Genomic DNA, 115343 nt, shown 5'->3' on the forward strand with positions numbered 1-115343 from the left:
TTTTCAGGAAAAAGCATAAAATTTATGTCTTAAAGTTGTCTTGTCTTAATAAATTCACTTTTGAACTAAAGAAAAAAAATGGAATTTAGTTTACTTAATTGCCGAGACATATTAAACGCTTAATCTCTTACAGTTTTATTACTCATCTGTAATAGAATCATCTTTATCAAAAACTAGAGATCATTAATTAAAACCCCATGGAAATTAAGTTTTTAAAAAAACTGGAAAATAATAGAACTATAAATTGGGATACGATCAAGGGTGTTTCCGAGAGTGAAATTAAGAACGTAGAGAATAGATTTGGAATAAAATTTCCTCTTGCATTTAAAGAATATCTTTATTTGGCTGGCGATTCTTCCGGAGGATTAAGGCTTGCTGACGGGAATGGTTCTTTAGCTGTTTTGACAAAAGATGATGTAAGAAAAAAATTAGAAAAATCTTTGCAGGAATTCCAGATTCCTATAAAAAGGCCGTTTTGGGTTTTTTCGGAAAAGGATGGGTTTCAGCAGTTCTTTTTTATTTATCTCGATGAAAATTCAGAAAATCCCCCTGTCTGGTTTACCACTTGAGGATGAGCCCAATGTAATCATACAACTTAGCGACACCTTCAGTCAGTTTATCGATGATTTAATTGCTCGCTCTATACTTTTTGCTCAGAGAGGATATTAAATTTGTTCAATTTATTTGCTTGCATTTTTGAGAAGAAAAGCAAAATACACGAAAAATTAAAAAAATGATAGATCACCAATCAACAGAATGGCTTTATTACGAACACATTTACAGATGGGCTCTGGATAAAACTGTATATGACGACCCCAAATATGTGGAAATGTTACCCTACGAAGACGAATTTCTTGAATATATTATGAATTGCAGCACTAAAGAATTTATAACTACTTTAATTTATATTTTCAAGAAGGAATATCCTGTAAATTATTCCAATATAAGAGCTGAATTGAGCTGGGATGAGCAAAAAGAAGAATGTATCGAAGGTAAATGTTTCCGTAAGGCTGCTGATATCAAGAGTATTTATTTTATAGAGGATGAAGATTATTACAATCTGAATAAAGTAAGTCTGGAATTTTCCTCTTCACAGCCTGATGCAAAAGACTAGGTAAAACAGGGATTGCTGGGCAAGACCTACCAGGAACAAAATGCTTCCGGAGAAACCGTTTTTTCTTTTCAGGATGAAATTTTACAAACCATAAAAGTTACTGATAAAGGATTGCTGATTCAGCTTAATTCGGATCAGCTCCCGGAACAAACAGATGCCGTCTCCTTGTGAGGCAGTTTTTTTATTACAGAAAAAAAAATTAGGTGTCACCTTTACCTTTATCAGGAAATTTTAAAATAAAAAATAACACGTCAAGTTTTGACGTTTCCCGCTTCTACCTTTGGATTATGAAAACAAAGTAGCACAATAAACCTATCTGAAATTAATACCAAAGAAAAACATGGAAAAACCAAATCACCCATCCGATATATTCTTCAGTGAAGACAATTACACAATTGAATGGATCGACATTGAAAATGCCGAATTAGACGCTGAAAGATATCTTAACGATATCGAAAACTTTTTCCGCCGGGACTTTGAAAACAATATGCCTGAAGAAAAAGTTTCCTGATTAAGTTTCCTGCTCTGCAGCTGTCGGGACCTGATCACCATACCAATACTACTTTAAGGTCTCATCCTTTGAATTACCATTTGCAAAATACCGACAGCCGGAGCAGGTTTTTAATGCAATATGTAAAGCCCGGTTATGGAAAACCGGAAGAGATTATAAACCGACATTATGATGTTCTATTTGCGGTAATACCGACTACCATTGTTAATTTTTTAAACAAAAATAAAATACGACAAGTTTTGTCGCATTAACCTCATATATTTGTGGTATAAACTTTTAGCAATGAAACGCCCGTGTTTCATCCTTATAGACAGACATACGTGGCAACATTAATATTTCAGCATGAAAAAAGACTTTTACCTGACCAGATACGCACTCATTATCAAGAGACTGGAAACTTCACCGGCTGCTTATCCGCAGCTGGAAGAGTATTTGCTTAATTCTTTTGAATTTCAGGATGCCGAGATCAAGAGCTATTCCATCCGTACCCTGCAGCGGGACATCCGGGAGATTGCGAATCTTTTTAATCTTTCCATCCATAACAAGAAAAAAGGCGACAACCGGTATTATATCGAAAGCCGGCCGGTAATGGAAGTGGATGAGTACAACCAGAAACTGCTGGAATCTTTTCAGGTAAGCAACGCTTTAAACCTTCATCCCGATTTTTCAGACCTGATTTTTTTCGAAACCCGAAAACCGACGGGCGTAGAACATTTTTACGATCTCTTCTTTGCCATCCGTAATAAAAGAATCGTCCTGTTTGAACATTACAACTATAAAAACAAGGTAATGTCTTCCCGGAAAGTGCATCCTTTGGCATTAAAGGAATCCAAGGACCGTTGGTATTTGATCGCGGTAGACACCAAGGATAAGATGCTGAAATCTTTCGGGCTCGACCGGATCAACTATCTCGATGTTTCGAAAAACAAGTTCAGGGAAAAATACAAATACAATTTCAGGGAACACTTTAAAAACGCCTTCGGAGTCATGAACCTGGCTGAGCAGCATCCGCAGACTATTGTATTACGGTGCAGCAGGCATCAGGGAGAATATATCAGAAGTTTCCCCCTTCACCAGTCCCAGAAAGAAACCAGGGAAACACCGGAAGAGATCTTTTTTGAATTCTTTCTTCATCCGACGTACGACTTTATGCAGGAAATCCTTTCGTACGGAAAAGAAGTACAGGTCCTGGAACCTAAGATTTTAGTTGAGGAAATCCGCAGGCACCTGCAGGAATCCCTGAACCGTTACCTGGAGGATTAAACTGGTAAGATTGTGATTTTTTTGATTACATTTACATAAATATACCAAAGTGAAGCCTCTCCTTCTGTACTTGTTCTGCTTTATTTCATCGCTCTGTTTTGCACAGCAGACCGAGGAATTCAAACTGATTAAGAATTATTATAACCAGCACCGTTCCATGCTGGGAAAAGAATTCAGGAAAAAGTTCGATGCGGAAACCAATAATTTCCACAAAGCTTCCATTAAACAGGATTACCTGCTTTTTATGGAAAAGATGGACAGCATCGAAAATGTGGCACTTACCGGTGCCTTATTGAAAACAAAAAATCTGGAAGACCTGGATAAATTAAAATTACTCAATAAAACTTTACCTGCAGTGGTTTCACCGTCTCATTCCGTGGTCATCGATAAAGCCGCAGATTATCCCGGCGGAATCAACGAGCTCCGCAAAGAGGTGGCAGATCTTTTTTATCTGGGAGGGGTATATTCCGACACCAAAACCGTAAAAGCCAATGTGGGATTTATTGTGGAAAGAGATGGCCGCGTTACCAACGTGCAGGCAGAAGGTGAGAATTTCACCTTTAACCGGCAGGCGGAAATTGCAGTTTATTCGGTTTCTCAAAAATTCTCTCCGGCCATCGTCGACGGGGATCCCGTCCGGTACCGGTTTAAGCTTCCTTTAACGATGAATATTGAATAGTTATGGTATTTTCCGACGAATATTTTATGAAAATGGCTTTTCAGGAAGCTGAATTAGCTTTTGAAAAAGATGAGGTCCCGATCGGCTGTGTCGTGATTTCCAACAACCGCGTGATTGCAAGAGCACATAATCTCACTGAAACTTTAAACGATGTCACGGCTCATGCCGAAATGCAGGCCATCACCTCAGCCGCTAATTTTTTGGGCGGTAAATATCTGAAGGACTGCACGATGTACGTAACTTTAGAGCCTTGTGTCATGTGTTCCGGGGCATTGGCCTGGGCACAGATTTCAAAGGTCGTTATCGGGGCAAGGGATGAGCAGCGGGGATTTATCAGCAAGCACCTCAGCCTTCATCCGAAAACAGAGATCGTTACAGGAATTATGGAAAACGAATGTTCAGCAGTTGTTAAAGATTTTTTTAAATCGAGGAGATAATTATAATTTTTACCATTAATTTGTTTCATATTGACACCTATTATTTGATGTAATAATAAATATTAAAATTATTTTTAATAAAAATCCCTTTTTATTGATTTAATGATTATATTTGATGAGATTTAAAACTAAAATAATCACTATGAGAAAGTTATCAAGAAAAGAAACGGCAAAAATTAACGGCGGAATCAGACCAGACCAGTGTTTTTATGTAGATCCTAATACAGGGCAAAGAAAGGTTGGATGCAGAAACATGCCTTTCCAGGATGAAAACGGAACCTGGGTATATCCATTAATTGAATGTGAGCCTTGCGGTGGAATCTTATAAAATAAAAAGCGGCCTTAAGGCCGCTTTTTATTTATCTTTCCCCAAAAAATACAATCCTTTCAGAGTATGAAGCCGGTCCATCACATGAATCTTATCGGTAAGCGGTTTGTAAACATGGGAAACGCCGCCTGTCGCTACCACAAAGCAATCATCATTTACTTCATCATTAATCCGGTTGATAAATCCTTCCACCATCCCGAGAAAACCATACACCATCCCGCTCTGCATACAGGTAACAGTATCCAGCCCCAGCACAGTTTTCGGTTTTACGAGTTCGATGCTTGGAAGCTGGGCGGTCTGGCTGATCAGGGAATTTAAGGCCGTTACAATTCCCGGAGCGATAATCACGCCTAATGTTTCTCCATCTTCTGCAACACAGCTTGCCGTAAGTGCAGTCCCGAAATCCAGCACGATTTTTTTCCGGTCGGGATACATATTGTGTGCAGCCACGAGATTGGCATAAATATCCGTTCCCATCTGCTTGGATTTTGCCACAACGCCGGAGGGTGTCGTCCTGTCAACAATTACGGGATCAAGGTCATGAATTTTTTTAATCGCCGCATTCATTACTTTGGTAAGCGGCGGAACTACAGAACCGATGATCACTTTATGGATCTCCTTCGGTTCGATTTTATACGTCTGATACAGCATCGACATCTGAACATACAATTCATCCGGCGTTCTGTATGGTTTTGTATTGATTACCCAGGAAATATCACAATTGTCGCCGTTAAAGAGCCCGAACCGGATGTTGCTGTTGCCTATGTTGATTACGATTGAATTCATGCATCTATTTTAAAAAGACCGAAATCTTATGTTCGTTTTGAAGCGTTAAAATTAATGATTTTAATAAAACGATACTTTATACTTTTACCTTCTATTCAAAAACAATTATTTATATTTAAAAACTGAAATCATTTCAACTGCATCTCATGAAAAAGCTGTTTCTCTTGTTTTTACTTTTTATCGGCCTGAATATACCTGCGCAGACGGCGGCGGCGGCAAAAGAAGTCTTTGAAAAAATTAAAAAGGAATCAAAGATCGACGGCAGCGACCAGACCGTATACAATCTCCTTGACGAGTTTTATGCCAAAACCCTTCAGGCCGAAAATGACGAACTGAATACAGAAACCATAGAAAAAACACAAAAGTTCGTATCAGACCCGGATACGAAGAACCTGCATATCCTGATGCTTTTTCTGATGTACCAACAGCATATCAGCCAGACGGCGGCCGTCGGGAAAACACCGGACGCCGGATTCCAAATGGCAACCATGAAACTGCTGGAAGATGAAATGAGAAATATCTACGGAAAAGTACCGGCTATCGTTTATATTTATAAGTATGAAGCTTTAGAAAGCGGAAATAAAAAAGAAGAAGCAAAGGCTGCAGCTTTACAGGGATTAAAAGAATATCCCGATTCGGTTCCTTTGAAGATGTATGTTTATTTAAGTACGAATGACGAAGCCCTAAAAAACGATCTCCTGAAAAACCATGCCAACCACTGGATGGTAAAACAATTTGGAATTAAGTAAGCTTTGAAAGAAAGTTATAAAAATAATCCCCGGAGAAAAATTTCTCCGGGGATTTAAATATATTATCAGGATTAAATTAACGTAAACCAGACCGTATTTAATTTGTTTCCGGTCGCTTATTGAAATAGAAGATTAGAATTCAAATGGGTAAATCAGGATTTTAAACAGATTTCTTATTTATATAATAACCAACGAGTCCATTTGATACTGCATACCTCTAAAAGTAGTATTGACAAATAAACTTCGGCATCCATCTTCCCTCTTCCAGCCTGTTAATCCCGATTTTACTTCGGGTTCACGTTCAGTTACTTCACTTCAACGAAATTATCACCAGGATTCACATCCGCAAGCCTTTGGCTGATATCAATTCCTATCATCGACAGCTGGGACTTTGTGTACGGAACCGTAATGGTGTATTCCTTCTGTGTCCACGGCCAGTACGGCATCGTTTTGAAATCTCCGAAGGCATCTTTTGTTTTCCAGGTATGCGTCATGTTCATCGGGATCTGGTAATTCACGATCTTTTTATCGGCTGTCATGATGCTGAAATCGATCGGCATCGGAACCTGCCCGTTATTTACCAGAGTAATGGTGGTGGATTTGGCGTCATACTTTATATCCTTGATGCCGTAATCGATGGTTTTGGTGGTATTGATCCAGTAATTCTGGAACCATTTCAGATCCATCCCCGAAACTTTCTGTGCAATATGCAGGAAATCCCTGTCAGAGGGATGTTTCAGCGCCCATTGGTCATAATACTGCTTCAGGGTTTCGGCAAGATTCTGTTCACCCATAATATATCCCAATTCCACCAGGTACAACTCTCCTTTTACATACGAAGCATAGGTATAAGAAGTTCCGTTATCGTGGTGATCGCCCAGCCAGACCGCAGGCTCTTCAATTCCTTTCTTAACGAAATTCCGGTAGGCATTGATCGAATTAAAAAACGGATTCGGAAGTTTTTGGGCCGGCGGAAACAGCTGGTTCATTACATACCCTTCCGCATAGCTGGTAAACCCCTCATCCATCCACGGGCGCATCGGCTCGTTGGTTGCCAGCATCTGCTGATACCAGGAATGAGCGCCTTCATGGGCCATTAGCCCCATCAATCCTTCAATATCTTTGGCTTCTCCTAAAATCATGGTACACATCCCATATTCCATTCCGCCGTCGCCGCCCTGAATAAAGGCATAGGTCGGATATACATATTTTCCGAAATGGGCGTTCATCAGCTGGTAATATTTCGTAAGGTAAGGCTGCGCCTCTTCCCATACTTTTGTCCTGTCATTATTCTGATACACCAGAAAAACTTTCGGGCCCTGCGGGACATCGAAGCTTTTCACAATATAATCCTTATCGGCGGCCCAGGCAAAATCAAGGATATTTTTCGCCGTCCATTTCCAGGTGGCTTTGTTTTTATCGGCTTTTATTTTGGCATTGGCGTCATAACCTTTTACGTCCGCAGGATTTTCAAGGATTCCGCCTGCTCCGATGACATAATCTTTATTGATTTTAATCGTAATGTCAAAATCAGAGAACGGGGCATGAAACTCCCTCCCGATATAATCGAAAGTTGCCCAACCATCGTAATCATATTCCGCAATCTTCGGATACCATTGGGTCATCGTCATATCGACACCTTCCCGGTTGTTCCTTCCGCTTCGTCTGATCTGCTGCGGAATGACGGCATCCCACTCGAGGGTAAAGGTAGTAGATGAATTCGGCTTAACCGGTTCTGCCAGATATACTTTCATCACGGTTTCCTGGATTTCATATTTCAGGGTCTTTCCGTTCTGTTTGATCCAGTGGATGTTTTGTGCCCCTTCCTGGTCTTTAGGAATCGCAGCCAGCCTTGAAACCCCGTCTTTCTGCAATCTGGAATCTCCGTTTTTCCCCTGTCCGGCTACCCGCTGATCCATCATCGATCCAGGCTTAAAGGCATTCCAGTACAGATGGAAATATACCACCTCCAATTCATCCGGCGAGTTGTTTTTATAATCTAAAGTCTGTTTTCCTTCATAAGTAAATTTTTCAGCGTTGACATCAATATCCATCTTGTATTTCGCACTCTGCTGATAATAAGGACCCTGCTGGGCATGAAACTGTGAAATGATAAACGCAAACAGGATTGCAACCGATTTTTTCATTTAAAATTTTATTTTTCTAAAGGTAAGTATTTAAAATAAAAACCTCAAATGTGAAGTTATTATTGAGGTTTTGGATTGGATTAACGTATTTAATTCTCTCGATGATATTGCAGATTTTAACTCAAACATCTGCTCAGTTCTCGATCTGCATCAGATATTTGAACACGGCTATCACAAATCTTTACACTATTTAAACACAAATAAAATTCGTGTTATTTGTGAAGATATTCGTGTAATTTGTGTTTTAGCTCAAAAGCTTCCTGATTAAAGTAATCTGCCCCAGATGATAGTACGCATGCTCAATCATTCCGTCGATATTCCTTAAATAGGTTCCGTATTTTTCATCAACAAAAACTTCATTCATTTTAGCATCGGGCGTCTGCTCCAATAAAACAGCAAATCTCCCGGCATCATTCCAAAGTTTATTCAGTAATGATTCCCACTGCTCCTGCGATTCAACCGGCGGAAAATCAAAACTGTATTGATCCCTGATCTCCAGATTGCCGCCTTCAAAAACCTGAATTAATCCGGCAATGTAATAATCGATATGAAAAGTCAGCATGGCAATGGTATTCAGCGAACCGATTTGTGTTACCGCCTGCTCCCAAGTTACATCAGAAAGCTGATCTTTAAAATTGGTATTGGCGATCCAGACACCATCCAGCAATACTTCACGAAATCTTTTGGCTAATTGTAATACGGTACTCATTGGTTGTAATTTTTTTAAAGATAATTATTTTTCACTATTCGTGAATGACGTATTCGGTTAAGATGGCAGACCAGTTTCTATAAAGGTCATGCATATTTTTATACGCAATCATCCGTGAAAATCTGTATAATCTGTAGGAAATAAAAAAATCCTTCAAGGTTTTAAAAACCTTGAAGGATTATAAATATTTTCAGACTTTAAATTAAGCGAAAAGCTCTTTCTTTGCGCTGCGTAAAATCTTCTCAAGAATTTTTAAGGTAATCAGGTAAGTCGGTTTCACACCGGTTAATCCCAATCCTCCCGATGAAAGCGTGCTTCCGGTTTCCAGCGGATTATCCGAAGCGTAATAAGCGTACATCACAAACAGATCCGGGGTAATGTGGTGTCTGATCTTTGAGGCCACCTGAATGGCTTTCTGGTAGTGGGCACCTTCCATTTCAAGACCGATCGCCTTCCATGAAGTGTTCATAAAATACGAAAGGATATCCCTATTTTGCAGCGAGGTCCCCAGAACGGTAATCATCGGCCCTTCAAAAGCAAGCAGTTCGTCATCTTTAAAATCTTCCAGTTTCAAAGCATTTTCAAAAGGATAGTTATCGGCCGTACCTTCAAAAATATGGGAGGTCGGAATCATGATATCGCCTTTTCCGCCGGCCAGGATTCCCGCTTTCCCCATGATCGATACCGATTTTACTTTCATCATATATACTTCCCCTTTATGTTCGAAAGGCCTCAGCAATTCGTCCATTACTTCAAAAGCCTGCTCCCCGAATGCATAATCGAAAACCATGATCACATCGTCTCCGCCGTATTTGATATCGCTGAAAGGCGTATTTTTAAGATTAGTCTTGCTCAGATCGATGATCTGGACGTCGATATTGCTTCCGCTCTTATCATTGATGTAGATCATTCCTTCATCCAGCGCATATTTGGACACCTTTTCGCGAAGATCCTTCTTATCGGAGATTTCGCCGTACAGCTTATAATCTACTTCTTTGGAATCTTTTTTCTTCAGGGCATCATTCCCGTACAGCATGTTTTTTACCGAGTGCATATTGGCGGAGATGATATGCAATGGACGCATGTGAAGATCGTTTTCATACAGAACCTCCTTCACTTTATGGGCCCACTTTTCACCGAAATAGTGATGCCCCACCCTTTCTCTGAGGATCGAGCTGAAATGAATTTCCCGCTCCCTGGTCTGCTTGGCATCTTCCAGGCTTACTTTCGCCAGGTTGTAGATGATCTTAAACAGACGGTCCGGATTATCGTCGTCCCCAAAAGTATTATATGCCCTTAACGTTTCATCAAACGTCCTTCCTATTAAAGAAGACAGATGGATCAGGGCTACCTCCTTTTCTTTTCTGCTGAATTTCTTTTCGCCTTTTACCACTTCTTCGATGATCTTGAAAGCGCGGGTCGGTTTCCAGTTTTCGTCCTGGGCAAAAGCCAGGTTGCGGATCTTGTCCGCTTCTATAAATAAAAAGGTAAGGTGGGTAAGAATGTCATAAATCTCGGAACGGCCCAAAAGAACTTCAATATTCATCTGGTGCTCGTCGATCCGGTAGCAGTTTCTTCTTCTCTTTTTGGGAACAATCGGTTCGAAACTTCCTTTATCAAACCCTTCATCCGAGGTAAGATGAATAAAAGCACATTCTTCAATGCCTTCCGGAAGCCTGTCCAGCACATACATCAGCCCGTCCAGCTCCAGCTTGCTCGGAATATTCATGCTTCCGTAAATCTCAGGATTAATGGTCTTCAACAAACTTCTGATCGTCTCCCCCGAAACACCGGCAGGTTTAAAAAAACCTCTGTAAAAGAGGTGTCTCATAGAAATATACAATCTTTCAATTGCTTCCGTTGTTTCTCTTGCTCTAGAATTTGTCATAAAATAAATTTCACACAAATATACAAAATCTCCGCCCAACTTTATTTTAAGTAACTTTTAATAAGTCGCTTAACATAATATATAAGGTATGGAACGCAATCCTTTATTTGTTCCGGCAATTAAGTATTCCAATCTTTTAAGCTCCATTACCGCTTTTATCATTCATGACGACCATCCGGCCATTTTCAGGAGCCGGGAACCTGCTTTCCGCTGTATCTTTTTCGCCGCACCAAAGGCCTTCCGGAAAAAGGATGCCGCTGCAATCAGGGCTAAGAGTATAATCCTTTATAAAAAAGCGGACTTTGGTTGCATCAGCCACCGCTTTTATCCTTACATTAAGCAGATATTTACATAAGATTCCTTAAATTTAAATGAAATCGAACTTAAAATTCAAAATCATCCCTATAACCCCTCTCAAAATTTCAAATCTTTGTTTAATTTTTTGTTAAATTTAAACCAACCCCTTAAATTTTTAGGGTAAAAATATTTTTGATTTAATTTTTTCGTAAATTTGCCACGTAAAAATCAAACCTAATATGTCAACTTTAAGATTCAAAGCGTTAGAAACTTTACCATTCAAGGACTTTAGAAGAGATAATTCCGTTGAAGTTCCCGTAAAATTGTCAGAATTATTCTGCCAGAATGTTTTCTCAGAAGAGACGATGAGAGAATATTTAACGAAAGAAGCCTTCACTTCTATTATGGATGCAGTGAAAAAAGGAACCAAAATCCAGAGACACATTGCAGACCAGGTAGCCGTAGCGATGAAAGACTGGGCGATGAGCAAAGGGGTAACCCACTACACGCACTGGTTTCAGCCGCTTACAGGAAGCACTGCCGAAAAGCACGATTCGTTCTTCACCCCGATTGAAGGAGGAAGAGCCATCGAAAGATTCAGCGGAAACCTGTTGATCCAGCAGGAGCCGGATGCATCTTCTTTCCCGAATGGAGGAATCAGAAACACTTTTGAAGCAAGAGGTTACACGGCTTGGGATCCTACTTCCCCGGCGTTTATCATGGGGACCACTTTATGCATCCCCTCGATTTTTATTTCTTATACCGGAGAAACATTGGATTACAAGGCCCCTCTTTTAAGAGCATTGAATGCCGTAGACGAGGCTGCTACCAACGTGATGCAGTATTTCGATAAAAACGTAACCAAAGTAACACCTACGTTAGGCTGGGAACAGGAATATTTCCTGGTTGATTCCGCATTATACCAATCCCGCCCGGACCTTGTATTAACAGGTAAGACCTTATTGGGACATTCCCCTGCCAAAGGACAGCAGTTAGACGACCACTATTTCGGTTCTATTCCTACAAGGGTAATGAACTTCATGAAAGAGCTGGAAATCGAATGCATGAAACTCGGAATCCCGGTGACAACAAGACACAACGAGGTGGCGCCGAACCAGTTTGAGCTGGCCCCGATGTTTGAGGAAGTAAACGTTGCCGTAGACCACAACTCTTTGTTAATGGATGTTATGGCAAGAATCGCCCACAGACACCATTTCCATATTCTTTTCCACGAAAAACCGTTTGCTGGCGTAAACGGAAGCGGAAAGCACAACAACTGGTCTTTAGCGACCGATACCGGGGAAAACCTCTTAAGTCCGGGTAAAAACCCTAAGAAAAACTTACAGTTCTTAACCTTCTTCGTAAACACCATCAAAGCGGTTCACGAATATGCTGATCTTTTAAGAGCAAGTATTGCTTCTGCAAGCAATGACCACCGATTGGGAGCCAACGAAGCGCCGCCTGCCATTATTTCCGTATTTATCGGAAGCCAGCTGTTCAGCGTATTGGAAGAGCTTGAAAAAGTAACCAGCGGAAAACTTTCCCCTGAAGAAAAAACAGAATTAAAACTGAATGTCGTAGGAAAAATCCCTGAAATCTTATTGGACAACACCGATAGAAACAGAACTTCTCCGTTCGCATTTACCGGAAATAAATTCGAGATCAGAGCCGTAGGTTCTTCTGCCAACTGTGCAGAATCCATGACGGTAATGAATACCATCGCAGCGAAACAGTTAAGCGACTTCAAAAAAGAAGTGGATGCTTTAATTGAAACCGGTCTTAAAAAAGACGAAGCGATCTTCAATATATTAAGAGAATACATCAAGCAGTGCAAGAGCATTATGTTTGAAGGAGACGGATATTCCGACGACTGGGCGAAAGAAGCTGAGAAAAGAGGATTGAACAATCTCAAAACAACTCCTGAAGCCCTGAAGCAGGAAATGGATGAAAAATTCCTGGCGCTTTATGAAGAGATGGGAATTTTCACGCACCGTGAAGTTGAGGCCAGAAACGAAATCAAATTAGAAAAATATTCTACCGTTATCGATATTGAGGCAAGAGTATTGAGTGATATCGCAAGAAATCACATCATTCCTTCCGCGCTGAACTATCAGAACAGACTGATCGAGAACGTAAAAGGCCTTAAAGAAATCTTCGGAGAAAACGAATTCAGGTCTTTAGCGAAAGAACAGATGAGCCTGATTACAAATATCTCTGAAAACGTATCTAAAATCAAATTAGGCGTTGAAGATCTGATCAAAGCCAGAGAAGCAGCAAAAGCCGTAACGGAAAGCCAGAAGCAGGCAGAAGAGTACTGTAATACGGTAAAACCTTTATTTGATGTGATCAGAGAAGCTTCTGATGATCTTGAAATGATGGTGGATGACGAGCTTTGGCCGATGACGAAATACAGAGAAATGTTATTTACAAAGTAACATTTGTAAAGTTCCATATTAGTGAAACTCTCCGGCTCCACCGGGGAGTTTTTTTATGGTTTGAAATTAATTCCGTACAAAGAATGTTTTTATGATTTATCGACGATGTTAAGATTCATCCAAAATCAATTCACCAACTTCAAATAGTAGAATTAAATTATTTAATACAGCTTGTAATCAATTGTTTATTAACAGATATTATAAGCCCTTTTTTTGAAATAAACCTTTTGCAAAGTCTTATTCCAACGAATCTGAGGAAAATTTTGTTAAAGAATCTTAATAAAAAAAACCGCAGGCCCACCTAAAACAGGCGGCTGCGGTTTATTTTTCTTTAACATACTTAAAAAATATGTTAAAATGTGTTAAATAAAGAACCTGACAATTGTCATATCAAGGTGCTTTTATACGGATTCTATATTTTTGTATTGCTTTTGAAAATATAATATCCTTTTAACACGGTAATCAAATATATATGAAGAAAAGAGTTTTGTTTTATCTAGTTGCTTTCGTTTCTACAGTATCGTTACAATCTTGTGTTACCAACTACGTCGTTTCAAAACCAGCAACTTACGCAAAAGAGTACAAAACAGATGCCAAACTAGCTTCTTTCGAAACAAACAAAATGGAACAGGATAAGCAGAAACTTATCAACTCCTTCCTGGCGGAAAAAGCAGCTACCCTGGTAAAGGCAAGAAATTCTATTAAAAATTCCGAGATTGCAAAAGCAATCAAACACAATACCACCATCGACAACATTTTAACGGAAGCTCAGACCTATATCGGTACGCCTTACCGTTACGGAGGAATGACAAGAAACGGAATCGACTGTTCAGCTTTCGTTCTTTCCGTTTTCGGAGCTGCTGCAGGACTCAGTTTACCAAGAGTTGCTGCGTCCCAATCTGAAGAAGGAGAAAAAATAGACAAAGAAAACCTTCAGAAAGGAGATCTTATTTTCTTTTCTCACGGAAGAAGAATTTCACACGTAGGTATCGTGGAAAGTGTAGATGAAAACGGGGAAATAAAATTCATTCATGCCGCGACATCGAAAGGGGTCATGATTTCTTCACTAAATGATTCGTACTGGGGACCAAAATACAGGTTCGGAAAAAGAATCATCAACGAGAACGGGGAAGCCTATAACAACCTGGCAACAATGACTCCCGCTTCCAACGGAACAAGTTTTTAATTTTAAATAATTGATTTAAATAATGAAACCATCAGATGCTGATGGTTTTTTTATTTTTAATAATAATCGTAAGTTTTAATATAATACGACGAGTTTTGACGTACCACCCTATTACTTTTGAATTCAGAAACTTCTTGCAAGAGTTTAAAGAATTATATTAAAATTAAAAAAATGAATACAATTGAATTGAATGATCCTTATACAGGAGAGTGGACTGTTTTTGAAGAGGCAGTATATACATATGACGGTGAACTTATCAGTACTATTGGAACTGATGGAATAATTTACAAAAATATTGATGGTAAATATTATAGAAGAGTACTTCCAAATGACTATATAAATGTAAAATGGTTTGGAGCCAAAGGCGATGGTTCTACTGATGATACAGCAGCTGCGCAGGATGCAGCAGAAATAAATAAGAATATTTATTTTCCTGAAGGAACATATTTAATTAATGTTATACTGAAAGACAAAATCATTTTATCCGGCGCAGGTACTTCGAAGACTTGTCTAAAGCCGTTTGATATAACAAAGGCCACTATATTATACCAAGGTAAAGGTCCATTCTGGACATACGGAACGGAGTTTTCCAATTTTACATTAATGGGAAAAAATAAAACAGGCATTGGATTTTCTTTTTCAAAAAGTCATGAAAACGAATATGCAAAATATGATGAATATTCTGGAAATGTTGTTTTTAGAAACGTATATTTTAAAGATTTAGAAAAAGGAATTCAAGCTTTGTTTGGAAATATTGGTGTCGAATTTTATTCTACGGGATTTAATTCTAATAAATATGGCGCCTATTTCATTGATAATAAATTTAAAGCAATGGGTGGAGGTGATGTTATGCATGCCGGGAATAAATATTTCTTTGGCGGAGAATTCTCATCCAATGAAATTGGAATTTATATACACAACCGTACAGATGGTTTTGGTGGCATTACTTTTAATAATGTAATATTTCAGCTTAATAACATCGCTACTTATATTAATACAGATAATATATTTTTACCTGTAGTTTTTAATTCCTGCTGGAATGAAGCTAACGGGCAAATCTTTTCCGGCAGCCAAATCTCCATTGACAGCTGGAATAACTCGACTAAAAACTCTACCCTGATTAATCCTCATTCTCATATTTTCGAAGGGGAAAATTCAGTATACTCTGTTAATAACGGAAGGTTAACTGACGTTTATATTAATGGAAGCAATATAACATTAAATGCTGTTGATTGCTCTGTAGAGGCAGATCCCGGCGTATTAGGAGCACCTTCAACGGTATTGGGAAATAACAGCAATATTTTACTTCGTAATCCTACAACCGTAAAAGGTTTGCCTACCACTGAAAATATTTATGTTGTTGACAATTTTAACTTCGATAAATTAGCTGCTGTAGATAACAATTCTTATAATGCTGTAGCCAGAAGTGCCATTCTTCTTCCAAGAATTGGTAAAACTTCTAATTACATAAATAAAATCAATTCCATTTCACTTGAAAGCATAGAAAAATTCGGAGGCGGAACTTTTAATAATATAGACGGCCAGATTATATCCGATTCACGACTTTTTAGCAGTTCGAATAAGTTTATAATTCCATTTACTTCAAGTAATCAATATGTAAAACTTATAAACAGTGATGTCAATACTGTTAAAAAAGGCTGGTACATTATTACTTTTGATATAAAGATATTACAAGGTAATCCTGCTTTCTTTCTTTGGAATCGGGATAACTTTCAACTCAGCCAATTTCAATCTTCCGCTAAGAACATATGGCAGACTATTGGTTCCTGCGCCTATGTTGATAATGATTCAGCGGATTCATTTTATCTGGATGTATCTGATAAGACTACTACAGAGTTTCTGCTTTCTGCTTATCAAGTTTTAAGATTTGACACTTCAGCCGAAGCAAGATCCTATATGGAATCTAAGAATTTTGCTGTGTAAATTATATAAGAAGTAAAATCATTGACTTAATGATTTTACTTCTTTTTATAATAGCCATACGACTTTCTTCCTTAATCTTTTCTCTTCCGGCCCACCAATCAGCTATTCCTGTCAATTTCAATATTTAAATGACAGAGAAGACCATGAACTTCAGAAAGCGAAAATCTGGCCTGTTTCAGCCTGTTTAACGAGGGATTAATAGAATAACGGACCGAAGTCCTGAAATCCGCTTTTTCGAGGTTGGTACGGTCGAAAACTGCTCCTGAAAAATCGCAGCCGGAAAAGACGGCATTGGATAAATCGGCTTCTGAAAAATCGACGTCCGTTAACCTGGAATTTTTAAAGCGTATTTTCTGCAGGGAAGTTTTATAGAAAACAGCATTGTTAAGCAGGCAGTCTTCGAATTGAAAAGACAGTCCAAATTCATTGCAGTCATTAAACTGCAATCCGAACATCTTGCATTCTTTGAAAACCACTTTCCGGAAAGCCGCAGACACCAGCTTCACCAGACTCAGATTACATCCGGTGAATTCACAATCGTTAAAACTACATCGGGAAAGATCCGCATATTCAAAATTACAGTTCCGGAATATACAGTTTTCATATTCTCCTATGGTAAAAGGCTCGAGTGTAAAGTCCTTGTTTTCGAAATACTGATCTGAGAAATAGTTGTCTGTCATTAGTATTTTGGGAATATGTTAAGGTTAGGTTGAGCTTTCCCGGTAACAGATATCCGGATTATAAACTTCCGGCATCCATCATCCCGCTTCCAGCCATCTATACCAGACTGTTCTTATCCGAATAATTCAGTTTAAAAAAGATAAAAGTCATCATCGAAAAGGCCAGCAGTGAACTCCCTCCGTAACTGAAATACGGCAGTGGAATCCCTACTGTCGGAAAAAGCCCCATGACCATCCCTAAATTGATCGTAAAGTGCATCAGAAGGATTGAGGCAAAGCAATATCCGAATACACGATTAAAGCCCGATTTCTGCTGTTCTGCTAGATAGTAGATCCGTCCGATGTAAATCATATAACAAAGGATTAAAACGGCACTTCCTACAAAGCCCCACTCTTCACCCACCGTACAGAAAATATAGTCGGTTTCCTGTTCCGGAACGAATTTTCCCTGGGTGACGGAACCTTCCCGGTAGCCTTTGCCCCAAAGTCCTCCGGAACCGATGGCCGTTTTAGAATACAGCAAGTTATAACCCGACGTATCCCGGAATGCCTTTTCCCCTTTAAAAAGAACCTCGATTCTTTCGCGTTGGTGCTTAGGCAGTTTTTCTAGAATATAAGGCGAACCGAAAGCCAGTCCGCATAAAAGGATCACAGAACCGGCAATGCTTGAAATGGAGATAACGTTCCAGGACATTTTGTAATAATTCATCACGATATATCCGCCGACAATCACAATAATGGCAAGCGCAACCCAGATCGGATCCACTGCCAGTGAAATCAGGAATACGCCGGCAAATAAAAACCCGACCCCGAACAACATTCCGCTTAGGCCTTCACGGTATAATGCAATGAAGAATGCGATGAAGACCAGCATTGAGCCTACATCGGGAATGGCCAGTACCACCACTGCCGGAACCCCTATGATGGCCAGTGTTGTCAGTAAGGATTTTCTGTTTTTGAGATTGAATTCCGGCCCGGAAACGTAGTTAGCCAGCATCAGTGCTGTTCCTATCTTGGCAAACTCCACCGGCTGCATCGTAAAGCTCCCGAATTTGTACCAGTTTTTCTGTCCGAGAATTTCTTTACCAAACGGAAAGAGTCCGACTAAAAGCAGCACCCCACCAATGTAAATAATCCCCGACATGTTTTCAAAGAACTTGCTTCTTCCGACAAAAATGATCAATCCTACAAATACGGAAATCCCGAAAAACATCAATTGTTTTTCGCCAAGCTTCTGATCTACACTGTAAATATTTGCGATGGCAAAAGCACAAAGCAGGAAATACAGGCCGAGACCCAATTTATCTATCCCTTCTGCCCATTTCATTGCTTAACCGTTTTTGTATTTTTAGGATTCTTCTTCTCTTCGTCTGTTTTTTTCTTCAGCTTTTCCTTTTGCTCTTTTACCAGCTTCAGGCTGTCCTGAATTCTCTTTTGTTTCATGGAATCTTCACTGGGCTTATACAGGCCTTTGCGCTTCAGGTCGGCAATCCACTGCCTTTTGTATTCGGGCATAAAACTGGAGGTAACCATTTTTTTGTAAAGGAAATCACGTTTTACATCACCGGTGATATACTTCTCTGCAATCACCGTTGCGGCAGGGCCTGCCCAGGTAGCACCGAATCCCGCATGCTCCATAACAGCCGCCACAACGATTTTTGGTTTGTCGGCAGGAGCAATCAGTACAAAAATAGAGTTATCCTTTCCTTGCGGAACCTGCGCCGTACCGGTTTTGGCCAATTGGGTAAAATCACTTGACTTTAAGCCGTGTGCCGTACCTCTGAGTACCACCGCTTCCATTCCCCTTAGAACCGGATCGAAATGTTTTTTGTCGACCAGTGTATAATGTTTTTTCTTGAATCTCGGATCCGGATTCGGCTTTCCGTCGATTCCTTTCACAATATGCGGCGTATAATACCAGCCTTTGTTGGCAATGGCAGAAACATAATTGGCCAGCTGAAGCGGCGTTACCAGAACGTCCCCTTGTCCCATCCCGTTGTAGATAGCTCCGGTAGACATTTCGTCCCAGTTTGTGAAATCGGTCCTTTTGGAACCGCTGGCTTTGATCATCGCCTTAAATCTTTTCTCGTAGAAATCTCCGGAAGGAATCCTGCCTCTTGCGCCTACTGCAAAATCATTATTCAGGAATTCGCCGACCCCAAAACTGCTCATAATTTTCTTCCATTCATCTACGCCTCTGGAAGGATTTAAAGGATATTTTTTAAGAATGGCAATAAAAGCATAGGTGAAGAAGCAGTTGCTGGAAACCTGAATCGAAGGGATCAGCGGATCTGCCCCGCCATGGCCTTTAATTCGTTTACCTTTATAATAAAATCCGCCGCCGCACGGGAAAATCGTATTTTCATCCATCACCCCCATCTGCATGGCTGCTAAAGCCGTCAGCAATTTAAAAGTAGATCCCGGCGGATAAGCCGCCTGCAACGATCTATCGAAAGTCGGTTTATTCTCGTAGATGGTATCTTTTGATAAAGCGTATAAATTTCTTGATTTGTTAGGGCCTGTGAATAAGTTCGGATCGATATCGGGGCCTGTCGCTGCAACCAGCACTTCTCCGTTATTCGGGTCTATGGCTACAATGGCGCCATGCTTATTCACCAGCATTTCTTCCGCCATCCGCTGAAGGTCGTAATCGATCGTCAGGGTAATGTCTTTTCCGGTAATCACGTCTTTATCCAGCGATCCGTTTTTATAAGGTCCGACATTCCGGAGACGGATGTCTTTCTGGATGTACTTCATTCCTTTTACGCCGCGGAGCTCCTTTTCATAAGCCTTTTCGATTCCTGTTTTCCCGATAAAATCTCCCGGTAAATAATAGGCTGAGTCTTTTTTAATTTCCCGTTCGTTTACTTCACTGGTGTATCCCAAAAGGTTTCCGGAAGTAGACACTTCATACTGGCGCTGAGGCCTGGAAACAATACTGAACGCAGGATATTTGAATATAATTTCCTGAACCCTCGCAATATCTTCCCGGCTCAGGTTTTTCATAAACGTCATCGGAGTCAGCTTGGAATAGTATTTTTCCTTTTTAATATTCTCGATGGTCCTGATAAAATCATTTTTCGATATTTTCATCAGGTTACAGAAGCCTATCGTATCGAAATCCGGTCTCATCAGCGCCTGAGTGAAAGAAATTTCATAGGCGGGCTGGTTTCCTACCAGGATTTTCCCGTTCCGGTCGAAAATGACCCCCCGCTGCGGAATGACATATTCAATTTTAATGGATGTATTGGCTGCATTAAGGGCATACCGGTCTGTAAAAAGCTGTAAATAAGCAATTCTCGCTATGAAAATCAGGGCGAGAACAATGAGAACGGAAAATATTTTTAAATAACGTGTGTTCAAACTTTCTGTTTGATTTTAAATATTAATGCGTAGATAATAATAAATACAAATGAAATTCCACTGGTTACCAATACATTAAGCAATATATCAAAAAATCTGCTCAGCTTAAAGAACTCGATATACTGTACCAAAAGCTGGTGTAAGAAGATGCTCGAAAATAAAAAGAGCAAAAACTGCGCCCATTGAAGGGACTGAAAGGAAAAGAAATCGGTGGAAGTATCAGTGGAAGTCCTGAAAATCAAAGTCCTGAAATAGGCGATAAGAGTGGTTGCAAACGCATTGATTCCCCATGTCCCAAGAAAACCATCTACCGCAAGTCCGATTAAAAAACTTAAAGCCAGAAACTGGAATCTGTTTCTGAAAAAAGGATAGAACATGACGAATACAGGATACAGCACCGGCGTATACTTTCCGAAGATCGTGATCCTGTTCAGCACAAAAATCTGTAATGCCACCAGGAAAATCATAATCAATATGTCCGTAAATAGAGTCCTGCTAATCATTTTCCTTTTTTATTACAGCCTGCATGGTATCCTGAATTTTCTGAACTTCAGCTTTTTTCAGGTTTTTCACTACGTACACTTTACTCAATGCTCCCATCTTTTCACTAAGCTCCACGGAAATATCCCAGAAGCCTGTTTTATTGTCAACGGAATAACCCGCAATGGTCCCGATCATCACGCCTTTCGGAAAGATGGCGGATTTACCGTCTGTTACTACGGTATCCCCTACTTTAAGGGCAACATATTTGGGAATATCTGCCAGATGCATGACCCTGGAATTTTCTCCGGTCCAGGTAAGCGTTCCGAAATAACCCGAATTTTTTAAAGCGGCATTGATCCTTATTTTATTAACACTTAAAACCGACTGTACCAATGCATAACTATCGGTAGAGTTGATAACGATCCCTGCTATGCCTTTCGGAGCCATAACACCCATCTGCGGAAATACACCGTCGCGCCGCCCTCTGTTGATCGTAAAATAATTGTTTCTTCTGTTGATGCTGTTGAAGACGATTTCCCCATCTACAAAAGTATAGATCTGGCCACCGCCCAGGGTATCATGAACTTTCCTGAACATAGGATTTTTAGCTCCCTGTTTTCCATAAAGTTCCACCATCAGCGCCTGATTTTGGGTCACAAGGTCTTCGTTGATCTGTTTTAGCTTAAGATAGGAAACCCCTTCGTCTATATAGCCGGACACCCATGAATTAAGCGCAGCCGACTGGCCCGCAATCCAGGATTGCTGCATGGCATTTTTAGAGAATATCAGAACAAGAGCAATGATTTGCAGAAATATAAAGAAGACAAAAAGTGCATTCTTTGAAAATAATCTCAGCAAAAATCCCATTCAGATGTGTTTCGTAAAAGGTTAGAATTATTTAATCAGGAAATTGAATTTATCCATATTCTTTAGGGCAATACCGGTTCCGCGTACGACTGCTCTTAAGGGATCTTCCGCCACAAATACCGGAAGGCCCGTCTTCTTATGCAGTCGGTCGGCAAGGCCTCTCAGCAAAGCACCTCCCCCCGCAAGGTAGATTCCTGTTTTGTAAATATCTGCTGCCAGCTCCGGGGGAGTTAAAGAAAGGGTTTCCATTACCGCATCTTCAATCCTGATGATGGATTTATCCAATGCTCTGGCAATCTCCTTATAACCTACCATAATTTCTTTCGGCTTCCCGGTAATAAGATCTCTTCCCTGTACCGGAATATCTTCAATATCCACATCCAGGTCTTCAACGGCAGAACCTACTTCGATTTTGATTCTCTCCGCAGTTCTTTCCCCGATATAAAGATTATGGTGTGTTCTCAGGTAATACGCAATATCGTTAGTGAATACATCCCCCGCAATTTTTACGGATTTATCGCAGACGATACCTCCTAATGCTACTACGGCAATTTCCGTAGTACCACCGCCTATGTCGATGATCATATTCCCTTCCGGCTTCTGAACGTCGATCCCGACTCCTATTGCAGCCGCCATCGGTTCATAGATCAGACGGACTTCTTTGGCATTTACTTTTTGTGCCGAGTCTCTTACCGCTCTTTTTTCAACTTCCGTAATCCCGGAAGGAATACAGATAACGATCCTTAAAGCAGGCTGAATGAATTTACCCTTGATTCCGGGAATTTTTTTGATGAACTCCTTAATCATGTGTTCAGAAGCGTGGAAATCAGCGATTACCCCGTCTTTCAGCGGACGGATGGTCTTGATGTCCTCATGAGTTTTACCCTGCATATGCTTTGCCTGCTCACCCACGGCGATCGGTCTGCCGGTAGAACGTTCAATAGCAACAATCGACGGCTGATCTATAACAATTTTATTATTATGGATGATAAGGGTGTTGGCAGTACCAAGGTCTATCGCAATCTCTTGCGTAAACATATCGAATAAACTCATACTTTTTACTTCTGGTATTTTAAGGAAGTACAAAGATATAAATTTAACACGTCTAAAGAAATTTCGCGTGCATTTAATTTGGTTAAAATTTTATTAAAATTTCTACGCAGTTATTAACTTTTACGTGAAGTATTTACAGAGCCTGAATTAAACCAGATTCAAGATTTTCCTCAATATCAAAGCGGCCCAGAACACACCCCTGATTTATCTAAATTGAAAATTTGAAAAGTGCATAAAATTTTTCAGTATTAAAATTCTTAAAACCATTAACATATTTAACTGGAAAAAGACCTGTTTATGCAAAGGCAGTCCTTATTTAGAAGCAACCCAAAATAGTTATTTACGATAATTATCATATACATTTTCAGAAGGTGCTTTATGAAAAAAAACGTAAATTTGCCCCGCTTATGTTACAGTATTCCAACATACATCAGACCTCGAATTTCGCCGTCCTTTCCATCAGTTTCGAAAAAGCTGATACCGAAACGAGAGGGAAATTTGCATTTTTTGATGAAAACATCAAGAGCTTCGTCACCCGGATTCACAATGAAGATTTAGGGGACGCTTTCGTGGTTTCAACCTGTAACAGAACGGAAATCTACACCACTTCTCCGAACTATCTTCTTGTGGCTGAAGAATATTGTAAAACCATCGGCGTCAATCTGATGGACTTCATGCAGTTTGCCAATATCCTGACCAAAGAGGAAGCTTTAAAGCATCTGTTCAGGGTAGCTGCCGGCCTCGAAAGCCAGATTATCGGAGACTTTGAGATTATCGGGCAGATTAAAAAAGCCTACAACCGCTTTAAGAAGGAAAGACAGAATTCCAATCCTTATCTTGAGCGGGCCATCAATTCGGCCATTCAGATTTCAAAAAGGATTAAGAACGAAACTGGGATTTCCAACGGGGCAGCTTCCGTTTCCTATGCTGCGGTTCATTATATCCTGAACAGCCAGAAAAGGATTACCGAAAAAAACATTCTTCTGCTGGGGGTCGGGGAAATCGGGCAGAATACGGTAGAAAACCTGGTAAAGCACGTTTATCAGCCAAAAATCAAGATTGCCAACCGGACCCAGGAAACCGCTGCAAAGATTTCTGAAAAATACAGGATCCCGCATATCGACTATGCCGATTTTGATAAGGAACTGAGCGGAACTGATATTTTAATCGTAGCCACCGGAGCAAGGCATCCGATTGTCAACAAGACCCATTTCCCAAACGGAAAGGAAACGCTGGTGATCGATCTTTCAATTCCGAACAACGTAGATAAAAACGTGACGGACAATAAAAATGTGACGCTGATCGACGTGGACGAACTCTCCAAGCAGATTCAGGAAACCATCCAGCAACGGGAAAGAGAAATCCCGAAAGCGGAAAAAATCATCAAAGAGATGACGAAAGATTTCCTGGAATGGGAGAAAAAACGCAGGCTGGCACCAAACATCCATCATTTTAAAGCGGTCCTGAAAAATATGGAACGCAATGAAATGCACAATTTTTATAAAAAGAATAAATACATAAACATCACGGACATGGAACTTTCCGATAAAATGATTCAGAAAATCACCAACCGTTTTGCAAAATATATTATCGACAATCCGTTAAAAGCCGAAGAAATTAGTAAATTAATGCACGAAATATTAGTTGAACAACCAAACAACGAATTCAATGAAAAGCATTAGAATCGGAACCAGAAATTCCGCACTGGCCCTCTGGCAGGCGAGAGAAGTTGCGAGGCACCTTCAGAACAACAATTATTTAACGGAAATTGTCCCTATCCTATCTTCAGGCGACAAGAATCTTTCTCAGCCGTTGTATGCTTTAGGAATCACCGGCGTTTTTACACGGGATCTGGATGTCGCTTTATTAAATGACGAAATTGATATTGCCGTCCATTCTTTAAAAGACGTCCCGACCAAACTTCCTGAACATCTTGAAATCGTTTCTTACCTGGAGCGGGATTTCCCTCAGGATGTTCTGATTCGTAAAGAATCAGCAAGAAATAAAGAACTTCATGAGCTTAAACTGGCAACCAGCAGTTTGAGAAGGAGAGCCTTCTGGCTGAAGAATTTCCCACAGGCGGAGTTTTCCGACATCCGCGGAAATATCCAGACACGTCTTCAGAAGCTTGAAGAAGGAGATTTTGATGCGACAATCCTCTCTCTGGCTGGCATTAAGCGGATGAAAATGGACATTGATTACGAGATGATCCCGTTTATGATTCCTGCACCTTCACAGGGTGTGATTGCCGTAGCCGGACATTCTGATAAAACCGAAATCAACGAAGCGGTAAGAGAATTTACCAACCACGAAAAAACACAGCTCTGCGTAGAAATGGAGAGACATTTCCTGAGCACGCTGGAAGGCGGCTGTACCGCACCCATTGGGGCATTTGCCGAGATCTTCGGAGACCAGATCCGTTTCAAAGGCGCTCTGTGCTCGCTGGACGGCAAAAACTGTATTGCTACCGATGAAAGTTTCATTTATCATCCGGAAGAAAATTTCGGTGAGAAATTTGCCAGAGTGGTGCTGGAAAACGGTGGTAAAGAATTGATGGCAGAGATCAAGAACCAGATCTGAGAATTCGAAGTTCAAGATCAAAATTTAAAGGTTAAGGATTTGATTATCGATGAAAAAATATTTTTCCATACTGATCGTCATGCTCTCCGTGGTTTTATTAAAAGCCCAGAACCCTTTTGCCCAAAAACTTTCTGATGCTGCACTCAGCCTTATAAAGAATAAGGTAACTTACGATCCTGCTTATTTCGTTATTACATATCCAAACGGTGATGTTCCGGCTGATAAAGGCGTCTGTACCGATGTTGTGATCAGGGCGTACCGGAAGCTGGGAACCGATCTTCAGAAGGAAGTGCATGAAGATATGGCAAAAAACTTTTCGAAGTATCCGAAAACCTGGGGGCTGAAAAAACCGGATACCAATATCGACCACCGGAGGGTTCCGAACCTGCAGGTCTTCTTTGCTAAATTCGGGAAATCAAAATCTATAGAAACAAAACCTGAATTATTTATTCCCGGAGATATCGTTACCTGGATTCTTCCGGGTAATTTAACGCACATTGGAATGGTAGTAAGCCGGAAATCTGCTGACGGCAAGCGGTATCAGATTGTTCATAATATCGGAAAAGGCCAGGTGATGGAAGACTGCCTGTTCAAATTCAAAATTACAGGACATTACCAATATCAGAAATAATAAGCCATGAAGAAGATCCTTTATTTTTTTGTTGCTCTGATCATCGGCTTTGCAAAAGCACAGACCGGCGAACCGAAAATGATCCGGAAGCCAATCAGCTATTCCCAGGAAAGGGTGCGCCTGAGCCTGGAATATTTAAAGGAACATCACGGCCTTATTCAGAAAACCCCGACGATTATTCCTAAAATGATTGTTCTTCATTATACCGCCAACGGAAATGTGGAAAGCAATTTTAAATATTTTAATAAAACCTATTTGGAAGGCGGCAGGAATACATTAAAAAAACAAAGCACCCTGAATGTTTCTTCGCAATACATCGTCGATCGTGACGGAACGATCTACCAGCTGATGGAGCCGGACCAATTTGCGAGACACACTATCGGACTGAACTATTGCTCCATCGGAATTGAAAACATCGGCAGCAGGAAAGAACCGCTTAACGATCTTCAGGTGGCAGCCAATGCGCAACTGATCCGGTATCTGACCGGCAAATATAAAATCGAATACCTCATCGGACATTCGGAGTACGGGATTTTCAGAAATTCAAAGCTATGGAAAGAATCGGATCCCGATTATTTTACCGTAAAGGAGGATCCGGGAAAAGATTTCATGAATAAAGTGAGACGGCAGGTTGCCGATCTGCATTTAAAAGATCAACCTTAATGAAGATTTTATTTACCAAAACCATCGATCCGGCACTCCTGTCCAAAGAATTGGGAGAGGATATCCTGATGGATTGTGTTGAGGTAATCCGGACAAATACATTAAAAATCCCTGCATTCGACCTTAAAGATTATTCGCTGATCTTTACAAGTGCCAAAGGGGTAAGCTCTTTCTTTGAAAACGGCTTTACGGCCAATGAAGATTTTACGGCTAAAAACTACAACCGGATTTACTGCGTCGGTGAAAAGACCAAAAAAGAATTGCGGAAAAATGGTTTCGGCACTTTCAAAGTCCTCAGAAACGCGGACGAACTTTCAAAATTTATCGTTACCCACTGCCAGCACGAGAAGTTTCTGCATTTCTGTGGGAATATTGCCCTGGATGTACTGGACCGCAACCTGCCATTGCAGAATATCAGCTACCGGAAAATCACCGTGTATAACACTGAGGAAATCAATCCGGTAATAACTGAAAAATATCATGCTGCTGTGTTTTTTAGTCCGAGCGGAGTTCGTAGTTTTGCAAATCGGAATTCCTTTGAAGATATGAAACTGATTTCCATTGGTGAAACGACGGCCGCCGAACTGAGAAAACAGACTTCGCAGCCGGTTTTCGTTTCGGAAGGAAACACCTTAAAATCGGTCCTGAAGCTGATCCGAAAAGAAATTTTAAACAAAGACTGATATTTTAATTGTCATTTTTGGCAGTAAAATCTACTATATATTATGATTAAAAACGACCTATACTTAAAAGCACTTCGCGGAGAAACCGTAGAAAGACCGCCGGTCTGGATGATGAGACAGGCCGGGAGATACCTGCCGGAATTCATTGCCCTGCGCGACCAATATGATTTCTTTACCCGATGCCAGACGCCGGAGCTTGCTTCTGAGATCACCGTACAGCCGATCAGAAGGTTTCCGCTGGATGCCGCGATTTTATTTTCCGACATCCTCGTGGTCCCCCAGGCGATGGGAATCGATTTTAAAATGAAGGAAAATGTAGGTCCGTGGCTGGATACCCCGATAAGAACCATGGAACAGGTGCAGAACGTTGCAGTTCCGGATGTGAATGATACCTTAGGCTATGTTTTTGATGCCATTGAACTGACTTTACAAAAGTTAGACAATGAAATTCCGTTGATCGGTTTTGCCGGTTCTCCGTGGACAATCTTATGCTACTGTGTCGAAGGAAGAGGAAGCAAGGCTTTCGATATCGCCAAATCATTCTGTTTCCAGCAGCCCGAAGCAGCCCATCTGCTGTTACAGAAAATTACAGATACCACCATTGCTTACTTAAAGAGAAAGGTTGAAAAAGGCGTTTCTGCCGTTCAGGTTTTCGATTCGTGGGGCGGAATGCTTTCTCCTACGGATTACCAGGAATTCTCATGGCAGTACATCAGTCAGATCGTGGAAGCATTAAGTCCGCTGACGCACGTGGTGGTATTTGGAAAAGGATGCTGGTTTGCCCTGGAAGAAATGGCCAAGTCGCCGGTTTCCGCGTTAGGTGTTGACTGGACCATCACTCCTGAACTGGCCAGAACATTTACGAATCATAATATAACCCTTCAGGGGAATTTCGATCCTGCAAGACTGCACTCTACGCCGGAAACCATTAAAAAGATGGTGACTGAAATGATCAACCGTTTCGGAAAGGATAAATACATCGCCAACCTGGGCCACGGTATTCTGCCGAATATCCCGGTGGAAAACGCAGAAGCCTTTATCAGAGCGGTGGTGGACTGGAAACCTGCTGCTGAGTTTTAATCTTATTTTTAAAAATTCTTTGCTAAACATCGTTGATTCCTACGGAATCACAAACTTAGTGTAAGATTCATACAATAAAATACCCTTGCTGTAATGGCGAGGGTATTTTTTATTCCAATAATTTAATTTAAATCATCCGTTACCGTAACTGTTTCAACCGGACTTGAAATCTGATCGGCAAAATACTGCTCCAGGTCTTTCAGGGTTTCCGGATTGGTCCGGATGTCTTTTACCTGCTGTCCTTTGTTGACCACCACGATCCTGTTGCAGACTTCCGTTGTGTGGGAAAGGTCATGGCTGGAGATCAGGAAGGTTACGCCATCCTGCTTGGATAATTCTTTAATCAGATTTTTCAGTTTGATCTGCGTAGAAGGATCCAGATTGGCAAAAGGTTCATCCAGAATAATGATTTCCGGATTTCCGATAATGGCACCCACAATTCCTACTTTTTTCTGATTCCCTTTCGATAAGTCACGAACATATTTCCCGGAGTTTAAAATTTCCCCACTGAAAAGATCGTGGAACTGTTTCAGGAAATCGTCTACCGATGCTTTATTCTGTCCTCTCAGTTCACCGATAAAGTAAAAATACTCTTCCGGCGTCAGATATCCGATCAGGAAAGAATCGTCCACAAAAGCGGAGACTTTGTTTTTCCAGGCTTCGGATTCATTGACTTTAATTCCATCGATGCTTACAAAGCCTGTGGTCGGCTGGATCAGATCCAGCATCAGGCTGAAAAGCGTGGTTTTGCCGGCCCCGTTGTTTCCTACCAGACCGAAAGTTTCCCCTTTGGTAATTTCAAGATGTTCTATATTTAAAACGGTGGCTTTACCGTAAGTCTTTGTTAAATTCTGTATCGTGATCATATGTTTAATCTTTGTTTTTGAATGCTTCTAATGTACTGTATTTTTCTACCTTATAATGTCTGACGATGATGTCGAAGATTTTTTCCCTTAATAAAAACCCAATCAGTCCCAAAACTGCAATACTGATTACCCCTGCAGTAATATTAAAGAAGTATTTCATCAGGGCGAACACCACCATGGGCAGGATCATTTTCGGAATGAGCAGCAGCATGGACTTGAGATTAAAGCTGTTCTTCTGTCCGAATCTTTTTTCTTTTGAATTGAGATCGATCTGCATTTTATTAAAAGCACCGGACCACAGGGTAAACTGGGAATTCACCCCGATGTTGTAAATTCCTGCTGCAAAGAATGTGAGATACATGTCCCAGCCGAAATAGGCATAGCATACCGCCAGGATCATAGAAAAGCCGGTCACAATATTCATCAGCCACCATTTGGCTTTTAAATATTCTTTGTAAGGCACATTCAGTGTCATCATGAGCGGGTAATACGAACTGTCAAAGGCCGGAACCCTTTGCCCGAATAAAAACTGGAATCCTCCCGTGACAAACAGACCCATAAACATCATCATCGCCGGTGTTTTGTAAATGGAAGAAGAGAACATCAGCATGCCGTAAAAGAGGAAGAGGAAGCTTCCCCATATAATCCCTTTTGTGACCTTATTCCGCTTAAGCATTTTGATATCATTGTTGATGAACGTACCGATGGCTCCGAATTTATTCAGGAATACAATATTCTCCGTTTTGCCGATTTCCTTTTTCGCTTCCAGGCCTTCATCCAGATAAAAGATTTTACGGATGTGGCTGAAACAGATTTTCCAGAGTCCTGAGAACAATACAATGGAAATCACTATAAAATAAGGCTTCTCATAAAAATTGTAGAAAAACCGCTCCGAATAATCCAATACCGGAACAATACGGTAATATGCCAATCCGATAGCCGCTGCAAACAGACCGCCTATCAGAATCGCAACAGCCTCTTTATCATTAAATAGGATGTTGATAAAATTATTCAGGTAAAACAGCAGGGAAACTCCGATCAGCCAGGTAATCATGCCTAAAGCATCATACCCGTTGAACAATGCAATGACGGAAAAAGTAATCAGAAACAGGGAATTCAGCCAGCTGAACGCATTCAGAAAGGTTTTGATCAGCATATAATTCACCAGCGTCTTTTTGGAAATATTCAGCGTAAGAAAAGGCTTGATGTTCTGTGTCGGCAATTCCTGCCAGAGGTATTTAAAAATCAGGTCAACCGCCCAGAGGATAATTAAAAATTTGGAAATGACCTTTACCGGATCCTGGTGCATTTCTTCCTGGATATAGTAAAAAGCACCAAATGCGCCTCCCACCAGGCAGAGCATAAAATAAAGAATCCCGATGAAACGGAGAATTTTCATCGCCAGGTTGATCCCTAAAGAGCTGCCGCGGAAAAAGCTTTTGATTTCTAGTCTGAGGAATTGTATAAACATAGTTACCTTTTTCTTATTAGTTAAAGGAAGGGTAAAAATGTTACAAAGTTTTAACGATAATAGAAATCAAGCATGGATTACTCTAAACAATTTTATTTATTAAAAGTCTCTTTTGTAAAAGTCTGGCTGTGAAATTTTACTGAAAAATCTGCATCTTCACTTTTGTTGTTTTTTATGACCAATTTATCTCTGTTGAAATCCACAAGAGCATATCGGTTCAAGTGTATCCTGGTCATATCCAGTCTATCAGTATTAATCAAAACTAATGTTTTGCCATGCTTATCTATATAAATGACAATTAAATAATTTTCACAAAAATCAATCAGCTGACAGCCGCCATAGGAAAATCCCATAGTATTTGTCTGAACTTTCCATTCCAAAACAAAATTTTTATTGATTTTCAGCTTTAACAGATCAAGGCCCACTTCATTATTCTCATACCATGCCAACTTATCATCCTGATAAGCAATATCTTTAGCATAAACCACATGTTCAGCTTCAAAAATGTTTTTCCAGGTTATTTTACCGTCTTTCAATTCACCATCCTTGAAATCGATCTCTTCATAAACCCATTCCAGAAGCTGCTTTTTATCCATAAAAATCAGTGAATTTTGAAGTCTTATCCGATCAACTCCTTCGCCTGCGCCAGTGCCGCCTCCGTAATCTTGCTTCCGGAAAGCAGCTGGGCAATTTCATTGAGCTTTTCTTTTTCGTTTAAAGGGATGATGGTCGACTGGGTTCTTCCGGCGACATCCTGTTTTACAACCTTATAGTTGTTGTTTCCTTTGGCCGCCACCTGCGCGAGGTGGGAAATAACGATCAGCTGCATATCGGCAGACATTTCACGCATCAGGTTTCCGATTTCCTCGGCTACTTTTCCTGAAACGCCGGTATCAATTTCGTCTAAAATTAAAGTCGGCAGTTCATCGCTTTCGGCAATGATTTTCTTTACAGCCAGCATGACCCTCGATCTTTCCCCGCCGGAAATAGCCGTCTGGATCGGTTTCAGGGGAAACCCGGAATTCGCCTGAAACAAAAGCTGGATGTTTTCTTTCCCGAAAAGATTGAACTCCGCCGCTTCCTTCAGCTCGATATCCACCCTTGCTTTTTCAAGGCCTAATTTTTTAAGTAAAGCTTCGGCTTTTTTTATGAATACCGGAATGCTTTTCTTCCTGTTCTTGGAAAGTTTATCGGAAATCACCTGAAGCGACTTCTCTTTTTTAAAAATACCCTCTTGCACTTCGATAATCTGCGCTTCAAGCTCGGAAGCCCCTTTCTGGTCGCCTGCCAGCTGGTCTCTTACTTCCCGGAGTTCGGTAATGTTACTCACCGTATGTTTCAGGAACAAGGCGTTGATCCGGTTATTCAGTTCAGTAAGAAGGGCCAGATTTTCAGGATTTATTTCTATTCTTTCCGCTTCATTCTCCAGTTCGGAAATAATGTCTTTCAATTCTACATAAGAAGTTTCCAGTCTTTCATGAAGCTCGGCAAAACTCTGGGAAACCTCGGCAATTTTCCCCAGCTTGTTTTTGGCTTCATTAAAAAAAGAAAAGATCCCCACTTCTTCCTGATGGAACCGGGATAAAACCTGCGCCAGGTTATCGGAAATCATCCCCGCATTTTCCTGAATGGAAAGCTGGTTCTGAAGGTCTTCAAAATCCACATCGTTCAGATGCAGTTCTTCAAGCTCATTTAAAAGAAAGGCTTTGTAATCGCTTTCCTTATTGGCATCCGAAAGCTGGGTCTGCAGCTTTTTAAGCTGTATCTTAAGGCTCTGGAAATCGGAAAACTCATTCTGATAGTTCTGTATGGTCTGTCTGTTTTCAGAAAGCCCGTCGATAATTTTAAACTGATATTCCGAAGTAAAAAGATTGGATGTTTCGAACTGGGAGTGGATATCGATCAGCTGAGAAGACAATTCCCTTAAAATATCCAGGGTTACCGGAACGTCATTGATGAACGCCCTCGATTTCCCCGAAGGCAGGATTTCCCTCCGGATGATGGTCTGGTGTTCATAATCCAAATCGTTTTCAATAAAGAATTTCTTGAACTGGTTATTTAAGGAAAATTCAGTTTCAACGATGCTTTTTTCCTGTGCTTTGGAGATGGATTTTACGTCTGCCCGCTCCCCGAGGATCAGCCGCAGCGCTCCCAGGATAATCGATTTTCCGGCACCGGTTTCCCCGGTGATGACCTGCAATCCGTTGTGCAACGATACTTCCAGGGTATCGATCAGGGCAAAGTTTTTAATGTAAATTCTCGAAAGCATTGATAATAGCGATTATTTTAGCTATTGCAAATATAGAACTTTAGATTTCAGAATTCAAGTTAACTTACTGTTTCCATTTATTCCATCTGGACTCGGTATTTTTCGGCGAAAGAATAATCATTTCATTCTTCAGATCGCCCAGTACAAGCCCACCGTTGTTTCCGGAATTGAAAATATTGAAGATCTCATCCGCCTTTGTATCCATGAACAGGTTAAAGAAATAAGCCTGCTGAAAAGAATTTTCGTATTGTTTCAGCTGCATTAAGGCATCAAAAATCACTTTTTTCCCCTGGGTCTGGTCCTGATTAAACAGCGTATCCAATCCGGCCCGGTGATAAGAATAAATGGTAGCACGCAGCTGGCTCCAGTTCGGGCTCAGAATTTCTTTGATCAGAATCGAACGGCTTCTCGGCTCATTAATCTGCTTCCAGCCGTCGTAGGTATTCTGGGATTCCCCGTTCTGGGCAATCTGCTGGGCTTTCTGATACCACTGCGTTCCGGACATCGACTGGAAGCTGTCGGCATCCAGCCCCAGAATCACATATACGTAAAAGCTGATGACATCGATAAGGTTTTTGCCCGAAAACTGTCTTTCGTTGAAAATAAGGTTTTCATTTTCCACATAATCGAAAGAAAACCGGTTGTCCTGAAGGTTGATCAGCGGCGATTCGTAAGTGCTACTGAATACAGGGCGCACCGCCTGTATCACAATGCTTCCCCTGAAACGGTTTCCGTCTCTCTCGGTAATTACAATTGCAAAATTCGATTTTATTTTCTCGAAATTCTGCAGTCTTTTTCCGGTCCAGCTCGTATTGTTGATGAAATCCCGGAGACTTTTCTCCAAAGCTTTGTACGCCGACTGGTTACTTCCTCCTATCTGCTGGGAATTTACCTGTACCGTCGCCAGCAGCTCCTGGGAAAAACTAGTATTAAATATAAAGAGCAGTAAAAATATACTTAAAAATTTTTTCATTATCTATTAAAAATTGAGAACGGAAATTTATTAAATTTATTTTAAAAGTTGAGACTCAACAAAATCCAGAATGTCTTTGGCAACTTCTTCTTTTGATTTCAGATTAAACTCTTTCTTTTCCGTACGGGTAAATATTTTTATTTTGTTGGTATCGTTTTTAAATCCGGCACCTTCGTCACGAAGCGAGTTCAGCACGATCATGTCCAGGTTTTTCTTTTCCAGTTTCGCTTTGGCATTTTCCTCTTCATTCTGTGTTTCCAGCGCAAATCCCACTAAGAACTGATGGTTCTTCTTTTCACCCATTGTTTTAAGAATATCCGGGTTCTTAACCAGTTCGATCATCAAATGATCATCATTTTTTTTAATCTTCTCTTTGGCAACTTCTTTCGGAGCATAATCTGCAACGGCAGCGCTGGCAATACCAATGTCCGTCTGATCATAAAATTCAAAAACCTTGTCCAGCATTTCTTTAGCTGAAGTCACTTTATGCAATGCAATATTTTTATGACCGGACTTCTGAGCACTCGGCCCGGAAATCAGAATGACTTCGGCTCCTCTTACAGCGGCTTCTTCTGCCAGGGAAAAGCCCATCTTCCCTGAAGAATGGTTCCCGATGAACCGTACGGGATCAATGGCTTCATATGTAGGTCCGGCTGTAATCAGTACGGTCTTGCCTTTCAGTGTTTCCTTCTGATCTGTCTTAAAAAAATCTTCAATGGTTTTTGCAATGGTTTCCGGTTCTGCCATTCTCCCTTGTCCAACCAATCCGCTGGCCAGCTCGCCGCTTTCCGCCGGAATAACAGTATGGCCGTAGCTTTCTGCGAGTTCCAGATTTTTCTTTGTAGATGGATGCGCATACATATCCAGATCCATCGCCGGTACAATAAAAACTGGACATTTGGCAGACATATAAGTAGCGATCAGCAGGTTATCACAGATTCCGTGGACCATCTTGGCCAAAGTAGACGCCGTACAGGGCGCAACCACCATTATATCAGCCCATAAGGCCATATCCACATGGCTGTTCCAGGTTCCGTTATTGCCGTAAAAATCTGAATAGACCGGATTTTTAGACAAAGTGGAAATACTCAGTTTGGTAACGAAATTTTCAGCATCAGGAGTCATAATCACCTGAACTTCCGCCCCTTTTTTCACAAAATCCCTGATGAGAAAATGAATTTTATATGCTGCAATTCCTCCGGAAATCGCGATGAGAATTTTTTTACCGGAAAGACCCATTCCTATTTTAATTTTTAAGAATACTAAATTACTTATTTTTCATGTAATATGTCTAAAAACTCTGACTAAACTGCCTCTCATGCTCTGTCTGATAAAATATGCTATCGGATGAGATGATTAAGACTGTCTGCCAGTTTTTCGGTAAATAAAGTAGCCCCATGCCTATTAAGGTGGCCGTTATCATAAGCATTTCTGTTAGTATATAATTCACGGAATGCCTTACGGGAAGAAAAATCCAGGATTCTCGTATGGGGAATCGTCTTAACATCCGACAAATCTGTTGGGGTAGAAAATGGAGGAAGGACAAGAAATAATTTAATCCTTTTTTTCTGACAATCTTCTGCCAAAAGTCTGAGTTTGGAAACCAGAGCCGGATTCAGTTTCTTTTTCGGGCCTTTTTCGGCATCAATGCGGTTTTTATAGATCAGCATAGTATCTTTCAGATAAATTGACCGTGCCTTCCTTACACTTACCATGCTGTTGTAATCTTTTTCCAAAGGAAAATAGCCGTTGTTGTAGTCTGTAAATTCATTAATGGTTTTATCACGTTGTCCTAGTTTTTTGAAGTAAAAAATATTGGCAAACCAATGGGAAACTGACAAAAATGAAGAATTCCAGTCTTTATTGTGTGTAAAATATTCAAGTTCGAATTTTACTGTAGGAAGATCGTGGCAGTATAAAAACTTCTCGGTGTAAGCATTGATGTCAAACGGCTGTACATCCTGAATTTCAAAAAACAGGTACTTTACATTTTTATGAATGTTTGTATGCCGGTATTCATACATGCTTTCGGAAAAGAAGGTTCCTCCGCTTGCCATGTTGTAGGCTTTTACCTTATGGGAAGTTGCGGAATCCAGCAATCCCGTATTGACCTGGCGATACATCCTGCTGCTGCCGAAGACAAGAGCATTATACCCGGCGCCATTCTTATCATAATAACGGACTTTCTGCCTGATAAAATATTCACCATAGAGCTTGTATTTTTTAACGGATGACAAACCGTAACCCAGCAGGAAAAGGAAAAGCAGCCAGCATGCTATTTTAATAATAAATTTCTTCATATTAAAACTGGAAATAAATGAATTCATTGCTGCCGAAATTGGCATAACGCAGGATGATAAAAATGATAATCAGGTACAGACCTCGCCGCAGCCACGGATTATATTCCCGGATTTCGAGCCCGTGAAATTTCCGCCGGTTCAGCCATTCGATAATCATCATAACAGCAACAAAGGCCAATACTTTATATGGCATGGGGTCAGGTAATGACAACAAGGTTTTACCGAATAACCTTTTGATATACAGGATGGCCTGTAAAACACTTTCTGCACGGAAGAAAATCCAGGCAAGGCACACCAGTGAAAAGGTAATCAGGATCTGGAAAATTTCCCTGAAGGAAGGGACCAGCCGGTTCATGGCGACCACTTCAAGATTCTCACGGTTTTTCCCGAATACCAGCAGCGGTAAAAAGTAAACGGCGTTTAAGCCGCCCCAGATCACAAAGGTCCAGTTGGCACCGTGCCAGAACCCGCTGACAAGAAAAATAATAAAGGTGTTCCTTATTTTCATCAGCATTCCGCCTTTGCTGCCTCCTAAAGGAATATACAGATAGTCCCGGAACCAGGTAGAAAGGGAAATATGCCATCTTCTCCAGAATTCGGCAATGTCCCTTGAAAAATATGGAAAAGCAAAGTTTTTAAGAAGCTCAATGCCGAACAGGCGCGATACCCCCAAGGCAATATCCGAATACCCGGAAAAATCCCCGTAGATCTGGAAAGCAAACAGAACGGCACCGATGGCCAGATTGCTGCTGCTCTCTGTCTGGTAATGGGTAAAGATCTCATTGACGATCGGGGCACAATTGTCCGCGATTACGATTTTCTTGAAGAAGCCCCACAGGATCTGCCGCATCCCGTCTACAGCCTGTTCATAATTAAATACCCTTTCTTTCTGGATCTGCGGAAGAAGGTGGGTTGCCCTTTCAATAGGCCCTGCCACCAAGAGGGGAAAATAGCTTACGAAAACGGCATAATCAATAGGATTTCTTTCTGCGGAAATTCTTTTTTTATAAATATCGATAATATAGGAAAGGCCGTGAAAGGTATAAAAGGAAATACCGATCGGCAAGACAATATGCAAAAGCATGACATTTACCTGGAAACCAAATCCCTGGAGCAGCTCCGAAAAGCTTTCTGCAAAAAAGTTGTAATATTTGAAAAAGCCCAGGAAACCGAGATTAATACCGATGCTTAAGACAAGCCAGAATTTGGCAGCGTGCTTCGTTTTGCTTCTTTCGATCTGTATTCCGGAAAAGAAATCCAGCGCAATGGAAAACATAAGGAGCAGCAGAAACCTCCAGTCCCAGCATGCATAGAAGTAGAGACTGGCAACCAGTAAAAGGATATTCTGGTACTTATATTTTTTATTGAAAAAAAACCAGTACAGGATGAAAACTACCGGTAAAAACAGTAAAAAGCTTATTGAATTGAACAGCACGATATTTCGTTAAAATGTTACGCCGTAAAAGTAATAAAAATAAGGCCCTGTTTTTTATATAAAAAAAACATTCTGTAAAACCTATATTTTACAGAATGTTTTCTATAATTTATCATGCTTAAATTAAAGTTATGCATGATCATAAAAGACGTACTTATTTTCTTTCCTCCGTTTTTCTGAAGTAAACATCACCGTTTAGCCATTCTTCAATCGCAATGGAAGTCGGCTTAGGAAGTTTTTCGTAATGTTTGGAGATCTCGATCTGCTCTCTGTTTTCAAAAACTTCTTCCAATGTTGAATTGTGCACGGCAAATTCGTCAAGCTTATTGTGAAGTTCCGTACGGATTTCAGCATTGATCTGCTCTGCTCTTTTTCCCATGATAACAATCGCTTCGTAGATTGAGCCTACATTGTCTTCAATCTTATCTTTATCGTAAGTAATTGTATTTACTTCTGCTTTTGTATCTTTTACACTCATTTTGAGAATATTATTTTTTATTTAAGTTCGCAAATTTACGAATTATCTTTGAATTTTGAAAGTCGCTGCCGGCGGAGGGGTATTTATCGCCGCACTGTCCCTCTGGATCTGCATTGCTTTCTTTTCAGCATCCACCTGATCTTTTGCCTGCTGTTCGGTTTTTGCTTTCTCCGCATTCTGCGCTTCCAGTCTTTTCTGCTTCTCCGTTAAAGCGGCAATTCTTGCTTCGGTATTCTTTTTAACAACAACAAAATCTTTCTTTTCTTTTTCCAGCTTTTCCCTGAGGTCTAGAGCCGTTTTGGCCACGTCGGTATCCGGCATTTCCTTTTCAATCTGTCTGGTAAAGGCCAATGCACTTTCGATACGCTCGTCTTTAAGATCGTAAACCGATTTGGTAGCCAGCTCGTAACGGGACTTCACGATATAATCATAAATCTGCGGACGAAGCTTTGTACTTGGGAAATCTTCCAGCACATTTTCAAACGTTACGTTCGCTGCCTTATATTCGCCCATTTTATAATACTGCTTTGCATTTTCATATGCTTTGAACTCCAGCTTGTAAGACAATTCGTCAATCAGGGTGTTGATATTTTTGGATCTTTCTGAAGTCGGATAGTTGTTCAGGAAGTCCTGAAGCTCGTTGATCGCAGTTTGTGTGGTAGACTGGTCCAGGTTGTAATCCATTGATCCTTCATAATAACATAAGGCCGACATATATGCCGCCTCTTCCTTACGGCTGTCCTGAGGGAAGCTGATGGCAAAATTCTTGAACTGGTTTCCCGCTAATCTGTAATTTTTATCATAGTAGTTGGCATAGGCAGAATTGAAGACCACATTAGGTGCGTCATCAGTTCCCGCTACCAGATTCGGAAGCCTGTCGTAAAGTGCCAAAGCATTTTTCCACTTCTTTTTAGCAAAGTTTTCGTTAGCCGTCTTTAAGATCAGATTCTTATCCGCACTTTTCATTGCCCTTTCCTGCTTACTTACGCAAGACGCTACTACTGCTACAGTAAAAAGACCTAAAATATATTTTTTCATATAAAAAATTCAACAGTTTTCGGATTACAGCCGATTTACTAATTTGCAAAAATATAACTTTTTTGCCAATAGATTTTTTTTTATGATTATTTAACGTAAATTTAGTCGGCTGCGTATCCTAAAATTGCAAAAACACTCATTAAAAGATTCATCCTTACCTTTTTCTCTGCTTCCTTAGCATAGGTTTCATCATTTTTATTGGGAACATAGAGTTCATAAAAATTACGGTTGCGGATAACGAATAAGGTAGAGCCGATGATGGTGGTAAGCACATCTTCCGGTTTCGGAGTAAAGGTGAACACGCCGGAAGCCACTCCTTTTTTGATGACTTCGTCAAGTTTTTTAACAAACAGCTGGTAAAAATCCATCAGTTCATCTTTTACATGATCGGTATGGCGGAGTTCCTGGGTTACGAAACCGTGGAAATAATTGTATTTAAACAATTGCCCAACAATGTACTTGATCATTTCCTTCATCTGCATTTCCGGCTTTCCGTCTTTGATGGTATCGGCAAACCCCGAAAAGTTTTCCCTGGTTTTAAGAACCCGGTACTGGTAAAGGTAAGACATCATTTTTTCTTTGGACCCGAAGTAATAGGAAATCATAGCGACGTTAATATTAGCCTTGGAACAGATATCCCTTACCGAAGTTCCTTCGTAGCCTTTTTTTGCAATCAGTTCTTCGGCAATGTCTAAAATGTGGATTTGCTTTTCTGTAAATTTTTTTTTCATGAATGCACTTTGAGTAAAGTTAAGAATTTTTAACAGATTTATAAACGTTCGTTTAAGGAATTTACATTAAATATAAATTAATAGTATTTTTGAAAATGGAATTTTTCAATTTTCATCATCATAATAAACAGACGGCCCATGGTATTTACAATCTTGAAGCTGGAGAAACACCACCTGACTTTCCCTATTCGGTCGGAATCCATCCTAAAACTATCGATACCGATCAATTCGAAAACCAATGGAGCCGGCTGTGTGCAAATATTACGGACCACTGTTTTGCAATCGGGGAATGCGGGCTGGATTCCTTTGCAGAAACGGATCAGAAAATACAGGATGAAGTTTTCTTAAAACAGATCCGGCTGGCCAATGAAATAAAAAAGCCGCTGATTATCCACTGTGTCCGGAAATTTTATGAAGTGATTTCCTTTAAAAAATATGCTGAACAACCCATGGTCATCCACGGTTTTAATAAAAAAGACAGCATTGCAGCAGATCTGCTGAAAAATAATTTTTATCTGAGTTTTGGAAAAGCGGTTTTGTATAATTTATCTTTGCAAAATACTTTGAAAATTACTCCTTTAGACAAAATTTTTCTGGAAACCGACAATGATGATTTCCGCATCGAAGAATTGTACGGAAAAGTTGCTGAACTGAAGGGAATTTCGCTGGAAGAGTTAAATAAACAAATTACAGAAAATCTAGAGACAATAAAAAATGGATAAATACTGGTTGGAAAGAACAGAGCTCCTCATCAAGGAAGAAGGTTTGGAAAAGTTGAATAAGGCTACGGTTCTGGTAGTAGGTTTAGGAGGTGTCGGTTCTTTTGCAGCAGAGTTCCTTGCCAGAGCCGGAGTCGGAAACATGACGATTGTTGACGGCGACACCGTAGATATTACCAACATCAACAGACAGCTGCCGGCCCTTCATTCAACCGTAGGAAAGCATAAGGTGGAAGTAGTCGCGGAAAGGCTTATGGATATTAATCCTCAGCTTAACCTTACAAAAATCAACGAGTTCCTGAATCCGGAAAGAATGGATGAAGTATTGGATTCCGCAACATTCGATTATGTACTGGATTGCATCGACAGTGTAACCCCAAAGCTTTGTTTGATTATTGCCGCAAAAAAAAGGAGGATAAAAATCGTAAGTTCCATGGGAGCGGGCGGAAAGATCGATCCGAGCAAAGTGATGGTACGCGATATCAGCAAGACTGCAGACTGCCACCTTGCGAGACAGGTCCGAAAAAGGCTGAAAAAAGAAAAAATCGATAAGGGGGTGCGCTGTGTGTTTTCTGGTGAAATCCAGAACGAAGAGAGCCTGAAAATGACTGACGGAACCAATTACAAGCGGTCTTTTTACGGAACCATCAGTTATATGCCGGCTATTTTCGGACTGTATGCTGCTTCGGAAGTCATTAATTATCTGATGAAAAAGGATTAATCGGGTATTAAAAGCTTCGACATATCAGGCAATCCATTACCGTATAAGTTACGCCTGGCAAAGCCGAGGCCCTGCTATAAATAAAAATTATCCCTTATCTTTACCCCTGTCATGACAAACTTCAAATATCCCAGAGCCGAAAAACTCAAAAAAAATACCGAGATCTCTTTACTTTTCGAAAAGGGAAAATGGAGAACAAACGGGAATTTGAGGATCATCATTTTGAAAAACAAACCTGCAACTCCTGTTGAAAGCACGAAATTTGCGGTCTCAGTTTCCAAAAAATATTTCAAAAAAGCGGTTCACAGAAACCGCATCAAGAGACTGCTGCGTGAATCGTACCGGCTGAATAAAGAGGCCTTTAAAGAGGCCTTCGGCGACCAAACGATGGCAATGCTCTTCTGGGCTTCTTCGGAAATGCCCCAGAAATTCCAGGAAGTGGAAGCCCAGTTCATCAGGCTTTGCCAGGCTCAGAAAAAACCGTAGCTCCTGTTTTCACAAAATCAGTTATATATTTTATATAAGATTCAATATTAAATTTTTCTTCTACTTTTCGTATCTTAGGGCAACCATAAATCTGAAAATTAATATGTTAGATCATGTTCCCTATTTCTCTTATGTGCTAAGTGCATTTATCGGTATCGGGCTGGCTGCAGCTACCGGCTTCAGGGTATTTCTCCCGATGTTTGCCGTAAGCCTGGCCTCCTATTTTCACTGGATTCCCATGAACGAAAGTTTTGAGTGGCTTGCAGGACTTCCGGCACTTATCACCACCGGTATTGCTACCATTGTCGAAATTCTGGCTTATTATATCCCTTTTGTCGATCATCTGCTGGATACGGTTTCCGTCCCGATGGCTACAGTTGCAGGTTCGGTTTTATTTGCCAGCCAGTTTGCAGAGCTGGGAACCTTTCCGCAATGGGCTTTGGGATTAATTGCCGGCGGTGGAACGGCAGCGACAATAAGTTCTGGCTTTGCGGGGCTGCGGGCTGCTTCAACGGCGACAACCGGCGGACTGGGAAATTCTGTGGTAGGAACTACGGAAACGGCCGGAGCAGGCATAATGGCTTTCCTGGCGATGGCAGCTCCTGTTATTGCTGCTGCTTGTGCCATTCTCCTGATTATCGGTGTTGTATTTTTTGGGAGGAAACTGTGGCGGAAATTTAGAAAAAAGAAAGCTATGGCGCGGCCAACATGAATAACGGCGGAAAAACTTCCGCCGCCTCTATTTCAATTCAATTTGTTCATTCCATTTTTTCCGGATAAATTTTCCCAGGATAGTTTCCAGAAAACCTATAATTGGGAAAAGCAGAACTGCAATATACAGTAAAATTACAGCTAAGCCTATGGAAGTAATATGATAAGCCGTGATCAATACTCATTAGCTCTGCTTTATCCTTTGGTTCTGAAGTCTTTGATCTCCTGAATCTTTCCTTCGTAGTATTTTTTCTTTTCGGGCGTTTTCTTGATCAGAATTTCAAAGGCTTTAATGGCTTTCGTATACAGTTTCTGTTCAAAATACAGATTGGCCAGGGTTTCGGTCATCAGATGCGAAATATCATCGCCTTTTTCTTTAATTACAAAACTGCTTTCTTCTTTAAGCTGACTGATCCTGGGATTGTTTTCGATAAAGGTTTCAATGACCTTGTTTTTAAGCTCGGCCTTTTCTTTTACCACTTCTTCCGTCCGGTCGATTTTAAGCCAGCTCTGCCAGGTATTGATAAATCCGGGAACATTACTGTCGAAAATATTTGTCTTCGGTGCTTCAGAAGACTTTTCTCCGGGGAGTTCAGTCTCTTTTTCAGCTGCTTCATTGCTTTTCTGAGAGGCTTCCTTTTTTTCGGGCTGTGGAATGGTCCATCCGGAACCGAAAAAAGAAACATTCATGACACGCTCTTCTTCATCAGTTTTTACCTGAGTTATTAATTCACCTTCCTCAATAGGTTCAGGCATTTCCTGATCGTCTGCAGATAGGTTATTATTTAAATCTGAGTTTTCTTCAGTTTCTGTTTCTGCTACTATTTCAGCCTCTTTAAGGTTTTCACCCTGAGTTTCTTCTTTAACAGTCTTTTCCTTTGAAACTTCCGCAACAGTTTGAGCAGCTTCGGCAGATTTAAACAACAAAGAATCAGGAATATTGGAGTCAAATGACATCGGCTTCCAGGATCTGGTTTCTGTCTGCTCTTCTTCGGGGTTTGCTATAGGCTGTTCAGAAGTCTGAACCTGTGCTTCTGCTTGTTCTTTTAATCGAGATTCTGCTTTATCGGAATTTTCCTTTTTCTCTTCTTTGACTTCCGGTAATTCCGGTTTAGCAGATGTTACTTCAAACTGCTGGGTTTCCGCAAAACTGATATCATGACCGGTATTTTCAGGCTCTTCGGTTTTTTTATTTTCTTCGGAAGCCGCTTTTTCCTTCATTTTTTTCTCAACCTCCTCGATGAGGCGGCGCATTTCATCTTCATGCTTGCTGAGGTTTTGCGCAGGAAGCTTGTTTATCGTTTCCTCTTCATTGGCCTGAATTTTCACTTCCGGCAGGAATGATTCTGTCCCATGGAAGCTTAGCTCGGATTTATCCTGAACGGTATCTTCTGCTTTTTCAGATGCAATTTCATCCTCATTGATAATTTTTTCAGAAGTAAAGTCTGAAATTTCCGGTGCAGGATCAGGATCTGAGCTTTCAAGGTTCTCTATTTCCTCCGGCTCATCAGCAGCGATCTGTACTTCCGGCATAAAGGCTTCCGTTTCATGGAAACTTAGTTCAGATTCATCCAGAATTTCTTCTTTCTCAGATTCAGCACTGATATTTTCTTCTTCAACAATGGTTTCCGGTGTAAACTCTTCTGTTTTTTCCGGTTGGGTATTTCCCTTGCTTTCAGCTTCATAAGCTGTGGTCTCATGATCTGATGCTGCTTCAGGATTATCTTCCTGCAAGGCATCCATGATAACTTTTATTTCATGGGAGTCTGCTTCGGATGTTTCTGCGTCTTTTTCCTCTTCAACCGGTTCGGCTGTAGCTGTCTCCTCGTCCTCAATAGTGTGTCTATCAACAGTTTCAGAGGGAGTATTTCCTACCTGATGACTTTCTGCTTCCTCTTTGAAGTCATTATTCTGAATATCCGGATTGGACTCTTCCAGAAGGGCAGTTCCGGATTCATCTATATTCTTTTTTTCTTCCGATTCCACATTGATTTCTTCCTTCTCATCAGCGGTTTCAGGTAAAGATTCTTCTTTTTCTTCGATTGCCTGTACTTCATGAGTTTCAGGATCAGCCGGTTCTGACAGCCGGTTTTCTTCCAAAACAGCAGCCGGCTCTTCTTTTTTCTCTGTTTTCCGGGTCACGATTGAGCCGGATTCCAGAGTAGACTCCAGGTCTATGGTTTCTACCGTATCGTCATCAAGGAAGTTTTCTTCGCCTTCAAAAAGGATCCTGTTGCGCTCTCCGTTTATATAGAGGTGCTTGATTTCTTCTCTCGGCGGAGGGAGAATACGGCCCTCTGCATCCTGTAGTTCTTTAATAGTTTCTGCTGAAGATTGTTCCTTTATTTCAGGTTCTGCATTTACAGGCGCATCTTCCCTTTTGATCGGAAAACCGGTCGTTTTCGTCTGATACAAACCTTTTAAAGGCTTTTCAACAGAAACAGTTTTTTCTGTATCCTGTTTTATTTCAGGTTTCGGCTGCTGCCGGATCTTACCGTTAATAAGATGGTAAAGAATTTTTTTATCCGTAGTATAGGCCGCTGTGGTAGAAAGTACCTGCTGGTAATTCTCTTTATCGTATAAATGGACCCCATACAGGTACAACGCTCTGATGTTCTGAACATAGGGAAAAGAATTAATCTCTTCTTTCAGAAGATTTAGATCTTCTGACTGAATATTTTTTGGGGCCTTTAATAATTCTAAAACTCTATGATTCATCTTACCAATTCGCTACAATATCGTTAAATATCTTGTTTATAATTCTGTCCGTTGCAATTTTCACCTGAGAAGATTCGATCTCAGATTGTGAAAGATTACTGTTGAATACAGCCTCGTCACTGTATGTTCTGTCAAAACTGAAATCCGGATGAAGTTTGTTTTCATAATGGACTTTCACCGTGATCGTCAGCTTATTCTGGGATTCCTGCACCACCCCACCGGTATTTTGGTTGGTTACCGTATTGGAACCGATGGTTGTCGGCGTAATAGAATAATCCGTAATTTCACCTTCCACCAGGATATCCGGGTTTTCTTTGGTTCCTTTCAATGTAGTCCGTTGCAGGAAACGGTTCTGGATGTCCGTGGAGAACTGCTGCGACAGGGTAGGATTTACCAATGGTGCATTGTTCGGGAATTCATTAATCTGGATGGTTTTTTCGTCCGTAAGAGATGATCCCGTAAAGCTGTAGCAGGAATTCAGAACTCCCAGGCACAGCAGCAACAGCCAGAATTTTGGCTGTCTGATCTTGATATTTTTAATTTTAAAATTCATTTTTAATTCCAATTTCCTGAATTTCGTCATAGGTCACCTGCTTCATTGCATCTTCGTAAGCAAAATAATGGCAGACATACATTAACGGCATTGTAAAAATAAGGCCGATAAAACAGGCTATGATTCCCAGTTGTGCCAAAATACCTACTACCAACGCATATAAAAAGATGGTCAGCAGGTTACCTTTGGTCATGGCAAGAGACATTTTCCATGCCGTTTTAATTTCCGTAACCCCGCCAAGCGATATAAGGGCCGGCATGTAGAACCCCTTTAAACATACGATCAAAATTACAACATAAATGGCAAATATATAGATGATGAAAAACACCGGAAGTCCTGCTGAAGGATCTCTGTCGGCCATTAACGGAATCATTGCAATCATCGGGATATAAATAAGCATAATCCCGCCGATTAAGATTAACTGCATGATAAAATACGGCATAAAATTATCGAAATTGAAAATATCGCCGGGGCTAACCTGTCTTCCCGCCCGTAAATCCCTGCAATATCGATAAAAGTTGCCTACTGCCAAAAAACCACAGAAAGGAATAATGCTCATCAGCACACAAAGCAGAAAAGCTACAAATACATTTCCAAAATTATTTTTTGTAAAGTCGAAGCCGTTGCTGATGTATTCACCCAGTTTAAAATTGACCGGTTTTGCATTAATTTTCACCATAATTTAATTTTTAGTTTATTCTTCTAAGTTATATTGTTTTATTTTTCTGTATAAAGTTCTCTGTGAAATTCCGAGCTCATCCGCAGCTTTATTCCTTCTTCCTTTGTGTTTTTCCAGTGCCTTGATAATCAGGTCTTTTTCATTATTCTGTAAAGACAGGGATTCCGGCCTGTTTTCCTCAATTTCGATATCTTCGATGTCTTCGTAGCTGTTTTCCGGCTCCGACATAATTGTCGGATTCTGGATAGCAGGGTTGGCATTGCTGTTATTCTCAAAATACAGCAATGAGTTCGGCGCTACATTCTGCTGTTGTGTTTCAGGGGTATAAATCCTGTTGATTAAGTTTTTCTCCTGGTTGCTGAGATCCGAAGTTCCGCGGTTCTTTATGAGTTCCGAAGTTAAGGATTTTAAATCATTAATATCGTTTCTCATGTCAAACAGAATTTTGTACATGATTTCCCTTTCGCTGCCGAAATCATTCTGCTTCTGGTTGTTCGGTGTGTTTACCACCATCGGCAGGTGGGATTCCATCGGAATGTATTCGGCAAGCTTTTCAACCGTTACATGGCGGTCTCTTTCCACAACGGTCATCTGCTCTACCAGGTTTCTCAGTTGACGGACATTTCCGGGAAATGTATAATTTTCTACATAATGAACAGCACTGGGCTCAAGTTCAAGCTCCGGCATCCTGTATTTCTCTGCAAAATCGATAGCAAACTTCCTGAACAGCAAATGGATGTCGCCTTTCCTTTCCCGTAAAGGCGGCATATCAATCTGTACGGTGTTCAAACGGTAATAAAGGTCCTCACGGAACCTTCCGTCCTGGATGGCCTTCATCATATTGACATTGGTCGCAGCCACAATCCTTACATTGGTTTTCTGCACCTGTGAAGAACCGACTTTCATAAATTCACCGCTTTCCAGTACCCGAAGCAAACGGACCTGGGTCTGTAAAGGCAGTTCTCCCACCTCATCCAGGAAAATCGTTCCGCCGTCGGCCACTTCAAAATACCCTTTCCGGGTTGCCGTTGCTCCGGTGAATGCTCCTTTTTCGTGTCCGAACAGTTCGGAATCAATCGTTCCTTCCGGAATGGCTCCGCAGTTCACTACAATATAAGGCTGGTGTTTTCTTTTGGATTCCGAATGGATGATTTTCGGGATAAATTCTTTCCCGACACCGCTCTCCCCGATCACGAGAACCGAAATATCGGTGGGTGCTACCTGGATCGCTTTTTCCAGCGCACGGTTTAAGGCCGGAAAGTTTCCGATGATTCCAAAACGGTTTTTTATATTTTGTAAGTCGTTGTTCATAAAGTAAAGTTTTATATTATTTTTCGCAGTTTCCTGCAGTCTGATTAATTTTTTTAAATGATTTTCTCTTTAATAATTAACCTATAATATTTAAATAATCTTTATTTCTGACTTTTGAAACTTTTGTTTTAAAATATAAAATCCGGGCAAAGAACGGCTCTTTGCTTTTTCTTTCGAAGTTTTTGAGAATTAGCGTATGCTTTTCTTGTTGAGAGAAGCCTGCTTCTGATGTATTTTTGTGAAAAGTCCTGCTTTCGTGTTCTTTAAAAATTTTGCCAATAAGATCAATGGCGTTCTGTTTCTGACTGATTCCGAAATTTTGTCCGGCATTTCCTTCACAAACTTTTTCTGATCCCGTATCATGATGATTTAACATCTGATGATACAGCTCGTACAATTGCTTGCAGTCTTCACTTTCAGCATTTCCACTACTGATCTGGGCAGAAATATTACTGCAGATGATTACCAACAATACACTTAGGCAATATTTATGAAATTTTTCCATTGTCTGAGTTTAACATGTTAATAAAATCTTGTTTGCTTGGCAATGCTTTAAAATATTTACTTGCAGAAATCTGCTCGTTATTCTAAGGTAAGGTATATTGTACAAAAGTCCCGCTTTGTTCTTACTTAACGGTAATCTTGCATATAAAGCAGAATCGTATTGTCTTTGCAGCTGCCTTAGGCTCCAGTTATTTTTATAGCTTTCTATCTCGTAAAAACTTCTTTCATTCTGATCTTTAATCCGCATCAATTTCAGATAATGCGACCAGGAAAGGTTGAAAGTAGCAAGTGGTGACTGTTGAATTGTATCTAAACTTTCAGATTCGTCAGACAGTGTCTGACAAATTGAATAAGACAAGAAAAATTGTCTCATCTGTTTAAGGTTTGTTTCCGAAAAACCTTTACCAAATTTTTTCGTTAAATTTTCAGAAAGAAACTTAAGCTGTTCTTTCCCATACTCAGCCCGCCTTTCACCATGCTGTTCATCTTCTACAATCATTCTTCCGATTTCAAAATAGGTAAGTACCATAGTCTGATTAACGGCAATGACCATTTTATTCCGTGCATTTTCAAACAATGCGGAAATATTCTTTAAAAGCTGTTCATTGGTTAATCCCTCAGACATGATTATTTTGAAACCGTTTCCCCTAAAAGCGTGCCCTGTGTATTGTCAAAAACAAAAACGTCCACAATGTCACCAATTTTCTGGTCTTCCAGTTTATCAAAAACACAAACGGCATTCTGGGAGTTTCTTCCTTTCCACTGGTTTTCGTTCTTTTTGGAAGTTCCTTCGATTAAGACCTGATGAACTCTTCCTACATAGGATTTCATTCTGTTTCTGGACAGTTCTCCCTGTAAAGCAATCACTTCAGCCAGACGTCTCTGTTTTACATCTGCCGGAATGTTGTCTTCCATTTTCTTGTGAGCAGGCGTTCCAGGCCTTTCTGAATAAGCAAACATATAACCGTAGTCATACTCTACTTCTCTCATTAAGATTAATGTATCCTGGTGATCTTCCTCTGTTTCATTGCAGAAACCAACGATCATGTCCTGAGAAAATGCTACTTCAGGAACGATTTCTTTGGCTTTTTTAATTAAATCTAAATATTCTTCGCGGGTATGCTGCCTGTTCATCGCCAGAAGCATGTTGTTGCTTCCGCTCTGTACCGGCAAGTGAACGTATTTGCAGATATTATCATGTTTCGCCATCATCCGGAATACATCAAGGCTCATGTCCTGAGGATTGGATGTGGAGAAACGGATTCTCATTTCCGGGACGGCTTTCGCTACGAGATCAAGCAATTGGGCAAAATTAACAGCCGTTGCCTGCTGCATTTCAGAAGCTTTAGCAAAGTCTTTTTTAGGACCGCCTCCGTACCAAAGGTAAGAATCTACATTCTGCCCCAATAAAGTAATTTCTTTGTAACCGCTGTTCCAAAGGTCTTTGCATTCTTCTAAAATAGAATGCGGATCACGGCTTCTTTCCCGGCCCCTGGTGAACGGAACCACACAGAAAGTACACATATTATCGCAGCCTCTGGTAATGGTGACATAAGCTGTAACTCCGTTCCCGCCCAGACGGACCGGATTGATGTCCGCATAAGTTTCTTCCTTTGAAAGGATAACGTTGATGGCATCCCTGCCGTCTTCGGTTTCCTTCAGAAGATTCGGTAAATCCCGGTAAGCATCAGGGCCTACCACAAGATCCACCAGTTGTTCTTCTTCCAGGAACTTGGTTTTCAACCTTTCCGCCATACAACCTAAGACTCCAACCGTCATATTGGGCTTCTCTTTTTTCAAATTTTTGAATTGGGAAAGTCGCATTCTCACCGTTTGCTCTGCTTTTTCACGGATGGAACATGTATTGAGGAGGATAAGATCTGCTTCTTCTACTTTAAGTGTTGTATTATAGCCCTGTTCATTAAGAATGGATGCAACAATCTCAGAGTCGGAGAAATTCATCTGACACCCATAGCTTTCCAGAAACAATTTCTTAGAATTGCCGTCTTTTTCGGCAATCGCAAAAGCTTCTCCCTGTTTTGTTTCGTCTATATATTTTTCCTGCACGATAATCGGTTTAGAGTTCAGGACCTAAAAGCTCAAAGTTATTGAAACCTGAATTTTTATTTCTGAACATATTGAATTTACAAAGATACAAAATATTGTGACAGAATGGCAGGAGAAGAATTTAATTAAAATGTCGGAATTTTTAATTACAATTACACGCAGCATGTCTAAAATTAATCTTCATGGCAAATTCAGAATCTACAGAAAACACCTTGTTACATGAAAGGTTTCGAATTTTCCATCTGCCTTTTGCATCATATCCTATCGGTAAATATTTATTGTTTTAAACCTAAAGACCAGGAACAGGCAAAAACCTTTATCACCGGAAGCAATAAAGGTAGTATGAAAAGGTTTTTTATGATGAAAATATTGTGTATTTAAATATCCGTTGCAATTGAAGACAGGTTCATATTGATTTTAATCTGTGATGTTACCGGCTGTCCGTTACAGATTGCGGGGATCCAGTTCTTTTTGATTCTCCGGACTACATATTTCATGTCTTCAAAGAATACCTTGCTGTTGGCTACTTTAGGTATTCCCTCAATACGGGTAACTTTACCTTTTTCATTTACCGTCAGAATAAATGTAAAACCCCCGTTCAGGACATAGAAATCCGTATTCAGGTATACGTACATATACTTCCTCAGCATTTCTTTATAAGCCGGGATACCATCTTCAAATTCTGCGGCTTTAAAATCTTTACAGCCTTTCACCGCTACCTGAAGCAGGGGTTCTTTTATATCTATCTTGAGAATGTTTTTATTATTTTCCATAATAAAATTATCATCTCTTTCCTCCACGTCATTAAGTTGTGCAAATGCAGAACCGGATACAAAAACCAGCAGCAGGGTAAGCATTTTTAAAGGACTTCTCATAAATCGTAAATTTACTTCTACAAAAATAATATTAAAAAATCTGGTAGCGGATGACCAGAACATTTCTGACTACAGAATATCCTTGATATGTTTGTAGTTGCTTTTCACGGTATCCAGAACTTCTTCCATTTTGCCACCCAACATCAGCTGCGCCATGGATTTTGTCATTCCAAGCACCTGATTGGCTTCAATTTTAGGCGGCAGGGCTAATGCATTAGGGTTGGTAAAGATATTCAGCAGATATGGACCATTATACTCCAGGCATTCCCTGATGGCATTCTCCACCTCTTCCGGCTGACGGATATTTTTTCCCGGATATCCCATCGCATGGGCAATCATAGCAAAATCCGGATTGATCATATCCGTTTCATTATCCGGCATGCCGGCCACTTCCATTTCCAGCTTTACCATCCCCAGAGACCTGTTGTTGAAAACGATAATTTTTACGGGCAGCTTATATTGGGAAATGGTAGCCATGTCTCCTAAGAGCATCGATAAACCGCCATCCCCGCACATTGCAATCACCTGCCTGCCCGGATAGGCCAGTGAAGCACCGATGGCCATCGGCATGGCATTGGCCATCGAACCGTGGTTAAAAGATCCGAGCATTTTCCTTTCGCCCGTTCCAGTAATATATCTTGCGCCCCAGACGCAGCACATTCCCGTATCTACGGTAAAAATAGCATCTTTTGTAGCTAACCTGTCTAAAGTATAAGTAACGAACTCGGGTTGGATGCCGTTTTCCGTTCCCGGATCTTTTACGTAGGTCAACTGATTTTCTTTTACTTTTTCATAGAATTCCAGTTGCTGTTTCAGGAAATCGGTGTCGGTTTTTTCATTTAACAAAGGCAACAATGCCTTGATCGTCTCCTTTACGTCTCCGGTTAACCCGAGTTCCAGCTTAGCCCTCCGACCCAGTCTTTCCGGGCTTTCGTCGATCTGAACAATTTTATTTTTGACGGGCATAAATTTGTCGTAAGGAAAATCGGTTCCCAAAAGAACCAGAAGGTCTGCTTCATGCATGGCGTGGTGAGCCGAGGGAAGTCCAAGAAGCCCCGTCAATCCCACTTCATTCGGATTATTCGGCTGGATCGACATTTTCCCGCGGAAAGAATATCCTACAGGGGCTTTTAAGTATTTCGATAATTCCACCACTTCTGCATTGGCTGTTTCAGCACCGATCCCACAGTACAGGGTTACTTTTTTACTTTCGTTGATGAGATCTGCCAATTGCTTTAACTCTTCATCCGAAGGACGGAGAACCGGATTTGTTTTGAAAATTTTATTGGACGTTGTCGCTTCTTCCGCATCCAGTTCTGAAACATCTCCCGGAAGGCCGATTACAGCCACTCCTTTTTTGGAAATAGCATGCTGAATAGCCGTCTGAACAGTTCTCTGCACCTGCTCCGGTCTTGTGATCATCTGGTTGTAATGGCTGCAGTCGTCAAATAGTTTAATGGTGTTGGTTTCCTGGAAATAATCCATTCCCATTTCATTGCTTGGAATGGTAGAAGCAATCACCAGCATCGGAACGTGCGAACGATGGGCTTCATAAACTCCATTGATAAGGTGAACGTGTCCCGGACCACAACTTCCGGCACACACAGCAAACCCGTCTAGTTCTGCTTCAGCGGCAGCTGCATAGGCTCCGGCTTCTTCGTGCCTTACATGAATCCATTCGATGCTGCTTTTTTTAACGGCGACATTTAAGTGGTTAAGGCTGTCGCCCGTTACGGCATAAATTCTTTTCACATTGGCGCTTTCCAGCATCTCTACGATTTGTTCTGCAATATTTTTAGCCATTACTATTGTTTTTTTGGTGTTATTTAAAGAATGATCCAAACAGACCGATATATAGGCTGTAAAGATTATGCCAAGAAATCCGCTCTATGGCAATTCACAAAAAAAGCCCTGCATTTCTGCAAAGCTTTATGATTTATTTTTAATTATCTTGATCCTGCCTGGCCTGCAAAAGGCTCTCTTGCCTGAAAAGCAATCCTTCCGTCTGAAGGCGGCAAGTCTCTGCCAAAGTTCAAATTTATGGAAACCTCCTGATTCTGGCTTCCGGCAAAATACTTTTTCATTCTTTTAATATCTCTTTTAACCTCTCTTTCAAATGACTTGTCATAAAGTTCAGGTAGAAGCTTTACATTCGCGACTTCACCTTTATCACTTATGGTAAAACTTAATTTGAAATCACCGTTTGCCTGAAAGGTGTTGGCCGTATATCTTAAATTGTTGGACAAATCGGTTTCAAATTTTTTCTGTCCGCCTTTGTATATATTTTCTATCTGATTTTTATCAAAAGAGACTTTTACATAGGTTTGAGAAAATGAAAAAGCAAAGAGGCCTGTTGCTAAAAAGGAAAATAATTTTTTCATATGTTATTATTTACCTTTAAAGTTAGGTCTTTTTACAATAATTTACAACACTTCAATCTGATTTTTAAGAAGATCTTCAAATTCGTCCCTTCTTCGGATCAGGTGCGCTTTTCCGTCCAGGAACATTACTTCGGCAGGTTTCAGACGGGAATTGAAGTTGGAGCTCATTTCAAAGCCATAGGCGCCGGCATTGCGGAACACCAGAATATCCCCTTCCCGTACTTCATTCAGCTTACGGTCCCAGGCAAAAGTATCGGTTTCACAAATGTTTCCGACTACGGTATAAATCCTTTCCGCGCCTTTCGGATTGGACAGGTTTTCAATGATATGATAAGAATCGTAAAACATCGGACGGATCAGATGATTGAATCCTGAATTTACTCCTACGAAAACGGTTGCGGTAGTCTGCTTGATAACATTGGCTTTAACCAACAGATAACCGCTTTTTCCTACCAGGAATTTTCCAGGCTCAAACCATAATTCGAATTTCTTTCCTGTAGACTGTGAAAATTCGGCGATTACTTTTTCTACTTTCTTACCCAATGTTTTTACATCGGTTTCCTCTTCAGTGTCCTGATATGGGATTTTAAATCCGCTTCCCATATCCAGGTATTTCAGATTCGGAAAATGTTCGGAGAGCTCGAGCATAATATCCAGAGCCTGAAGGAATACATCAGGATCTTTAATCTCACTTCCGGTATGCATGTGAAGACCTTCCACATTAAGGTTGGTAGATTTCATCACCCGCTCGATATGGCGGACCTGGTGAATGGAAATCCCGAATTTGCTGTCGATATGACCAGTAGATATTTTATAGTTTCCTCCTGCAAAAATATGCGGATTGATTCTCACCAGGATCGGGTAAGAGCTTCCGTATTTATTACCGAACTGCTCAAGAATCGAAATATTATCGATATTGATATGTACCCCGCAGGCCATGGCTTCTTCAATTTCAGCAAGATCCACACAGTTGGGCGTAAATAATATTTTTTCTTTCGGAAAGCCTGCTCTGAGGCCCAGCTTTACTTCGTTAATAGATACACAATCCAAAGAAGCACCCAGGTTCTTGACGTACTTCAGGATGTTGATGTTGGTCAACGCCTTCGCAGCGTAGAAGAACTTTGTGTGTTTAGAAAAAGAAGAGGTAAGTTTTTCGTATTGAGTTTTGATAGATTCAGCATCATATACATACACCGGCGTGCCAAATTCATTGGCAATCTTCAACAATTCTTTTGGATTCATAATAAATAAGTAAAAACTTCTTTTTTTGTTATTATAGAAAGAACAAAGGTAGTAAGAAATGTTAATAATTCAGAACCAACAACATAGAAGTTTATGCTTAATTTTTAATTTAAACAGAATAAAATACTTTTTAAAAGCAATTTTAAAGAATTTTATTTTGGCTTTTTAGACAATTCCCAATTATAAAAATAAGGATTAGAATTACTGAGAACGCAATGACAGAGCGAGGATTCGCAAAATTCACGGTCCATCCGAAGCCATATCTTTCAGGCGGGAAAACCCTTTTATCTTTTTTATTGTAATAAAAGAGGCCGAACTTCCAGAATAAAGGATTTCTAATGGAAGATCTCATCAGAACAGCTATTTCGGTAACGGTAGAGTTTCAAAATCTCCGCGGAGTAAGGCCAGCTGCAGTTCATTCACCAAATCTGAAGACTGATAAAGCAGATCAATTTTCAGTTTCATAAGTTTGCTTAAAGTCTGAATCTGGGTAAAAAGTTCGTAAAAGCCGTACGATAGGACTTTTCCGTTTTCAATAATCAGGAATGATTTTTCACCCAGTCTCCTGCCCGGCCCGAGCCAAAGCTCATTCCGTTTCTTAAAATCAATTCTCTTTTTAAAGGTATCTATTTCTTCATATTCTTTAAACTTTCCGATAAACTGTACCGCCTTTGATCCCTGGGTAAAAGACCTGAACCTCAGGATCGGTTTTTCCTGCTTATTCAGCTTGTTCTTTTCTACTGCATATTTTCCGTTCCGGTAATACAGCCCGAAAGGCAGGACTTCCCTTTTTTTGATACCTTTTGAATTTAAGATCAGCTTGGCAATGATATCCGTTCCGGTAAGCTCATAATTGATCTGCCCGACTTCCTGCTGAATGGGTTCCCATCTTTTGGATTTGGAATTAAAAACCTTTTTTGAAAACTTGTTAATATCCTGTACATAATCCGAAAAGATAATTTTCCCCTCTTCATTCTGGAAATAGACAAACCCTTTTTCATTGGGGAGATCCTGGGTCAGCAATTTGATTTTGTTGATATACGTCTTGGCATTGGTCTCTTCGTGGTGCTTCTGGATAATCTCGTTTTCGGTGTCTTTTGAAACAAGCAGCTTAAAAAGCTCCAGGGTTGCCCGGGCATCACCATCTGCACGATGATGGTTCGTCAAAGGGATACCCAGCGATTTCACAAGTTTTCCAAGAGAATAGCTAACCTCGTCTGGAATCAGTTTTTTTGCTAAAGGAATCGTATCTAAAGTATTGATTTTAAAGTCATATCCCAATCTTTGAAAAGACTGGCGGAGCATTCGATAATCAAAGTCAATATTATGTCCGACTAAAGTGGTATTGGCGGTAATTTCCACAATCCGGCGTGCAATTTCGTGGAATTTAGGTGCCGTTTTCACCATCTTGGGTGTGATGTTGGTTAATTTCTGGACGAAAGGGGTGATATCGCTTTCTGGATTAACCAACGAGATGAACTGGTCGACAATCTTCTGGCCGTCGTACCGGTACACTGCAATATCAATAATGCATTCTTTTCTGTAACCTGCACCATTACTTTCTATGTCAATTATGGAATACATTTAAAATTATACAATATTCTTTTAGATTAATAACAAGCCTGCTTTTCTTCAAAAGTATGCCGATATATTTGCACAACCTGTGCCAACAGATCATAAAAACGGGCCAATCCTGCTAAAATAGTAAAAATATTTATCTTCTCCTTCCTCCCAGGCCCAGCATTCCCAAAATAGCTTTCGCTCCTTCACGCATCAGCGTACTTGTGAATGTTTTCCCGGCTTTGCTTTGCAGGATCTGCTCAAACATTCCGGGTTCTTCTTTTACCGACTTTGTTTTCTGGTTACGGCTCGTTTCCGCTTCCTGAGCAGCCTCATCCATCCTTTTTACAAGAATCTCATAAGCCGATTCGTTGTCTACCACCTTTTCATATTTAGCGACTAAAGCGGAGCGGCCTGTTAATTCGGAAATTTCCGCATCATTCAGGACATCCATCCGCGATTCGGGTGAAATCAGGTAAGTGTGCACCAGCGGGGTCGGAATTCCTTTTTCATCCAAAGCTGTTACAAATGCTTCCCCGATTCCCAGATTCTGAACGAGCGCCGACGCGTTATAAAAGTCAGTTGTGGGATAATTTTCCACCGCTTTTGAAATCTCTTTTTTATCTTTTGCCGTAAAACCTCTCAGTGCGTGCTGGATTTTCAAACCCAACTGCGAAAGAACAGACTCCGGAACGTCGCCGGGAATCTGCGTGATGAAATAAATCCCAACCCCTTTCGAACGGATCAGCCTGACCATGGTTTCGATCTGGGAAACCAGGGCTCTGGAAGACTCGTCAAAAATCAGGTGGGCTTCATCGATAAATAAAACCAGCTTAGGCCTTCCGCTATCGCCTTCTTCCGGGAATGCCATGTAGATTTCCGCAAAAAGCGAAAGCATAAAGGTAGAAAACAATTGAGGCTTACTCTGGATATCCGCTACCCTTAGAATGTTTACCACGCCTTTGCCGTCCCTGGTCTGCAGCAGATCATGAACATCGAAACTCAGCTCCCCGAAAAAACCCGAAGCGCCCTGCTGCTCCAAAGCAACAATAGCCCGTAAGATAGCGCCGAGAGATGCTGATGCAACAGATCCGTAATTGGAAGACAGCTCTGCTTTTCCCTGTGGATTTTCAGTAACATACTGCAGCACTTTCTTCAGGTCGTTCAGATCAATTAAAGGCAGGCCTTTGTCATCACAGTATTTAAATACAATCGACATGATGCTTTGCTGCGTTTCATTCAATTGTAAAATTTTACTTAAAAGCACAGGCCCGAATTCGGTAACTGTCGCTCTCAGCTTAACACCCCTCTCGCCGGAAATAGTCATTAATTCTACCGGAAACGCCTGCGGATGATAAGGCAGTTGGGTTTTGGCATATCGTTCCTGAATCGCCGGATTCTCAGTACCCGCTTCGGCAATCCCTGAAAAGTCACCTTTGATGTCCAGCACCAGAGACGGGATTCCCTGATGAGAAAGCTGTTCTGCAAACACCTGCAGCGTTTTGGTTTTACCTGTTCCCGTTGCCCCGGCAATAAGCCCATGACGGTTAATTGTCTTTAATGGAATGGTAACATTTACCTCCGGGACCACTTCCCCATTCAGCATTCCCTTTCCTAATATAATATGATCTCCTTTGGGATTATATCTTACATTTAACTCCTTAATAAATTGTGCTTTATCTGGCATTTGGATTTTTTTATTTTATAAATATAGGTTTTTTGCAAAATACAAGCAGGAAAATACTTTTTTGTCAATATTATTTTCCACAGACCACTGGATTAAAACATATTATGCTTCGTATATAAAATATTCAAACATTGTGGTATACAACCTATGAAATATATGATTTTTATCAGGAAAATATCAAAAAAAATATTTTTTTATCATGGAATTTTACACGAAAAGATGAGTTATCACAGAAGATATTATTTTCTTTTAGACCGCAAGTATGCACAGCCATGGACTTTGCAAAAAGAAATGAAATAAAAAGGTCGATTCAATGTCAAAAAGAGGTGAAATACACTCTTAAAACACTAATAGTTAATCATTTGTATTTTTATGAAAAAGAAGTATCTTTGTGCTCTTAAAAATTAATTTATCCAATACTCAGATGAAAAAAACACGGCTTCTCGCAATTTTATGCATCTCTGGCTTTTCATTTGCTCAAGTAGGGAACGTAGGAATCAATACAACGACTCCACGTGTAAAGCTTGATATTGCAGGAACTTACAAATCCAGTAAAATTATGACCGGCAGCAGCAGTTCGATACCGCCTATCAGTTCAGTAGAAAAGGACCGTTACCTGCTGCTCAGCCACAGCATATCCGACAATACGGTAAAGAAAATCAATCCGGGACAACCAAATTCTCCGGGAATTGCCAGTATCATTACTTATTCTCTTAATAATGTACAGGGTGACTGGGTAGAAAATTTTAATACCAAAATCAATTCAAATGATTATTCACTGATGGTACTTTCAGCTTACTTTGACCGGGATGAATTTGGAGAGAACATTGCCATTCCATCCTATGGCGTAAAAAGTGTGAATAACGAATGGCAGATTTATGCAGATTATTCCCAGCTGGCTTCTACTTCAAACGGCGTATGGACGATTGTATGTGCAGTATATCCTAAAACATACGTAAAGATTTTCCCCGAACAAGGACCATTTGACCTTGGCGGCACAACAACAGGATCAGACAATGCTCCCATTCTACCATAAAATCAATCCTATGAAAAAGAATTTCTTATTGATCTCCTTATTATTCTCTGTACTAAGCATGGCTCAGGTCGGTATCGGTACAACATCTCCTGTCGAAAAACTTGAAGTCGCAGGAAGTATGGCCGTGAGCCAATCCGTAACTATTGATCCGACAGTTTATGTTAACAATGCATCAGGATTTACGATTTTAGGAACGGACCCTTCATCAAACACTGTAGGCGGAGAAGTAATGTCTGTAGAAAACATGTATACCCCACTTATCGTACAGCCCTATTCTATTACCAATATTTACAGAGACGATCTTAATGATGTAAATCTTAATATCCCTACAGATAAATACTTTATCACCATTGCCAATTTTGAGGCCATCCCTGCATCCGGGAATAACGGTATTTATTCTCCTCTAGCCAATCCTGTGACCAATACCAACAGAGGACATTTTATATTAAATGTTTTCGAATCAGGACAAAACTGGCATGTCAATATAGGATACCCTACGCTCAATACTCAAAATACCACGGACCGGTATACCTACAATTTCGATATCATTATCTATTCAAAAAGATTTTATAAAAACCTTGGAATCATCAACGTTGATTTTAACGGAGCTAATAATGCGTCTGCCACTTCGGCACCAAGCGGAATCTAAAACCATCATTGTCATGAAAAGTATTTTATCCATCATAGTACTCATATGTACGTCCCTGATTCTTACGGCCCAAACCAATGGGGTAGGAATCGGCACCAATACCCCGACCCATACCCTAGAAGTGAACGGAAATACAAAACTCAGCGGAAATCTTTATTTCGAGAATCCGGGTAATTATACCGGGAGCTCTGCCGGCTCTTACTTTCTGGTGAGGGATAACAGCGACAACGTAATCAAAAGATACGTACCGGCAACCTCTGCCTTCAGTGCCATTAACAGTACGGTATATTCTATTATCAACATCAGCACAAGTGGGATAACAGATTTCGATACCGGTATCCCGACAAGCAAATACCATGTAATTATCGGGGGCTTTATCGTACGAGGACAAAATAACGACTCCAATATAAACATTACCCGCCCGAATAATCTGGGTGACTATATTCCTCAATATTCAGCACGTTCATTTAAAGGTATGAATGCAGCGGGGGTTGAGACCTGGAGGATTAAATTTACGCCAAACAATGGACGTATATTTGACCGTACCGCTGAAATACGTCTCAGCGTCAGTGCTTACCGTCGAGATATGCTTACCACGATCAATAACCAGATTGATTATAATATGAACGCCGTAACCAATGGTGTAGCCTCAATACCGGCACCGGCACTGCCTTAACCTAGCTGATATTGTATAAAAATAAAGCATCGGAATCAAATGGGTTCCGATGTTTTCATTTAGAAACCTGATGAGATATTAAGGATTTGATGTAATAGTAACAAAACGTCTGAATAGAGGGTTTTCGCAGATTTATTACCGGACCATTTTTTCTATGAATACTTTTGCTGAAATAAATATTCTAACAACAGACCATGAAAAATCATCTGCTTTTTCTTTTCTGCCTGATTTTCTCTTTTACCTTTTGCCAGAACAGAAACCAACCAGCCGAGCTGAAGGTAAAAGGGGATTATATTTATCCTGCTACAAAAACCATTCTGCCCGAGCTATGGCTGGGATTTCAAAGACGACTATCGTTTCCTATAACGCAGCCGGTACCGATGTTGGGATAAGTTATATCCGGCAGTCTTCAAAAAAAAGCAAAACGGTTCTTACCCTTTATATCTATCCTAAAAAATACATCGACAATCAAATACTCCGGGATGAATTCTATTCTTACGGTGATGCCCTAAATCAGAATTCCAAGGATAATGTGGAGATAAAACCTTCTTTCGGAACACTTTCCGGTGACAGCCTGAAAGTGAGCTACATCTATTCGGTTTTCAATAACACATTGGGAGAGCGTAATTTTTTCAAAGGGATAAAATATGTCAATAAAAATTCGCTCCTTTCCATTATGAGTGCGGCGGATGGACCTTTAAATAAGGGCTTCCAGCGACAATACGACTCCTGAACAACTGAAAGAACTGAAGGATAAAGCTGAAAATTATTTTGGGGTTCTGCAGATTGCTTCTGTAAAGCCACTGCTTATCAATAAAGTTCCGGATATCATATTATCGGCTTCCGTAAAAGGGATTCCATGATGGTGCATGCCATTTCAGAGGCGGCAAAAGCGAAGATTGTTTACCTTTCAGAGAACCCGGATAAGAAAGAAGTACGCACCGGTTTCCATGATATTAAAATTGATTCCGAAGTATATGTCCTCGAAAAAATGCTTGGGTATTTCCAGGCCCACGAAAAAGACCGGCCGATGCATCCGGATATAAAATAAGTATTTTGAAGAAATGACGAAGATTTCCCGGAACGGAAAAATGAAAGATCATATTTATGAAATGTACCATAACCTGGTCGATTACCCTGCGGGTGAGACAGGAAAGCAGACTACGTTCAGTTTAAAATAGACCAGAATATTTCTGAAGATACGAATGAAATTTTCTATAAAGTATTCTACAATCTAGAGCAGACTTTACTTTATAGATTTATTCTATCAATATCCATTTTTTATTTTTAGTGGTATTAAAAAAATAAACCCGATTTTTGTATTTCAAATAAGAAACATTAAACGGATACAATCACAGAATGAAAGTTGAACAAATATACACGGGATGCCTGGCTCAGGGTGCGTACTACATCGTATCCGAAAATGAAGCCGCGATCATCGATCCGCTCCGGGAGGTAACGCCTTACCTGGACCGGCTGGAAAAAGACAAGGTTACTTTAAAATATATTTTTGAAACCCATTTTCACGCAGACTTTGTCTCAGGACATCTGGATCTGAGCAAAAAAACGGGGGCTCCTATTATTTATGGGCCCACAGCCCAGCCTGAATTTGAAGCCATTATTGCCGAAGACCATCAGATCTTTGAAATCGGAAAGATAAAGATCAAAGTACTTCATACTCCGGGTCATACCATGGAAAGCACAACCTATCTGCTGATTGATGAAAACGGGACCGAAACGGCTATTTTTACAGGAGACACTTTATTTTTAGGTGATGTAGGAAGGCCTGATCTTGCCCAGAAAGCAGGCAGTGTTACCCAGGAAGACCTGGCAGGCATTTTATATGACAGCCTGCAGACAAAAATCATGCCTCTGGCCGACAGCATTACGGTATATCCGGCACACGGTGCCGGTTCGGCATGCGGGAAAAACATGCAGAAAGAAACCGTTGACCTTCTCGGTAATCAGAAAAGAACGAATTATGCCTTAAACCAGCCGGATAAAGAGTCTTTTATCCGCGAAGTGCTGGACGGCCTTACCGCTCCTCCCAAATATTTCGGGATGAACGTGGCTTTAAACAAAGGCGGTTACGAAAGCCTTGATACCGTAATGGATAAAGGGCTGACGCCAATTCGGGCAGAAGACTTCGAAGCTTATGCGGAAGAAACCGGAGCATTGATCCTGGATACAAGAAGTCCTGTGGATTTCTGCAAAGGATTTGTCCCAAACTCCATTAATATCGGCCTGAAAGGTGATTTTGCGCCTTGGGTAGGTACTTTAATTGTCGATGTAAAACACCCTTTACTCCTAATTGTAGATGAAGGAACAGAAGAAGAAGCCATTACCAGACTGAGTCGTGTAGGTTTTGATAATGTGGTTGGCTATCTGAAAGGCGGTTTTGAAGCCTGGAAAAACAGTGGTGAGGAAACCGATGAGGTTAACAGAATTTCTGCCGAAGAATTTACCCGACAGTTTACAGAACAATCGAAAGTAATTGATGTACGTAAAGTTTCCGAATATTCTGCAGAACACATCGACAATGCTTATAATAAACCTTTAGATACCATCAGCGACTGGGTAAAAACCATTGATGATGCCGAACATTTTTTCCTTCACTGTGCGGGAGGCTACCGGAGTATGATCGCGGCCAGCATCCTGAATTCCCATGGAATCCGGAATTTTACGGAAGTGGAAGGAGGCTTTGGAGCGATTAAAAAGACAGGCAGCTTACCAACATCAGATTTTATCTGCCAGTCAAAAGTGATCTGACCTGGAATGGAATTATTTTTGTAATCATTCCTTTACATAACAAATTCAATACACTCTAGTTTATAAAGAAAAATATTTAAGACACCGGATCCGGTACCCTTCGGATTATTTTAAGTGATTTAAATTTTATAAACTAAAGTGTTTCTTTTAACTAAAAACCAATCCTATGTCACAAAAATTTCAGGAAATCATTGATTCCGAAAGACCGGTCCTGATCGACTTTTTTGCCACCTGGTGCCAGCCGTGCAAAGTACAGTCTTCCGTACTGAATACCGTAAAAGAAAACGTAGGCGAAAATGCCAGAATCATTAAAGTGGATGTAGACCAGTATCCTGCATTGGCCAGCCAGTACGGGGTGCGCGGCGTACCTACCCTGGCGATCTTTAAAAAAGGAGAGATCCTGTGGAAAGAAAGCGGTGTACATGATGTAAATACCTTAACACAGCTTTTAAAACAATATGGTTAAATAAAGGCTAAGGCTGAGACTGAGGCTCCTGAATCTCGATCTTAGCCTTACTCTTTATAATTCAATTGAAAAAGAATCGCGGTCATTCAGAAACCGGAAATGATTCCTGAATTCTTTCAGTTCTTCTAAATTTAATTCCGCTGTAACGAAATTACCTTTTTTCTCAGATATCTCAGTTCCGTCTGCAAAAAAACAATGGGAGCTTTCCTGATAAAACAGATTATTTCCATCGGTCCCGATGCGGTTTAATCCAAAAACAAAAGCCAGGTTTTCAATAGCTCTCGCTTTCAGCAGATGTTCCCAGGCTCCTACTCTTTTTTCAGGCCAGTTGGCTATATACAAAACGACATCGTAATCATCATTATTCCTTGCGAAAACCGGAAAACGGAGATCATAGCAGACCTGAAGCAATATTCTGAACCCATTGTAGTTTACAATCACCCTTTTCTTTCCCGGACTATATACTTTATCTTCTCCCGAAAAGGAAAACAAATGCCTTTTATCGTAAAAATCGATATGGGAATCCGGATGCACGAAATACATCCTGTTATAAAAATGGCCGTTGTCTTCTACGGGAGCACTTCCGCAGAAGGCTGCATTATTTTCCTTCGCCATTTTTCTGAGGAATTCCAGCGACTCCAGGTTCCGGTCGGAAACTTCCGCAGCATCCATGCAGAAGCCTGTGGAAAACATTTCCGGAAGCAGGAAGAGATCCGCCTCCTGATGCTGTAATTCTTCTTCAATACGCTGAAAGTTTTCCGCTTTATTTTTCCAGACAATATCCAGATTCAGTCCTGTAATCTTCATAAACTTTGTTAAAAAACTTCCATAAAAATACGATTTTCCAATGATTTCGGTTTTATTTTTGTTGAGGATGTTTTGTTTTTAAACAACATTATATCTTTGAATAATAACAATTAAAAAATAAATATATGAAGAAACTGGTTTTTATGCTGATGCTGGTTTTTGCCGGTACTGCAGCAGATGCTCAGGTCTGGACAGGCAAAGGAGATCAGAAAATCAATGCCGGACTCAGTGCCTGGGGATACGGCACAGGACTTACCGGGACTTATGACTACGGTCTTAACGGCTTGATTTCCGTAGGAGCCGGACTGAATGTTTACTTTGACAATTACAAGGATAATGATGATGAAAACCGGGTCTTCGCTTTCGGAAGGGTAAATTTCCATTTGAAAGATGCTCTGCAGCTGCCTGAAAAACTGGATATCTATCCCGGAGTTGATATAGGGGTTGTGGGAAGGAACTTCGGGCTTGGTGCACACATCGGCGCCAGATACTTTTTTACCGAGAGAATCGGCGTTTTCGCCGAAGTCGGCAACAATGGCAGTCTTGGTGTTTCCATTAATTTATAATATATCATCGCTTTATATGACAAAGCTTCCCGTTTCGGGAGGCTTTTTTATTTGGCATAGTTTTGAGAATTGTTACCTTTGCAAATTAAACATACAAAGCATTAATGGAAATAGCAATCAAACTGTTTCAATTTATATTGAGCATTTCTATCCTGGTCATCCTTCACGAACTTGGGCATTTCTTACCCGCCAAATGGTTCAAGACCAAAGTTGAAAAATTCTATCTTTTCTTCGATCCATGGTTTTCTCTGGTAAAGAAAAAAGTAGGTGAAACCGAATACGGGATCGGCTGGCTTCCTTTCGGAGGATACGTCAAGATCGCCGGAATGGTGGATGAAAGCATGGATACCGAACAGTTGAAACAGCCTGCGCAGCCTTGGGAATTCCGGGCAAAACCAGCCTGGCAAAGGCTGATCATTATGCTAGGAGGGGTTACGGTAAACTTTTTCCTGGCCTGGATCATTTACAGCTGCCTGTCTCTTTTCAACGGAGAAATGTATACCGATCTTACGAAATTCAACAATGGAATCGGCGTAACGGAAGCCGGTAAAAAAATGGGGTTCCAGAGCGGTGATAAAATCATCAATATCGACGGCAAACCTGCAGAGAGACTGGAGAATGCTTCTATCAATATCCTTTTGGGCGACCATGTAACCGTACTGAGAAACGGGAAGGAAGTGACTTTCCCGATTGAAAAGGAAGGGGTAGCAGAGGTTTTAAAACAAAAAGAAGCCAAATTATACATTACCCCGAGATTCCCGATGATTATTGATTCTCTGGCAAGCCCGGCGTCAAAAGCATCAGGTCTGGCTAAAGGGGACAAAGTAGTAGCCGTTAACGGGAAACCGACTCTTTTTTTCGACGAAGTAAGCAATGCTCTATCTGAAAACAAAGGAAAGACCATCCCTATAGAGGTTCTGAGAAACGGCAAACAGGAAACATTCAATGCAGCTGTTGATAAAGACGGTAAACTTGGAGTTGGGGTAGATCAGAAAGCACTGGCCAGTGTTGTAACGGATAAAAAATATTCTTTCGGGGAAGCAATTCCGAGAGGTTTTGAAAGAACCATCGAAGCTTTAACCATGCAGGTAAAGCAGTTCAAAATCATGTTCAACTCTAAAATCCAGGGATACAAAAACGTCGGCGGACCTATTGCCATCGTTAAAAATATGCCGGTGGATAAAGATGCGGACGGCAGTATTTCCATCAACTGGGCTGCTTTCTGGAGTTTTACAGCAATGTTCTCCGTATGGCTGGCATTCCTGAACTTAATTCCGATTCCGGGACTGGATGGCGGACACGTCCTTTTCACTTTATATGAAATGATCGTGGGCAAACCGGTTCCTCAGAAAGTATTGGAAAATGCACAGATGATCGGGGTTATCTTCCTGTTAGGCTTGATGTTAGTAATTTTCGGAAGTGACATCTTCAAGATCTTTGCAGGAAAATTATAATATTTTTCACTTTTTAATAAAAATATTTGCAAGGTATAAATATTCGTCCTATATTTGCACCACTTAAAACAAAGGACATTCCTCCTTAGCTCAGTTGGTTAGAGCATCTGACTGTTAATCAGAGGGTCGCTGGTTCGAGCCCAGCAGGAGGAGCAAAAAGACTTACAGTAATGTAGGTCTTTTTTTATGCTTTAAAGAAAATATTTTCCAGTAATTTAATTAATTGATAAATAGTAGGATAAGTTATAAAACCCGATGAATACAGGAAAAATATCCATATTTTTAAAATAAAAATTTGTGTAATCGCAATATTCCTTTTATATTTGCACCACTCCAATAGAGGAAAATTCCTCCTTAGCTCAGTTGGTTAGAGCATCTGACTGTTAATCAGAGGGTCGCTGGTTCGAGCCCAGCAGGAGGAGCAAGAAGACTTACAGCAATGTAGGTCTTTTTTTGTTTATGTACCTTAATTCCGGTATCCAGGCTCAGCTTGCATGTATTTTGCACTGTATTTATAAAATTTTGTATGTGCTATAACTTCAATAATAAAAAAGTCAATTTAAAGAAAGCAGTAGAGGATCTTGAAGCGGAAGGATATGAAGAGGAAAATTTTGTATTGAATGGCAGCATCAACGCATTTACCAAACAGACTGCTCCGACCATTCCCGCGGTTGTTAATTATAACGGCATCGTCCTGATGAATACGTTTTGGGGGGTTAAAGAAAATCCCGATGCCCCGACCAAAGGCAAAAACCTGCAGTCCGAAAATACCCATACCTACTACCGGAAAATCGAAAAGAACCGATGCCTGATTCCTGCTTCTTCCTATTTCGAGTATAAAAGCATTTCGGTTCCGGGAAGAAAAACCCCGGTGAAAGCAAAGCATGAAATGTTCTGGAAAGACAAAGCGCAGTTTTACATCGCCGGATATTATGATGTATACACAAACGGCAACCTGGGTTTCGGACTTGTCACCACCCTACCCAACCCCGTACAGGCGGAAATTCATAACCGGATGATTATTACCCTTGATGCGAAAATGGGAAAAGAATTTCTGGAGCTGGAGCCTATTGAGAAATTCCAGTTTCCGAATTATTCGCCCGATCTGGAATACGTTAATCTGGAACCGGAAAAAACGCCCCATACTTTGTTTTAGCATAAAACAATAATCAAATGAATAGGCCGAAAGAGGAAAGCCGGCTGCCGGGAGCTCCCTTGTCAATACATTTGTTTCCAACATAAGGCATTCAATTTAAGCCCTGATCGACCAGCCTTACTCTCTGTTTTTAAACAAATTAAATATTCCCGAATCCATTCCGTTTCAGACTATAAAAAATTAAGCCCCGGTTAAGGGGCTTTTCAGTTATAAAAAGAATGGAGAAGCGGAGGATGAATCCGGCGCCGTATGAACGGTAATAATGCTGTTTTTCAGCAGTAAAGCAGGAAACATCGTCCCGAAACCGTCTTTTTCGTAATATACACCTTTTACATTCAGGTCATCCGTCAGTGCTTCGGTGATTTCCTCATGTATTTTTTTGAAATATTCTGCATTTTCAAATTCCAGGGTCGTTTTTTCAATCGGGGTCTTGATTTCTATTTTCATAATATTTAAAATTTGTAATGTGATGATCGCAACAGCACTCTGAATTGTATTGCTGAGCTGAATGATGCAAAATACAAGCCTAGCCCGGGAAGATTCATGATATTCTTTTTATTTAATTAAAACAGCTGTCAACAGGCTGCTCAACCATAGCCTTATTTCCTTACCTTTGCAGCTTTGTATTTACATCCTTTCAAATGTAAATATTATTGATGCAGGACAATAAATCTGCATGCTTTTTGTTTATGCCATAGCTTGAAGAAACAATAAATGTTAATTAATAACTCCAGATATTACCCCCTGTTTTTTTTTCTGTTTTTTACCGGATGGGTGTATGCACAAAACACAGCCAGCGGCAGGATTGTTGACGGGAAAACCAATAAACAAATCAGCGGCGTGGATATCTTTATCAATGAAAATGATAAACCTGCATTAACGACTGCTTCAGGGAATTTTACGGTACAATCCGACACCATTATTTATAAACTGCGATTTTTAAGAAAAAACTATTCTTTGGAAACCATAGACGTAGCACCTGAAAACGCTTCGAATATTTTTGTAAAGCTTACTCAGGAGAAAATAAGCAGTATTCAGGAAGTGGTTATCCACAATGAAAAACCGAAATACAAAAACAAGAAGGAGAATCCTGCCTATGCGATTATGCAGAAGGTCTGGGAACGGAAAAGAAACAACGGACTCGATAAATTTGATACGTACACTTTCAAGGAGTATGAGAAGATCCAGTTTGACGCCAACAACCTCGACAGTGCTTTCATGAAAAGGAAAATCTTTAATAAACTTGAATTTATTTTCGATTATAAAGATTCCACGGCAAACGGAAAATTAGCGCTTCCTGTGTTTCTGAACGAAGCGGTTTATGAAAATTATGGTGAAAACAGGCCGGCAAAAAGAACCAAAAAGCTTTTGGTTGCGCAGAAAACTTCCGGTTTCCAGGATAACCAGATCATTACCTTAACCGCAAAAAATCTTTACCGGGATATCAACATTTATGACAATACATTAAACTACTTTGACATCGGCTTTCCCAGCCCGGTCGGGGAAACAGGTTTCAGCACGTATGATTATAACCTGATTGATACCATTTCGATCCGCGGGGAAGAAGCTTATAAAATCCGTTATCAACCTAAAAGAACGGAAGTATTGGCATTTCAGGGCTATCTGTATATTGATACCGACAGCTATGCTGTCCTCGGAGCGACTTTAAAATCCACACAGAAGATCAACGTCAATTTTATCAACGGGATTTCCACAGAACTGGAATATGACAATCCGGACGAAAATACATTCCTGCCCCGAAAGGTGATTACGGAAATCGAGATGACCCCTTTTTCCAAGAAGAAGTCAGCCAAAAGCATCGTAGCCAAGCGAACTGTTGATTATTCGGAATACCAGTTTAACAAATCTCTTGAAGATAAAGTTTTTAAAAGACAGGAAGAAGAATACGAGGATAATTTTGTTGATAAAGACGAGGCCTATTGGATAAAAGCAAGGCCGGATTCCCTATCAAAGAGCGAACAGGGCGTTTATGAAATGCTTGATAAGCTCCAGGAGACCCCGAAATTCAACAGGATTGTAAAGCTTTATGAAACATTGGCGTCAGGATATTATCACATCGGTAACGCCATAGATTTAGGCCCTATTTTCTCTATTTACGGAAAGAATGAAGTGGAGGGCGACCGGATCAGGATCGGAGCAAGAACCTATTTTACCCGAAATGACCCCTGGAGGCTTCAGTTTTACACGGCATACGGGTTTAAAGACCACCAGGTGAAATATGGCGCTGAAGCACGGTATATGTTCAACAGGGTAAACCGATTTACCATCGGTGCAGGAACAAGGAGAGATATTCTTCAGCTTGGGGTTCAGCTGACGAATGATGACGGAATTATGGCCAGAACCTTTGCTTCTTCCACGATTTTTGCAAGAGGCGAAAACGCTTCTTTGAGCTCGGTAAACCAAACCAATGTGTTTACCTCGATCGAACCCTGGAAAAACTTCCAGATCAGACTGGACGGAACCATGCAGAGTATTAAATCCGCCAATCCATCAGGCTTCAATCTGATGTATTACAAGAATGGAGACCTGAGAAAAACAACCAACGATTCTCACTTCACCCTAAGCCTGATTGCCAGGCCCGGCGCTAAATTCTCACAAACCGGATTGGACAGGACCGAACACGGAACCCTTGCTCCGACAATTGTTTTAAAATATACTAAGGGGATAGAAGGACTATTCGGATCGGACTTTAATTATAATAAATTACAGTTTTTATTCTATAAGCCGATTCTTATCGGAAGCTGGGGTAAATTAATGATGAACTTTGAAGCAGGAAAAAATTTCGATACCGTACCGTTGGCATTACAGAATATAATACCGGGGAACCAGTCGTATAGCTTAGCACAAAATACTTTTGCACAGCTTAACTATTATGAGTTTGTAGCGGATACCTATACCACGCTTCATTTGGAGCATCATTTCAACGGAAAGATACTTTCTTTTATTCCTTTGATCAAGAAATTAAAACTGAGGGAAATTGCATTCATCAGAGGGGCCTACGGAACATTGAGTGACGCGTCGAAAGCCATTAATGTAGAAGGATTCAAATATTCCGCACCCAGCGAGCATATCTATTACGAATACGGTTTCGGGATTGAAAACATAGGTTTCGGAAACTTAAGGATTTTCAGGGTGGATTTTAACTGGCGGGGAAACTATCTGGACCGGCCGGATATTTCAACCTTCGGCGTGAAAGCAGGGTTCCAGGTGAACTTTTAAAATACAAACTCCTTCATAGCGAAGGAGTTTTTTAGTATAAAAGATATTTTATAAACAGGGTTCAATACAGGTCAGAGGTTTTGCCGGAGCACTGAGACAAGCAATTTCACCCATTGTCAGGTATTGATAAAGTTCTTCACAATTTGATGCAGGCCTTACTTTACCCAGCCAGCAGCGCACCTTTAATTGATTTTAATTCTTTCTTAGTTAATCTTTTCAGACTCTCCATAATATTTATTTTAATTTGATACCTAACTCTATATTGCCCTTCAGTTTCCGCAGTATATTAGTTATTTAACAGTAATCCAAATACAAAATATTTCTTTACAACGATTAATGATGAAAATTTTAACTTTAATGAATAAGGAGATAAAAAAAACCTCAGCAGATGCTGAGGTTTTGATTTTTTATAAAACGCTGTAATTATGCGTTTGCTTCTACAGATACGAAAGATCTGTTGTTTGCTTTCTTTCTGAAAACTACTTTACCGTCTATCAAAGCGAACAAAGTGTGATCTTTACCGATACCCACGTTTGCACCCGGGTGGTGTTGCGTACCTCTTTGTCTAACGATGATGTTCCCGGCAATAGCCTCCTGACCACCGAAAATCTTTACCCCTAATCTTTTGGAGTGAGATTCTCTACCGTTCTTGGAACTACCAACTCCTTTCTTATGTGCCATTTTATTTTAAGGTTTTTTGGTTTTACAATTATTCTGCGCTTTCAGTTGCTTCAGCGTCAGCTTTTTTAGTTGTCTTTTTAGCAGGCTTTTCTGCTTTCTGAGCTCCTTCAAATCCTGTAATACCAGTGATCTGAATCTGAGTTAAAGATTGTCTGTGACCGTTTTTCACTTTGTAACCTTTTCTTCTTTTCTTTTTGAAAACGATTACTTTATCAGCTTTTACGTGATCCAGGATCTCTGCTTCTACAGTGATTCCGCTTACAGCTGGGGCGCCTACCGTGATTGCTCCGTTTACAGTAAGAAGTACTTTATCGAAAGATACTTTACCTCCTTTGTCTCCTGCTAAACGGTTTACAAACAGCTTCTGGTCTTGCTCAACTTTGTATTGAAGCCCTGCTATTTCTACAATTGCAAACATTGTTTATAAGATTTTTAGTTATTTCGAGGTGCAAATATAAGAAATATTTTCTAATTCATTCAAATTCAACCTCATCTTTTTTAAAAATAAAATTTTAACTATGTTCTGAATAATTTATCACAATAAAGTGATATGCTGTATCGTTAAAATTAATAACTTCGTTATACAAAATATTTATATATGAACAGAAACATCCATCTTCCCATTCTAGTGGGAGCCATTGCTGCACTCTCATTATCAGCATGTAACGACGACAATATGGAAACACCCGTACAGCCTGAACAGCAGACGGAGAACCTGAAAATCGACCAGCCCAACGCGCTTGAAAAAGTATGTTATTACGTAGACCAGTACTGGAGCTCCTCATCGGTACTGCTTACTTCGCTGCAAAATTCGACGGATACCAACTTTATGAATTCCCAGATGACGAAAATTGCAGGCATGTGGGGCAGAAGCAACCCGACACTGCGATTCGTGAACGATCCTTCGAATTATAATTCAACCTACAATGCGATCTCTTATTCTACAGGGAAAATCTATTACGGCTATGCGATTTATTATGATGCAAAATCCAAAGGCGGGGATATCGTCAATGCGATGATCCTTGCTCATGAATATGGCCACCAGCTGCAATATATTTTCGGGCTTCCATCCGTCACCGAATCTACGGCAAGACCGAATGAACTGGAAGCCGACGGTTTCGCCGGGTACTACTTAAGAAGACCAAACGGCTATAACCAGACCAGTTTTGCGCAGATTGCTGCCGCCTATGAATTTGCCCAGAGTATCGGAGACTATCAGACCAACAGCGCCGGACACCACGGCACACCGCCACAGCGAAGATCGGCCGTACGTCTAGGATTCCTGTTGGGTCAATACAGCCTTACCGCTGCGGACTTCGATTATAATTTCTTCTATTATTATCAGGGCGTACTGAACGGAACTTATAAAATGGCAAAAAACTCAAAATATCCTGAGCTGGATGCCTATATGAAACCTTATCTGGATGAAATCAAAAAACTTCAGACCGGCGAAATTTCTGCTGAAGAGTTTAAAAATTTAAAGTAATCATCATTTTTGAAATATCTTTTCTTGAGAGGCAGGGCATTGTTCCTGTCTCTTTTTATTTATCCTGAAAATTCATAAAGTTTATTTACTTTTGAAACCTCATCTATACGCAATGAAAAGAGACCTCTATATTGATTTTGCAAAAGGACTGGCGACCCTTTCCATTATATTTATCCATACGGCATTCTGGTCGGGGCAGTTTTACATCCTGCCGGAAATCAGGATCTTTTCCCTGGTTTTTGATGTTGCCTTATTCTATGCGCTGAGCGGGATCACCTCAGGTTCAAATATCGGGAAAACCTTTTACCGGCTCCTGAAACTGCAGATTACCTACATGATTTTTGTGACTCTGCTGTTCTTCCTGGATTATCTCTTTAAAGTGTTCGGACTGACTTTCTTCTCGTTGGAATGGCTGCAGAATTTCTATTCGACTTTTGGATCAAAATATGCCACAACCAGCATTTCCACTGTTCCACAATGGGAAAATCTGGGCAATTGGTATCTCCATCAGTACACCAATGCCGATACGTTTCCTGTGGTGATGGGAAGCTTCTGGTATTTAAAGGTATACTATATCCTGACGGTTTTCGGAGTGCTTATCTTAAAATTTTTTCCGAAACATATCAACTGGTTTATCGGTCTGTGCTTAGGATTGACTCTATTATTCAATATTTTCCCTGAAATTTATCCGTCCGGACAGGTAGGTTATGTGGCTTTTTACATGACAATTTTCCTGATAGGAAATAAAATGAAAGGAAAAAAGATTCCGGTAAAAGCCATTCCCGTTCTCTATGCAGCCGTTGCGGCGGCATTGGTCGGGCTATTCTCATTTTATGGAAGTGAGATTTTCTTTAAAATCAGCAAAAACAAATTTCCACCCCAAGCACCTTATATAATATGGACGCTGTTTTCACTGGTAACGCTTTTCGTTTTCTATAACAGATTAAAGGTCACAAAAGAGAATTTTGTGACCTATATTGGTAGAAATGCCATATTTTTCTATTTCGGGCAAGGCATCAGCTCATCTCTGATCTACTTTCTGGTGGTTCCTTTAAAAGACAGTATGCCATGGTGGCTTTTAATGATTTTAATTTATAGTATAAATATCATCCTGGCATTCATCATTTCAGCCGGCCTAAGAAAAGCAGATAAAGCAGGCTGGAAAACCCTGGAATTCCTGAGAAGCAAAACAGCTGAAAATTAAACTCTTCTTCTTCCGCTTCTGGCAATCAGTGCAATAATGATAATGAGAAGAATGGCTCCTCCGATAATATACATCGGATCTGTATACCATTCTGTGGTAGTAGTTGTCTTCTGCTCTGTGGTTACTGCTCCGCCTCCTGTCGTAGTCGTTTCCTGAGCAAAAGCTAAAACAGATGTTCCCATCGTTAAAATCATTAATAATAAAGCATTCACTCTTGATCTGAAGTTGTTGATTGTTTTCATAACTGATATTTTTTTAGTGATTTTTTAAGTACTAACAAAAAAAATACCATCTCAATGAAATATTATAATTAGAAAATAATTTTTAATGTAAAATTTTAAGTCTAAATAAAACTTTAATCGTATTGCAAATTATTTTAATTTTACACAAAATTTAAAACATGTTTAAGTTGAAACTTCCTACCGACCCAAGGTGGGCAAATATTGCGGAAGGGAACATCGAAGAAATTTTGACGGATCATGCCTGGTGTGAGCAGAAAGCAGCTACCAACGCGATTGGGCTGATTACCATGTTGCCGGAATATCCGGAAATGGTAACCGAGCTTCTGGCCATTGCGCAGGAAGAACTGGAGCATTTCGGGCAGGTGCATGAGATTATTAAGAAAAGAGGATACATTTTCGGGCGTACCCGGAAGGATGACTATGTAAACGAACTGGTACAGTTTATCCAGAAAGGCGGCAACAGGGATGATCTGATTATCGACAAAATGCTTTTTGCAGCCATGATCGAAGCGAGAAGCTGTGAGCGGTTTAAAGTCCTTACAGAAAATATTAAAGATGAAGAGCTGAAGGTATTCTACAGGGAACTGATGATTTCCGAAGCCAATCATTATACCACGTTCATTGGTTTTGCCAGACAGCTGGGTGATGAGCAGAAAGTAAACGCAAGATGGGAAGAGTGGCTGGAATATGAAGCCCGGGTGATCCAGTCTTACGGAAAAGGAGAAACAATCCACGGATAAAACAGAGTGAAAAAACCGACGTTTGAAAATATTGCCAATCTGTTCCTGAAAAATTTCTTTCAGGGGTTAGTGATTATTGGTCCGATCGGGCTGACGATTTTCGTGATCTGGTATGTTGTAACGTCGATCGATAACATTATCCCTTCTGTAGCCAGGGAAATTCCGGGGCTGGTTTTTATTTCCACCATTTTAATAACGGCAATGCTGGGTTTTCTGGGCAATAAGTTCGTGGTAGGCAAATTCTTTTTTGATTCCATGGACCGCTTGCTGGAAAAAACCCCCGGCGTAAAGCATATCTATACCCCGACGAAAGATGTGATGTCTTCCTTTGTAGGCGACAAGAAAAAATTTAATGATCCGGTCTGGGTGAAAACCAATGAAAATCCTGAAATCTGGAGAATCGGTTTCTTAACCCAGAAAGAAATGGCCGATGTAGACAAACACAATTACGTAGCGGTATATCTGCCGCATTCGTATGCCATTTCAGGCTGGGTAATCGTTACGGAAGAGAAAAACATCAAACCGGTAGTGGGTATGACGGCAGCTTCCGCTATGAAATTTGCGGTAAGCGGCGGTGTGGCAGGCTTTCATTCCGATGACAATATTTTTAAAGCACCGGAATAAGTGTCTTGCATGGGATAATATCATCCTGATGTTATCTGATTAACTTTCAAAAACTTTGGCTAAAGCCACTTCCTTTTCATTAAAATCATTTTGCCGGACATCGTTTTCCGCCATTTGATAATTTTTAATGAAAAAATCACATCCTACAACAAACAAAAACCAACAACCAATAAAGATGGGCAAAGCTGCAATCATAGGTGCCGGTGTATCCGGACTGAGCATGGCGAATTATCTGGAAAAAAACAAGATCGATTATCACCTGTATGAAAGAAGGACTCCGAATGACCTTAAAGGACACGGTTTCATTCTTCCCAAAGAAGGCATCGAATTCCTTTCCAACATTATTAATATCGACGACCTTTATTCAAAAGGAAGTTTCCTTAAAAAGTATATCCACTATAACCAGTCAGGAGAAATCATCTCCGAAAAAGATCTGGATAACGTCTTTGTGGTTTCCAGAAGCGCGCTGATTGAAATTCTTGCCAAAGGCGTTCCTGCAGATAAGATTTCCTATAATTCCACTGTAAGGCTGGACGGCTTCACCAATGGGAAAGCTGAAATTACCGTAGATGACAGCGAAAAAATGGAGGCAGATGTGGTAATTGCTTCCGACGGATCAAGAAGCCGCATCCGGAGAACGATTTTCCAGGAAGAATCCATGAAAGCGGTATTGGAGAATGAAGTGGTCAATATTATAGAAAATGAAGCACTGGCCGGCGAAATTGAAAGCAACTTCCTGAAGTTCCACCACGAGAACGGCGGTCTTACTTTTGGGGTTTTGAAGCTTTCCTCTTCAAAAATCCTTTGGTACTGCCAGTTCGACATTACCAAGTATTTCATTAATGAAGATTATACCCCCGATTGCATCAGACAGTTCATGCTCGATAATTTCGGAGCCTGGAACCCGCTGATTTCCTCCATTATCGAAGGCTCCAGCTACGAAAACGCCCATATCTGGCGTGTCTATGAACTTGAAAAGCTGAATCCGTTCTATCATCAGAACGTGGTGTTCATCGGTGATGCGGCCCATCCTTTAATTCCCTTTACCAGCCAGGGTGTGACTTCTGCCCTAAAAGACTCTTTCACCCTGACGAATCTTTTAAAAGAAGGAAACTCTATTCAGGAGACCTTCCAGAAATATGAAGAAGAAAGAAGGCCTGAAATCGACATCCATATTGCTAACGGAAGAACCTTACTGGACCAGTTCCTTTTACCGCTGCACGAACAACCGAAAAATACGTTACCCATCTCATACAAATAAAATGTTTACAAATAAAGATATCAATTTTGAAGCCCTGAAAAGAAAAGCCTATAACGGAAGATGGGCAACCCTTAAGGACGGCATTATTCCGTTAACAGCGGCTGACCCCGATTTCAGAATGTCGGCAGAAATAGAAAACGGAATTATTGAATATATTAAGGACGGCTATCTCAGCTACGGCCCTTTTTCCGGAATCCCGGAATTCAAAAAAAGTGTCGCCGAGCATTTTAATATTGAGAAAAAGGGAAATTTTACGCCGGACAATGTTCTGGCCGTTAACAGTGCTGCCCAGGGAATGTTTCTGATTGCCAAATACGTCCTGAATCCCGGAGATGAAGCCATTATCTTCGATCCTGTGGATTTCCTGTTTAAAAAGACCGTGGAAGCTGTTGGCGGAAACATCAGGCTGTGTGCGGTAGACTCCGTAACCGGCGACATCGATTTTGAGATGCTGGTTTCCCTGATTTCACCGAAAACGAAAATGATCAGCATCTGCAACCCGCATAATCCGGTAGGAAGGGTTTATTCCAAAGAAATCCTGAAAAAGATTTCAGAAATTGCCGCAGCCCATAACCTGTGGGTGATGAGTGACGAGATCTGGAGCGATATTGTATATGATCAAAGGGAATTCAATACCTATTCATCCGTTTCCGAGGAAGCCAGACAGAAAAGCTTTACCGTATTCGGGTTTTCAAAGTCTTTCGGTATTGCTGGCCTGAGAATAGGTGCCGTACTGTGCAATGATCAGGATTTACTGGATGACTTTACGGAGAAGTCGCAGTTCAATTCGACCATCGAAGGAGTCTCTACCCTATCGCAAATCGCGGCAAGTGTTGCGATTGACCGGGCAAAGCCTTGGTTCAATGATTTCCTTACGCATTTGCAGCATAACAGGGATCTGGCGCACAGCATGCTGAGCAATTCAGGAATTCTTACCCCTAATCTTCCGGAAGCCACATTTGTTATTTTCCCGAAAATCGAAAACGGAATGTCAAGCGACAAATTCGCCCAACATGTTCTAAAAGAAGGAAAAGTAGCCGTTGTTCCGGGTTCGGAAAGGTGGTTTGGAAAAGGTGCGGAAGGACATATCCGGATCTGTTTCTCCACCTCTCAGGAAATCCTGACGGAAGGACTGAAGCGATTAATTAATAGTTTTTAAACATAATAAAGGAACTCCGGGTAAATCAAAGATTCTGCCCGGAGTTATTATTCTGATAAATCCTATATCAAAATATCCATTCGGATATTATTTTTTAGAAATCCTGTATAGTTTTCCACTATCGGTAACGGCATATAAGTTTCCGTCGTTTCCGTTCAGGACATCCCGGAATCTTTCATTCTCCCCTTCTAAAAGGCGTTCTTCGCCAACCACTTTATTATTTTTCATCACAATCCGGTTGATATGTTCTCCGCTTAAGCAGCCGATCATCAGGTTGCCTTTCCATTCATTAATGTTTCCGGTATAAAAAGTAACGCCGCTCGGCGAGATCACCGGATCCCAGTAATAGACAGGCTGCTCAGTTCCTGCCTTTTGGGTCGTTCCGTGGTTTATCTTTTCCCCGGAATATTCAATCCCGTAGGTTACATCGCCCCAGCCGTAGTTTTTTCCCGGCTTAATCAGGTTAATTTCATCACCCCCTCTCGGCCCCATTTCCACATCCCAGAGATTTCCGCTCGGATCAATGGCCATTCCCTGAGGATTCCTGATGCCGTACGCATAAATCTCAGGTTTGAATCCTGCTTTCCCCACAAAAGGATTTCCCGGTGCCGGTTTCCCGTCTTTGGTTATTTTTAAAATTTTCCCTAAATAGTTATCCGTTTTCTGGGCATAAACCCGTGTCTGTTTATCGGATCTTTCTCCGGTACTTACGAAAAGATTTCCGTCTTTATCAAAAGTCAGCCTGCTGCCGTAATGTTTGTCGCCGTCGTAGGTCGGGGTTGCCCGGAAAATCACCTGCACGCCTGAGATATTTTTCAGATCAGCTGAAAGCATTCCTTTTCCTACTGCCGTGTGATTCCCTTTCTCATAAGGCTCAGAAAAGCTGAAATAGATCATCCGGTTGTTGCTGAAATCAGGATCCAGGGCCACATCCAGCATTCCGCCCTGCCCTTTGGCATCAACTTTGGGAAAACCTTCAATTTTGGAGATCTGTTTTCCATCCGCTGAAACAACATTAATATATCCTCTTTTATCGGTAATTAAAAAACGCCCGTCCGGCAGGTTGATGATTCCCCAGGGTTTGCCTAGGTCTCTACTCAGAACCTCTACTTGATATGGTATTGATGTTTTTACTGCTTTTATTCTGGTCTGCCCTGCAAAGGCTGGTTTATATTCAGGAGAATTAGGCTCTTTCGTTTCCACGCTGCCGTCTTTTCCCAGCTTTTGAGCATTCAGCGCATTATCTTTGCACGATGATAAAATCATAAATAAACTGAAAGCAGAAATGTAAAATTTATTGAATTTCATACAATTATATTTGGTGGTTCCCGGAATGGATGGAAAAATAATGCCATAAAAAATTTGGCAGTTCAGAATTTTGCTCTACATTTGTAGAACAAATTATTAATCCGTAGAATATGAAAGAAATAAAACTTACCGATTCCGAAAAAGACCTCATGGACATTCTCTGGGAAAAAGAAAAAGCATTCATGAAAGATATTCTGGAATCTTACCCCGAGCCGAAACCGGCAACCACCACCATTGCCACGCTGCTGAAAAGAATGCAGAACAAAGATTTTGTCGGCTACAAATTGTATGGAAATTCCCGCGAATACTTTCCGAAAATCGCGAAAGGGGAATATTTCAAAGAAGAGATGTCTTCCATGATTGACCGTTTTTTCAACAGTTCCGTCACCCAGTTTGCTTCGTTTTTTACTTCGAACGCAAAACTTTCCCAGAAACAGCTGAAAGAACTCCGCGAAATTATAGACCGTGAAATTGATGAAAAATGATCATCCTCTTTAAAATTATACTGTGTTCCACCCTGTTGATTGTATTTTACTACGGGGTTTTACAGAAGGAAAAAATGTACCGGTTCAACAGGATCTATCTGCTTTTTTCACTGTTGTTTTCTTATACGGTCCCTTTTATTTCGATCAGTACGGAAGCACCGAAACCGGTGAACCGTTTACAGACCGCCTATGAGACCACCCAGCAGATTCTGGATCTTACGCCCGTGCAGAACGGTTTCAACCTTATTAATTTGACTTTGATCATCTATGGAATCATAACCTTTATATTTTTAAGCAGGGTGATTGTTTCATTTTTGAAAATCAAGAGTTTGAAAGGCCAAAAGATCATTTATCAGAATCAGGAAGTTCTGGTAACGGAGAAAAACATTCCGCCTTTCAGTTTTTGGAATACGATTTATCTGGGGAAAAGCTACTTCACTGATCAGCAAATAGACGACAGAATTTTTCTGCACGAAAAAAGCCACCTGGAACAGAAACACAGCATTGATCTTATGATGGTTGAAATCGTGAAAGCTTTCACCTGGTTCAATCCGGCAGTTTACTTTTATAAAAAAGCCATCCGGATGAATCATGAATTCCTGGCGGATGAATCGGTCTTAAAGAATCATTTTAATATAAAAGACTATCAGAATTTAATACTGGATGAAATTATTTCCAGCCAAAGCTATAACCTTACCCATACATTCCATTTTAACAACACCAAAAAACGATTTATTATGATGAACACCAAGAAGTCCAAATGGGCCCAAGTGAAAAAAGCCATCAGTATTCCTGCTTTGATATTCGCTTTCGGATTATTTGTGCAGAAAACGTATGCCCATCCGATTGAAACAATCATTGAGGAAACCCGGAAGAAAATGGCCGATCACGATCCGGTAGCCCAAACTACAGAGAAAACCAGCACAGATTCCGAGGAACCCGATCTGCCTGCTCTGTTTGAAACACCTGAAGAACCGGTTAAAAATACCCAAAAAGAAGAAAAGGTTCAGGATACCATCCGGCCAAAAGAAGGTAAAAACACAAATCTGGACCGGCAGAGCGCATCCGGTACAACCCCTGAATCCCTGACTGTTTCTTTAAAGGATGAGCCGACCATGCTTCCCCAATTTCCGGGCGGGTTCAATGAAATGAGAAACAGAGTTTCAAAAATGTTTGACGCCTCTAAGATGGAAACTGAAAAGCCGAAAGGTTTGTTAAGAGCGGATATTTCGTATACCGTTGATGAAACGGGCAATGTGGTGAATGTAAAAGTTGCCGGCAGTAATGAGTCCTTCAATAATGAAGTATTGGCATCGTTCAGAAGGGCCAACGAGAATATCGTCTGGAAGCCGGCGGAAAAAGACGGAAAGCCTGTGAATTACTACATGAGGCTACCTTTAACCATGTCATTTCAATAAACAGACGAGCATCCCAAACCGGGATGCTTTTTTATTCAATTGATGATACATAAAATGAATCATCAAAATACAAATTAAGACCCATCATTTAGGTGAATGCCAAATAATTCTTTCGTATTTTTGTTAGGATAACATCACCAATTTTATGAATTTCAAACTTCAATCAGAATATAAACCTACCGGCGATCAGCCGCAAGCCATCGAAAAGCTTACCGAAGGCATTAAGATCGGCGAAAAATACCAGACATTGCTGGGGGTAACCGGATCAGGAAAAACCTTTACCGTGGCCAATGTGATCCAGAATGTTCAGAAACCAACACTGGTCCTGGCGCATAACAAAACACTGGCCGCACAGCTCTTCATGGAGTTTAAAGAATTCTTCCCGGAAAATGCCGTTGAATATTTTGTCAGCTACTATGATTACTACCAGCCGGAAGCCTATATTGCGACTTCGGGAACCTATATTGAGAAAGACCTGAGTATTAATGAAGAAGTGGAAAAACTGAGGCTTTCTGCGACGGCAAGCCTGCTTTCAGGACGCAGGGATGTATTGATCGTTGCTTCAGTCTCCTGTATTTACGGAATCGGGAACCCGACGGAATTTCACAAATCCCTGATTTCGATTGCGATCGGTGAAAAAGTAACCCGGACTGCCTTGCTGCACGCTTTGGTAAATGCATTGTATTCCAGGACGCTGAATGAGTTTCAAAGAGGGACATTCCGGGTAAAAGGGGACGTGATCGATGTATTTCCGGCTTATGCGGATAATGCGATCAGGATCCAGTTTTTCGGAGACGAGATCGAAAAGATCCAGAGCTTTGATCCTGTTTCCGGGAATGTAACAGCCAATTTCGAACAGATCCAGATTTATCCGGCCAATCTCTTTGTTACTTCAAAAGAAACCTTAAACGGAGCGATCCGGAATATTCAGGACGATCTGGTAAAACAGGTGGATTTCTTCGGATCTATCGAAAAGCCGCTGGAAGCCAAAAGACTGCAGGAAAGAACCGAGCTCGATCTTGAAATGATCAAAGAGCTGGGTTATTGTTCGGGAATTGAGAACTATTCGAGATACCTTGACGGACGACTGCCGGGAACAAGGCCTTTCTGCCTGCTGGATTATTTTCCGAAGGATTACCTCATGGTAATCGATGAGAGCCACGTGACGGTTCCGCAGGTTCACGCCATGTACGGCGGCGACCGCAGCCGGAAAGAAGCTTTAGTGGAGTACGGCTTCAGGCTTCCTGCCGCCATGGACAACCGTCCATTGAAATTCGAAGAGTTCGAGGCCATCCAGAACCAGGTGATTTATGTTTCTGCAACCCCGGCAGACTATGAACTGGAAAAAACAGGAGGCGCCTATATCGAACAGATCATCCGTCCGACCGGACTTTTGGATCCTATCATTGAAATCCGTCCGACCATCAACCAGATTGACGACCTGATGGAGGAAATCCAGAAGAGAGCAGATCTTGACGAAAGGGTTCTGGTAACAACCTTAACAAAGAAAATGGCGGAAGAACTGACGAAATATTTCACCAAATTCGGTATCAGGACAAGATACATTCACTCGGATGTCGAAACCCTTGAACGGATCCAGATTATGCAGGATCTGCGGGTAGGACTGTTTGATGTCCTGATCGGGGTGAACCTTCTGAGAGAAGGTCTGGATTTACCGGAAGTTTCCCTGGTGGCCATACTGGATGCCGATAAGGAAGGAATGCTGAGAAGCCGCCGGTCGATGATCCAGACCGTAGGCCGTGCCGCCCGTAACCTCAACGGAAGGGCCATCATGTATGCCGATAAGATCACGAAATCGATGCAGGCTACCCTTGATGAAACGGAATACCGGCGCGCCAAACAGGAAGAGTACAACAAAGAACACGGAATGGTTCCGGTAGCGTTAAATAAAAAGATCTCGGAAAGCCTCGTCGGAAGAAGCAAAGACTTCCCGGATGAAAAATACACCCAAAAAGAAATTCTGCAGAAAGTGGCTGAAGCCAAAGCCAGTTATACTTCGGAAGATATGGAGAAAGTCATTGTCCAGAAGCAAAAAGAAATGGAAATGGCTGCCAAAAGCCTTGATTTCATTAAAGCGGCTAAGCTGAGGGATGAAATTGCAGCCCTGAAGGGATAAATAAAAAGAGACTGGTTACACAGTCTCTTTTTCAATATTGGATTATTGTAAGTGATAAAAGCCTTCCTAGATGATATCAGCTGCTGTTCCGCCTATATCCCGGTATGTAATCATAAAGCAAAACCAAATAAAATAATCCAATATTCTGTAAAACATTGGATTAAATATTTCTAAAGATCATTCAGGTTCTACCGTTGATTTCTGACTGCGGCGCGGATCGGGATCAGCAGTTCGGTCAGGCCGTTTAATTTAATTTCGTAGACCGTCGCCAGCTGCATTCCCAGCTTACCTTTGGGCATTCCCGTCCGCTGAAACCATTCAAGATAGCTTATCGGGAGATCAGCGAGAACTGTTCCTTCGTATTTTCCGAAAGGCATTTTTACAATACAGATTTCTTTTAATATTTCCGGGTTTATTCCGTCCTGCATATTTATTTTATACTAATAAATTAATCTTGGTTTCCAACTCTTCATTCTTGTCAGGCAGCTGCAGTTCAGGCGTGTCGTCATCGGAAAATTCATTGCGGTATACCTGAATCAAAAGCAGAGTCAGTGAAACCATGATAGGACCGAAAACCAGTCCCATAAAACCGAATAAGTTCATTCCCATGATAATTCCGAAAACCGTGTTTAGAGGATGGATGTCTTCCAGCTTTTTCAAAAGGGTAAAACGCAGAACATTATCCGTTAATCCCACTACGATCATACAGTAAGCAGCCAATCCGAGTCCGCTTCCCATATCGCCTTCCGCAATCATAAAAATGCAGACAGGGCCGTATACGATAGCCGCACCGACTACCGGGATCATGGAGGTTGCTGCGGTAAGCGCAAAAAGAAGTATTGGACTTGGAGCTCCAAAGATATAGTACCCTACCAAGGCAACAATACCCTGGCCAAGAGCAACTACAGGAATTCCGATGGCATTGGCCAGGATCAGTTTTCTCATTTTTTCGCCGATCAATGATACATTGGATCTTTTAAGAGGTGCCGCTGATGAAAGGATTCTTTCAAAAAAACGGGGCTTTTCAAGCATGAAGTAAAGAATGAAATACATGGAAGCCACAACGGTGAGCGTGTTTACTGTTCCGCTGAGCGCCTTTGTTGAATACTGCCCTACACTGTTCTTCAACTTATCCATATTTCCTTTGCTTAATATATCAAATTTAAATTTTGAATAAATATATGTGTGGATTTTCTCCAGAAAAACATTGAACTTTTCCATATAGGCCTGGGCATTTCCAAGCTTTTCAATAAGAAGGTCCCCGATAAAATAGATAGGAAGAATAAGAACGATCAGACTGGCACCCATAAGTGTTAATGAAGCAAGCCAGGGTTTCCATTTTTTCTCTTCCTGAAGATAGAAATTATACTTCCGGCATAAGACATAGATGGTAATGGCTCCTAAAACGGATGGGATAAATAGGGCAAGATTAAAACAGATTAAAGCTGCTAAAATTAAAATTATCGCAAGTAAAAAAACCTGCTTGATCTTGACACTGCTGATTTGCTGATCTTTATTCATCATTTATTTAAAATTATTTGTCTCGGTTTTCCTAAATGGGCACAATAAAGGGAATACATCACAGCAAAGATGAATGGTGCCGTTACAATTACTCCGATGAAGCACAGCACGATTCCTGCCATTGACAGCAGAAAACCTACAAATGTTGCGCCAAGAAAAACACCGTAATTTTCTTTGGCAATGTTGAATGACTTTCCTAAAGCCTCTGTGGCAGAAGCATTTTCAAACAGTAAAACCGGATATCCCAGCATCAGCAGGGGATATACAAAAACAATAGGCAGTACACAAAGCGAAAGTGCGATCGACGAAATAATCCCCGACAACAGGGCATAGATTAAAATATTTACAAAATTTTGTCGGTATCCGATAAACAGGTCGGAAAAATCAATGGGATTTTTAGTGTTGTATTTGTTAATCATGTAAATCAGCCCCACGTACAATGGGGAAAGAACCAATCCTAAAATTCCGGAGAGGGTAAGATACAAAGGAAAGCCCGGTGCACTGAATACGGAAAATCTCGAATAGCCTCCTGAATCGCGCATTTCTTCAAGCATGGCCGCAGAATTCATCCCGGTCAATGCCTGAATAACAGCTCCTAAGATGCTGTAGATAATCATGGCGACAACGGCATATAGGAATACGCCCTTGTACATTTCGAATGCATGAGAGATAATGGCTCCCGTATTTCTTTCCGGAACAGAACCCTGTTGGTCAAATTCGTTAAATTCTGACATGGTGTTTAAATTTTTAATGTTGATTTTACCAAATTTAACTTTTTTTGGCTTTAAAACATTAAAACTTATGAAATTTATGCCTTCTCCGAAAATATGGTTTTGTACAGGGAATAAATAACGGCATTCCAGAAAGGAAAGGTAAACAGCCCGCCGACCAACAGCAAAGCAAAGCCGATATACTTGAAAATCACGGCAACCATTACACAGACAAGAATTTCCAGGAAATATGTTTTCATAGCTTTAAAGCTGAGGGAAAGCGATTCGAAAATCGTTTTGTTCATAAAGAACATCATCGGTGCTACAAAGATGGTGATGCACACCCAGGCTACGGCAAGAATAATCGTAGGAAAAGTAAACCGGTAAATAAAATACCAGAAAATATAATACGAAACATATCTGAAAAAATTCAGTCCGTTATACCCCGCAAATAAATCGCTGAGTTCAGGCTTTTCACCGGTATCCATTTTTCTGTAGATCTGAAAAAACCCCAGGTTCAGCGGATACAGAAAAATTGTGGTTCCCATAATCCATAAAGAGAAATTCTGGTAATGGTCTGTAGCGACCAGCTTGTTGAGCTGTTCCATATAAACCTTCATCCCGTCCTGCATATATTTTCCCGCTTCATTAAATTCTCCCATAATTCCGTATTTCATATCGCACATAAAAAGTACGGTAAGAAAAATCCCAAAATACATGATGGAAAACATCAGCTGGAAAACCAATGTTTTGTTCCAGTAGAAAAATGCCTGCTTCAATATAAAATCCAATCCCGGTTTCTGCGGATATTTGCTGTTCATTAAAAATATTTTGTGCAAAAGTAAACATCAATAATTACTTTTGCGGAATGTTTTCAGTGAATCATCAAAAATTTATGGAAATGGACGAACTTTCGCTCAGGAAAGTTCCTTACTTTTTCATCATTGATTTCCTTGGGGAAAATGTTGAAATCTTCGAAGAGCATGAGATCGAAAAATCAGGCTTAATGATTGATTTTCAAAATTTTTCAACAGTGAAAAGCCAGCATCTTTTACAAAAAAAAGTAGAATGGAAATCATATCCCGAAACACTCGAAGATTTTCAAACAGGTTTTGATAAGGTTCAGAAAAATATCCGCCTCGGAAATTCCTATCTCACCAATTATACCCGGAAAACAAGGATTGAGACCAATTTAACGCTGGAAGAAATTTTTTTTCATTCATCGGCGAAATATAAAGTTTTTTATAAAGATTTTTTCGTATTTTTTTCTCCTGAAACTTTTGTGAAGATCATCGACGGAAAAATTCTGACTTATCCCATGAAAGGTACTATTGATGCTTCCCTTGACAATGCCGCTGAAATCCTGAAAAATGATAAGAAAGAAAAAGCGGAACATTACACCGTGGTCGATTTACTCCGGAATGATCTCAGCATGGTAGCAGATAATGTAAAGGTGGATAAGTTTCAGTACATCGACTTCATTAAAACCAGGCAGAAAGACCTTTATGCCATGAGTTCCGAGATATCAGGAACCGTAAAGCCCGAATTTAATGGTAAACTGGGAAGCCTGATGAAACAACTGGTCCCTGCCGGTTCTATCTTAGGAGCCCCGAAGCCGAAAACCCTGGAAATCATCCTGGAAGCAGAAGGTTACGAAAGAGGCTATTATACAGGAATTTGCGGCTGGTTTGACGGAGACAGCACTGACAGCTGCGTGATGATCCGTTTTATCGAAAAAGAAGATGATAACCTGTATTTCAAAAGCGGGGGCGGAATTACCCACATGAGCAGATTAGAAGACGAATATCAGGAAATGAAAAACAAAATCTATGTCCCAATTCATTGAAAGCATAAAAATAGAAAACCGGAAAATCTTCTTACTGGAATTTCACCAGAAGCGTGTAGACCATACTTTCGCCCATTTCGGCAAGGAAGGCTCCATCGACCTGGCAAAGATTTATAAACATCTGGAACATGACGGAGACGGGCTTTTTAAACTGAGAATCGTCTACGATCTGGATAAGAAAATCCGGACCCAGATGATCCCTTACGCCATTCCGGAACTCAACGATTTCCAGCTGGTGGAAAACAACAGCTTCGATTACTCTTTCAAATCCGAAGACCGGAAAGAACTGGAGAAAATGAAGATGAAAGCTAAAGCGGAAGAAATCATTATTGTGAAGAATAACCATATCACGGATACTTCATACAGCAATCTTCTGTTTAAGAAAGGCAAAGAATGGTTCACCCCTTCCGCCTACCTGCTGAACGGCGTACAAAGGCAGAACCTTTTAAAGCACAAAAAAATCAAAGAAGGGGAAATCACCCTACAGAACCTGAAGGAATTTTCTCATTTTCAACTTGTTAATGCTTTAAATGATTTTGACGAAAATTTCATCTATCCCATCGGCAGAATTATCAACCTGCCGGGGAATGAAGACTATCTTGATCTTTAATTTTCTTTTAAAAAATTGAAATACGCTTTCTGAATATCGGCATTGTGCATCGCCTGGGTATTTACTTCCAGGATTTTAGGCTGCGTATCCGGCTTGAAGAAATTCTCCAGCACGCGGTCTAAGGTTATTTCTTCATCCACTTTGGTGTACGAAAACCCGAAGTGTTTCGCCAGATGCTCTGCATTTCTGTGGTGTTTTGTAGCAATAAACTCATCCAGCGTATTCGGGTTGGCATTTCCCGGTCCCGGAATAATTTTAAAGATATTTCCTTCCCCGTTGTTAAAGATGATGATCCTCACAAACGGCGGAATGTATGGATTCCAAAGCCCGTTGATGTCATAGAAAAAGCTTAAATCACCTGTGATAAGCAGCGTCGGATTGGCATTTTTGATAGCAAATCCCATGGCTGTTGAGGTAGAGCCGTCGATCCCGCTGGTTCCCCGGTTGCAGTATATTTTCCTTTTTCCGTAATCAAACAGCTGGGCATACCGGATGGCCGAACTGTTGCTGAAATGGATGTTATAGTTCTCCGGAACGGTCTGTGTGGTTTTATAAAAGAAATAGAAATCGGAGAAATCAACCCTGCTTAAAAACTGTTCGTGTTTTGCATCTTTTTTATCCCGCAGGACATCCCAGAGATTGTAATAAGGCCTCGGCTCAAGATTAATGAAATTCAAGAGCTTTGAAAAGAAAACCTCCGGCTTCACTTCGATCTTTTCCGTTAAAGCGAAATACGTATCCGGCTGCCACACCGGATCAAGATGCCAGTGCTGCTTCGGCTTTGCCTTTCTTAAAAACTGTTTTACTTTTTTGGAAACCACGTTCTGGCCTACCGTAATCAGCAGATCAGGCGCATACATTTTGAAATCCTCTTCCGTGAAATTGAAAACATAGCGGTCGATATACCTGAAGAATTTTTCGTGGTATAAATTGGAATTGGCTTCGCTCAGCACTACGACCGTATGGTTTTTTACCAACTGGGTCAGCTGGTTCTCCAATTCGGGACTGTGGTCTTTGGTTCCTACCAGGACCATGATTCTTTGGGACGTATTCCAGTCGGCAATCAGATTGGAAGGTACTTCGTATTCTTTCTGCCGGATGGTTCTTTCCACTGTCGGAAACGTCGGCAGCTCGGAGATTAGCTCGTACAGAGGCTCTTCCAATGGAATATTGATATGTACCGGACCCTGCTTTTCGATACAGAGTTCGATCGCTGTTTTGATAATGCCGAAATTATGATCTTCCGCATTTTCCTTGCCGTCTTCCATCAGCTGGAAATCACCGTAGGAATGCTGATGAAAAAGATTATTCTGCCGGATGGTCTGGCCGTCGAAGATGTCTACATAATCCATCGGGCGGTCTGCCGTAAGCACCAGCAGCGGTATGTTAGAGTAGAAAGCCTCTGTTACCGCCGGGTAATAATTCGCTGCTGCGGAACCGCTGGTACAGGTAAGTGCCACCGGCTTTTTCTCGCTCATCGCCATTCCCATTCCTACAAAAGCTGCACTTCTTTCATCCACAATGCTGTAACAGTTGAAGCTGTCGATCTCTGAAAAATGAATTGCTAAAGGGGCATTCCTGGATCCGGGAGAAACGATAATATCTGAAATGCCGTATTGCTGAAGAAGGTGCGCGAGTATCTGAATACTTCTTTTGGAAGAATATTTTTTCATAGTACAAAATTAAGGTTTTTATTGATTTCTTAAATTAATTTTAAATACGTCAAGTTTTGACGCAGTTGGGATTTAGCTTTGCTTTTAGAACGTTTAAACAAAATATTAATGTAAAAGTACAGCTTATGAAAAAATTATTTGATGATGATTGGAGGGATGATCTCTCTGAATTTAAGATCATTTCCATAGATGATTTAAAAAAAGGAATATTAGGTGAAGGAAAAGACCCTTTCGCAGAAATAAGAACCACCAAAACATTTGATGAAATTTCTAATGAATATGCGCTAAGTACACCTTTTGGAAAAAATAGCGCTTTTTACAAACCTACAACAAAAGATTATGATGAATTATCTAAGGATTTTTATACCGGAGGAATTAATTATGAACTCCTTGCAGAACATTTGAAAGAAAAATTAGGGTTGACAGAAGGATTTTTATTTAATCCTGAAATTTACCTCTTAGAAAACAAAACTATTTATGCAGGCTCTTCTTCATTCGGTATTCCTGTACTTAGCAATACTAGAAATAATAAACCTTTTGTATATAAAAAAAGAGAGCAAGAAATTCAGGCAACTTTTGACTTGGCAAAATTGAATACCAGAAAGAATCTATTAAGTAATTCTTACAATTTTGGAATCTATTTTGACAATTATAGAGTCATTTATAATCTAAACTTTATTTATAAGGACGGAGAAGATAAGAAATTTCAAGATGCTATAACCAAACAGACCTCCAATCCTGCTGACTTTAAATTAAATGATGAGTATGTAGCTATTAAACTATTTACATCCGATGTAAGCACATTTATAGAGTTTTTACGAATTGTCAAAGGGGATTATAGTGTTGAATCAATAAAAAAATCTATTATCCGCTATTATCGAGATTTTTTTGCAGCTGCAAAAGGTAACCCTAATATTATTGATTCTTTATATGAAAACATTCCTGATTTTGTGTTGGAAACTCTTACAGATGAAATGCTTTGGAAAGATTTTGTATCTCTATCTGAAAAAGCTATCGATACTTCTGGGACTAATGAAAACTTTTCAGTTATTAATCTGTTAAAAGGTGTAAAGAAAAGTATTTGGTGGAGTACGCAGGTTAATAATAACCTTGAGGTAGTAAGAAAAGTTCTAGGTAAGCTCAAAGCTAAATATTTTGAAGATTTTATTATTGCATTAACAAAAGTGGGAATTAATACATGGAATGATTCTGATTATCAAACTGCAATTTCTTATTATCTCAAAATGAAAGACACATTAAAAAATGGTGTTGTTGAAAACAGAATTGTTTATTGGAGTGGTTTTTTAGAAAAAGAGAAGAAATTTGAAGTCGGTTTTACTATTCATTCTTATGAAAATGGAAACCAAGCACCTTCAGAAAGTAGTTCTGAAACATTGGGTATAAATGATGCCTTTGCTCCATTAAAAATATCAGACAATAAGGAAAATTATTTTATACCGACAATTGTTGCTAATTACTTTACTGAAAAACAATTAGATGAAGACCGATGGACGGTTTTAGAAAATATTGTGGCCGGATTGTTACCCGAGTTTGAAGCAACTGCTTTTAGAAGTTTTTCTTCTTTAGCTTCAAAATTGAGGTATTCTAAATATTTAAAGGTTTTAGGAGAAAATCCAGCTTTTCAAAAAATATTAGTTGAGCTTTCCAGCACAAGGTATATGGCAAAATATTTATCTTTGGAAGAAGAAGCCATCTTAAGATTTTATACTACAAATGCCGGTTATAAAAACTTTAACAAAGCATTACGAGGAGAAATTGAAATGACTGAAGAATTTAAAATACAGAAGGAACTAATGAATAAAGCCTTAGATAAATTACCAAAATATCAATCAAATGAACTTCTGTATAGAATTGAAACGTTATCTGAAGAACAAATTACAAAAATATATAAGGTTGGCAATATAATTGAAAATAAACAATTTACTTCAACTACTTATTCAGAAACTGCTATTGAGAGAGGTATTGAACATAGAGGCGCAACCCTATTATTACGTATTGAAGGTAAAAATGGCAGATTGATTGAAGACCTCTCAACATTAAAGATAGAGAGAGAGGTTTTATTTAAATCTAATACGAAATTCATTGTTAAAGAAGTTGGATTTGCACCAAATCCATATGAGCCTTGGGTACCTATAAAAAGAGTTATACTTGTAGAAAAATAATTAATATGGAAAATAAAGAAGAATTAAAAAATAAATTGAAAAATCTTCTAAAAAGAGAAGAAGAATATTCAACACTACTTGCAAATTTTAATTTTCAAACTAAGCAGGAAGCCGATGTATACATCTCCAATAATCAATTTAAATTTGATGAATTAAAAAAAATTACGAAAGAAATTAGAGAAATAAAATTCATGCTTATGACTCCTCAAGAAAAGAATCAGTATTTAGAAGAACAAAAAAAGCTGAAGGAAAAATATTCTGGAAATTAATTTATAAATATTAAATAAAATTAGAAGATTATCAAGAATCTAATCCTGAATGTTTTTTAAGAGTTTTGTGTATCTTATCATTAAAATAATTAATTTAAAAATCTGTAATTTAGCCATTCGTAAATTTCTAAAAATGGACAAAATACCTAGTGTAGACCTGCGTGATTTCCTTTCGGGTGACCCGGAACGCAAACAGAAATTTGTAAATGAAATCGGAAAAGCTTATGAAGAAATTGGTTTTGTAGCCTTAAAAGGCCATTTTCTTGATGACGAATTGGTAGAGGAATTGTATGGAGAGGTAAAAAACTTTTTTGAACTGCCTACGGAAACAAAACAGAAGTATGAGATTCCGGGAATCGGCGGACAGCGAGGCTATGTCGGCTTCGGTAAAGAAACGGCAAAAGGCTTTAAAAAGGGAGACCTGAAAGAGTTCTGGCATTTCGGACAATACGTGTCTGAAGATTCTAAGTACAAAGACGAGTATCCCGACAACGTGATCGTTGAAGAACTTCCAAAGTTTAATGAAGTAGGCAAAGAAGCCTATCAGATGCTGGAAAAAACAGGACAGTATGTACTGAGGGCATTGGCGCTGTATCTGGGTCTTGATGAATTTTATTTTGATGACAAGATTGCCGAAGGAAACTCTATTTTAAGACCGATCCATTATCCGCCGATCACTGAGGAACCGGATGATGCGGTAAGAGCAGCGGCTCACGGAGACATCAACTTAATTACCTTATTAATGGGTTCACAGGGAAAAGGTCTTCAGGTTCAGAACCATAAAGGTGAATGGATCGATGCGATCGCAGAACCGGACGAACTGATGATTAATGTTGGGGATATGCTTTCAAGACATACCAACAACAAACTGAAGTCTACCATTCATCGTGTGGTAAACCCGCCAAGAGAATTGTGGGGAACTTCCCGATATTCCATTCCGTTCTTTATGCACCCGGTAAGTTCCATGTCATTAAATGCGCTTGAAAACTGTGTGGATGAAAATCATCCGAAGCTGTACGAAGATACAACGGCAGGAGAATTCCTGCATGAAAGATTAATCGAATTGGGACTGATCAAAAAATAAAATAAAACCGGGCCTTTGGGCCCGGTTTATTTTATAAAGTTTACATGAATTTTTCAGGATAAATTTTCAGACCTTATCCTGTAATACAATAAAATTCAGGGCATGGTGTAGTCTGAACCACTGTTCCCCACGGACAGATACAGGTATAAGTAATACCGCCACCAGGATTTCCGGGACCACCGCCACCGGGATCCGGAGAATAAGGAACACATTTTCCGCCGGAACAGATCTCTCCTGCACCGCAGCCTCCCGTTCCGGGGCCGTCGCCTTCAAAACAAAATGCAGGTGGTGCTCCTGCAGAAATGCTCTTCTTGTCTTCTCTTGAAAGTTTTCTGAAATTTTTCATAGTTACTGATTTTGATACTCCTACTCTTTCAGCTTTTCGGATTCCGCTATTTTTTCTAAAAATAAATATTTTTGTGGTAAGTATCAAACTTTTACTTCAATTTATTCACATTAATATGAATTTTATATTAAGTCTAGAAACAAAATATACCACACCAGTTTGATTTATTAAATTTTTGACTATCTTTGCCATAGTATCAAATTTTTAACTCAAACAATATGAAAAATTTAAAAAAACTAGACAAAAGCCAGTTAAAAAACATTAAAGGAGCCGGGGGCATCAGGATCGAAGAGCCGGAATTCTGTGTATATGCTTGTGGCAATACCGTTATCTGCACAACCTGCAGCGATGATTTCAAATGCCCGGATGATTCGATCTAAGCTGTAGATCTCATCTGCACATGATAAAACCGTTCCTTTGGGAGCGGTTTATTTTTTATCTGAAAAAAAGAAACTAATCAAACAATCTCAGCTGCTGATCTTTTGCTCCCGTAAAGTTTTGGGTTGAAAGTTTCGGAAAGTCTTTTCCGTCAAAAAATTTTTTCCTGCCGATTCTGAATGTATTGTGGATCATTTCGGCAATATTTCCCTCTCCTTTCTGCCGGTCGAAATATCTTTTCTCACCCAATTTTCCGCCACGCATTGAACGGATCAGGTTTAAAACTTTTTGGGCGCGGTCCGGAAAAGCATGTTCGATCCAATTGACGAATACCGGCTCTACTGAATCATTCAGCCTTACCAATGTATACCCGAAACTTTGTGCACCCGCCTCAGAAACAGCTTTTAAGACAGACAGCGGTTCATCACTGTTCAACCCGGGAATAACCGGTGCCACCATTACATTTACCGGGATTTTATTCTCGGAAAGGATTTCAATAGCTTTTAATTTATTCCTGGTAGAACTCGTGCGGGGCTCCATTCTTCTCCGAAGCTCTTCGTTGATGGTCGGGATGCTCAGTGAAACCGAAACAAGGTTTTGCTCTGCCAGGGATTTTAACAGATCTGCGTCTCTCAGCACCAATGCATTTTTGGTAAGAACATGAACGGGATGCCGGTAATCCAGGCAAACCTGAAGGAGATTCCGGGTAATCTCAAACTGCCGTTCTGCCGGCTGGTAACAATCGGTATTTCCGGAAAGTAAAATCGGTGCCGGCCGGTAACCTCTCTTCTGAAAAAATTTTTCCAGCAGCTGCGGCGCGTTTTTCTTTACCATGATCTTTCTTTCAAAATCAATCCCGGCACTGTAGCCCCAGTATTCATGAGTGGGCCTTGCAAAACAGTACGAACAGCCATGCTCGCAGCCCTGGTACGGATTCATGGAATATTCCATCGGCAGATCTCCGCTTTTTACCTGATTGACGATTGTTTTTGGGAATACTTCGGTAAATGAAGTCTTTACTGTTTCGAAATCTTCATCTTCAGGCTCATAGGTATACCTCTCGAAACGGTTGATTACATTTCGCTGTGCGCCCTGACCTTTTATGATATTTCCGTTCTGCATTCCAACTGTAAAATTAACCGGTAATTTCCGGAAAATGAATGTTTTATTGTTAAAAATTGTAACAAAAAAATCCAACACTGTGATAGTGCCGGATCTACATGATAAGGATATATTTTGTAACTACTTCAATGCATAGAATTCAATGCCATGATCATCATCATCGTAGTTTTTTCCTTCAAAATGACGATAATAATCAGAATAGGCATCACTGTATTTTTTATCTTTTCTGTGTAATATTTTCTTTATTCCGATGATACTTAATACTGCCAAAAGACCCACTCCTCCTGCCAGCAAAACTCCGACTTCTTTTTTCATATGTTGTCTGATTTATGTATGAGTAGCTATTACAAAAAGTATACCCAACATTCCGTCTATATTATAAATTTTGTTAACACATCGTATTACTCATTAATCCATTCAATCAGGACGGAATACCATGCTTTGCGGAGCAATGGTTTAATTATTGCAGTTTTACAGAAAAAAATTATTATGGACAGTACAGGAAATATTGATAAGATGACTACATTAAGCCAGGTAATGACTAAACTGGCCCAAAGAGGCGTTCACCGCGAGTTCAGGATGAATGAAAACTGTGAAATGAAATTCGAGAATTCTGAAAAGATTTATCAGCCGGATGAATTAACCATTGTTAAGACCTACCGTTTTGAGGGACCAAGTGCTCCTGATGATAATGCGGTTTTATACGTGGTAAAAGATGACACCGGAAATATCGGGATGATTATTGATTCTTACGGTGCAGAAAGCAATTATCCGGGAGAAGACTTTGATAAATTTTTAAGAGCAGTACCCATCCTGGAAAGTCATGAATTTGACTTTGAATAGCAGCAAAACGTATCCTTTATATAGAAAATCCGGAATTACTCAGTTCCGGATTTTTCTTTTTTCTTGAATATTCCTTTCAGGAAACCTTTCTTTTCATTCTCCTTTACCGGCTGTGAAGCATTTTCTTTTTCCTGTGCTCCGCTGCTTTTGGTTACCCTTTCTTTTAAGGACGACTTTGTCGTTGCAGCCCCCTCATCATCCTTTCCTTTTTTAGACGTATCAATATTAATCCCGATCAGTGTTTTTTTCAACCCCTGCTCGATTCCTTTCCAAAACATATTAAAAAAGGATTTGGTAGGATCCCTTTCCACATCTTCGATTTCCGCATCTTCAGGAAGTTTCCCGGAATCGGATTTCACCAGAAGGTTGGCAACAGCCGTTAAAAAGCCCTTTTTCTCACGGTTTTCCTTATCTAAAATAGCGACTTTAAGATCCTTATGCTTCAGGTTAAAACGTCCGTTCAGCCCTTTCGGGTCACCCCTGAAATTGAAAAGCATCTCCTGAATGGTACCCGTAGCCGTTACATGCAGATAAGGCCGGATAAAAGGATTAATGCCTCTTGCAGGAAGGTTGGTTGTACGTCCTGAAATTGTAAATATATCCCTCTGGTCCGCTACATCGAAATTCCAGTTGACGGAAAGTGGCGCCAGGTTCATAAAGGAACAATTGATCTTAATGTCAACCCGGGTCGGTTTGCCTTTCATTTTGGCAGAATTCAGATTTTTTACATTCATATTAAAATTACTGAACGTCAGTTTTCCCGGTCCTGCACTTTCCGGCGTATCTTCTTCGTAGACCAGCTGGGAATTTCTCAGATTAAGGTTATTAACGACCATTGGTATTTTAATGGATCTCAGCAGCCTGGAATACAGCGGTTTTTCTTTAGGATCATCTGCCGGGATTTTACTCCTGAAAATATTGGCATCCGCCGACTGAATGGTAACATTGGAAGCATTGATGGACTTCTGATCAGAAAACAGGTCCCAGGTTCCGTTGGCCGTAATCTGTGCGGCTTTAATATCGTACAAATCTCTTTCCACCGGTATCATTTTGATAAACTGTGCTCTCGAAACGAGAGGCTTCATGGCAAACCGGGAAATATTGACGGTATTCTGATCCGCCTTAAGAGCTCCGGCAGTCATGCGGTAAAACCGGGTTTTATATAAAAAATTATCGGAAGTTACCGTATAGCTCTTAATTCTTACTTCCATTCCCGGCCGGCTCTCTTTAGCATTCAATTGAATATCATTAACCGTTGCATTCAGGTGATTTAAAGTTAACGGCTGGTTGTTTTTGTCATAGGTAATATCCGAATTCCTAAGCGTTACTTTCCTGATATTGATAGGAAACTGAATTCCTTTAATATTTCCCTGCTTATCGGTTTTGCTATTTGCTCCTCCAGCTTTGATACCTCCTTTTACCCGGTCGACCAGCACTTCTTTAATATCGAGGTTCATCTTTTTATCGGCAACATCCCATTGGTTTATGGCAAACCCTATATAATCCACCGTGAGGTCCATGGATGTCTTTCCATCGGCTGAACCGTTCGGAACTACGGATATTGTTTTAAGTTCTCCCTTTTTTGGTGTTAGAGTGAAGCTTTCTACATTAAAATCCTGATGATTGGAGTACAGGATATCCCGGGCTGAAAACTGAAAGTCCTTATATCCTACCGGGATCAGTTCTTCACGGGTTTCCTTATCAAAATGAAGCTGGTTGATATTCAGGTTGGCCTTATGGACATACAGAAGCTTGCTGCCGTCAGGTTTCATCACCTGTACCGTAGCATTGTTTAACCGGATATCCTGCAGGTTCAGTTCTAAATTAAGCGGTTTCTTAGCCTTAATAGGAACGGCATTGGTGGTATATACAAAAAGATCGGGATTGTAAAAATTGGCATTGGCTAAAGAAATTTTATTTTTTGCCAGTAAAATATCCTTAAACTGTATTCTTTCAACATTGAACTGAAAAAGCTGAGTTTTTTTTGGATAATATTTTTTAAACTGCTCAAAAGTGACAAGCGGGGTCAGCTGAAACTTATTAATAGACATCTGTCCGTTGTTTGTTTCAACCCTGTCGATCTGCAACGCGTAAACATCATCCGGACGGAAGAAAAAATCCGTTCCTTTTATGCTGTACTGATCGAATACAACGGGCAGCTTGTCCTGAACGCCCTCCTCCGTCATCTGGAGATTTTCCACATACAGGCTGAGGCCTTTTACTGAAAAGAATTTCTGTTTTGTATACCTGAAAACACTGATATTTCCTTCGTTGATCCTGATGTTTTCAAACAGAAAGGGATTTCTCTTCTTTCCTGTTCTGGTATCAACTGGCCGGGCAAGAATTACATTCAGATTGGGTTTTGAAAGCAGTAAATCCGATGAGGTGATCTGTTTATTGAAGAAAGCATTATAGATCCCAAAACGGCTTACCTTCAGGGTGTCCATTGTTCCCTGGAGACCAATCACATTGATGTTCTGGGGATTTTTATTATTAACGGTAATTCCTGTTGACAGAATGTTTCCCGATAACAGATCAACCTCCAGACTTTTGTAGGAGATTTTATAATCGGTATTGTTTTTAACGTATTTGGGAAGCTGGGTCTTAAGCCAGATATTAAGCCCGAAATTCGCCAGTAAAATAATGATTAACAGAATTCCGAGGCTAATTAATAATTTTCTGACCCATTTTTTCATAATTTGTGATCTGGTTTAATTTGAGATCCGGTTAATTCGTTATACTCAATTCAATTACATAGCCTTCGTGCCCTCTTACATTAATAAAATGCCCCCCGTCAAATGCCAGGTATTGCCCTTTGATCCCGGTTAACTTTCCGGAAAACTCCGGTTTCTTATCCAGGGTAAAGGAAGTTACTTTCTCCGGTTTATCGTAAGGATAGTCGAAGGTCCAGAGGTTTTCACCTTCGCTGTAAAACTTCTGAAAATCTTCAGGAAAATACTCTTTTATCTTCTGCTGAAAATCGGCCAAGTCTATTTCTCCTTCAAAATCATCCTGGAGCATTTTTTTCCAGCTGGTTTTATCCGGAACATGCTGTTTCAGGGCAACTTCGATCATTCCCGCTTCATAACGGTTTTCGGTTCTGGCAATCGGCAGGGCAAAAGTGGCACCCTGGTCGATCCACCGGGTCGGGATCTGCGTATTTCTCGTAACCCCTACTTTTACTTCTCCCGTATAAGCCAGATAAACCGTATGAGGCTGTAACTGAATTTGTTTTTCTACATCCAAATCCCGTTCCGCAATTCCGAGATGGGCGGTAGAAAGTTCCGGACGGATGATGGTATCGCTGGCGTAAGGGCTCTCAAAGAAACAGTTTTTACAGAAACCCATCCGGTAGATGGTTTTATCTTCATGGCAGTGTACGCACTGATAACCGGTATGCCTTATACTAAGTTCCTTCCCGAAAAGTTCGTTCATATGGATCAGATCACCCGAAAGATTGAGATAATATTGAATCGGCTTGTCGTGGAAGCTCGTCATCTTTAAAATTTGCCCTTGAAACTGCATATTAATTTTATATTACTTTTTTAAGTAAATTTAATGATTATATTTTTCCCGAAGTAAATTTATATTTTTGTAGCACGAAAAACATACGGATGAATTATCTTGTCACCGGCGGAAGCGGTTTTATTGGTTCTCACTTAACAGAACAATTATTGAAAAAAGGACATTCTGTCATAAACGTTGACAATTTTGACGATTTCTATAATTATCGTATAAAGATTCAAAATACTTTAGAGGCTATCCTTTATTTTTCGGATTTTGAATATTCGGATAAGGAACAAGACATCAATAAATTAATTTTTCTTTCAAAGTCAGAACATTACCGTTTTTATTATCAGGATATCCGCGATAGGAACGGGCTGAAGGAAATTTTCAAAGCACATCAGATCGATGCCGTAATCCATCTGGCAGCGCTTGCCGGAGTGCGTCCTTCCATCGAAAGGCCTCTGGAATATGAAGAAGTGAACGTAAGGGGAACGATGAACCTCTGGGAACTTTGCCGGGATTTTAATATTAAGAAATTCATCTGTGCTTCTTCTTCAAGTGTTTACGGAAACAATGAAAAAGTGCCATTTGCCGAAACCGATAATGTAGACCATCCTATTTCGCCCTATGCCGCTACCAAAAGATGCGGCGAAATTTTAGGACATGTTTATCATGACCTGTATAAAATCGATATGATCCAACTGAGGTTCTTTACGGTCTACGGACCCCGCCAGAGGCCCGATCTGGCTATCCATAAATTTACCCGGCTGATTTCCGAAAGTCAGGAAATCCCTTTCTACGGGGATGGTACCACAGCCAGAGACTATACCTACATCGATGATATTGTCGACGGCATCCTGAGATCCATCCGGTATCTGGAAAACAATTCCGGGATATATGAAATTATTAATCTTGGAGAAAGTGAGGTAATTAACCTGACTGATATGCTGGCCGCCATAGAGGACGCCGTCGGAAAATCTGCCATCCGGAAAAATCTGCCAATGCAGCCCGGAGATGTCCTGAAAACCAATGCTGACATTACAAAAGCACGGACATTAATCGGCTATAAACCTGACACAAACTTCCAAAATGGCATAAAAAAATTTGTGGAATGGTTTTTGAGAAAATGACCTCTAGTACGCCACAGGAGGCCTGCAAAGACCCCTGCCGCTTACAGTGAACAAAAATTAATAAAAAGAATTGAAAATCAGGTATAAAAAAGCATATAATATAAGTGTTTTTTATACTTTTGCAAAAATTAAAAAATTATGTACTGGACATTAGAATTAGCTTCCTACTTAAGTGACGCACCTTGGCCAATGACTAAAGCAGAACTTATCGACTATGCCATCAGAACCGGTGCCCCTATGGAAGTAGTGGAAAATCTTCAGGCCATCGAAGATGAAGGAGAAATTTATGATGCGATTGATGAAATCTGGAGCGATTACCCTACGGACGAAGATTATCTTTGGAACGAAGACGAATATTAATTAAAAAGCAATAAGCTTTAGGCCATGCTTAGAGCTTTTTTTGCCCTTTTTTATATATCATTTTTACACGTTAAGTGTTATTTCAACGCTTAAAGGCTATTCTTTTAAGCATAAAGCAAAAAATTTATGAGTTTTTTAAACAAAGTTCTAAAAGGGTTTTTGGGAGACAAAAAAGCGCAGGACCTAAAAGAAGTAAAAAAAGTTGTAACAAAAATCAAAGCTGTTGAACCGGCGATTCAGCAATTGTCTGATGACGGTTTAAGAGAAAAAACTGCTGAGTTTAAAGAAAATATTAAATCTGCAACCGGCAAAATCACAGCTCAGATAGAACAGATCCAGGAACAGATTAAGAATTCGAAAAATGTGGATGAAAAAGAAGCCCTTTTCTCGAAGATCGAAGCCCTGAAAAAAGAATCATATGAAATTGAAGAAAAAGTTTTGGGCCAGATCCTTCCTGAAGTTTTTGCTTTGGTAAAAGAAACCGCAAGAAGATGGGCACAGAATGGGGAAATCCGTGTAACGGCTTCCGACTGGGACAGACAATTGGCTGCTGCCGGAAAAGATTTTGTAGAAATTCAGGGAGATCAGGCAGTCTGGAAAAACTCATGGGATGCTGCCGGAACCCCTGTAAACTGGGACATGGTACATTATGATGTTCAGTTTATCGGAGGGGTAATCCTGCACAGTGGAAAAATTGCCGAGATGGCAACCGGTGAAGGGAAAACCCTGGTAGGTACGCTTCCTATTTTCTTAAATGCCCTTCCGGGAAGAGGGGTTCACGTAGTAACGGTAAATGATTACCTTGCGAAGAGGGACTCCGCATGGATGGGACCCTTGTACCAGTTTCACGGAATGTCGATCGACTGTATTGATAACCACCAGCCGAATTCAGACGGCAGAAGAAGAGCGTACAATTCAGACATCACTTACGGAACAAATAATGAATTCGGTTTCGATTATCTGAGAGACAACATGGTAACTTCCCCATCCGAGCTGGTGCAGAGAGAGCTGAACTTTGCCATCGTCGATGAGGTGGATTCCGTATTGGTAGACGACGCAAGAACGCCGTTGATCATTTCAGGACCGGTTCCTCAGGGAGACCGTCAGGAATTCGACATTTTGAAGCCTTCGATCGACAGAATCGTTGAGGTTCAGAAAAAAACCGTTTCCGCTATATTCAATGAAGCGAAAAAATTAATCGCTGCAGGAAAAAATAAAGAGGGAGGATTCAAATTGCTTCAGGCATACCGAGGCCTTCCTAAAAACAGACAATTGATTAAATTTTTATCGGAAAGCGGAAACCGTGCCTTGCTTCAGAAAGTAGAAGCGCAGTATATGCAGGACAACAACCGTGATATGCCGATTGTAGATAAAGATCTTTATTTCGTAATCGAAGAAAAGAATAACCAGGTAGACCTTACCGATAAAGGGGTTGAGTACATGTCCCAAGGAAACTCCGATCCGAATTTCTTCGTACTTCCGGATATCGGAACTGAAATCGCCGAACTGGAAGCTAAAAATTTATCCAAAGAGGAAGAATTTGAAGCAAAAGAAAGACTGTTCTCCGATTTCGGTGAAAAATCAGAGCGGGTTCACACCATGAGCCAGTTGCTGAAAGCGTATACTTTGTTTGAAAAAGATGATGAATACGTGGTTATCGACGGTGAAGTAAAGATCGTTGATGAGCAGACCGGACGTATTATGGAAGGAAGGCGTTACTCAGACGGTCTTCACCAGGCGATCGAAGCCAAGGAAAACGTGAAGATTGAAGCTGCTACCCAGACGTTTGCTACCGTTACCCTTCAGAACTATTTCCGTATGTACAACAAGCTTGCGGGGATGACGGGTACTGCAGAAACGGAAGCGGGTGAGCTTTGGGAAATTTACAAATTGGATGTAGTGGTAATTCCTACCAACCGTCCGATTTTAAGAAATGACAAACAGGACTTGGTTTTTAAGACCAACCGCGAAAAATACAACGCCGTTATCGAAGAAATCGAAAAACTAACGGCAGCAAGAAGGCCGGTGCTTGTAGGAACAACTTCGGTTGAAATCTCGCAGTTGCTTTCAAAAGCTTTACAGCTTAGAAAAATCCCACACCAGGTTCTTAACGCAAAACTTCATAAAAAGGAAGCGGAGATCGTTGCCGGTGCAGGACAGCCGGGCGTGGTAACCATTGCAACCAACATGGCAGGCCGTGGTACCGACATCAAGCTTTCCAAAGAAGTAAAAGAAGCCGGAGGTCTGGCCATTATCGGTACGGAAAGACATGATTCCAGACGGGTAGACCGACAGCTGAGAGGTAGAGCGGGACGTCAGGGAGACCCGGGAAGTTCCCAGTTCTATGTATCTCTGGAAGACAACCTGATGCGTTTATTCGGTTCTGAAAGGATTGCCAAAATGATGGACAGAATGGGTCATAAGGAAGGTGAAGTGATTCAGCATTCCATGATCAGCAAGTCTATTGAAAGGGCACAGAAAAAAGTAGAGGAAAACAACTTCGGGACAAGAAAAAGGCTTCTTGAATACGATGACGTGATGAACAAGCAGCGTGACGTAATCTACAAAAGAAGAAAGAATGCTTTATTCGGAGATCACCTGAAGTACGATATCACAAACATGATTTTCGATGTGGCCAATTCCATCGCAGCAAAAGGAAAAGCCAATGGAAATTATAAGGATTTTGAATTTGAAGTGATCAAGCATTTCACCATGGGCTCCCCTGTTTCGGAAAGCGATTTCGGAAACAAAACGGTCCAGGATCTTACCAATATTCTTTTCAAAGCTGCTCAGGAAGATTACCAGATGAAACTGAACCTGCTGAAGGAGAAATCATTCCCGATTATTGAGAATGTATACCAGAACCAGGGATCGATGTTCAGAATGATCCAGGTTCCTTTTACAGACGGGCATAAAACGATGACCATCGTTACCGATCTTAAGGAAGCTTACGAAACGCAGTGCGACAGCCTGATCAATGATTTCGAAAAGAATATCACTTTATCCATCATCGACGAAAACTGGAAGCTACACCTTCGTGAAATGGACGATTTGAGAAGATCTTCACAGGGCGCCGTATACGAACAGAAAGATCCGTTGGTGATCTATAAGCAGGAATCTTTCCATTTATTCACCGAAATGATCGATAAATTAAACAAAGAAATTATTTCATTTTTGTACAAAGGAGAAATTCCGGCATAAGAAATAATAATTTTTACCATACCAAAAACCGCTTCAGGATAACCTGGAGCGGTTTTTTACTATTCATAAGATATTAATCTATGATAAATATCAAGTTATTAATTTATTTAGAATAATTAAAAACAATATATTTGCAAAAAATTTGAGTTTCATGAAAAATGTACTGATCTGCGCCTCGCTATTAAGTTCTATGCTAACCTTTGCCCAGGAAAGAGATACGATTAAGTCGAATGATATCGAAGAAGTTGTTGTAAACGGTAAGTATTATAAGAAATATGTGGAGAAAGAGGGATCTTCTTCTATCCGTCTGGATGAGGAACTGATCAAAATCCCTCAGAATATTTCAATCATTACCAACCGGGCTTTGGAAGATCAGCAGGTCACTACCATGAGCGACGGGGTCTTAAGAAACGTTGCCGGAGCTCAAAGGCTGGAGCACTGGGGCGATATGTATACCAGAGTAAACATGAGAGGTTCCAGAGCTGCAGCCTTCATGAATGGGGTAAACGTAACTTCAAACTGGGGTCCGTTATCTGAGGATATGTCTTTTGTAGACCATATCGAATTTATTAAAGGTCCATCAGGATTCTTAATGTCCAACGGTGAGCCGAGCGGAATTTATAATATCGTAACTAAAAAGCCTACTGGGCAATCCTTAAACGGTTCTGCAAGAATAACAATGGGAAGCTTCAATATGTACAGAGGTGAGGCAGATATTGATACAAAAGTTACCGACAAAGTAGCGTTCAGATTAAATCTAATGGCTCAGAACAGAAACAGTTTCAGGGATTACGAATTTAACGACCGTTACATCATCAATCCTTCCTTAAAAGTAAATTTATCTGACAAAACTACCTTAACAGCAGAATACATCTATCAGAAAGCGAAAATGTCCGAAGTAGGCTCCGCTTATGTTTATAGCTTTGAAGGATATGGAACAAAACCCGTTAATTATACAATTACAGATCCAAGCTTGGATCCTACGAAAGTTGACAATAATACCGTTAACATTAATCTCCAACATAAATTCAACGAAAACTGGAAGCTAACTTCTCAATTAACCTATGTAAATGAATATACTATGGGAAGTGATATCTGGCCAGATCGGTTTGAAAACAGTTATATGATTCGAAAATTGAATTACTGGGAAGCAGATAATACAATGAAATTCGGACAGGTTTTCTTAAACGGATATGCAAAAACTGGGATTGTATCGCATAAAATTCTGGCAGGCCTGGACCTTGGAAGCAAAAAATATATGGCTGACTGGAGCCAGGGTTACAATCTGGATAAATTTAATGCAAATGGTGATTACAGAGCTGCAACAGCTACAGATCCAGGAAACACAGTTGCCGATTATAGTTATTGGTATAATGTAAACACAAATAATTACGATATCAATGGGCAGGGTACTTATTTCGGACCTAATAATCCAACAGGTTATCGTGCTTTTGACAAAACAAGACCTCTTTCTGAAAGAGCCGGTGCGGGAGGAACTATTAATCAAAATTATACAGGATTATATCTACAGGATGAATTAGGTTTCTTTGATGATAAGTTAAGAGTAACTTTAGCTGCCAGATATACAACCGTGAGCCAGAATGACTATGGTACAAATAAAAAAGCAAACAGAATTACCCCACGTGTAGGATTAAGCTATTCAGTAGATGGAAATACTTCAGTATATGCATTATATGATCAGGCTTTTGTACCGCAGGCAGGCTTTCTGAGAAGTGGAGGAAGTGCAAACCCAATTACCGGAGATAATATGGAAATAGGGGTAAAAAGAGATTGGTTCGGTGGAAAATGGAATACAACCCTTTCTCTTTACAACATTAATAAAAATAACGAACTTATTAATGATCCAAACAATCTTCCAGGAGAGAGGTTTTCTATTGTGTTGGGTAAATCAAGAGTTCAGGGAGTTGAATTTGATCTAAAAGGAGAAATTGTCAGAGGGTTTAATGCTATATTCAATTATGCCTTTACAGAAAATAAAATAACTGAGTCTAACGATCCGGCCGCTAACCCCGTAGGGATGAGAATTCCAGGATATGCAAAGCATACTGCTAACGGATGGTTAAACTATACGTTCACAGACGGAGCACTAGAAGGATTTGGGCTTTCTTTCGGAGGGACATTCTTAGGCGACAGAAGTACCTGGAACTGGGGTGGTGAAGGAACACAGAACCTAAACGATTATACAAAATTTGATGCCGGTTTATCCTGGGAAAATACAAAGTTCAGAGTAGGATTAAATGTATTCAATGTATTTAATAGATACCTATACTCAGGATCCTATTACGCTTACGGAGGATATTACTACTACCAGGCAGAAGCACCAAGGAATTTCAGGCTTTCAATAGGATATAAATTTTAAATAACTAAAGTTAACCCTCAGAGGTTAACTTTTTTCTCATGAGAAAGAAGCATTATCATAAAAAGAAACCTTCTTTTGCCGGAAAATGGTCTGCCAAACTGCATCTGTGGTTTGGCTTGTCCGTTGGGCTGATCGTTTTCATTGTTTCATTATCGGGAACGATGTATGTTTTCAAGGATGAAATCCAGCATCAGTTGCGGAAAGAAGTCATGTTCGTACCTACTGAAACAGCTACGCAGAAGCCGCTCCCCATTGAAGTCCTGAAGGAAAAGGTAGCCCTGGAGGTAAATGAGAAATATCCCATAAGCTCCGTGGAGATTCCTATAGCCAAAAACAGGGCTTACGAATTCCTGTATTATGAGAAGGATAAAAAAGCATGGAATTATTTTGATGAAGTAAAGATCAACAAACTGGTTTATGTAAATCCGTACACCGGTGAAATATTAGGGATTTACAATGAGAAATATGACCTCTTCCCTATCCTGAAATCGATTCACTGGAGCCTGCTTTTAAAAACCGACTGGGGAAAATATGTGGTGGGAATTCCGGTAGTGCTTTTTATCATCATGCTGATCACAGGAATTGTGTTATGGTGGCCCAAAAACAAAAAAGCCCGGAAAGGAAGATTTTGGTTCGACTGGAAAAATGTGAAAACCTGGAAACGTAAAAACTATGATCTTCATAATATCCTCGGGTTTTACGCATCCTTTATCGCCCTGCTGATGAGCATATCCGGAATTTACTTTACTTATCCATGGGTGAAGAATACCTTTAACCTGGCATTATCCGGCTCAGCAGAACTGCCGAAAGAAAAGGAAGTGAAATCGCCAGATTCCTTACTTGCGAGAAACAACGCGGTTTTTGATCTTACGGCTCAGGAAACAAGACTGCTTTATGCTGCCTCATCAAGTTTCAGAATCCCACTGAATGGAAAAAATAAAAAAGGAAAAGTCTTAAACAATATTCCGGTAACGGTTTACGGGGAAGACGGAAGATTTGCCGTACGAAACCAGCTGGCTTTTGATAAATATTCCGGAAAACTATTGATAAATAAACCCCATCAGGAACTAAACACGGCAGAAAAATATGCCCACGCCAACTACGACATCCATACCGGATCTTATTTCGGGATCATCGGTAAGATCATCTGGTTTATTGCAGGGCTGATCTGCACCTCACTGCCGGTCACCGGATTTTTGGTATGGCTGGGGAAAAGGAAGAAAAAAGGAATCAAAAAGACATTATGAAGAAAATCATTTTATCGGCAGCTGCCTTAGCTGCCATTACCGTTACCGCACAACACAAGGATTCTTTACAGATGAAAGATGTGGACGAGGTGGTGCTGACAGCTTCGCGAAAAAAAGAAAGCATCAAAGAAGTACCGGGCTCGGTGACGATCGTCAGCCAGAAGCAGATCCAGTCACAGCTTACCGTCAATTCAGACATCAGCAATATTTTACAATATACCGTTCCCAGTCTGGCACCCAGTTCAGGAACAACCACCAACAGCGGGCAGACCCTCAGAGGGAGGCAGGTACTTGTCCTGATCGACGGGATTCCGCAATCAACTCCTTTACGGAACGGCGCCAGAGACATCCGGTCGATCGATCCATCCGTCATTGAAAGAATCGAAGTGATCAAAGGAGCAACTTCCATTTACGGAAACGGATCAGACGGAGGAATTATCAATTATATCACCAGGAGAGCCAATAGCGACCGCAGGATTTCCGGGCAATCGCAGGTCGGGATTACCGGCCAGTTGTACGGAGGAACGCTGGGTTTCCGTGCCAGCCAGTTTTTAACGGGAAAAATTACTTCAAAATTTGATTATGCCGCATCCCTGGCCTATGAAAGAACCGGATATATAAAGGATGCCGACGGCGTCAGCCTCAGCCCGACATACAGCACGGCCAAAATGGACAATTACAACGGAATGCTGAAGCTGGGGTATAACCTGAATGACAACCAAAGAATAGAAGCTTCCTACATCGGATATGCTTCAAAATCCGAACTCGATCTTGGCCTAAAAACCGGGAAATACGGCATTACGCCTACTATTGGAGAAGGATCTTCCAAAAATCAGGAGCTTACGCCACAGGGAACACCCAGAAACCACAATTTCAAAATCAGCTATGATAACCGGAACCTGTGGCAAGGGACCTCATTGAATGTCAACCTTTACCTGCAGGATTTCAGGACAGTGTACGGATATAGCGATACCTTTCTGAACGGCGGCCAGTCCAACGTTATTTCAAAGAAAAAAGGGGCCCGCTTTAATTTTGATACCCAGCTTTGGAATACCCAAAATTCCCAGGGAGAGGTTTTGTACGGTGCCGATATTTTAAATGACAAAACCGTACAGAAGCTGGAAGACGGACGGTACTGGACGCCGGATATGGATATGACCAACATTGCTCCTTTTATGCTTGTGAAGATTGATCTATTTAAAAAGCTGATCCTGAAAGGAGGCCTGCGCTATGAAAACATCAGAGTGAAGGTCGGCGATTTCAATACCCTTTCCACAATCAAAAACGACGGTACATTTACCAACAGTATTTTTGTAAAGGGCGGTGATCTTGAGTATAATGCCCTGGTAGGAAATATCGGATTCCGGTATAATTTCAATGCTCAGATTAATCTTTTCGGAAGCTTTTCACAGTCTTATTCCATCAATGAGCTGGGAAGAATCCTGAGGACTTCAACCGCTGATACCATCAGTAAACTGGAGACCAAGCCTATTATCGTGAACAATTATGAATTGGGCGCCACCGGGCAGATTACCAAATGGCTGAATTACGAAATCACATCTTACGTAAGCACTTCCAAGCTGGGGGCGACCTTCATCCAGAGTCCGGACCGTTCACTGACGATCCAAAGGGCTCCGGAAGTAGTGTACGGCGTTGAGGGATTCCTGCACTTCAGTCCGGTACAGTGGATTAATTTCGGAGGAAGCTACAGCTGGCTGGAAGGAATCACTTCTCCGAAAGACGACGGCGATTATTCAACCAAAATAAACAACAGCCGGATTTCGGCGCCAAAAGTCCTGGCTTATGTACAGGTACGTCCCATCCATGGCCTATCGGTCGGACTGGATATGCTTCACGCATTCGGACAGGACCGGTTCCAGCCGAACGCCAAAACGGGATTGTACACTTATGGCGAAGGCAGGGTTCCGGAATACACAGTTTTCAACTTTAAGTCAAGTTATGACATTAATAAAAGCTGGAAGGTTTCTGCAGGAATTGAAAACCTGTTCAATAAATCTTACCAACCGGCCATTGCGTGGTGGACAGCACGGGACAGCGATTTCGTGAATGCATTGGGAATGAGGGGAACCCTCTTGGTAGAATATAAATTTTAGAGACTGCCTTAACGGTTTTTAAAATAGCGCAGAGGCGCAGGGAATTTAACGCTGAAACTGATTTTATCCATATTCCATCAGAACTTTATCAGAAATAAATTCCCTGTGCTTTTGCATTTTACTACTAGAATTTTACTGTTTTTCTTTTGGTTTTAAAAGAAAAGCAGCACCAGTGAAATTTCGTTAATTATAAATATTCTAAATAAAAATTAAAATATTATCTTTGCCCGACTTAAGGAAGATATGAGAAAAAAGCATCATCATAAGAAGAAGCCGAGTGCATTTAAGAAATGGACCGGGAAACTGCACCTGTGGCTTGGTCTTGGGGTCGGATTTTTAATTTTCATTATCTCGATTACGGGAGCATTATATGTTTTTAAGGATGAAATTGAAAATGCCACCCGGAAAGAGGTGATCTACCACAACGAGCAGAATATAGACCGGAAACAGGTCCTTCCGATCCGGATGCTGGAAAAAGCAGTGGTGAAACAGGTGAAGGAAAAATACCCCGTTCATTGGGTAAATATCCCGATCGACAAGAAAATGTCTTACCTGTTCTACTGGTACGAACACAACCCGGAAGGCTGGAATTATTTCGACGAATTCCCTATTTATAAAGTCGCTTACGTCAATCCGTATACCGGAGAGGTTCTGAGGACTTATAATGAGAAAAACGGGTTCTTCCAGATCGTCAAGATGATCCACTGGAGCTATCTGCTGAAACAATCGTGGGGAACCTACCTGGTAGGAATTCCGGTTATCATTTTTGTCATCATGCTGATTTCAGGGATTGTTCTCTGGTGGCCAAAGAACAAAGCGGCCCGAAAACAGCGGCTTTCTTTCAAATGGCAAAATGTAAAAAGCTGGAAAAGAAAGAACTACGATTTACATAACGTCTTAGGTTTTTATGCTTCTATCTTTGCCTTAATATTTTCCATTACCGGATTATTCTATGCTTTTCTCTTTGTGCAGGGCGCCATTTACTTTGTGTTTTCAGGCGGGAAAACGGCCTATCCTGACTTCTCTTCGATCAAAACGAAAGCACCGATCGAATTAAGAACAGAAGGAACCCTGGATAAGATCAGCAATACCGTTAAGGCAAAATATCCGGATTCTTATGGATTCTCTATCGATTTGGGCCACGAACATATGGACGACCATGAACATCCGCATTTTGAAGTATATGTCAAGCACCTATCCTATTCCTACCATAAAAGCAGCAGCCTGATCTTTGACGAAAACTCCGGCGAACTGCTTCACACCCACGATATGAAAGACAAAAATTTCGGTGAAAAGACGGTCGGTGCCAACTACGACATCCACGTCGGATCCATTCTGGGACTTCCCACAAAGATTATTGCTTTCATCGTAAGCCTTATATGTGCCTCATTACCAGTCACCGGCTTTATGATCTGGTGGGGAAGAAGGAAAAAGAAATCTGTAAAAACGGCCTGAAATTTTTTTTCAATAATTATTTAGTTAATAATCCATTAATACAATCTTTTTTATAATTTTAACCTTTTAGAATTTTAGAACAGAATGTCATTAGTAGATTTGTCAAAACACGTTGCGCTCGGAATTGATATCGGCGGGACAAACACCAAATTTGGAGTCGTAAACCACCGGGGGGAAGTCCTGGAAAAAGGAAACATCCGGACCGATGCCTATCCTACCGTAGAAGGTTATATTGACGCCCTATACGAAGCGGTGGCTCCGCTGATCGATAACCATGGAAATGAAAAGAATTTCGACGGGATCGGAGTAGGTGCTCCAAATGCCAACTACTACACGGGAACCATCGAGCAGGCGCCTAACCTTCCCTGGAAAGGTATCATCCCTTTTGCAGAGCTTATCAAAGCAAGGTTCGGTCTTCCGTGCACCATTACCAATGATGCCAATGCGGCGGCTATCGGAGAGATGCTTTTCGGGGCAGCGCGCGGAATGAAAGATTTTATCATGATTACCCTGGGCACTGGTGTAGGAAGCGGAATCGTAGCCGGCGGAAAGCTTGTCTACGGACATGACGGTTTTGCCGGAGAATTGGGACATACCATCGTGAAACCCGGTGGAAGAAAACACTGGAGCACCGGCTCCGAAGGCTGTCTGGAAGCTTATGCCTCCGCAACAGGGATTGCCATCACCGCCAAGAAAATGAGAGCCGAATTCCCGGAATCCATCCTGAATCAATATCCTGAAGAATCCATCAATTCCAAAACCGTTCACGAATGCGCTCTCAAAGGCGATCCGATCTCCATGGAAGTGTTCCGGTATACCGGACAGAAACTGGGGGAAGCCCTGGCTAATTTTGTGATGTTCTCTTCACCGGAAGCCATCCTGCTGTTCGGCGGCGTGATCAAGGCAGGCGATTTTATCCTGAAGCCTACCAAACTCCACATGGAAAGAAACCTGTTGCCTATTTTCAGAAATAAAGTAAAATTGGTTTTCAGTGAACTGGACGAAGCGGATGCTGCCATTTTAGGAGCAAGTGCGCTGGTTTGGGAAAAATAATTGAAATCTATTTACATAATACAAGCATCCTCTTTTAGGGTGCTTTTTTGTTTGCAGAATTTTTTAAACACCAGATGAATTTTTCATCCTGCTGATTTCAGGCAGAAAAGGCATACAGATCTGCTGCGCAAAGCAAACGCCAGCTTTATCAATCAGCTTGCTGATTCATCCTTGGCTTCCTTGAAACGGTACTTTATGAAAAAAAATCCTGTACATTAAAAAATAGTATGCAAATTTTTATTGTCTAAAGACTTATTAATTTGTCTGATCTATCATTACCATTTGGGTTTGGATCGGAGGATGGCGCGGAAATTGAAAAACTTTTCCTTATTTTTGATAGGTTTTTTCTCCATCCTATCCCTTGAAGAGACAAATATTTTAACGACAATAATCAAACAACAATGGACAACAATAATTTAGAACAGATCACGTTCGGAGGCGGATGTTTCTGGTGTGTGGAAAGCTGCTTCAATATGCTGAAAGGCGTACAATCGGCCGTTTCAGGATATTCCGGAGGGCATAAAGACAATCCCACCTACGAAGAAGTATGTACGGGAACAACAGGCCATGCAGAAGTGGTACAGATCACTTATGATCCTGCCGTTATTTCCTACGGGCAGCTGATGGATGTTTTCTTTTTCCTTCACGATCCTACCCAGCTCAACAGACAGGGGAATGATATCGGCACCCAATACCGCTCCGTGATCTATTATAAAGACGAGGCGGAAAAGGCAAAAGCGGAAGAAGCGATTGAAAAATCAAAACAGTCCGGAAAATGGGCAGGAACCTATGTGACCGAACTTACCCAATTCGATAAGTTCTGGCCGGCAGAACAGTACCACCAGGGCTATTATAATGAAAATCCTACACAGCCGTACTGCAGCGCGGTCGTCGGGCCGAAAATCCAGAAATTCAAAAAGCATTATGAAGAACTGGGTATGCTGAATGCAGAGTAATCCTGCATCAATTTAAAAATAAAAGCGAAGAGAATGATCCCTTCGCTTTTTGTTTACAAAAATAATCGTTATAAAGAAATAACCGTCTTAGTATCCGGGATTCTGGGTAAAATCCTTTGAGGCATCAATGGTGGCCTGAGGGATTGGAAAAATTCTCCGGTAGGGCTGGGAAACCGGTTTTGCCGTTCCTGCAAGATCAAACTTCTCAAACCTGATCATGGCTTTCCTTCTGTATAATTCCCAATACAGCTCATAACCCGATTCCTTAAATAAAGTATTGGCATCCAGAGAAGCAAGGGCAACTCCCGCAGCATTGCCTTTTAAAGCGTCATTCGTCCGGCTAGTTCTGAGCATATTAACATCATTTAAGGCAGCAGTTACATTTCCGCTCCTGAAATAGGCTTCCGCTCTCATCATATAGATGGTTCCCAACCGGTATAGAGGAACATCGACACCGCTTGTCCCGTTGTTTCCATAGCCGGGATCAAATTCAAATTTGAAGTTTCTTACCCCTCTGTTGATTTGTGCCTGGGTAAAAACCGCTTCCGAAGGATTATCAAAATTAAGATCGGGCGTAAAATCTGCGGCCAGGGTGGTATTTTTTTCCGTAAAGAGTTTATAAACTTTAATTCTGCCGTCTGCCGTCATATCAAAATTTCCGTTGACAATCTTAGGGCCGTACTGCTGCCCTACCTGCAGGCCTCTGTTGAAATGGAACCACGGTTTTCCTGTTCCTTCCACTTTGCTGGTAGACGGTACGCTTACATCGGTGCCGTCATTCCTGAACCATGTTCCGTCCGAATACTGATAGCTTCGCTGGAAACGGGGATCGTTATGGTTTCCGTCCCACGAATAATAAAATTCCGGGGTTACGCATGAGGCGTTTGTTCCTCTGTTATCCGGCGACGGTTTCTGGATCCTTTCCATGGACATATAGGCCAGGTCATTATCGGAACCTTTATCCGAATTGGCGATTTTCTTCTGAACCACTGTAAAGATCATTTCCTTACTCGTATCGTTATCGATGTCGAAATTGTGGAAATAATTGGATTCTAGACTGAAAAGGGAATTGTTGATCAGCAAACCGGAATACTGGATCACTTTATCCATATCGGTTCCGCCTCCATTAATGGCCTGCTCTGTAAAGTTAAATTTACTGCCTGTTTTATTTTTCAGAACGGCCCTGTTCAGATACATATCCGCCAGCAGTGCGTACGCTGCCTGTCTGGTAAATCTTCCGGCGTGGGTATTCTGGGTTTTAATATCGGCCAGGTTAGGGATCAGCCCTTCTACTTCCGTAATTAAAGCATCGATGGTGGTTTCCGCTTTCCGGATCTGGATCGGGGCATTAATATTTTCAGGATCCCTGTACGGCGCCTGCCCGAACAGGTCGATGGTCGTATAGGTATAAAATGCCAGCAAACCTTTTGCTTCAGCCAGAAATAGCGCCTTGTTTGCCC

The 115343-nt window shown here is 40.6% G+C and carries 110 protein-coding genes and 2 tRNA genes (1 of these 112 running past the window's edge); 60 read left to right on the forward strand and 52 right to left on the reverse strand.

Annotated features, from left to right (window positions below; genetic code table 11):
- Positions 1 to 197 precede the first annotated feature (197 nt).
- The 7 genes from FY557_RS12490 (at position 198) to FY557_RS12515 (ending at position 4332) form a co-directional block, all read left to right on the forward strand.
- Positions 198 to 569 carry an SMI1/KNR4 family protein gene (locus FY557_RS12490; RefSeq protein WP_149247584.1) on the forward strand — a complete coding sequence of 124 codons (372 nt, stop codon included), beginning with the start codon at positions 198 to 200 and terminating at the stop codon, positions 567 to 569.
- A gap of 164 nt (positions 570 to 733) precedes the next feature.
- Complete coding sequence (locus FY557_RS12495) at positions 734 to 1114, forward strand: hypothetical protein (RefSeq protein WP_149247585.1); 381 nt, start codon at positions 734 to 736, stop codon at positions 1112 to 1114.
- A 340-nt stretch (positions 1115 to 1454) separates the two neighbouring features.
- The gene (locus FY557_RS20130; RefSeq protein WP_185151719.1) at positions 1455 to 1625 is read left to right on the forward strand and encodes a hypothetical protein; all 171 of its coding nucleotides are present in this window, start codon (positions 1455 to 1457) and stop codon (positions 1623 to 1625) included.
- A gap of 342 nt (positions 1626 to 1967) precedes the next feature.
- Complete coding sequence (locus FY557_RS12500; RefSeq protein ID WP_149247586.1) at positions 1968 to 2888, forward strand: helix-turn-helix transcriptional regulator; 921 nt, start codon at positions 1968 to 1970, stop codon at positions 2886 to 2888.
- Positions 2889 to 2937: 49 nt separating this feature from the next.
- On the forward strand, positions 2938 to 3567 hold the full coding sequence (locus FY557_RS12505; protein ID WP_228451784.1) for an energy transducer TonB: 630 nt from the start codon (positions 2938 to 2940) through the stop codon (positions 3565 to 3567).
- Between the two features lie 2 nt (positions 3568 to 3569).
- A complete protein-coding gene (locus tag FY557_RS12510; RefSeq protein ID WP_149247587.1) occupies positions 3570 to 4004 on the forward strand; it encodes a nucleoside deaminase in 435 nt (144 codons plus the stop codon).
- 142 nt (positions 4005 to 4146) lie between these two features.
- Positions 4147 to 4332 (forward strand): hypothetical protein, encoded by a 186-nt coding sequence (locus FY557_RS12515; RefSeq protein ID WP_149247588.1) that lies wholly within the window; start codon positions 4147 to 4149, stop codon positions 4330 to 4332.
- Positions 4333 to 4359: 27 nt separating this feature from the next.
- On the opposite strand, the gene FY557_RS12520 is transcribed toward FY557_RS12515, so the two are convergent.
- Positions 4360 to 5118, reverse strand: coding sequence for a type III pantothenate kinase (locus FY557_RS12520; RefSeq protein ID WP_149247589.1), 759 nt, complete (start codon positions 5116 to 5118; stop codon positions 4360 to 4362).
- A 146-nt stretch (positions 5119 to 5264) separates the two neighbouring features.
- Here FY557_RS12520 and FY557_RS12525 point away from each other — a divergent pair, with 146 nt between their 5' ends.
- The gene (locus FY557_RS12525) at positions 5265 to 5867 is read left to right on the forward strand and encodes a hypothetical protein (protein ID WP_149247590.1); all 603 of its coding nucleotides are present in this window, start codon (positions 5265 to 5267) and stop codon (positions 5865 to 5867) included.
- A 305-nt stretch (positions 5868 to 6172) separates the two neighbouring features.
- Here the strand turns inward: FY557_RS12525 and FY557_RS12530 are convergent, their stop codons facing one another.
- The 3 genes from FY557_RS12530 to FY557_RS12540 all read right to left on the reverse strand — a co-directional run bounded on the left by FY557_RS12530 (position 6173) and on the right by FY557_RS12540 (position 10611).
- Positions 6173 to 8014, reverse strand: coding sequence for a M1 family metallopeptidase (locus FY557_RS12530; RefSeq protein ID WP_149247591.1), 1842 nt, complete (start codon positions 8012 to 8014; stop codon positions 6173 to 6175).
- A gap of 244 nt (positions 8015 to 8258) precedes the next feature.
- A complete protein-coding gene (locus FY557_RS12535) occupies positions 8259 to 8723 on the reverse strand; it encodes a DinB family protein (RefSeq protein WP_149247592.1) in 465 nt (154 codons plus the stop codon).
- A 202-nt stretch (positions 8724 to 8925) separates the two neighbouring features.
- Positions 8926 to 10611 carry a DUF6909 family protein gene (locus FY557_RS12540; protein ID WP_149247593.1) on the reverse strand — a complete coding sequence of 562 codons (1686 nt, stop codon included), beginning with the start codon at positions 10609 to 10611 and terminating at the stop codon, positions 8926 to 8928.
- 88 nt (positions 10612 to 10699) lie between these two features.
- Here FY557_RS12540 and FY557_RS12545 point away from each other — a divergent pair, with 88 nt between their 5' ends.
- The 4 genes from FY557_RS12545 to FY557_RS12560 all read left to right on the forward strand — a co-directional run bounded on the left by FY557_RS12545 (position 10700) and on the right by FY557_RS12560 (position 16473).
- Positions 10700 to 10966: a hypothetical protein gene (locus tag FY557_RS12545; protein WP_149247594.1), complete on the forward strand. Its 267-nt coding sequence runs from the start codon at positions 10700 to 10702 to the stop codon at positions 10964 to 10966.
- A gap of 181 nt (positions 10967 to 11147) precedes the next feature.
- The gene (locus tag FY557_RS12550; RefSeq protein WP_149247595.1) at positions 11148 to 13343 is read left to right on the forward strand and encodes a glutamine synthetase III; all 2196 of its coding nucleotides are present in this window, start codon (positions 11148 to 11150) and stop codon (positions 13341 to 13343) included.
- Positions 13344 to 13815: 472 nt separating this feature from the next.
- Complete coding sequence (locus FY557_RS12555) at positions 13816 to 14529, forward strand: C40 family peptidase (RefSeq protein WP_149247596.1); 714 nt, start codon at positions 13816 to 13818, stop codon at positions 14527 to 14529.
- 171 nt (positions 14530 to 14700) lie between these two features.
- On the forward strand, positions 14701 to 16473 hold the full coding sequence (locus FY557_RS12560) for a glycosyl hydrolase family 28-related protein (protein WP_149247597.1): 1773 nt from the start codon (positions 14701 to 14703) through the stop codon (positions 16471 to 16473).
- 98 nt (positions 16474 to 16571) lie between these two features.
- Here FY557_RS12560 and FY557_RS12565 read toward each other — a convergent pair whose 3' ends face one another.
- From FY557_RS12565 to FY557_RS12590, 6 genes are all read right to left on the reverse strand, one after another.
- On the reverse strand, positions 16572 to 17153 hold the full coding sequence (locus FY557_RS12565; RefSeq protein WP_149247598.1) for a pentapeptide repeat-containing protein: 582 nt from the start codon (positions 17151 to 17153) through the stop codon (positions 16572 to 16574).
- A 97-nt stretch (positions 17154 to 17250) separates the two neighbouring features.
- A complete protein-coding gene (gene rodA, locus FY557_RS12570; protein ID WP_149247599.1) occupies positions 17251 to 18480 on the reverse strand; it encodes a rod shape-determining protein RodA in 1230 nt (409 codons plus the stop codon).
- Positions 18477 to 20516, reverse strand: a complete 2040-nt coding sequence (locus FY557_RS12575) for a penicillin-binding transpeptidase domain-containing protein (protein ID WP_149247600.1) — start codon at positions 20514 to 20516, stop codon at positions 18477 to 18479. Before FY557_RS12575 ends, rodA begins: the two co-directional genes overlap by 4 nt.
- On the reverse strand, positions 20513 to 21019 hold the full coding sequence (locus FY557_RS12580; RefSeq protein ID WP_149247601.1) for a rod shape-determining protein MreD: 507 nt from the start codon (positions 21017 to 21019) through the stop codon (positions 20513 to 20515). The genes FY557_RS12575 and FY557_RS12580 overlap by 4 nt, the downstream gene beginning before the upstream one ends.
- Positions 21012 to 21866, reverse strand: a complete 855-nt coding sequence (gene mreC / locus FY557_RS12585; RefSeq protein WP_149247602.1) for a rod shape-determining protein MreC — start codon at positions 21864 to 21866, stop codon at positions 21012 to 21014. The genes FY557_RS12580 and mreC overlap by 8 nt, the downstream gene beginning before the upstream one ends.
- Before the next feature lie 27 nt (positions 21867 to 21893).
- On the reverse strand, positions 21894 to 22919 hold the full coding sequence (locus tag FY557_RS12590) for a rod shape-determining protein (RefSeq protein WP_027381028.1): 1026 nt from the start codon (positions 22917 to 22919) through the stop codon (positions 21894 to 21896).
- A gap of 407 nt (positions 22920 to 23326) precedes the next feature.
- On the opposite strand from FY557_RS12590, the gene hemA reads away from it, so the two are divergent.
- Genes hemA through hemE form a run of 6 tightly spaced genes read left to right on the forward strand, consistent with a single transcriptional unit; the run spans position 23327 to position 28556 of the window.
- On the forward strand, positions 23327 to 24601 hold the full coding sequence (gene hemA / locus FY557_RS12595) for a glutamyl-tRNA reductase (RefSeq protein WP_149247603.1): 1275 nt from the start codon (positions 23327 to 23329) through the stop codon (positions 24599 to 24601).
- A complete protein-coding gene (gene hemC, locus FY557_RS12600; RefSeq protein WP_149247604.1) occupies positions 24588 to 25499 on the forward strand; it encodes a hydroxymethylbilane synthase in 912 nt (303 codons plus the stop codon). The genes hemA and hemC overlap by 14 nt, the downstream gene beginning before the upstream one ends.
- A 49-nt stretch (positions 25500 to 25548) precedes the next feature.
- Positions 25549 to 26130, forward strand: coding sequence for a DUF1287 domain-containing protein (locus FY557_RS12605; RefSeq protein ID WP_149247605.1), 582 nt, complete (start codon positions 25549 to 25551; stop codon positions 26128 to 26130).
- A gap of 6 nt (positions 26131 to 26136) precedes the next feature.
- Positions 26137 to 26793: a peptidoglycan recognition family protein gene (locus FY557_RS12610; protein ID WP_149247606.1), complete on the forward strand. Its 657-nt coding sequence runs from the start codon at positions 26137 to 26139 to the stop codon at positions 26791 to 26793.
- Positions 26793 to 27476: a uroporphyrinogen-III synthase gene (locus tag FY557_RS12615; RefSeq protein ID WP_149247607.1), complete on the forward strand. Its 684-nt coding sequence runs from the start codon at positions 26793 to 26795 to the stop codon at positions 27474 to 27476. The genes FY557_RS12610 and FY557_RS12615 overlap by 1 nt, the downstream gene beginning before the upstream one ends.
- Before the next feature lie 42 nt (positions 27477 to 27518).
- Positions 27519 to 28556 (forward strand): uroporphyrinogen decarboxylase, encoded by a 1038-nt coding sequence (gene hemE / locus FY557_RS12620; RefSeq protein WP_149247608.1) that lies wholly within the window; start codon positions 27519 to 27521, stop codon positions 28554 to 28556.
- 122 nt (positions 28557 to 28678) lie between these two features.
- Here the strand turns inward: hemE and FY557_RS12625 are convergent, their stop codons facing one another.
- From FY557_RS12625 to FY557_RS12675, 11 genes are all read right to left on the reverse strand, one after another.
- Positions 28679 to 29422 (reverse strand): ABC transporter ATP-binding protein, encoded by a 744-nt coding sequence (locus FY557_RS12625; protein WP_149247609.1) that lies wholly within the window; start codon positions 29420 to 29422, stop codon positions 28679 to 28681.
- A gap of 4 nt (positions 29423 to 29426) precedes the next feature.
- Positions 29427 to 30893, reverse strand: coding sequence for a DUF5687 family protein (locus FY557_RS12630; RefSeq protein WP_149247610.1), 1467 nt, complete (start codon positions 30891 to 30893; stop codon positions 29427 to 29429).
- 92 nt (positions 30894 to 30985) lie between these two features.
- Positions 30986 to 31489: a hypothetical protein gene (locus FY557_RS12635; protein WP_149247611.1), complete on the reverse strand. Its 504-nt coding sequence runs from the start codon at positions 31487 to 31489 to the stop codon at positions 30986 to 30988.
- Positions 31490 to 31512: 23 nt separating this feature from the next.
- Positions 31513 to 33162 carry a DNA repair protein RecN gene (locus FY557_RS12640; RefSeq protein ID WP_149247612.1) on the reverse strand — a complete coding sequence of 550 codons (1650 nt, stop codon included), beginning with the start codon at positions 33160 to 33162 and terminating at the stop codon, positions 31513 to 31515.
- A 64-nt stretch (positions 33163 to 33226) separates the two neighbouring features.
- On the reverse strand, positions 33227 to 34135 hold the full coding sequence (locus tag FY557_RS12645) for a DUF4835 family protein (protein ID WP_149247613.1): 909 nt from the start codon (positions 34133 to 34135) through the stop codon (positions 33227 to 33229).
- Positions 34136 to 34171: 36 nt separating this feature from the next.
- Positions 34172 to 35374: a bifunctional phosphopantothenoylcysteine decarboxylase/phosphopantothenate--cysteine ligase CoaBC gene (gene coaBC / locus FY557_RS12650; RefSeq protein WP_149247614.1), complete on the reverse strand. Its 1203-nt coding sequence runs from the start codon at positions 35372 to 35374 to the stop codon at positions 34172 to 34174.
- A gap of 101 nt (positions 35375 to 35475) precedes the next feature.
- The gene (locus tag FY557_RS12655) at positions 35476 to 36435 is read right to left on the reverse strand and encodes a hypothetical protein (RefSeq protein ID WP_149247615.1); all 960 of its coding nucleotides are present in this window, start codon (positions 36433 to 36435) and stop codon (positions 35476 to 35478) included.
- Between the two features lies 1 nt (position 36436).
- Positions 36437 to 37870 carry an MBOAT family O-acyltransferase gene (locus tag FY557_RS12660; RefSeq protein WP_149247616.1) on the reverse strand — a complete coding sequence of 478 codons (1434 nt, stop codon included), beginning with the start codon at positions 37868 to 37870 and terminating at the stop codon, positions 36437 to 36439.
- A gap of 154 nt (positions 37871 to 38024) precedes the next feature.
- Complete coding sequence (locus tag FY557_RS12665) at positions 38025 to 38348, reverse strand: DNA-directed RNA polymerase subunit omega (RefSeq protein WP_149247617.1); 324 nt, start codon at positions 38346 to 38348, stop codon at positions 38025 to 38027.
- Positions 38349 to 38390: 42 nt separating this feature from the next.
- Positions 38391 to 39386: an outer membrane protein assembly factor BamD gene (locus FY557_RS12670; RefSeq protein ID WP_149247618.1), complete on the reverse strand. Its 996-nt coding sequence runs from the start codon at positions 39384 to 39386 to the stop codon at positions 38391 to 38393.
- Positions 39387 to 39487: 101 nt separating this feature from the next.
- A complete protein-coding gene (locus FY557_RS12675; RefSeq protein WP_149247619.1) occupies positions 39488 to 40117 on the reverse strand; it encodes a TetR/AcrR family transcriptional regulator in 630 nt (209 codons plus the stop codon).
- 95 nt (positions 40118 to 40212) lie between these two features.
- Here FY557_RS12675 and FY557_RS12680 point away from each other — a divergent pair, with 95 nt between their 5' ends.
- The 4 genes from FY557_RS12680 to FY557_RS12695 all read left to right on the forward strand — a co-directional run bounded on the left by FY557_RS12680 (position 40213) and on the right by FY557_RS12695 (position 42755).
- Positions 40213 to 40839, forward strand: a complete 627-nt coding sequence (locus FY557_RS12680) for a TatD family hydrolase (protein WP_149247620.1) — start codon at positions 40213 to 40215, stop codon at positions 40837 to 40839.
- Positions 40832 to 41557 carry a ThiF family adenylyltransferase gene (locus FY557_RS12685; protein ID WP_149247621.1) on the forward strand — a complete coding sequence of 242 codons (726 nt, stop codon included), beginning with the start codon at positions 40832 to 40834 and terminating at the stop codon, positions 41555 to 41557. The genes FY557_RS12680 and FY557_RS12685 overlap by 8 nt, the downstream gene beginning before the upstream one ends.
- 111 nt (positions 41558 to 41668) lie before the next feature.
- On the forward strand, positions 41669 to 42043 hold the full coding sequence (gene rnpA / locus FY557_RS12690) for a ribonuclease P protein component (protein ID WP_149247622.1): 375 nt from the start codon (positions 41669 to 41671) through the stop codon (positions 42041 to 42043).
- A gap of 103 nt (positions 42044 to 42146) precedes the next feature.
- On the forward strand, positions 42147 to 42755 hold the full coding sequence (locus FY557_RS12695; protein ID WP_149247623.1) for a DUF4126 domain-containing protein: 609 nt from the start codon (positions 42147 to 42149) through the stop codon (positions 42753 to 42755).
- A gap of 194 nt (positions 42756 to 42949) precedes the next feature.
- Here FY557_RS12695 and FY557_RS12700 read toward each other — a convergent pair whose 3' ends face one another.
- From FY557_RS12700 to FY557_RS12765, 14 genes are all read right to left on the reverse strand, one after another.
- Positions 42950 to 45472, reverse strand: a complete 2523-nt coding sequence (locus FY557_RS12700) for a hypothetical protein (RefSeq protein WP_149247624.1) — start codon at positions 45470 to 45472, stop codon at positions 42950 to 42952.
- Position 45473: 1 nt separating this feature from the next.
- Positions 45474 to 46025 (reverse strand): LptE family protein, encoded by a 552-nt coding sequence (locus FY557_RS12705; RefSeq protein WP_149247625.1) that lies wholly within the window; start codon positions 46023 to 46025, stop codon positions 45474 to 45476.
- Positions 46015 to 46704 (reverse strand): hypothetical protein, encoded by a 690-nt coding sequence (locus FY557_RS12710; RefSeq protein ID WP_149247626.1) that lies wholly within the window; start codon positions 46702 to 46704, stop codon positions 46015 to 46017. The genes FY557_RS12705 and FY557_RS12710 overlap by 11 nt, the downstream gene beginning before the upstream one ends.
- A 15-nt stretch (positions 46705 to 46719) precedes the next feature.
- Positions 46720 to 48015, reverse strand: coding sequence for a sigma-54 interaction domain-containing protein (locus FY557_RS12715; protein ID WP_149247627.1), 1296 nt, complete (start codon positions 48013 to 48015; stop codon positions 46720 to 46722).
- A gap of 76 nt (positions 48016 to 48091) precedes the next feature.
- Positions 48092 to 48520, reverse strand: a complete 429-nt coding sequence (locus FY557_RS12720) for a hypothetical protein (protein WP_149247628.1) — start codon at positions 48518 to 48520, stop codon at positions 48092 to 48094.
- 9 nt (positions 48521 to 48529) lie between these two features.
- Positions 48530 to 49144: a DUF1016 N-terminal domain-containing protein gene (locus tag FY557_RS12725; RefSeq protein ID WP_149247629.1), complete on the reverse strand. Its 615-nt coding sequence runs from the start codon at positions 49142 to 49144 to the stop codon at positions 48530 to 48532.
- 2 nt (positions 49145 to 49146) lie between these two features.
- Positions 49147 to 50586: a tRNA (N6-isopentenyl adenosine(37)-C2)-methylthiotransferase MiaB gene (gene miaB / locus FY557_RS12730; RefSeq protein ID WP_149247630.1), complete on the reverse strand. Its 1440-nt coding sequence runs from the start codon at positions 50584 to 50586 to the stop codon at positions 49147 to 49149.
- 377 nt (positions 50587 to 50963) lie between these two features.
- Positions 50964 to 51461, reverse strand: coding sequence for a hypothetical protein (locus FY557_RS12735; protein WP_149247631.1), 498 nt, complete (start codon positions 51459 to 51461; stop codon positions 50964 to 50966).
- Between the two features lie 69 nt (positions 51462 to 51530).
- Entirely contained in the window at positions 51531 to 53264 is a 1734-nt protein-coding gene (locus FY557_RS12740; RefSeq protein WP_149247632.1) for a thiamine pyrophosphate-dependent enzyme, read from the reverse strand.
- A gap of 143 nt (positions 53265 to 53407) precedes the next feature.
- The gene (locus tag FY557_RS12745) at positions 53408 to 53842 is read right to left on the reverse strand and encodes an energy transducer TonB (RefSeq protein ID WP_149247633.1); all 435 of its coding nucleotides are present in this window, start codon (positions 53840 to 53842) and stop codon (positions 53408 to 53410) included.
- 42 nt (positions 53843 to 53884) lie between these two features.
- Positions 53885 to 55084 carry a diaminopimelate decarboxylase gene (lysA, locus tag FY557_RS12750; RefSeq protein ID WP_185151720.1) on the reverse strand — a complete coding sequence of 400 codons (1200 nt, stop codon included), beginning with the start codon at positions 55082 to 55084 and terminating at the stop codon, positions 53885 to 53887.
- A gap of 142 nt (positions 55085 to 55226) precedes the next feature.
- A complete protein-coding gene (locus FY557_RS20375; RefSeq protein ID WP_149247635.1) occupies positions 55227 to 55436 on the reverse strand; it encodes a DUF5808 domain-containing protein in 210 nt (69 codons plus the stop codon).
- Between the two features lie 8 nt (positions 55437 to 55444).
- Positions 55445 to 56668, reverse strand: a complete 1224-nt coding sequence (locus tag FY557_RS12760) for a PolC-type DNA polymerase III (protein WP_149247636.1) — start codon at positions 56666 to 56668, stop codon at positions 55445 to 55447.
- Positions 56669 to 56798: 130 nt separating this feature from the next.
- Complete coding sequence (locus FY557_RS12765; RefSeq protein WP_149247637.1) at positions 56799 to 58331, reverse strand: helicase HerA-like domain-containing protein; 1533 nt, start codon at positions 58329 to 58331, stop codon at positions 56799 to 56801.
- Positions 58332 to 58755: 424 nt separating this feature from the next.
- On the opposite strand from FY557_RS12765, the gene FY557_RS12770 reads away from it, so the two are divergent.
- From FY557_RS12770 to FY557_RS12800, 7 genes are all read left to right on the forward strand, one after another.
- Positions 58756 to 59367 carry a hypothetical protein gene (locus FY557_RS12770; RefSeq protein ID WP_149247638.1) on the forward strand — a complete coding sequence of 204 codons (612 nt, stop codon included), beginning with the start codon at positions 58756 to 58758 and terminating at the stop codon, positions 59365 to 59367.
- A gap of 10 nt (positions 59368 to 59377) precedes the next feature.
- On the forward strand, positions 59378 to 60016 hold the full coding sequence (locus FY557_RS12775) for a hypothetical protein (RefSeq protein WP_149247639.1): 639 nt from the start codon (positions 59378 to 59380) through the stop codon (positions 60014 to 60016).
- Between the two features lie 13 nt (positions 60017 to 60029).
- Positions 60030 to 60692 (forward strand): hypothetical protein, encoded by a 663-nt coding sequence (locus FY557_RS12780; RefSeq protein WP_149247640.1) that lies wholly within the window; start codon positions 60030 to 60032, stop codon positions 60690 to 60692.
- 328 nt (positions 60693 to 61020) lie between these two features.
- On the forward strand, positions 61021 to 61425 hold the full coding sequence (locus FY557_RS12785) for a hypothetical protein (protein WP_149247641.1): 405 nt from the start codon (positions 61021 to 61023) through the stop codon (positions 61423 to 61425).
- Positions 61426 to 61551: 126 nt separating this feature from the next.
- Positions 61552 to 61743, forward strand: coding sequence for a hypothetical protein (locus FY557_RS12790; protein ID WP_149247642.1), 192 nt, complete (start codon positions 61552 to 61554; stop codon positions 61741 to 61743).
- 308 nt (positions 61744 to 62051) lie between these two features.
- Positions 62052 to 63461, forward strand: a complete 1410-nt coding sequence (locus FY557_RS12795; protein WP_149247643.1) for an MBL fold metallo-hydrolase — start codon at positions 62052 to 62054, stop codon at positions 63459 to 63461.
- Positions 63462 to 63627: 166 nt separating this feature from the next.
- The gene (locus tag FY557_RS12800; protein ID WP_149247644.1) at positions 63628 to 63927 is read left to right on the forward strand and encodes a thioredoxin family protein; all 300 of its coding nucleotides are present in this window, start codon (positions 63628 to 63630) and stop codon (positions 63925 to 63927) included.
- Positions 63928 to 63981: 54 nt separating this feature from the next.
- Here the strand turns inward: FY557_RS12800 and FY557_RS12805 are convergent, their stop codons facing one another.
- Entirely contained in the window at positions 63982 to 64734 is a 753-nt protein-coding gene (locus FY557_RS12805) for a nitrilase-related carbon-nitrogen hydrolase (RefSeq protein ID WP_149247645.1), read from the reverse strand.
- Between the two features lie 125 nt (positions 64735 to 64859).
- Between FY557_RS12805 and FY557_RS12810 the strand changes: the two genes are divergently transcribed.
- The 5 genes from FY557_RS12810 to FY557_RS12830 all read left to right on the forward strand — a co-directional run bounded on the left by FY557_RS12810 (position 64860) and on the right by FY557_RS12830 (position 67910).
- Positions 64860 to 65300 (forward strand): DUF6646 family protein, encoded by a 441-nt coding sequence (locus FY557_RS12810; protein WP_149247646.1) that lies wholly within the window; start codon positions 64860 to 64862, stop codon positions 65298 to 65300.
- Positions 65301 to 65404: 104 nt separating this feature from the next.
- A complete protein-coding gene (gene rseP / locus FY557_RS12815; RefSeq protein ID WP_149247647.1) occupies positions 65405 to 66754 on the forward strand; it encodes an RIP metalloprotease RseP in 1350 nt (449 codons plus the stop codon).
- Between the two features lie 79 nt (positions 66755 to 66833).
- A tRNA-Asn gene (locus tag FY557_RS12820) sits at positions 66834 to 66907 on the forward strand.
- 195 nt (positions 66908 to 67102) lie between these two features.
- A tRNA-Asn gene (locus tag FY557_RS12825) sits at positions 67103 to 67176 on the forward strand.
- Between the two features lie 104 nt (positions 67177 to 67280).
- Complete coding sequence (locus tag FY557_RS12830; RefSeq protein WP_149247648.1) at positions 67281 to 67910, forward strand: SOS response-associated peptidase family protein; 630 nt, start codon at positions 67281 to 67283, stop codon at positions 67908 to 67910.
- 207 nt (positions 67911 to 68117) lie between these two features.
- Here FY557_RS12830 and FY557_RS12835 read toward each other — a convergent pair whose 3' ends face one another.
- Entirely contained in the window at positions 68118 to 68357 is a 240-nt protein-coding gene (locus FY557_RS12835) for a hypothetical protein (RefSeq protein WP_149247649.1), read from the reverse strand.
- 267 nt (positions 68358 to 68624) lie between these two features.
- On the opposite strand from FY557_RS12835, the gene FY557_RS12840 reads away from it, so the two are divergent.
- Positions 68625 to 71150: a DUF5686 family protein gene (locus FY557_RS12840; protein ID WP_149247650.1), complete on the forward strand. Its 2526-nt coding sequence runs from the start codon at positions 68625 to 68627 to the stop codon at positions 71148 to 71150.
- A gap of 423 nt (positions 71151 to 71573) precedes the next feature.
- On the opposite strand, the gene rpmA is transcribed toward FY557_RS12840, so the two are convergent.
- Positions 71574 to 71831, reverse strand: coding sequence for a 50S ribosomal protein L27 (gene rpmA, locus FY557_RS12845; RefSeq protein WP_027387413.1), 258 nt, complete (start codon positions 71829 to 71831; stop codon positions 71574 to 71576).
- A gap of 28 nt (positions 71832 to 71859) precedes the next feature.
- The gene (gene rplU, locus FY557_RS12850) at positions 71860 to 72249 is read right to left on the reverse strand and encodes a 50S ribosomal protein L21 (protein WP_146940402.1); all 390 of its coding nucleotides are present in this window, start codon (positions 72247 to 72249) and stop codon (positions 71860 to 71862) included.
- 180 nt (positions 72250 to 72429) lie between these two features.
- Here rplU and FY557_RS12855 point away from each other — a divergent pair, with 180 nt between their 5' ends.
- Both FY557_RS12855 and FY557_RS12860 read left to right on the forward strand, forming a co-directional pair.
- Positions 72430 to 73317: a metalloprotease gene (locus FY557_RS12855; protein ID WP_149247651.1), complete on the forward strand. Its 888-nt coding sequence runs from the start codon at positions 72430 to 72432 to the stop codon at positions 73315 to 73317.
- Between the two features lie 112 nt (positions 73318 to 73429).
- A complete protein-coding gene (locus FY557_RS12860; protein ID WP_149247652.1) occupies positions 73430 to 74521 on the forward strand; it encodes an acyltransferase family protein in 1092 nt (363 codons plus the stop codon).
- On the opposite strand, the gene FY557_RS12865 is transcribed toward FY557_RS12860, so the two are convergent.
- Positions 74518 to 74763: a hypothetical protein gene (locus FY557_RS12865; protein ID WP_149247653.1), complete on the reverse strand. Its 246-nt coding sequence runs from the start codon at positions 74761 to 74763 to the stop codon at positions 74518 to 74520. The genes FY557_RS12860 and FY557_RS12865 overlap by 4 nt on opposite strands.
- Positions 74764 to 74921: 158 nt before the next feature.
- Between FY557_RS12865 and FY557_RS12870 the strand changes: the two genes are divergently transcribed.
- From FY557_RS12870 to FY557_RS12885, 4 genes are all read left to right on the forward strand, one after another.
- The gene (locus FY557_RS12870; protein WP_149247654.1) at positions 74922 to 75503 is read left to right on the forward strand and encodes a tRNA-(ms[2]io[6]A)-hydroxylase; all 582 of its coding nucleotides are present in this window, start codon (positions 74922 to 74924) and stop codon (positions 75501 to 75503) included.
- A gap of 6 nt (positions 75504 to 75509) precedes the next feature.
- A complete protein-coding gene (locus tag FY557_RS12875; protein WP_149247655.1) occupies positions 75510 to 76127 on the forward strand; it encodes a DUF502 domain-containing protein in 618 nt (205 codons plus the stop codon).
- A gap of 175 nt (positions 76128 to 76302) precedes the next feature.
- A complete protein-coding gene (locus FY557_RS12880) occupies positions 76303 to 77388 on the forward strand; it encodes an FAD-dependent oxidoreductase (RefSeq protein WP_149247656.1) in 1086 nt (361 codons plus the stop codon).
- A gap of 1 nt (position 77389) precedes the next feature.
- The gene (locus FY557_RS12885) at positions 77390 to 78547 is read left to right on the forward strand and encodes a pyridoxal phosphate-dependent aminotransferase (protein WP_149247657.1); all 1158 of its coding nucleotides are present in this window, start codon (positions 77390 to 77392) and stop codon (positions 78545 to 78547) included.
- An 87-nt stretch (positions 78548 to 78634) separates the two neighbouring features.
- Here the strand turns inward: FY557_RS12885 and FY557_RS12890 are convergent, their stop codons facing one another.
- Positions 78635 to 79855: a PQQ-dependent sugar dehydrogenase gene (locus tag FY557_RS12890; protein WP_149247658.1), complete on the reverse strand. Its 1221-nt coding sequence runs from the start codon at positions 79853 to 79855 to the stop codon at positions 78635 to 78637.
- A gap of 110 nt (positions 79856 to 79965) precedes the next feature.
- Between FY557_RS12890 and FY557_RS12895 the strand changes: the two genes are divergently transcribed.
- The 3 genes from FY557_RS12895 (at position 79966) to uvrB (ending at position 83895) form a co-directional block, all read left to right on the forward strand.
- The gene (locus tag FY557_RS12895) at positions 79966 to 80340 is read left to right on the forward strand and encodes a BlaI/MecI/CopY family transcriptional regulator (protein WP_149247659.1); all 375 of its coding nucleotides are present in this window, start codon (positions 79966 to 79968) and stop codon (positions 80338 to 80340) included.
- Entirely contained in the window at positions 80337 to 81758 is a 1422-nt protein-coding gene (locus FY557_RS12900) for a M56 family metallopeptidase (protein ID WP_149247660.1), read from the forward strand. The genes FY557_RS12895 and FY557_RS12900 overlap by 4 nt, the downstream gene beginning before the upstream one ends.
- A 145-nt stretch (positions 81759 to 81903) precedes the next feature.
- Positions 81904 to 83895 (forward strand): excinuclease ABC subunit UvrB, encoded by a 1992-nt coding sequence (uvrB, locus tag FY557_RS12905; protein WP_149247661.1) that lies wholly within the window; start codon positions 81904 to 81906, stop codon positions 83893 to 83895.
- Positions 83896 to 84083: 188 nt separating this feature from the next.
- Here the strand turns inward: uvrB and FY557_RS12910 are convergent, their stop codons facing one another.
- From FY557_RS12910 to FY557_RS12925, 4 genes are all read right to left on the reverse strand, one after another.
- Positions 84084 to 84311 (reverse strand): DUF3820 family protein, encoded by a 228-nt coding sequence (locus FY557_RS12910; protein WP_149247691.1) that lies wholly within the window; start codon positions 84309 to 84311, stop codon positions 84084 to 84086.
- Positions 84312 to 84330: 19 nt separating this feature from the next.
- A complete protein-coding gene (locus FY557_RS12915) occupies positions 84331 to 85419 on the reverse strand; it encodes an AI-2E family transporter (protein WP_149247662.1) in 1089 nt (362 codons plus the stop codon).
- The gene (locus FY557_RS12920) at positions 85416 to 86150 is read right to left on the reverse strand and encodes a beta-carotene 15,15'-monooxygenase (protein ID WP_149247663.1); all 735 of its coding nucleotides are present in this window, start codon (positions 86148 to 86150) and stop codon (positions 85416 to 85418) included. Before FY557_RS12920 ends, FY557_RS12915 begins: the two co-directional genes overlap by 4 nt.
- Before the next feature lie 74 nt (positions 86151 to 86224).
- Entirely contained in the window at positions 86225 to 86947 is a 723-nt protein-coding gene (locus tag FY557_RS12925) for a hypothetical protein (protein ID WP_149247664.1), read from the reverse strand.
- A 47-nt stretch (positions 86948 to 86994) separates the two neighbouring features.
- Here FY557_RS12925 and FY557_RS12930 point away from each other — a divergent pair, with 47 nt between their 5' ends.
- Complete coding sequence (locus tag FY557_RS12930; protein ID WP_149247665.1) at positions 86995 to 87972, forward strand: aminodeoxychorismate synthase component I; 978 nt, start codon at positions 86995 to 86997, stop codon at positions 87970 to 87972.
- Positions 87956 to 88582: an aminotransferase class IV gene (locus FY557_RS12935; protein WP_149247666.1), complete on the forward strand. Its 627-nt coding sequence runs from the start codon at positions 87956 to 87958 to the stop codon at positions 88580 to 88582. The genes FY557_RS12930 and FY557_RS12935 overlap by 17 nt, the downstream gene beginning before the upstream one ends.
- Here the strand turns inward: FY557_RS12935 and menD are convergent.
- Entirely contained in the window at positions 88579 to 90255 is a 1677-nt protein-coding gene (menD, locus tag FY557_RS12940) for a 2-succinyl-5-enolpyruvyl-6-hydroxy-3-cyclohexene-1-carboxylic-acid synthase (protein ID WP_149247667.1), read from the reverse strand. The two genes, FY557_RS12935 and menD, sit on opposite strands and share 4 nt — an antisense overlap.
- Before the next feature lie 125 nt (positions 90256 to 90380).
- On the opposite strand from menD, the gene FY557_RS20380 reads away from it, so the two are divergent.
- The 3 genes from FY557_RS20380 to FY557_RS12955 all read left to right on the forward strand — a co-directional run bounded on the left by FY557_RS20380 (position 90381) and on the right by FY557_RS12955 (position 93791).
- Positions 90381 to 92438, forward strand: coding sequence for an ADP-ribosyltransferase (locus tag FY557_RS20380; protein WP_228451785.1), 2058 nt, complete (start codon positions 90381 to 90383; stop codon positions 92436 to 92438).
- 5 nt (positions 92439 to 92443) lie between these two features.
- Entirely contained in the window at positions 92444 to 92707 is a 264-nt protein-coding gene (locus FY557_RS12950) for a hypothetical protein (protein ID WP_149247668.1), read from the forward strand.
- A gap of 133 nt (positions 92708 to 92840) precedes the next feature.
- A complete protein-coding gene (locus FY557_RS12955) occupies positions 92841 to 93791 on the forward strand; it encodes an isopenicillin N synthase family dioxygenase (protein ID WP_149247669.1) in 951 nt (316 codons plus the stop codon).
- A gap of 73 nt (positions 93792 to 93864) precedes the next feature.
- Here the strand turns inward: FY557_RS12955 and FY557_RS12960 are convergent, their stop codons facing one another.
- Positions 93865 to 94137 carry a bacteriocin-like protein gene (locus FY557_RS12960; RefSeq protein ID WP_149247670.1) on the reverse strand — a complete coding sequence of 91 codons (273 nt, stop codon included), beginning with the start codon at positions 94135 to 94137 and terminating at the stop codon, positions 93865 to 93867.
- A gap of 218 nt (positions 94138 to 94355) precedes the next feature.
- On the opposite strand from FY557_RS12960, the gene FY557_RS20135 reads away from it, so the two are divergent.
- Entirely contained in the window at positions 94356 to 94517 is a 162-nt protein-coding gene (locus tag FY557_RS20135; protein WP_185151721.1) for a bacteriocin-like protein, read from the forward strand.
- 73 nt (positions 94518 to 94590) lie between these two features.
- Here the strand turns inward: FY557_RS20135 and FY557_RS12965 are convergent, their stop codons facing one another.
- Together FY557_RS12965 and FY557_RS12970 are read right to left on the reverse strand one after the other, a co-directional pair.
- Entirely contained in the window at positions 94591 to 95637 is a 1047-nt protein-coding gene (locus tag FY557_RS12965) for a PA0069 family radical SAM protein (RefSeq protein ID WP_149247671.1), read from the reverse strand.
- 120 nt (positions 95638 to 95757) lie between these two features.
- Entirely contained in the window at positions 95758 to 95952 is a 195-nt protein-coding gene (locus FY557_RS12970) for a hypothetical protein (RefSeq protein ID WP_149247672.1), read from the reverse strand.
- Between the two features lie 174 nt (positions 95953 to 96126).
- On the opposite strand from FY557_RS12970, the gene FY557_RS12975 reads away from it, so the two are divergent.
- Entirely contained in the window at positions 96127 to 96480 is a 354-nt protein-coding gene (locus tag FY557_RS12975; protein WP_149247673.1) for a hypothetical protein, read from the forward strand.
- Between the two features lie 35 nt (positions 96481 to 96515).
- Here the strand turns inward: FY557_RS12975 and FY557_RS12980 are convergent, their stop codons facing one another.
- Entirely contained in the window at positions 96516 to 99176 is a 2661-nt protein-coding gene (locus FY557_RS12980) for a hypothetical protein (RefSeq protein ID WP_149247674.1), read from the reverse strand.
- Between the two features lie 31 nt (positions 99177 to 99207).
- Positions 99208 to 100005, reverse strand: a complete 798-nt coding sequence (locus FY557_RS12985) for a DUF2797 domain-containing protein (protein WP_149247675.1) — start codon at positions 100003 to 100005, stop codon at positions 99208 to 99210.
- An 89-nt stretch (positions 100006 to 100094) separates the two neighbouring features.
- On the opposite strand from FY557_RS12985, the gene FY557_RS12990 reads away from it, so the two are divergent.
- From FY557_RS12990 to msrA, 9 genes are all read left to right on the forward strand, one after another.
- Positions 100095 to 101117, forward strand: a complete 1023-nt coding sequence (locus FY557_RS12990) for a GDP-mannose 4,6-dehydratase (protein WP_149247676.1) — start codon at positions 100095 to 100097, stop codon at positions 101115 to 101117.
- A gap of 138 nt (positions 101118 to 101255) precedes the next feature.
- Positions 101256 to 101477, forward strand: a complete 222-nt coding sequence (locus FY557_RS12995; protein ID WP_027382805.1) for a DUF2795 domain-containing protein — start codon at positions 101256 to 101258, stop codon at positions 101475 to 101477.
- Positions 101478 to 101603: 126 nt separating this feature from the next.
- The gene (gene secA / locus FY557_RS13000; RefSeq protein WP_149247677.1) at positions 101604 to 104678 is read left to right on the forward strand and encodes a preprotein translocase subunit SecA; all 3075 of its coding nucleotides are present in this window, start codon (positions 101604 to 101606) and stop codon (positions 104676 to 104678) included.
- A gap of 151 nt (positions 104679 to 104829) precedes the next feature.
- On the forward strand, positions 104830 to 107058 hold the full coding sequence (locus FY557_RS13005; protein WP_149247678.1) for a TonB-dependent siderophore receptor: 2229 nt from the start codon (positions 104830 to 104832) through the stop codon (positions 107056 to 107058).
- A gap of 38 nt (positions 107059 to 107096) precedes the next feature.
- On the forward strand, positions 107097 to 108305 hold the full coding sequence (locus FY557_RS13010) for a PepSY-associated TM helix domain-containing protein (protein ID WP_149247679.1): 1209 nt from the start codon (positions 107097 to 107099) through the stop codon (positions 108303 to 108305).
- Positions 108302 to 110419: a TonB-dependent receptor gene (locus FY557_RS13015; RefSeq protein ID WP_149247680.1), complete on the forward strand. Its 2118-nt coding sequence runs from the start codon at positions 108302 to 108304 to the stop codon at positions 110417 to 110419. The genes FY557_RS13010 and FY557_RS13015 overlap by 4 nt, the downstream gene beginning before the upstream one ends.
- Positions 110420 to 110662: 243 nt before the next feature.
- Positions 110663 to 111874, forward strand: coding sequence for a PepSY-associated TM helix domain-containing protein (locus FY557_RS13020; protein ID WP_149247681.1), 1212 nt, complete (start codon positions 110663 to 110665; stop codon positions 111872 to 111874).
- Positions 111875 to 111958: 84 nt separating this feature from the next.
- Positions 111959 to 112927, forward strand: a complete 969-nt coding sequence (locus FY557_RS13025) for an ROK family protein (protein ID WP_149247682.1) — start codon at positions 111959 to 111961, stop codon at positions 112925 to 112927.
- A gap of 401 nt (positions 112928 to 113328) precedes the next feature.
- Positions 113329 to 113883, forward strand: coding sequence for a peptide-methionine (S)-S-oxide reductase MsrA (gene msrA, locus FY557_RS13030; protein WP_149247683.1), 555 nt, complete (start codon positions 113329 to 113331; stop codon positions 113881 to 113883).
- 87 nt (positions 113884 to 113970) lie between these two features.
- Here msrA and FY557_RS13035 read toward each other — a convergent pair whose 3' ends face one another.
- Positions 113971 to 115343 carry the 3' portion of a RagB/SusD family nutrient uptake outer membrane protein gene (locus FY557_RS13035; RefSeq protein ID WP_149247684.1) on the reverse strand. 391 nt of this gene lie beyond the right edge of the window, so only the last 1373 of its 1764 coding nucleotides appear in the window; its start codon lies off the right edge, out of view; it ends in the stop codon at positions 113971 to 113973.

The organism is Chryseobacterium sp. SN22, from assembly GCF_008329705.1.
GTDB lineage: Bacteria > Bacteroidota > Bacteroidia > Flavobacteriales > Weeksellaceae > Chryseobacterium.

Bases quoted from the DNA above. Each gene is read 5' to 3' on its own strand.
- FY557_RS12490 (WP_149247584.1), top strand. From the start codon at position 198: ATGGAAATTAAGTTTTTAAAAAAACTGGAAAATAATAGAACTATAAAT.
- FY557_RS12495 (WP_149247585.1), top strand. From the start codon at position 734: ATGATAGATCACCAATCAACAGAATGGCTTTATTACGAACACATTTAC.
- FY557_RS20130 (WP_185151719.1), top strand. From the start codon at position 1,455: ATGGAAAAACCAAATCACCCATCCGATATATTCTTCAGTGAAGACAAT.
- FY557_RS12500 (WP_149247586.1), top strand. From the start codon at position 1,968: ATGAAAAAAGACTTTTACCTGACCAGATACGCACTCATTATCAAGAGA.
- FY557_RS12510 (WP_149247587.1), top strand. From the start codon at position 3,570: ATGGTATTTTCCGACGAATATTTTATGAAAATGGCTTTTCAGGAAGCT.
- FY557_RS12515 (WP_149247588.1), top strand. From the start codon at position 4,147: ATGAGAAAGTTATCAAGAAAAGAAACGGCAAAAATTAACGGCGGAATC.
- FY557_RS12520 (WP_149247589.1), bottom strand. From the start codon at position 5,118: ATGAATTCAATCGTAATCAACATAGGCAACAGCAACATCCGGTTCGGG.
- FY557_RS12525 (WP_149247590.1), top strand. From the start codon at position 5,265: ATGAAAAAGCTGTTTCTCTTGTTTTTACTTTTTATCGGCCTGAATATA.
- FY557_RS12530 (WP_149247591.1), bottom strand. From the start codon at position 8,014: ATGAAAAAATCGGTTGCAATCCTGTTTGCGTTTATCATTTCACAGTTT.
- FY557_RS12535 (WP_149247592.1), bottom strand. From the start codon at position 8,723: ATGAGTACCGTATTACAATTAGCCAAAAGATTTCGTGAAGTATTGCTG.
- FY557_RS12540 (WP_149247593.1), bottom strand. From the start codon at position 10,611: ATGACAAATTCTAGAGCAAGAGAAACAACGGAAGCAATTGAAAGATTG.
- FY557_RS12545 (WP_149247594.1), top strand. From the start codon at position 10,700: ATGGAACGCAATCCTTTATTTGTTCCGGCAATTAAGTATTCCAATCTT.
- FY557_RS12550 (WP_149247595.1), top strand. From the start codon at position 11,148: ATGTCAACTTTAAGATTCAAAGCGTTAGAAACTTTACCATTCAAGGAC.
- FY557_RS12555 (WP_149247596.1), top strand. From the start codon at position 13,816: ATGAAGAAAAGAGTTTTGTTTTATCTAGTTGCTTTCGTTTCTACAGTA.
- FY557_RS12560 (WP_149247597.1), top strand. From the start codon at position 14,701: ATGAATACAATTGAATTGAATGATCCTTATACAGGAGAGTGGACTGTT.
- FY557_RS12565 (WP_149247598.1), bottom strand. From the start codon at position 17,153: ATGACAGACAACTATTTCTCAGATCAGTATTTCGAAAACAAGGACTTT.
- rodA (WP_149247599.1), bottom strand. From the start codon at position 18,480: ATGAAATGGGCAGAAGGGATAGATAAATTGGGTCTCGGCCTGTATTTC.
- FY557_RS12580 (WP_149247601.1), bottom strand. From the start codon at position 21,019: ATGATTAGCAGGACTCTATTTACGGACATATTGATTATGATTTTCCTG.
- mreC (WP_149247602.1), bottom strand. From the start codon at position 21,866: ATGGGATTTTTGCTGAGATTATTTTCAAAGAATGCACTTTTTGTCTTC.
- FY557_RS12590 (WP_027381028.1), bottom strand. From the start codon at position 22,919: ATGAGTTTATTCGATATGTTTACGCAAGAGATTGCGATAGACCTTGGT.
- hemA (WP_149247603.1), top strand. From the start codon at position 23,327: ATGTTACAGTATTCCAACATACATCAGACCTCGAATTTCGCCGTCCTT.
- hemC (WP_149247604.1), top strand. From the start codon at position 24,588: ATGAAAAGCATTAGAATCGGAACCAGAAATTCCGCACTGGCCCTCTGG.
- FY557_RS12605 (WP_149247605.1), top strand. From the start codon at position 25,549: ATGAAAAAATATTTTTCCATACTGATCGTCATGCTCTCCGTGGTTTTA.
- FY557_RS12610 (WP_149247606.1), top strand. From the start codon at position 26,137: ATGAAGAAGATCCTTTATTTTTTTGTTGCTCTGATCATCGGCTTTGCA.
- FY557_RS12615 (WP_149247607.1), top strand. From the start codon at position 26,793: ATGAAGATTTTATTTACCAAAACCATCGATCCGGCACTCCTGTCCAAA.
- hemE (WP_149247608.1), top strand. From the start codon at position 27,519: ATGATTAAAAACGACCTATACTTAAAAGCACTTCGCGGAGAAACCGTA.
- FY557_RS12625 (WP_149247609.1), bottom strand. From the start codon at position 29,422: ATGATCACGATACAGAATTTAACAAAGACTTACGGTAAAGCCACCGTT.
- FY557_RS12630 (WP_149247610.1), bottom strand. From the start codon at position 30,893: ATGTTTATACAATTCCTCAGACTAGAAATCAAAAGCTTTTTCCGCGGC.
- FY557_RS12635 (WP_149247611.1), bottom strand. From the start codon at position 31,489: ATGGATAAAAAGCAGCTTCTGGAATGGGTTTATGAAGAGATCGATTTC.
- FY557_RS12640 (WP_149247612.1), bottom strand. From the start codon at position 33,162: ATGCTTTCGAGAATTTACATTAAAAACTTTGCCCTGATCGATACCCTG.
- FY557_RS12645 (WP_149247613.1), bottom strand. From the start codon at position 34,135: ATGAAAAAATTTTTAAGTATATTTTTACTGCTCTTTATATTTAATACT.
- coaBC (WP_149247614.1), bottom strand. From the start codon at position 35,374: ATGGGTCTTTCCGGTAAAAAAATTCTCATCGCGATTTCCGGAGGAATT.
- FY557_RS12655 (WP_149247615.1), bottom strand. From the start codon at position 36,435: ATGAAGAAATTTATTATTAAAATAGCATGCTGGCTGCTTTTCCTTTTC.
- FY557_RS12665 (WP_149247617.1), bottom strand. From the start codon at position 38,348: ATGAGTGTAAAAGATACAAAAGCAGAAGTAAATACAATTACTTACGAT.
- FY557_RS12670 (WP_149247618.1), bottom strand. From the start codon at position 39,386: ATGAAAAAATATATTTTAGGTCTTTTTACTGTAGCAGTAGTAGCGTCT.
- FY557_RS12675 (WP_149247619.1), bottom strand. From the start codon at position 40,117: ATGAAAAAAAAATTTACAGAAAAGCAAATCCACATTTTAGACATTGCC.
- FY557_RS12680 (WP_149247620.1), top strand. From the start codon at position 40,213: ATGGAATTTTTCAATTTTCATCATCATAATAAACAGACGGCCCATGGT.
- FY557_RS12685 (WP_149247621.1), top strand. From the start codon at position 40,832: ATGGATAAATACTGGTTGGAAAGAACAGAGCTCCTCATCAAGGAAGAA.
- rnpA (WP_149247622.1), top strand. From the start codon at position 41,669: ATGACAAACTTCAAATATCCCAGAGCCGAAAAACTCAAAAAAAATACC.
- FY557_RS12695 (WP_149247623.1), top strand. From the start codon at position 42,147: ATGTTAGATCATGTTCCCTATTTCTCTTATGTGCTAAGTGCATTTATC.
- FY557_RS12700 (WP_149247624.1), bottom strand. From the start codon at position 45,472: ATGAATCATAGAGTTTTAGAATTATTAAAGGCCCCAAAAAATATTCAG.
- FY557_RS12705 (WP_149247625.1), bottom strand. From the start codon at position 46,025: ATGAATTTTAAAATTAAAAATATCAAGATCAGACAGCCAAAATTCTGG.
- FY557_RS12710 (WP_149247626.1), bottom strand. From the start codon at position 46,704: ATGGTGAAAATTAATGCAAAACCGGTCAATTTTAAACTGGGTGAATAC.
- FY557_RS12715 (WP_149247627.1), bottom strand. From the start codon at position 48,015: ATGAACAACGACTTACAAAATATAAAAAACCGTTTTGGAATCATCGGA.
- FY557_RS12720 (WP_149247628.1), bottom strand. From the start codon at position 48,520: ATGGAAAAATTTCATAAATATTGCCTAAGTGTATTGTTGGTAATCATC.
- FY557_RS12725 (WP_149247629.1), bottom strand. From the start codon at position 49,144: ATGTCTGAGGGATTAACCAATGAACAGCTTTTAAAGAATATTTCCGCA.
- FY557_RS12735 (WP_149247631.1), bottom strand. From the start codon at position 51,461: ATGAGAAGTCCTTTAAAAATGCTTACCCTGCTGCTGGTTTTTGTATCC.
- FY557_RS12740 (WP_149247632.1), bottom strand. From the start codon at position 53,264: ATGGCTAAAAATATTGCAGAACAAATCGTAGAGATGCTGGAAAGCGCC.
- FY557_RS12745 (WP_149247633.1), bottom strand. From the start codon at position 53,842: ATGAAAAAATTATTTTCCTTTTTAGCAACAGGCCTCTTTGCTTTTTCA.
- lysA (WP_185151720.1), bottom strand. From the start codon at position 55,084: ATGAATCCAAAAGAATTGTTGAAGATTGCCAATGAATTTGGCACGCCG.
- FY557_RS20375 (WP_149247635.1), bottom strand. From the start codon at position 55,436: ATGAGATCTTCCATTAGAAATCCTTTATTCTGGAAGTTCGGCCTCTTT.
- FY557_RS12760 (WP_149247636.1), bottom strand. From the start codon at position 56,668: ATGTATTCCATAATTGACATAGAAAGTAATGGTGCAGGTTACAGAAAA.
- FY557_RS12765 (WP_149247637.1), bottom strand. From the start codon at position 58,331: ATGCCAGATAAAGCACAATTTATTAAGGAGTTAAATGTAAGATATAAT.
- FY557_RS12770 (WP_149247638.1), top strand. From the start codon at position 58,756: ATGAAAAAAACACGGCTTCTCGCAATTTTATGCATCTCTGGCTTTTCA.
- FY557_RS12775 (WP_149247639.1), top strand. From the start codon at position 59,378: ATGAAAAAGAATTTCTTATTGATCTCCTTATTATTCTCTGTACTAAGC.
- FY557_RS12780 (WP_149247640.1), top strand. From the start codon at position 60,030: ATGAAAAGTATTTTATCCATCATAGTACTCATATGTACGTCCCTGATT.
- FY557_RS12785 (WP_149247641.1), top strand. From the start codon at position 61,021: ATGGCTGGGATTTCAAAGACGACTATCGTTTCCTATAACGCAGCCGGT.
- FY557_RS12790 (WP_149247642.1), top strand. From the start codon at position 61,552: ATGATGGTGCATGCCATTTCAGAGGCGGCAAAAGCGAAGATTGTTTAC.
- FY557_RS12795 (WP_149247643.1), top strand. From the start codon at position 62,052: ATGAAAGTTGAACAAATATACACGGGATGCCTGGCTCAGGGTGCGTAC.
- FY557_RS12800 (WP_149247644.1), top strand. From the start codon at position 63,628: ATGTCACAAAAATTTCAGGAAATCATTGATTCCGAAAGACCGGTCCTG.
- FY557_RS12805 (WP_149247645.1), bottom strand. From the start codon at position 64,734: ATGAAGATTACAGGACTGAATCTGGATATTGTCTGGAAAAATAAAGCG.
- FY557_RS12810 (WP_149247646.1), top strand. From the start codon at position 64,860: ATGAAGAAACTGGTTTTTATGCTGATGCTGGTTTTTGCCGGTACTGCA.
- rseP (WP_149247647.1), top strand. From the start codon at position 65,405: ATGGAAATAGCAATCAAACTGTTTCAATTTATATTGAGCATTTCTATC.
- FY557_RS12830 (WP_149247648.1), top strand. From the start codon at position 67,281: ATGTGCTATAACTTCAATAATAAAAAAGTCAATTTAAAGAAAGCAGTA.
- FY557_RS12835 (WP_149247649.1), bottom strand. From the start codon at position 68,357: ATGAAAATAGAAATCAAGACCCCGATTGAAAAAACGACCCTGGAATTT.
- FY557_RS12840 (WP_149247650.1), top strand. From the start codon at position 68,625: ATGTTAATTAATAACTCCAGATATTACCCCCTGTTTTTTTTTCTGTTT.
- rpmA (WP_027387413.1), bottom strand. From the start codon at position 71,831: ATGGCACATAAGAAAGGAGTTGGTAGTTCCAAGAACGGTAGAGAATCT.
- rplU (WP_146940402.1), bottom strand. From the start codon at position 72,249: ATGTTTGCAATTGTAGAAATAGCAGGGCTTCAATACAAAGTTGAGCAA.
- FY557_RS12855 (WP_149247651.1), top strand. From the start codon at position 72,430: ATGAACAGAAACATCCATCTTCCCATTCTAGTGGGAGCCATTGCTGCA.
- FY557_RS12860 (WP_149247652.1), top strand. From the start codon at position 73,430: ATGAAAAGAGACCTCTATATTGATTTTGCAAAAGGACTGGCGACCCTT.
- FY557_RS12865 (WP_149247653.1), bottom strand. From the start codon at position 74,763: ATGAAAACAATCAACAACTTCAGATCAAGAGTGAATGCTTTATTATTA.
- FY557_RS12870 (WP_149247654.1), top strand. From the start codon at position 74,922: ATGTTTAAGTTGAAACTTCCTACCGACCCAAGGTGGGCAAATATTGCG.
- FY557_RS12880 (WP_149247656.1), top strand. From the start codon at position 76,303: ATGGGCAAAGCTGCAATCATAGGTGCCGGTGTATCCGGACTGAGCATG.
- FY557_RS12885 (WP_149247657.1), top strand. From the start codon at position 77,390: ATGTTTACAAATAAAGATATCAATTTTGAAGCCCTGAAAAGAAAAGCC.
- FY557_RS12890 (WP_149247658.1), bottom strand. From the start codon at position 79,855: ATGAAATTCAATAAATTTTACATTTCTGCTTTCAGTTTATTTATGATT.
- FY557_RS12895 (WP_149247659.1), top strand. From the start codon at position 79,966: ATGAAAGAAATAAAACTTACCGATTCCGAAAAAGACCTCATGGACATT.
- FY557_RS12900 (WP_149247660.1), top strand. From the start codon at position 80,337: ATGATCATCCTCTTTAAAATTATACTGTGTTCCACCCTGTTGATTGTA.
- uvrB (WP_149247661.1), top strand. From the start codon at position 81,904: ATGAATTTCAAACTTCAATCAGAATATAAACCTACCGGCGATCAGCCG.
- FY557_RS12915 (WP_149247662.1), bottom strand. From the start codon at position 85,419: ATGATGAATAAAGATCAGCAAATCAGCAGTGTCAAGATCAAGCAGGTT.
- FY557_RS12920 (WP_149247663.1), bottom strand. From the start codon at position 86,150: ATGTCAGAATTTAACGAATTTGACCAACAGGGTTCTGTTCCGGAAAGA.
- FY557_RS12925 (WP_149247664.1), bottom strand. From the start codon at position 86,947: ATGAACAGCAAATATCCGCAGAAACCGGGATTGGATTTTATATTGAAG.
- FY557_RS12930 (WP_149247665.1), top strand. From the start codon at position 86,995: ATGTTTTCAGTGAATCATCAAAAATTTATGGAAATGGACGAACTTTCG.
- FY557_RS12935 (WP_149247666.1), top strand. From the start codon at position 87,956: ATGTCCCAATTCATTGAAAGCATAAAAATAGAAAACCGGAAAATCTTC.
- menD (WP_149247667.1), bottom strand. From the start codon at position 90,255: ATGAAAAAATATTCTTCCAAAAGAAGTATTCAGATACTCGCGCACCTT.
- FY557_RS20380 (WP_228451785.1), top strand. From the start codon at position 90,381: ATGAAAAAATTATTTGATGATGATTGGAGGGATGATCTCTCTGAATTT.
- FY557_RS12950 (WP_149247668.1), top strand. From the start codon at position 92,444: ATGGAAAATAAAGAAGAATTAAAAAATAAATTGAAAAATCTTCTAAAA.
- FY557_RS12955 (WP_149247669.1), top strand. From the start codon at position 92,841: ATGGACAAAATACCTAGTGTAGACCTGCGTGATTTCCTTTCGGGTGAC.
- FY557_RS12960 (WP_149247670.1), bottom strand. From the start codon at position 94,137: ATGAAAAATTTCAGAAAACTTTCAAGAGAAGACAAGAAGAGCATTTCT.
- FY557_RS20135 (WP_185151721.1), top strand. From the start codon at position 94,356: ATGAAAAATTTAAAAAAACTAGACAAAAGCCAGTTAAAAAACATTAAA.
- FY557_RS12965 (WP_149247671.1), bottom strand. From the start codon at position 95,637: ATGCAGAACGGAAATATCATAAAAGGTCAGGGCGCACAGCGAAATGTA.
- FY557_RS12970 (WP_149247672.1), bottom strand. From the start codon at position 95,952: ATGAAAAAAGAAGTCGGAGTTTTGCTGGCAGGAGGAGTGGGTCTTTTG.
- FY557_RS12975 (WP_149247673.1), top strand. From the start codon at position 96,127: ATGGACAGTACAGGAAATATTGATAAGATGACTACATTAAGCCAGGTA.
- FY557_RS12980 (WP_149247674.1), bottom strand. From the start codon at position 99,176: ATGAAAAAATGGGTCAGAAAATTATTAATTAGCCTCGGAATTCTGTTA.
- FY557_RS12985 (WP_149247675.1), bottom strand. From the start codon at position 100,005: ATGCAGTTTCAAGGGCAAATTTTAAAGATGACGAGCTTCCACGACAAG.
- FY557_RS12990 (WP_149247676.1), top strand. From the start codon at position 100,095: ATGAATTATCTTGTCACCGGCGGAAGCGGTTTTATTGGTTCTCACTTA.
- FY557_RS12995 (WP_027382805.1), top strand. From the start codon at position 101,256: ATGTACTGGACATTAGAATTAGCTTCCTACTTAAGTGACGCACCTTGG.
- secA (WP_149247677.1), top strand. From the start codon at position 101,604: ATGAGTTTTTTAAACAAAGTTCTAAAAGGGTTTTTGGGAGACAAAAAA.
- FY557_RS13005 (WP_149247678.1), top strand. From the start codon at position 104,830: ATGAAAAATGTACTGATCTGCGCCTCGCTATTAAGTTCTATGCTAACC.
- FY557_RS13010 (WP_149247679.1), top strand. From the start codon at position 107,097: ATGAGAAAGAAGCATTATCATAAAAAGAAACCTTCTTTTGCCGGAAAA.
- FY557_RS13015 (WP_149247680.1), top strand. From the start codon at position 108,302: ATGAAGAAAATCATTTTATCGGCAGCTGCCTTAGCTGCCATTACCGTT.
- FY557_RS13020 (WP_149247681.1), top strand. From the start codon at position 110,663: ATGAGAAAAAAGCATCATCATAAGAAGAAGCCGAGTGCATTTAAGAAA.
- FY557_RS13025 (WP_149247682.1), top strand. From the start codon at position 111,959: ATGTCATTAGTAGATTTGTCAAAACACGTTGCGCTCGGAATTGATATC.
- msrA (WP_149247683.1), top strand. From the start codon at position 113,329: ATGGACAACAATAATTTAGAACAGATCACGTTCGGAGGCGGATGTTTC.